Source organism: Herbiconiux ginsengi (genome assembly GCF_900107435.1).
Lineage (GTDB): Bacteria > Actinomycetota > Actinomycetes > Actinomycetales > Microbacteriaceae > Herbiconiux > Herbiconiux ginsengi.
Genome location: NZ_FNPZ01000001.1, coordinates 147342 through 260476, shown reverse-complemented (window position 1 = coordinate 260476; position 113135 = coordinate 147342). Strand labels below are relative to the sequence as shown.

Sequence of the window (113135 nt, the reverse complement as noted above, 5' to 3'; positions counted from 1 at the left end):
CGGCGAGCGAGCGGAAGAAGTAGGCGCCGCCCCGCGCGAGGGCCGAGAGGAGCGCTCGGTGCACGGGCGTCTCGTCGAACTCCTCCGGTGTGGTCGATGACATCGGCAATGTGTCGAGGGTGTGGAATGCTACCCAGCCGTCGCTGCCGGGAAGGCTCCCGCGCCCTGACCAGACCACCTCGCCCGATGCCGTCAGCTCGTCGAGCATGGCCGGGCTGTAGTCGCGCACCCGGGCAGGCAGCACGAGGTTCTCCCAGGCCGAAGCGGGCACCGGAACGCCGGCCAGTTGCTCGATCACGGTCAGCACGCCGTCGGCGCCGCGGAGGCTCCCGCCCACGTGCTGCCACGACGGGAGGAACCGCGCGAGGGTCGTGGTGCTGACCGGCTCGACCTCATGCCGCAGCGCGGCGAGCGAACGGCTCCGCAGCCGCCGCAGCACCTCGGCGTCGCACCACTCGGTGCCCCCGGCCTGGCCCACGCGGGCTACGTCGGCCGCCAGCCCGCTCGGCCGGAACTCGCCCTCGATCACGCGCCGGTCGGCGGCGAGCCGGCGGAGCGCATCCGTCACCACCGAGACACCGAGCCCGAAGCGCTCTGCCGCCTCCTGTGCGAGGAACGGCCCGTGGGTTCGCGCGTAGCGGCTCACCAGGTCGAGCACCGGATGCTCGACCGGCGCGATGAAGGCATCCGGCACGCCGAACGGGATCGGCACGCCGAGGGCGTCGCGCAGCCGCCCCGCATCTTCGATCGGCGCCCACCACTGCGTCCCGGCGAACGTCACCCGCAGCGCCCGTCGCGCGCCGAGCAACGCGTCGAGGGCGGCCGGCACGTCGAAATCGAGCGACCGCTCACGCACCTCATCCGTGGTGAGCGGCCCGAGCATCCGGAGCAGGTCGGCGACTCCCTCGAGGTCGCGGGCGCGCCGGTCGGGGGCGAGGCGCTGCAGTTCGCGCTGCGTGTCGTCGATCACGCCGGGGTCGAGCAGTTCGCGCAGCTCGGCGCGCCCGAGCAGCTCGGAGAGCAGACTCGGGTCGAGTGAGAGCGCCGCCGCCCGCCGTTCGGCCAGCGGGCTGTCGCCCTCGTAGACGAAGGAGGCGACGTAGCCGAACAGCAGGGATCTCGCGAACGGCGACGGCTCGCCCGACTCCGTCTCGACCACGCGGATGCGCCGGGCCTCGAGATCGCGCGCGATGCGCAGCAGGGCGGGCAGGTCGTAGACGTCTTGCAGGCACTCGCGCACGGTCTCGAGGATGATCGGGAACGACGGATACTTGCGCGCCACTTCGAGCAACTGCGCCGACCGCTGCCGCTGCTGCCACAGCGGCGACCGCTTGCCCGGGTTCTGCCGGGGGAGCAGCAAGGCGCGGGCGGCGTTCTCGCGGAATCGTGACGCGAACAAGGCCGAGCCGCCGACCTCGTCGGTCACGATCTGCTCGAGCTCCGTGGGATCGAAGAGGAAGAGCTCGGCCGACGGCGGCTCGCTCTCGGTGTCGGGAAGCCGCACCACCACCCCGTCGTCGCTCGCGACGGCGTTCGCGTCGACACCGAGACGTTCCCGGATGCGGGCGTTGACCGCCAACGCCCACGGCGAATGCACCTGCATGCCGAACGGGGAATGCAGGATGACCCGCCAGTCGCCCAATTCGTCGCGGAACCGCTCGACCACGAGCGTCTTGTCGCTCGGCACGTGCCCCGTGGCATCGCGCTGATCGGTCACGAACGCCACGAGGTTCGCGGCAGCCCACGGATCGAGGCCGGCGCTCTCGGCAAGCGCGGTCGCCTCCTCGGGAGTCGCGGATGCGACGGTGCGGGTGAACTCGCCGATCGCGGCCCCCAGCTCGGCCGGCCGCCCCAAACCTTCTCCCCGCCAGAACGGCAGGCGTCCGGGTTGCCCGAAAGCCGGAGTCACCAGCACGCGATCGTGCGTGATCTCCTGGATGCGCCAGCTCGTCGCACCGAGGGCGAAGACGTCGCCGACCCGGGATTCGTAGACCATCTCCTCGTCGAGCTCGCCCACCCGGCGGCCCGGTGCGGCACGCGTGCGCCCCGTCGACGGATCGGCATCCGTCGGTTCACCGCCCACCATGAAGACCCCGAAGAGGCCGCGATCGGGGATCGTGCCGCCACTGGTCACGGCGAGACGCTGGGCGCCGGGCCGGCCGGTGAGCGTGCCGGCGTCGCGGTCCCAGACGAGGCGGGGCCGCAGCCCGGCGAATTCGTCGGAAGGGTAGAGCCCGGCGAGGAGGTCGAGCGTCGCATCGTATGCCGATCGCGGCATGTTGCTGAACGAGGCGCTGCGCCGCACCACGTCGAACCACTCCTCGACGTCGATCGGTTCGAGCGCGCAGGCGGCCACGGTCTGCTGGGCCAGGATGTCGAGCGGATTCGCGGGGATCGCCAGCGTCTCGATGAGTCCTGCGGACATCCGGATCGACACCACGGCCGAGTGCAGCAGATCGGCGCGGTGTTTCGGATACAGCAGACCCTTCGAGATCTCGCCCACCTGATGGCCCGCACGACCCACGCGCTGCAGCCCGCTCGACACGGAGGGCGGCGCCTCGACCTGGATCACGAGATCGACCGCGCCCATGTCGATGCCGAGCTCGAGGCTCGAGGTCGCCACGACGCAGCGCAGTCGCCCGGTCTTCAGGTCGTCTTCGATCAGTGCTCGCTGCTCCTTGCTCACCGAGCCGTGGTGGGCGCGGGCGAGCACCGGCTCGGCGCCGGAGGTCTGGCCGGCCTGCCCCATCAGCTGTGCGGGCGGGCGCGACGAGACGACGGGTGCGCCGGCAGCAGACGCATCCGGCGGGTAACCCTGCTCGCCGCCGTCATCGAACACCCCTTCGGCCTCGGAATCGGTGTCGTCGAACGGGACCGGGATCACGGTGCCCGCCTCCGGCTCCACCCACAGCTGTCGCCCCGCGTAGATCTCGTTCAGCCGGGCGGTCAGCCGCTCGGCCAGACGCCGGGAGTTCGCGAACACGATCGACGACCGGTGCTCCAGGATGCGGTCGACGATGTCTTCCTCGACGTGCGGCCAGATCGATCCCTGCTCGGGAGCGGAGGCTCCGGCCGCGGAGCCTTCGAGCGACGACGTGGCCTCCGACGGCGGGATCTGCGTCATGTCCTCCACCGGAACCACCACGCGCAGGTCGAACTTCTTGGTGGAAGGCGGCGCCACGATGGTCACCGGTCGCCCGCCGGCGAGGAAGCGGGCCACCTCTTCGCGTGGCCGCACCGTCGCCGAGAGCCCGATCCGCTGTGCCGGCTGGGGCAGCAATTGATCGAGCCGGTCGAGGCTCACCGCCAGGTGCGCCCCGCGCTTCGTGGCCGCCACGGCGTGCACCTCGTCGACGATCACCGTGGTGACGGCCGAGAGCGACTCCCGTGCTGCGGAGGTGAGCATGAGGAAGAGCGATTCGGGCGTGGTGATGAGGATGTCGGGCGGGTTCTTCGCGAGGTTGCGGCGTTCGGCCGCCGGGGTGTCGCCCGAGCGCACGCCCACCGTGATCACCGGGGGAGTGGCGCCCATCCGCTTCGCCGTCTGGGTGATGCCGACCAGCGGCGACCGCAGGTTGCGTTCGACGTCGACCGCCAGCGCCTTCAGGGGCGAGACGTAGAGCACCGAGGTCGAGCGGGCTTCGCCCGGTGTGATGGAAGAGGAGAGGCGGTCGATCGCCCACAGGAACGACGCCAGGGTCTTGCCGGAGCCCGTGGGTGCGACGACGAGCGCGTGGTCGCCACCGGACACTGCGTCCCACGCTCCGGCCTGCGCGGCCGTGGGGGTCTGGAAGGCACCGAGGAACCACTCGCGGGTCGCGGGGGAGAACCTGTCGAGCACGTCGCTCATCCCTCAATACTCGCCCATGCCCCCGACATCGGCATCGTCTCTCGCCGTCGGCGTAATCGGGGGCCTGTCGCGCACCCGGGTGCCGGGCGAGCGGGTAAGAATGGACTATGAGCGTTCGCACCCCCGACCCCAACTCCGGCTGGCTGAGCGACAGTGAACTCGCAGAGATCCGGCAGCGCCTTCCGCTGCTCTACGTCGAGGCCGTGCCGGTGCGCGTCGACGGGCTCGGCCAGGTGGTCGAGGTGGGTGTGCTGCTGCGGGTCGGATCGAGCGGAACCATCACGCGCACGCTCGTCTCCGGCCGTGTGATGTACGGCGAGACGCTCCGCGACGCGCTCTTCCGTCACCTCGAGAAAGACCTCGGGCCGATGGCTTTCCCGCAGCTGCCGGCGAGTCCGGTTCCGTTCCAGGTGGCAGAGTACTTCCCGCTCCCGGGTGTCTCGGCCTACTACGACGAGCGTCAGCACGCGGTCTCGCTGGCCTACGTGGTTCCGGTCACCGGCACCTGCGAGCCGCGGCAGGATGCGCTCGAGCTCACCTGGATGACGCCCGAGGAGGCGGCGGCCGAGGCCATCTCGGCCGAGATGGAGGGCGGTCGCGGCAGCCTGCTGCGGTCGGCACTGGCCTCTGTCGGACGTCTGCCCTAGCCTCGGAGACATCCACCGGGGAGGCGATCATCGACGAGCGAGACATCCACTACTTCGCAGATGCCGCTGCCTGGGAGGCGTGGCTCGCCGCGAACTATGACTCCTCCGACGGTGTGCGCCTCGCCATTGCCAAGAAGGGCAGTTCGCACACCACGGTGAGCCATCTCGACGCGCTCGATGTCGCCCTCTGCCACGGCTGGATCGACGCACGCCGCAACGCCTTCGACGACGACTACTTCCTGCAGACGTTCACGCCGAGGCGGTCCAAGAGCCTCTGGTCGCAGATCAACCGGGTGAAGGTCGCCGCGCTGACCGAGGCGGGGCGGATGCGCGACGGCGGCTTCCGCGAGATCGAACGGGCCAAGGCCGACGGCCGGTGGGATGCGGCCTACGCCTCGTCGAAGAACATCGAAGTGCCCGACGACCTCGTCGCCGCCCTCGACGCGAACCCCGAGGCGAAGGCGTTCTTCGCCACCCTCTCGGCTCAGAACCGCTACGCGATCCTCTTCCGCACGGTCAACGCCAAGCGCCCCGAGACGCGGGCCCGCCGCATCGAGGGCTTCGTGGAGCAACTGGCGCGGCACGAGACGGTGTACCCGCAGTCTGCGCCTAAGACCTGAGGGGTACCGCTTCGCCAGTTCCCGGGCTCGCCCGGCCTTCGGCTGGGCGGGCCCTCGTTGCTCGCGCCGCCGCTACTGCGGCGCGAGGCGACATGTTCGGCTGAGGTCGCTGACGCGGCCTCGGCCTCACCCTGGGTCGTCTGAGCGCGGCCTGCGGCTTTCGCCAAGGCTGCCGTCACCCGTTCGCCAAGAACGGTCGGTATCTCGGCTGCGGGTACGGCGTGTCTTGGCGACTCGATTTGACCCAAAGCGCGGGAACGCGATGGCACGCTGCAGGCCGCGCTCGACGACCCAGGGCGAGCGCGCGGCCGCTTGCGACCGCTCGCGAACATGTCGCGCGGCGCCGGACAGGGACCGGCGCTGCCCGAGGAGGCCGCGCGCAGCACGGCCCCCGAGGCAGCTAGCGCGAGCGGCGACGGCCGCCGTTGCTGCCCGCCGAGAACGACGCGGCCGAGGAGCGGGGGCGGTCGGAACCGGCCGCAGCCGAACCGGATCCGCCCTGGCCGCCACGGCGTCCGCCGCTCTCGCCGGAGCCCGATGCCGGGCGATCGGTCGAGGTGCTGTAGAAGGAGCGGCTGCCGCCGGCGGCACCGCCGCCGTTGCCGCCGCGACCGCGGCCGCCCGACGAACCCGCGCCCTGACCGGAGCGCGAACCCGCGCCCTGGCCCTGGCCTTCACCGTCGCGGCGCGCGCGCTTGCGCTGAGCGTTGGCGCCCTGCGAGCCGCCGCCGTTGGCACCGCCATTGCCCCGCCCGGAGGCGCCCTGCCCACCACGACGCGGCTGACCGGATGCCGGCAGCTGGTTCGTGGTGCGCGGAGCCGGCTTCACATACGCGGCGACCTCGCCGACGAGGGCGTTGACCGACGCCGAGTCGGCCGAGACGGCCTCAGGCGTGACGGTGATGGCAGCCTTGCGGAGCAGATCCTTCACGTCCTTGCGCTGAGCCGGGAGCATGATCGTCACGACGTCGCCGGCCGAGCCGGCACGAGCGGTACGGCCCGAGCGGTGCAGGTACGCCTTGTGCTCCGCCGGCGGGTCGACGTGGATGACGAGCTCGATGTCGTCGACGTGCACACCGCGGGCCGCGACATCCGTCGCCACGAGCACGCGCACGGTGCCGGCCGAGAACGCCGCCAGGTTGCGGTCTCGGGCCACCTGCGAGAGGTTGCCGTGCAGGTCGACCGAGGGGATGCCGGCATCCGTCAGCTGCTTCGCGAGCTTCTTGGCATGGTGCTTGGTGCGCATGAAGAGGATGCGGCGCCCGGTTCCGGAGGCCAGCTTCTCGACGAGAACGCGCTTCGACTCGACCGACTCGGTCTCGAACACGTGGTGCGTCATCGCGGCGACGGGGGAGTTGGCCTCGTCGACCGAGTGCAGCACCTCGTTGTGGAGGAACTTGCGCACGAGCTTGTCCACGCCGTTGTCGAGGGTGGCGGAGAAGAGCAGTCGCTGACCCGACTGCGGGGTCTTGTCGAGGATGCGGGTGACGACCGGCAGGAAGCCGAGGTCGGCCATGTGGTCGGCCTCGTCGAGCACGGTGATCTCCACCGCGTCGAGCGACACGAAGCCCTGCTTCATGAGGTCTTCGAGGCGCCCGGGGCAGGCCACGACGATGTCGACGCCGGCCTTCAGCGCGGTGACCTGACGGCCCTGCGAGACGCCGCCGAAGATGGTGGTGGTGGTCATGTTGTAGACCTTGGCGAGCGGCGCGAGCACCGCGTCGATCTGGGTGGCGAGTTCACGGGTCGGCGCGAGGATGAGACCGACGGGGTGGCCGGGGTGGCGCTTGCCGCCGGCGAGCTGGCCGGCCAGACGGGCGACCATCGGGATGGAGAAGGCCAGGGTCTTGCCGGAGCCGGTCTTGCCGCGGCCGAGCACGTCGCGGCCGTTGAGAGTGTCGGGGAGGGTGTCGACCTGGATCGGGAACGGCTCCACGATGCCGCTCGCGGTGAGCGAGGCGACGAGGGGAGCGGGCACGCCGAGCGTGCTGAAGGATGAGGGGGTGTTGGACAACGTGGTGCCTTTCAGGCATCAGTCCGGTGCGCACAGCTGGAAAGAAGGCTCACTCGGATGTTTGGCGAACGCACCGACGGTGCATCCGTTCGCCGCAAGAAGTATCTGCAAATGACCCGCCCCGACGACAGCGATGCTGTGACGACGGTTCCTGGATCAGAGTGAAGAGGGAGCGTTCTTTCGACGCACGGGACTCTCTGTCGAGCCCACGAGTACCTCCAGCCTAGTGCACGTCTCCCGGGTAGCTCTCACCGACGGGTATTTCCACAGGCACGCGGTTGCCCGGCTGGGCAAGGGGGCAGGCCCAGGCGGGGTCGTAGGCGCACGAGGGGTTGTAGGCGAAGTTGAAGTCGAGCACGAGCGTCGAGCTGCTGCCCACGCCGAGCACCACGTTCTGGTCGAGACTCGCCCCCTTGATCGTGTCGACGAGGTAGCGACCGCCGCCGTAGGTCCCGTTCGGCTTGCCGGCCAGCGCATCCTTCACCGGGATGAAGAGGCCGCCGCCGTAGGAGGTGAGTCGCCAGACGTCGAGGGTGCCGACGCCCTCGATGCGCGCGATGCCGAGCAGGTCGAAGGGCACGACGCCGTCGGTGCCCGTCTCGAAGTCGAAGTGGCGGGGGCGCGGGTCGTCGTCGGCGACCTCGTCGATCTCCACCTCGAAGCTCCACGCCGGGTCGTAGGGTGCGATGGGCAGGCCGCCGAAGCCCTCGAGATCCTCAGGCAGCAGTGGGGAGGCCGGATGCAGGCGGAACAGGTCGTCGCGCGCCTCGCGCCAGAATTCGTGGGCTTCCACGGCATCCGCTCCGCGCAGGCGCCGCACCTCTTCGTAGATGCTGAACACGCGTCGACGCCAGTCGGCCGTCTCGAGTGCGGTCGTGGCCCGTGCGTTCATGTCTTGTCCTTCACAATCGTCTCCTCCGGCACGGGTTCGGATGCGTCATCCGGTGCGGGGAAGTCATAGGCCCAGGTGGGCGCCAGCGCCCGGAGCTTGCGCCCGCGCCACTGCCAGAACGCCCAGAGGCTGTACCAGGCGACCGGCGTGAGTAGGCCGGCGCCCACGATCAGCTGGTCGCGGTAGAGCGTCTTCCCGGTGTCGGCCGGATCGGGGGCGATCGCCATCCTGTGGTCCCAGAGCCGGATCGCGCTCACCGCTCCCGTCACACCCTGACCCGAGTCGTGCAGGATGCGCACGTCGCCCCGCTGCGCGGATTCGAAGGTCAGCCGGATGATCTGCTTACCCATCGGGATGACGCCTCCGCCGCGCATGACGACCGGATGCTGACCCGGCTCCCACACGGTCGGGAACCCGTCGGCGGCGAGCGATTCGATCTCCACGAGCGGACTCGACACCTCGCGGAACACAGCAGGGCTGCGGATCGCGCGCCACGCCGCATCGGGATCGCAGTCGAGGATCAACTTCAGCAGCACGCGCACCACTCCAGTCTCTCCCGCCCGGTTCGCCGGGCCAAGCTCCTGACTCGTAAAATCGACGGATGCACAGCCTCCCCGATGCCGCTGCCTCCGTGCCCGTCTTGTCGCAGTCCCGCTATCAGGTGCGATTGCACGTCGGGGTGCGGACATCCGATCCGGTCGCCGTCGCCGCGCTCGTCGCCGACGCGCACGTGGTCGTGGTCGCGGACGCGCTTCGGGAGGGGGAGGGTGATACGAACCTCCTCACGGAAGGTCGTGACGTTCTCCTCCTCGCGGGCGATTTCCGCATGCGCACGGCCGTGGCCCGTGCTGTGCTCGACGAGCAGACGCGACGGGGAGATCGCGCGATGGTGGCGATCGTCACCCCCGCGCGTGCCGACGGACAGTTCGCGGTCGAGGACTTCCTGCTCGCGGGCGCGATCGTCGATGCCCTCGCGACCCTCGGAATCGACTACTCCTCGCCCGAGGCCGCTGCTGCCTGTGCCGCGTTCACGGGTCTGCGTGGCGCTGTCGGCCATCTCGTCTCGGCCTCGGCGGCCGGCCAGGAGTGGATCGGGCGGGGCCTCGCCGCCGACGTCACCGCGGTGACCGCGATCGACAGCTCGGATCGGATCGACAGCATCCGGACCGCCGACAGGGCGTAGCGTTGTGGTGACATTGGAGGTCACCATATGAAGGCAGTCCTGGGCGGCACCGTCATCGCCGAAGCACCCAAAGAAGACCTGATCGCGATCGAGGGGAACTGGTATTTCCCGCCGTCGAGCGTGAACGCGGAGCTCCTCGAGAAGAGCCCGACTCCGTACACCTGCCCGTGGAAGGGCGAGTGCCAGTACTTCAACGTGAAAGACGGCGACGCGTCGCTGCAGGATCGGGCGTGGAGCTATCCGCAGCCCTATCCCACCGCGTTCGACCGTGTCGGCAAGGACTTCAGCAACTACGTGGCCTTCTGGAAAGAAGTCCAGGTCACCGACTGACCTCAGAAGTCGAGTAACAACTACTCACGCTTCATCTGAGAAATCCTCGAATATCGTGGGGGAAGCCGCCTGACGTGCGAGCTTTCACGCGATCCGAGGAGTTAGTCGTTGTCTCTGCCATCCGCAGTCCCCACAGCCTCCTCACCGCGAGCGCGCCGTCGACACCGCATCGTCACCGCCATGGCCGCGGGGGTCGCACTGATCGCCTCGGCGGTGGCGGTGGCGCTGGCGTCCGTCGCCGCTCCGGCTCAGGCGGTCGAACCCTGGCCGGCTCCGGGAAGCTACGCGCTGTGGCATGAGGTTCCGACCGCGTCGGGCGATGAGCCAGTCCTCCTGCTCGTCGACGACCTGAACCGCGCCTGGTATTCCGAGTGGGCCACGAATCGTCTCGTGCGCTACGACCCGGCGACCGGAACCGAGGCGGGTTTCACGCTCGGGCCCGCACCGCGATACCCGCTCGACGCCGTTCTGACTTCCGACGGAACTCTCTGGTTCGCCGATCTGGGTTCCGCATCGATCGGCCGGCTCGATCCATCGACGGGGGACGTGGACTTCTTCCCTCTGGCCGGCCTGTCACATACGGCCTACGGGCTCACCGTGGGCGCCGATGGGAGAGTCTGGTTCAGCGATCCCCTCGAGGAGAGCCTCGGAAATATCGATTCCGCGGGAACCATTAGGTATATGCCCGTTCCTTTACCAGGCATCGTGTTGTCGATGACGGCTGCGTCCGACGGCGCTCTCTGGTTCGTGGTCGACGGTACGTCGCTGGTCGGTCGCCTCGACCCGATCGCCCGAACGTATGACACGGTCGACACGGGCCACGCTGGTCTCACCGACCTTACGGTCGCCCGAGACGGAGCGCTCTGGCTGGGTGCCAACGACGCCATCCTTCACGTCGGACTCGACTTCTCCGTCGCGGAGCTCCCCCTCGATCCAGGAACCGGCGCGACTGTTCGACCTCACCACCTCGCGGCGGGCGAATTCGCCCAGCTCTACTTCATCGATGCGGATCGCGGCATCGGCAGGGTCGATCTGACCGGAACGGTCACCTATCAGCGTCCCTTCGCAGCAACCTCGCCAACCCGGCTGGCGGTCGCTCCGAACGGCTCCGTCTGGTACTCCGACCAGTCCCGCCACTCCCTCGTCTGGAGCTGATCCACCCGACGACCAGCCGCCCCGGAGAACGAACCGACTGACCGGGGCTCAGGCGGAGCGCTGGGCGCGTGCGGCCCGCTGCACCGAGCGGCGGGCCGCCGCCACGTCGCGACGCGTCCAGGTGATCAGGTGCGCCGAGCTGAAGCCGCGAGCGCAGAGGCTGCACGAGAGCCGAGCCGCTGGCCGCCGGTGCCGATAGAACTCGTGCCCGGCCGGGCAACGCCCCACCCAGGGCGCCAGCTCATCGGCCCGCGTTCCGTCGTGCAGCCGCGACCCCTCGTATCCGATCTCCCGCGCGATCGCCACCCAGCGCGGCCCGTGAGCCGCAGACGACCCGGCCAACGCGTGCGCCACCTCGTGCAGCAGGATCTGGTGGATCTCGTCGTCCTCGTATCGCGCCGCGAGATACCGCGACACCGTGATCCGGTGCGCCGTGTAGTTGCACTGCCCGGCCCGCGTCTTGGCGTTGTCGAAGCCGAACGACCACACCCGCGCATCCAGATGCAGAGCGATCAGGGCGTTCGCCCAGGTCGTCACGCGCGTGAGATCAGCCACCGGGAGAGCCTAGGCCGTCAGGAACGATTCGGTCACGGCAACGGCCACGAGTGAGCTCTCCAGCTGGTCGATGGATGCTCCGAGCCGCTCCATCAGGAACACGGCCGCCTTGAAGTCCACGAGCGCCGGCTCGAACTCCTTCATCTCGAAGTGCACCTTGCCCCGGCTGAGCGTGGCGGTGGCCTCGAGCGAACCCCACTCGTGCGTCTGCGCCTCCTCGACGCAGAGCGAGAGCTCCTGCAGCGCCGCCGCGTACTTACCCTGGTACTGCTGCACCTGAGCGCGACGGATGCGCGCTCCCAGCGCCTGCTCCCGGTCGCCCGAGAAGCGCGCCTGACGCACGGCCTCGTTCGCGACGACGAACGCCTCGTCGAGCTGCCCGCTGAGGCGGAGCAGCACGACCTTCTCGTTCAGCGCGGAGAGACTCCGGAGCTTGCCGAGTTCCTCGAGCCGCTCGTTCACGGCGTCGAGATCGACCTTCTCGCGAAGGGTGGTCATGTCGTAACCGGTGATGATGCTCAGTTCGTGCTCCAGGTGCTGTGTCGGGGTTCGGGTCCCGTCGCGTCAAGGGTACTTGCCGCGCCTCGATCGAGGGTCGCGACTCACCCCGCAGGCACCAGATTCACTTGGTACAGCACGTCGTCGCCCGGCCGCGGCGAACCGCGCCCATCGGTGTTGTTCGTGAGCAGATACACCGTCGAGCCGGGGCCGCGCACCACGTCGCGCACCCGCCCGAGCTGCCCGCCGCCGTACCATTCGGCCGCGGTGCCGTCGAAGCCGATCGTCCAGAGCCGTTCGCCGCCGAGTGCGGCCATGAAGATCGTGTCGCCCACCACTGCGATCCCGGAGGGCGAGGCGTCATCCGTGGGCCACTGCACGATCGGATCGACGAACGCGGGGTCGCCGGCGAGCCCCTCCACGACCGGCCAGCCGTAGTTCGAGCCCGGAGTGATGCGGTTGATCTCGTCCCAGGTGTCCTGCCCGAATTCCGCGGCCCACATGGTGCCGTCGGCGGCCCAGGCGATGCCCTGCGGGTTGCGGTGCCCGAGCGTCCAGACGGGAGAACCTGGAAAGGGATTGTCGGCGGGCACGGCCCCGGTCGGCGTCACCCGCAGGATCTTGCCCCCGAGCGAGTCGAGCGTCTGCGCGTTCGACCCGTTGCTCGCGTCGCCCGCGGTGACGTAGAGCATGCCGTCGGGCCCGAACGCGATCCGCCCGCCGTTGTGGTTCGAGGCCTTCGGCAACCCGGTCAGCACGTCCGACGGCGCGCCCAGCGTGTGCGCCCCCGCCGACCCGGCCAGCGGCATCCGCACGACTCGGTTGTCGGTGTCGGAGGTGAAGTAGGCGTACAGATAGCTGCCGGATGCGTCCTCCGGCGCCGCGAGGCCCAGCAGTCCGCCTTCTCCCGCGGCCGCCACTCCGGGAACGGTGGTCACCGGCACGGCCGCGCCGCCCACGATCTCGACGATCACTCCCGTGTCGCGCTCGCTGACCAGGAGCGATCCGTCGGCCAGCCGTGCGATCGACCACGGTGCCGGCAGGTTCGACGTGATCGGCACCGGATCGCCCGACGGCACCAGCGGCCCGAGGTCTTCGACCGGCGAGGCGGTCGGTGTCGGGGTAGGCGTCGGCGTAGCGGATGCCGCAGATGAAGCCGCGGGGGAGACCGACGTGCTCGGTGACGGAGCCGGCGCGCCGCTGCAGCCCGTCAGCAGAAGGGCGGAGGCGGCGACACACGCGCCGATGACGGTCCGCATCCTCATCATCGTCTCGCCCTCCCGCGACGTCATGCCATCACGTCGCTCTAGGTCGCCTTCTTCCGGTCTACCTGGAAAATGCTCCGAGCGGGAGCCGGAGACGGCGTCGAGGTCTGATCGGTCGACACGGGTGCCCCAGCGATGAAGTTGCGCAACTCCCGCCCGGCGACGACCTTCGCCGGCACCGGATCGCCCGCCACCAGCCGCGGCAGCCCGTCGAACGGCAGGGGAGCCGCTGACGCGAACGCCACCACGTTCCCGAACCTCCGCGCCTTCAGCATCTGCGGATCGACCACAAGGGCCACCGACTCGAACACGTGCGAGAGCGTGGCGGCCTGGCTCCGCGCGAAGGCCAGGCCCGCACCGTCGGCGACGTTCACGGCCACGATCCCGGTGGGGGAGAGGATGTCCGCCACGGCCTGGTAGAACTCCGCACTCGTCACGTGCGCCGGCGTGCGTGCCCCCGCGAACACGTCGACCACGACGACGTCGACGCTGCCCCGCAGGCCGGGTGGGAACTTCGAGAGCACCTCCCGCGCGTCTCCGTGCCGCACCCGGATGCTCGCCGACCGTGGCAACGGAAGGTGCTCCCGGACGAAGGAGACCAGCGAGCTGTCGATCTCCACCACCTGCTGGCGGGAGCCCGGGCGGGTGCCCTCGACGTAGCGCGGCAGCGTGAACGCCCCGCCGCCCAGATGCACGGCCGTGACGGGTGAGCCGGGAGGCGCGACGAGATCGATGCCGTGCCCGATCCGGCGCACGTATTCGAAGGAGAGGTAGGTGGGGTCATCGACGTCGACGTGTGATTGCGGAGTGCCGTCGACGATCAGAACCTGCGATCCCGGCCGGAAACGATCCTCTTCGATCGTGGCAAGAAGCCCGTCCTGGAGCCGAACCGAGGGATGCGAGGGAGGGGGAGAGCCGGTGTGCTTCACGCGGTTATACCTGAGAAATCCGAACTGGTCAAGATATCGACTGGACAGGCGTGTCCGAATCACCTATAGTGGTTCTTTGCGCTCCCAGAAAACCCATGCCTTCATATTGTGGTCGGCAGCCGCGCGGACAGGTTCCACACCATACCGTGCAGCAACACTCTAGAACCATATTGCGGGTTCAGACCATGTCTGCGGAGTTCTCGACACAACATCGACCGTCAGTAACACTAGGCCCGACGGGGCCCACGGAGGTTATTTCCTTGGCTGCTGCGCGCAACGCAACCACCAATTCACCCAAGAACGGTCGGGCCGCTTCACGGCTCTCGTTCGCCAAGATCACCGACACGCTGACCGTTCCCGATCTGCTCGCTCTGCAGACCGAGAGCTTCGACTGGCTGGTCGGAAACGACGTGTGGAAGGCACGCGTCGCGGAAGCCAAGGCGGCTGGTCGTCAAGACCTGCCGAGCCACTCCGGTCTCGATGAGATCTTCGAGGAGATCTCTCCGATCGAAGACCTCGGCGAGACCATGCAGCTCAGCTTCACCAGCCCGTTCCTCGAGCCGGAGAAGTACACCATCGACGAGTGCAAGGAGCGCGGCAAGACCTACGCGGCTCCCCTCTACGTCGAGGCCGAGTTCATGAACCACCAGACCGGTGAGATCAAGACCCAGACGGTCTTCATGGGCGACTTCCCGCTCATGACCGAGAAGGGCACGTTCATCATCAACGGCACCGAGCGTGTCGTCGTGTCGCAGCTGGTCCGTTCCCCCGGCGTGTACTTCGAGCGCACCCCCGAGAAGACCTCCGACAAGGACATCTACTCGGCGCGCATCATCCCGAGCCGCGGTGCCTGGCTCGAGTTCGAGATCGACAAGCGCGACCAGGTCGGCGTGCGCATCGACCGCAAGCGCAAGCAGTCGGTGACCGTCTTCCTCAAGGCCCTCGGCCTCACGAGCGAAGAGATCCTCGAGGAGTTCAAGGGCTACGCCTCGATCGAGGCCACCCTCGAGAAGGACTCCATCCTCACCAAGGAAGAGGCTCTGAAGGACATCTACCGCAAGCTCCGTCCGGGCGAGCAGGTCGCTGCCGAGGCCGCGCGTGCGCTCCTCGACAACTTCTACTTCAACCCCAAGCGCTACGACCTGGCGAAGGTGGGTCGCTACAAGATCAACCGCAAGCTCGGTATCGACGCCCCGCTGAGTGACTCGGTTCTCACGAACCAGGACATCATCGCGACGATCAAGTACCTGGTGGCCCTGCACGACAACCAGACCACGCTGAACGGCGTGCGCGACGGCAAGCCGGTCGAGATCCGTCTCGACGTCGACGACATCGACCACTTCGGCAACCGCCGCATCCGCGCTGTCGGCGAGCTCATCCAGAACCAGGTCCGCACGGGCCTGTCCCGCATGGAGCGCGTCGTCCGCGAGCGCATGACCACGCAGGACATCGAGGCCATCACCCCGCAGACCCTGATCAACGTGCGCCCCGTCGTCGCCGCGATCAAGGAGTTCTTCGGAACGAGCCAGCTGTCGCAGTTCATGGACCAGAACAACCCCCTCGCCGGTCTGACGCACAAGCGTCGTCTCTCGGCGCTGGGCCCGGGTGGTCTGAGCCGTGAGCGTGCCGGCGTCGAGGTGCGAGACGTTCACCCGTCGCACTACGGCCGCATGTGCCCGATCGAGACCCCGGAAGGCCCGAACATCGGCCTGATCGGTTCGCTCGCCTCGTTCGCGCGGATCAACTCCTTCGGTTTCATCGAGACCCCGTACCGTCGCGTCGTCGACGGCGTGGTCACGGCGAACATCGACTACCTGACCGCGTCGGAGGAAGACGAGTACATCGTCGCCCAGGCCAACGCGCCGCTGACGGCCGACGCCAAGTTCGCCGAGCCCCGCGTGCTCGCCCGCAAGAAGGGCGGAGAGGTCGACCTCTTCCCGCACGAGGACATCGGCTACATGGATGTCTCGCCGCGCCAGATGGTGTCGGTCGCGACCTCGCTCATCCCGTTCCTCGAGCACGACGACGCGAACCGCGCCCTCATGGGTGCGAACATGCAGCGTCAGGCCGTGCCGCTGCTCCGTTCGGAGTCGCCGCTGGTCGGAACCGGTATGGAAGGCTTCGCCGCCATCGACGCCGGAGACGTGGTCACCGCGAACAACGCCGGTGTGGTGCAGGAGGTCTCCGCCGACTCCGTCACCGTGCTGCTCGACGACGCCGGAACCGAGACCTACTACCTGCGCAAGTTCGATCGCTCCAACCAGGGCACGTCGTACAACAACCGCGTGATCGTCGCCGAAGGCGAGCGGATCGAAGCGGGTCAGGTCATCGCGGATGGCCCGGCAACCGAGAACGGTGAGCTGGCGCTCGGCAAGAACCTCCTCGTGGCGTTCATGCCGTGGGAGGGTCACAACTTCGAAGACGCGATCATCCTCAGCCAGAACCTGGTGAAGGATGACGTGCTCTCCTCGATCCACATCGAGGAATACGAAGTGGATGCCCGCGACACCAAGCTCGGCAAGGAGGAGATCACCCGTGACCTCCCCAACGTGAGCCCGGAGCTGCTGGCCGACCTCGACGAGCGCGGAATCATCCGCATCGGCGCCGAGGTCCGTCCCGGCGACATCCTGGTGGGCAAGGTCACGCCGAAGGGTGAGACCGAGCTCTCCGCCGAGGAGCGTCTGCTGCGCGCCATCTTCAACGAGAAGTCCCGCGAGGTTCGCGACACGAGCCTCAAGGTGCCTCACGGTGAAGAGGGAACGATCATCGCCGTCAAGGAGTTCTCGGCCGAGAACGACGACGAGCTCGGCTCGGGCGTCAACCAGCGCGTCGTGGTCTACATCGCCCAGAAGCGCAAGATCACCGCGGGTGACAAGCTCGCCGGCCGCCACGGCAACAAGGGTGTCATCTCGAAGATCCTCCCCGTCGAAGACATGCCCTTCCTCGCCGACGGAACTCCGGTCGACATCGTGCTGAACCCGATGGGTATCCCGGGCCGCATGAACTTCGGTCAGGTGCTCGAGACCCACCTCGGGTGGATCGCGAAGCAGGGCTGGGAGGTCGACGGCAAGCCGAAGTGGGCCGCGAACCTGCCCGAGCAGGCGCGTTCCGCTGCTCCCGGCACGAAGGTCGCCACCCCGGTGTTCGACGGTGCCTCCGAGGAGGAGATCGCAGGTCTGCTCGACTCCACCACGCTCACGCGTGACGGCGAGCGACTGATCGGTTCCTCCGGTAAGACGCAGCTCTTCGACGGCCGCTCCGGCGAGCCGTACCCGGAGCCCGTCTCGGTCGGCTACATGTACATCCTGAAGCTGCACCACCTGGTCGACGACAAGATCCACGCCCGTTCGACCGGACCGTACTCGATGATCACGCAGCAGCCGCTGGGTGGTAAGGCGCAGTTCGGTGGACAGCGATTCGGTGAGATGGAGGTGTGGGCGCTCGAGGCTTATGGCGCGGCGTACGCACTGCAGGAGCTCCTGACCATCAAGTCCGACGACATCCTGGGCCGCGTCAAGGTCTACGAGGCGATCGTCAAGGGCGAGAACATCCAGGAGCCCGGCATCCCGGAGTCCTTCAAGGTGCTCATCAAGGAGATGCAGTCGCTCTGCCTGAACGTCGAGGTGCTCTCGGCAGACGGCACCGCGGTCAGCCTGCGCGACACGGACGACGAGGTCTTCCGTGCCGCCGAAGAGCTCGGCATCAACATCTCCAGCCGCTTCGAGTCGTCGTCCATCGACGACATCTGAGCCGGCAACCACTAGAAGACTTTTTCCAGGAGAGAAGGAAAATTGCTCGACGTAACAACTTTTGATGAGCTGCGGATCGGCCTCGCAACGGCCGACGACATCCGCAAGTGGTCGCACGGTGAGGTCAAGAAGCCCGAGACCATCAACTACCGCACGCTGAAGCCCGAGAAGGACGGCCTCTTCGGAGAGCAGATCTTCGGGCCGAGCCGTGACTGGGAATGTTCCTGCGGCAAGTACAAGCGAGTGCGCTTCAAGGGCATCGTCTGCGAGCGCTGCGGCGTGGAGGTCACCAAGAGCTCCGTGCGTCGTGAGCGCATGGGCCACATCGAGCTCGCCGCTCCGGTCACCCACATCTGGTACTTCAAGGGCGTTCCCTCGCGCTTGGGCTACCTGCTCGACATGGCGCCGAAAGACCTCGAGAAGGTCATCTACTTCGCCGCGTACATGATCATCTCGGTCGACGAAGACGGCCGCCACGCCGACATGCCGGGCCTCGAGAACGAGCTGCGGCTCGAGATCAAGACCCTGTCCGACCAGCGTGACGCCCGCATCGCGGACCGTCTGGCACGCCTCGAGACCGACCTCGCCGAGCTCGAGAACGAGGGCGCCAAGGCCGATCAGAAGCGCCGCACGAAGGATGGCGCCGAGAAGGAGATGGCGCAGGCCCGCAAGGCCTACGACGACCAGATCTCCCAGCTCGAGCGTGTGTGGGAAGACTTCCGCAACCTCAAGGTGGGTGAGCTCAAGCCGGAAGACGCGATCTTCCACGAGCTCCAGGACCGCTACGGGATGTACTTCGAGGCCTACATGGGCGCCGAGGCCATCAAGAAGCGCCTCGAGGCCTTCGACCTCGTCACCGAGGGCGAGAACCTGCGTCTGCAGATCTCGGAGGGCAAGGGTCAGAAGAAGATCCGCGCCATCAAGCGTCTGCGCGTGGTCTCGTCGTTCCTCGCGACCGGCAACTCGCCGGCCGCCATGGTGCTCGACGTGGTGCCGGTCATCCCGCCGGAGCTGCGCCCGATGGTGCAGCTCGACGGTGGCCGCTTCGCGACCTCCGACCTCAACGACCTCTACCGTCGTGTGATCAACCGCAACAACCGTCTGCGTCGTCTGCTCGACCTCGGGGCTCCCGAGATCATCGTCAACAACGAGAAGCGGATGCTGCAGGAGGCCGTCGACGCACTGTTCGACAACGGCCGCCGTGGTCGCCCCGTCACCGGTACCGGCAACCGCGCCCTGAAGTCCCTGAGCGACATGCTCAAGGGAAAGCAGGGTCGTTTCCGCCAGAACCTGCTGGGCAAGCGCGTGGACTACTCGGGTCGTTCGGTCATCATCGTCGGTCCGCAGCTGAAGCTGCACCAGTGCGGTCTGCCCAAGCAGATGGCCCTGGAGCTGTTCAAGCCGTTCGTGATCAAGCGCCTGATCGACCTGAGCCACGCTCAGAACATCAAGGCCGCGAAGCGCATGGTGGAGCGCAGCCGTCCGCAGGTGTGGGACGTGCTCGAGGAGATCATCCGCGAGCGCCCCGTGCTGCTGAACCGCGCACCGACGCTGCACCGTCTCGGCATCCAGGCCTTCGAGCCTCAGCTCGTCGAGGGCAAGGCGATCCAGCTGCACCCGCTCGTGTGTGCCGCGTTCAACGCGGACTTCGACGGTGACCAGATGGCCGTCCACCTGCCGCTGTCGGTCGAGGCCCAGGCCGAGGCCCGCATCCTGATGCTCGCGTCGAACAACATCCTGAAGCCGTCGGATGGCCGCCCGGTCACCCTGCCGACCCAGGACATGATCATCGGTCTGCACCACCTCACCACCATCAAGGAAGGCGCCGTCGGAGAAGGCCGTGCGTTCTCGTCGATCGCCGAGGCGATCCTCGCGTTCGACCAGAAGACGCTCGACCTCAACGCGAACGTCCGCATCCGCCTGAACGACGTGCACTTCCACGAGGAAGAGCGCCCCGAGGGCTACGTCGACGGACCCGTTCTGGTCGACATCTCGCTCGGTCGCGCCCTCTTCAACGAGGCGCTCCCGGCCGACTACCCGCTCACCCGGGCCGTCGCCGACAAGGGGATGCTCTCCGGGATCGTCAACGATCTCGCCGAGCGCTACCCCAAGGTGGAGGTCGCCGCATCGCTCGACCGCATCAAAGACGCCGGTTTCTACTGGGCCACCCGCTCGGGTGTCACGGTGGCGCTCTCCGACATCCTCACGCCGCCGAACAAGCGGGAGATCGTGGCGGGCTACGAGAAGCAGGCCGCCAAGGTGCAGGGCCAGTTCGAGAAGGGTCTCACGACCGACCTCGAGCGGCGCCAGGAGCTCATCCAGATCTGGACCAAGGCCACCGAAGAGGTCGCGCAGGCCATGCGCGACAACTTCCCGAAGGACAACACCATCAACCGCATGGTGTCCTCCGGTGCTCGTGGTAACTGGCTGCAGATCCGCAACATCGCCGGTATGCGTGGACTCGTGAACAACCCGAAGGGTGAGATCATCCCTCGCCCGATCATCTCCTCGTACCGCGAGGGATTGTCGGTGGCGGAGTACTTCATCGCGACGCACGGTGCCCGTAAGGGTCTGGCCGACACGGCCCTCCGTACGGCCGACTCGGGCTACCTCACGCGCCGTCTCGTCGACGTGTCGCAGGACGTCATCATCCGCGAGCCCGACTGTGGCACCTCGAGGGGTCTCGACCTCCCGATCGCCATCGAAGAGGCTCCGGGTGTCTGGGTGCGCGACGCCAACGTCGAGAACTCGGTCTACGCCCGCTCGCTCGCCGCTGACGCGGTGAACGAGAAGGGCGAGGTCGTGGCCGAGGCCGGAAGCGACGTCGGAGACGTGCTCATCGACAAGCTGGTCGCCGCGGGCGTGCGCAACATCAAGGTGCGCTCCGTGCTGACCTGCGAGTCGGCCGTCGGTGTCTGCGCGACCTGCTACGGCCGGTCGCTGGCCACCGGAAACCTCGTCGACATCGGAGAGGCCGTCGGCATCATCGCGGCCCAGTCGATCGGCGAGCCCGGCACCCAGCTCACCATGCGTACCTTCCACACCGGTGGATCGGCTTCGGCCGACGACATCACGCAGGGTCTGCCCCGCGTGCAGGAGCTCTTCGAGGCCCGCACCCCCAAGGGTGCGTCGCCCATCGTCGAGGCCGCCGGTCGCGTCATCATCGAGGACACGGAGCGCAGCCGCAAGGTCATCCTCACGCCCGACAACGGTGACGAGCCGATCGCCTACCCGGTGCTGAAGCGTGCCACCCTCCTCGTCGAGGACGGGCAGCACGTGGAGCTCGGCCAGCAGATCATCGTCGGCGCCGTCGACCCGAAGGAAGTCCTTCGCGTCAAGGGCGTGCGCGAGGTGCAGAAGCACCTCGTGGGCGGTGTGCAGGGCGTCTACCGGTCGCAGGGTGTGCCGATCCACGACAAGCACATCGAGGTCATCGTGCGCCAGATGCTGCGCAAGGTCACCGTCGTCGAGCACGGCGACACCGACCTGCTCCCCGGTGAGCTCGTCGACCGGTCGCGCTACACCGAGGTGAACCGCGCCGCTCTCGCCGAGGGCAAGAAGCCCGCATCGGCTCGCCAGGAGGTCATGGGTATCACCAAGGCGTCCCTCGCGACCGAGTCGTGGCTGTCGGCCGCGTCGTTCCAGGAGACCACGCGTGTTCTCACGCAGGCCGCCATGGAGGGCAAGTCCGACCCGCTGGTGGGCCTGAAGGAGAACGTGATCATCGGAAAGCTGATCCCGGCCGGAACCGGTCTCCAGAAGTACCGCAACGTCACCGTCGAGGCGACCGAAGAGGCCAAGGCCGAGCGCTACCCGAACCGCATCTTCACGGATGACTCGGTGTTCTCGGAGGCCGACCTCTCGTTCGTCGACTTCGACTCGTTCTCGAGCGACGACTACACCCCTGGTACCTACAACTAACAAGTAGGCAACCCCGTCGAAGGGCCTCTCACCGCAGGGTGAGGGGCCCTTTGCCGTTGGAAGGGAACGAGACGGAAAGCCGCGGGCCGCGCTCGACGACCCAGGGTGAGGCCGAGGCCGCGTCAGCGACCTCAGCCGAACACGTCGCCTCGCGCCGCAGGAGCGGCGGCGCGAGCAGTGAGCGACGCGCCACCCGCAGGGCGGCGCATCGCGGGAAGGCATTGGTATCTTTGGCCGCATGAGCAGCGACGATCGTCAGGAAGACCGGCCGGAATTCCCCAAGCACGACCCCGAGGGCGAGGCCACGGCGGCCCCCGCCACGCCTCCGCTGCCCGATCTCCCGGCCTGGCAGCCCCCCGCGGGCGCCGAGACCGCGACGGATGCGCCGGAAGAGCCCGTGGAGGTCACCGAGCGGGTCGAGGTGGTCGACGTGATCGAGACCGAGAGCGCCACCCGCGAGCCGTTGGGCGGGCCGTACGTCGTCGCCGATCACGCTCCGGTCGCCGAGCAGGCCACCGCGGCCTACGAGCGTCAGCCGACCGGTGGGCCGGTCGTGACGTCGTCGGAGCCCACGCCTGCTCTCACCGAGTCAGAGCAGACCCGTACGCCCTATCCGGCGGCCGCCTTCGCGCCCGCACCTCCGGCTGCGGCGGCCATGGCCGGTGCCGCCTACCCGCCGCCCTATCAGCCCGTTCCCCAGCCCATCATGGCTCCGGTGCCGCCGACGCCCCGCGGCAACCGCGGTGGAGGATCCCTCATCGCACTCGTCGGAACGGTCGCGTTCGCCGTGGTCTACGCCGCCGTCGCCTTCGTCGTCATCTCGGCGAACGTGCAGCCCGACGCCTACGTCTCCGCGTTCTCGTCGTTCCTCACCAGCGCTGCCTTCATCGTGCCGATCGTGGTCTTCGCGATCTCGCTCATCCTGATCGTGCTCATCGTCAACCGCGCCGGCTGGTGGGCTTACGTGTTGGGCGGCTTCCTGGTGGCAGTGCTGGTCTACTTCGGGGGCATCGCGGGTGCTCTCATCCACGTCAACGCCTGGAACCTGCAGCCGCAGGAGCAGTACGACTTCGTGCGCTCGCTCGTCATGGACCCGCTCCCCCTGGCCGGCGCCATCGTGGCGCGCGAGGCCTCGATCTGGGCCGGAGCCTGGATCGCGCTGCGTGGCCGCAAGGTCAAGGCGCGCAACCTCGCCGCCCGCGAGGAGTTCGACCGCCAGCAGGCCGAGGCGAGCGCCGCGGCCACAGCCGCCTACGGCTCTGCGCCGGGAGCCGCCTACGGCACTACGCCGGGAGGCGGCTACGGCGACGCCTCGACTACCAGCCCGACCTGGTAACATCGCTGAGTCCGCGTTGCCGATCGCCCCTCGCCTGAACGAATGACCACCAGGGGGCGGTATTTGACCCGAGAGGGTTGAGAGGCTATTATTTTCCGGGTGTGTGCATACTTGCATGCCCAGATTTTCGAGCGAAGCCAGACCGAAAAGTCTCCACCGCTCTTCCAGCCAGCGATACCAGAGCCATTTTGTACCGCCGGTGGATCCAAGCGAACTCGACACGCCAGCAATGGCGCGTGCGGGGCGTGAACGAACGGGTAGCGGATGTCCGTGCCCGACAGACACTGTGCAAACTGACACCGAGCAGTACGAATACAAGGAGTAAGTAGTGCCAACCATTCAGCAGTTGGTCCGAAAGGGTCGCACCCCGAAGGTCACCAAGACCAAGGCGCCCGCCCTCAAGGCCAACCCCCAGCAGCGCGGCGTGTGCACCCGTGTGTACACCACCACCCCCAAGAAGCCGAACTCCGCGCTTCGCAAGGTCGCCCGCGTCAAGCTGTCGAACGGCACCGAGGTCACCGCTTACATCCCCGGTGAGGGTCACAACCTGCAGGAGCACTCGATGGTGCTCGTCCGCGGCGGTCGTGTGAAGGACCTCCCCGGTGTTCGCTACAAGATCATCCGCGGCGCGCTCGACACGCAGGCCGTGAAGAACCGCAAGCAGGCTCGCAGCCGTTACGGCGCGAAGATGGAGAAGAAGTAATGCCTCGCAAGGGTCCCGCCCCGAAGCGTCCCGTTGTCGCCGACCCGGTCTACGGTGCTCCGGTCGTCAGCCAGCTGGTCAACAAGATCCTCCTCGACGGCAAGAAGGCCACCGCGGAGCGCATCGTCTACGAAGCTCTCGAAGGCGTCGCCTCCAAGAACGGCCAGGATGCGGTCGTCACCTTGAAGAAGGCTCTCGACAACGTGCGCCCGACTCTCGAGGTCCGCAGCCGCCGCGTCGGTGGTTCGACCTACCAGGTGCCGATCGAGGTCAAGCCTCACCGCGCCAACACCCTCGCACTGCGCTGGCTCACCTCCTACGCGAAGGCCCGCCGCGAGAAGACGATGACCGAGCGTCTCACCAACGAGATCCTCGACGCGTCGAACGGTCTGGGCGCCGCTGTCAAGCGTCGCGAAGACACCCACAAGATGGCCGAGTCGAACAAGGCATTCGCCCACTACCGCTGGTAGTCGCTCGCCCTCTTTCCCGCTTTTACTTTTCGGAGGATATCCGTGGCACAGGACGTGCTCACCGACCTGAACAAGGTCCGCAACATCGGCATCATGGCGCACATCGATGCCGGCAAGACCACCACCACCGAGCGCATCCTGTTCTACACGGGCATCACCCACAAGATCGGTGAGGTGCACGACGGCGCCGCCACGATGGACTGGATGGCGCAGGAGCAGGAGCGTGGCATCACGATCACCTCTGCTGCGACGACCTGTTTCTGGAACAAGAACCAGATCAACATCATCGACACCCCCGGTCACGTCGACTTCACCGTCGAGGTGGAGCGTTCGCTCCGCGTGCTCGACGGCGCGGTCGCCGTCTTCGACGGCAAGGAGGGCGTCGAGCCCCAGTCCGAGACCGTGTGGCGTCAGGCCGACAAGTACAACGTGCCGCGCATCTGTTTCGTCAACAAGATGGACAAGCTCGGTGCCGACTTCTACTTCACGGTCGACACGATCATCAACCGCCTGGGCGCCAAGCCCCTCGTGATCCAGCTCCCCATCGGTGCTGAGTCGAGCTTCGAGGGTGTCGTCGACCTGGTCGAGATGCGTGCGCTGACCTGGCGCGGCGACTCCAAGGGTGACGTCGCGATGGGTGCGAAGTACGAGATCGAGGAGATCCCGGCCGACCTCAAGGAGAAGGCCGACGAGTATCGTCAGGTGCTCCTGGAGACCGTCGCCGAGACCGACGACGCGCTGCTCGAGAAGTTCTTCGGCGGTGAGGAGCTCACGGTCGCCGAGATCAAGGGCGCCATCCGCAAGCTCACCGTCAACAGCGAGATCTACCCCGTGCTGTGCGGCTCCGCGTTCAAGAACCGCGGTGTGCAGCCGATGCTGGATGCCGTGGTCGACTACCTGCCGAGCCCGCTCGACGTGCCGGCGACCGAGGGCCACGACATCCGTGACGAAGAGGTCGTCGTGGAGCGTCACCCCGACCCGAAGGACCCGTTCGCGGCCCTCGCGTTCAAGGTCGCGGTTCACCCCTTCTTCGGTCGTCTGACCTACATCCGCGTGTACTCGGGTCACCTCGACTCCGGCGGCCAGGTCATGAACTCGACCAAGGGCAAGAAGGAGCGCATCGGCAAGATCTTCCAGATGCACTCCAACAAGGAGAACCCGGTCGACTCGGTCACCGCCGGCCACATCTACGCGGTCATCGGCCTGAAGGACACCACCACCGGTGACACCCTGTCCGACCCGTCGAACCAGGTCGTCCTCGAGTCGATGACGTTCCCGGAGCCGGTCATCGAGGTCGCGATCGAGCCGAAGACGAAGGCCGACCAGGAGAAGCTGGGTGTCGCCATCCAGAAGCTCGCTGAAGAAGACCCGACCTTCCGCACCGAGCAGAACCAGGAGACCGGTCAGACGGTCATCAAGGGAATGGGCGAGCTCCACCTCGACATCCTGGTCGACCGCATGAAGCGCGAGTTCAACGTCGAGGCGAACGTCGGCAAGCCGCAGGTGGCCTACCGCGAGACGATCCGCAAGGCCGTCGAGCGTCACGACTACACCCACAAGAAGCAGACCGGTGGCTCCGGCCAGTTCGCGAAGATCCAGATCGCGATCGAGCCTCTCGAGGTCACGGCCGACAAGACGTACGAGTTCGAGAACAAGGTCACGGGTGGCCGCGTTCCGCGCGAGTACATCCCCTCGGTCGACGCCGGAATCCAGGATGCGCTGCAGGTCGGCGTGCTCGCGGGTTACCCGATGGTCGGCGTCAAGGCGACACTGCTCGACGGTGCCTCGCACGATGTCGACTCCTCGGAGATGGCGTTCAAGATCGCCGGTTCGATGGCGTTCAAGGAAGCGGCCCGCAAGGCCAGCCCCGTTCTCCTCGAGCCGCTGATGGCCGTCGAGGTGCGCACCCCCGAGGAGTACATGGGCGACGTCATCGGCGACCTGAACTCCCGTCGTGGGCAGATCCAGTCGATGGAAGACGCCCAGGGCGTCAAGGTCGTCCGTGCACACGTCCCGCTGTCGGAGATGTTCGGCTACATCGGTGACCTGAGGTCGAAGACCTCGGGCCGCGCGGTGTACTCGATGGCCTTCGAAAGCTACGCCGAGGTCCCGAAGGCTGTGGCCGACGAGATCATTCAGAAGAACAAGGGCGAGTAGCACCCGAGTTCTGCGGGCCTCGTAGGTTCGCGTAAAATATCAACAAACCCCCGCCTGATTCCGGATGCAATCCAGCACCCGTGACTCCGGCATGAGAGTCCTGAGGAGGACCTAGTGGCTAAGGCCAAGTTCGAGCGGACCAAGCCGCACGTCAACATCGGAACGATCGGTCACGTTGACCACGGTAAGACCACTCTTACCGCGGCCATCTCGAAGGTCCTGGCGGACAAGTTCCCGTCGGCGACCAACGTTCAGCGCGACTTCGCGTCGATCGACTCCGCTCCTGAGGAGCGCCAGCGCGGCATCACGATCAACATCTCGCACGTCGAGTACGAGACGCCCAAGCGTCACTACGCTCACGTCGACGCCCCTGGTCACGCCGACTACATCAAGAACATGATCACCGGTGCTGCTCAGATGGACGGCGCGATCCTCGTGGTCGCCGCCACCGACGGCCCGATGGCTCAGACCCGTGAGCACGTTCTGCTCGCCAAGCAGGTCGGCGTCCCCTACCTGCTCGTCGCGCTGAACAAGGCCGACATGGTCGACGACGAGGAGATCCTGGAGCTCGTCGAGCTCGAGGTGCGCGAGCTGCTCGCGAGCCAGAACTTCGATGGCGACAACGCCCCCGTCGTTCGCGTCTCCGGCCTCAAGGCCCTCGAGGGTGACGAGAAGTGGACCCAGTCCATCCTCGACCTCATGGACGCTGTGGACGAGTCGATCCCCGACCCGATCCGCGACAAGGACAAGCCGTTCCTCATGCCGATCGAGGACGTCTTCACGATCACCGGTCGTGGAACCGTCGTCACCGGCCGCGCCGAGCGCGGAACCCTCGCCATCAACTCCGAGGTCGAGATCGTCGGCATCCGCCCGACGCAGAAGACCACGGTCACCGGTATCGAGATGTTCCACAAGCAGCTCGACGAGGCCTGGGCCGGCGAGAACTGTGGTCTGCTCCTCCGCGGCACCAAGCGCGAAGACGTGGAGCGCGGTCAGGTCGTCGTGAAGCCGGGTTCGGTCACGCCGCACACCGACTTCGAGGGCACCGCGTACATCCTGTCGAAGGACGAGGGTGGCCGTCACAACCCGTTCTACACGAACTACCGTCCGCAGTTCTACTTCCGCACCACCGACGTCACCGGCGTCATCACGCTGCCCGAGGGCACCGAGATGGTCATGCCCGGCGACACCACTGACATCTCGGTCGCGCTGATCCAGCCGATCGCGATGGAAGAGGGTCTCGGCTTCGCGATCCGTGAGGGTGGCCGCACCGTCGGTGCCGGTACCGTCACGAAGATCAACAAGTAGTCTCCAGCACCACACGCACAGGGTCGGGCCTTCGGGCCCGGCCCTTTCGCGTTTCCGGGAGATCGGCCACAATGGGGCTCGTGCGCCTCGGTAGGTCGGGGCCGGATCGAAGGAGATCGAAATGGGACTGGACGACATCACGAAGAAAGCCCAGGAATTCCTGTCGGACGACAAGGTGCAGGAGGCGCTGAAGAGCGAGCAGGCCGAAGACATCAGCGACAAGGTGCTCGACGGCGTCGCCGACACCGTGAACAAGGTCACCGGGGGCAAGTTCGGCGAACAGGTCGAAGGTGCGCGTGCCGCCGCCGACAAGGCGGTCGGCACCGAATAGGTATTGAATGATGGGATGCCTCGCCTCCGACGCTCAGATTCTTCGGGACGGGGCATCCGTCGTTTCCGCTCGGGCACAGGTTTCACCTACCGTGACGACGACGGCACCACCATCGCCGACCCCGAGCTGCGGGCCCGGTTCGAGCACCTCGCCATTCCGCCGGCGTGGACGGATGTCTGGATCGCGCCCTATGCGAACGGCCACATCCAGGCCACCGGCGTCGACGCCGCAGGTCGCCGACAGTACATCTACCACCCCACCTGGCGTGAGCAGAAGGACCGCATCAAGTACGCCCGCGCTCTCGCCCTCGCCGAGTCGCTGCCCGCCGCCCGCCGCCTGGTGACCCTCGACCTGCGCAAAGAGGGATACCCCCAGGAGCGCGCGCTGGCCGCCGGCTTCCGGATGCTCGACACCGGCTCCCTGCGGGTCGGCAATGAGCGCTACGCCCAGCAGCACGGCAGCTACGGCCTCACGAGCCTGCTCTGCGAGCACGCCACCGTCTCGGGTGACGTCGTCAAGCTGGAGTTCCCTGCCAAGAGCGGGGAGGAGTGGGAGTCGGAGATCCTGGACGCCGACCTGGCTTCGGTGGTGCGGAGCCTCAAACGTCGCGGCGCCCAGGCCCGCCTGCTCGCCTGGAAGTCGGGGCGCACCTGGCATCCGGTCGACCCGCAGGAGATCAACGAGTACGTGCGCGAACGCACGGGCGGCGAGTTCACGGCGAAGGACTTCCGCACCCTGCACGGCACCCTCGCGGCCGCGGTGAGCCTCGCCCGCCACGGCCCGGAGGAGAAGAAGACCGCGCGGGCGCGGGCGCTCACCCAGGCGATGCGCGACGCATCCGTCGTTCTCGGCAACACCCCGGCGATCGCGAAGAAGAGCTACGTCGATCCCCGCATCGTCGACCACTATTCGGCGGGGGAGACGATCGACCCCACGCGCCTGGGGTCGGCCGAGAGCGAGCTGCGGGCGCTGTTGTTCGCCTGATCCGATCCACTTTTCGCACGTGAAGTCAAGGGTTGTGTTCTCGGTGCAAAGGCGCAGAATGGGGGCAATCGTTCTTACGGGAGGCTCGCCGCCAGATGCTGCGAACAGAGCTTGGCCGAGAGTGGCCAGCGCGATTGAGACGACTGGGCTCCGGGCGCTCCCGTAAGAACGGCTCTCGCCCAGAACGTCTCTCGTTCGACATACCGTCGAAACCTGTCGGGCATAGCGTGGAGTCGTGTTCACCAAGTCCGATCCCGCAGCGCCCGAGGGCTTCTTCGAGGCCGAGGCGGCCGGTCTCGCCTGGCTCGCGGCGAGCGGCGGGGCACCGTGTGTGACTGTGCATGCGGTTCGGCCCGACGGGATCGAGCTCGAAGAACTGCGCAGTGCTCGGCCGAGTCGGGAGGCCGCGCGGCGGTTCGGCGAGCTGCTCGCGGTGACGCACCGGGCGGGGGCGGATGCGTTTGGTTCGCCGCCCGACGGCTGGCCGGGTCCCTGCTACATCGGCCGCCGGGAGATGGCGGTGGGGGAGTGGGAGAGCTGGAGCGAGTTCTACCCCCAGCAGCGCGTGCGGCCGTACGCCGAACAAGCCGTGGCGCGCGGCAACCTCTCGGCCGACGGATTCCAGACCGTGGTGCGGGCCTGCGAGCTCATCCGTTCCGGCATCTTCGACGACGGTGAGGCGCCGGCCCGGCTGCACGGCGATCTCTGGTCGGGCAACGTCCTGTGGACCCCGACGGGCGTGGTGCTGATCGACCCGGCCGCGCACGGCGGCCATCGGGAGACCGATCTCGCCATGCTCGTGCTCTTCGGAGCGCCGTTCCTCGACGACATCCTGACCGCCTACGACCAGGTCGCGCCGCTCGCGCCGGGGTGGCATTCGCGGGTGCCGCTGCACCAGTTGTTCCCGCTCGCCGTGCACGCCGTCGGCCACGGCCCGTCCTACGGGGCGGAGCTGGAGAGGGCGGCGCGGGCCGTGCTGGAACTCGGTTCGGGATCGGCGTCCTGATGCGCGACACGCCCGGGTTGCAAGTGGGCCCCGGATGTGGCAAACTCGTCTAGTTCAACATTTCGGGCTGCCACTGGTGTGCCTGGATCACTGTCTTGGCAGTGCATAGTCCTCGAGACTAGGCCGCAGACAGCAGAACAGAGCTTAATCGCAACCCTCCCTTCCCTTAGGTGAAGTGTGTGTGTGCGCGGCTTGATAGCAAAACAGTGGGCGTCCAATGCAGTCGAGGCTGTATGACGCGAGACAGAGAGAGAGTCAGCAAATGGCGGGACAGAAGATCCGCATTCGACTGAAGTCGTATGACCATGAGGTCATCGACACCTCGGCGCGCAAGATCGTCGACACGGTCACCCGTGCAGGAGCAACCGTCGTCGGCCCCGTGCCGCTTCCGACGGAGAAGAACGTGATCGCAGTCATCCGTTCGCCCCACAAGTACAAGGACAGCCGCGAGCACTTCGAGATGCGCACGCACAAGCGCCTCATCGACATCATCGACCCGACGCCGAAGGCAGTCGACTCGCTCATGCGTCTCGACCTCCCCGCCGACGTCAACATCGAGATCAAGCTCTGAGCGGGAAGGAACCAGTAAACACTCATGGCTACCACCGCTAAGACTTCCAAAGGCCTGCTCGGCAAGAAGCTCGGCATGACCCAGGTGTGGGACGAGAACAACCGTCTCATCCCCGTCACCGTCGTCGAGGTCTCCCCGAACGTCGTCACCCAGATCCGCACCCCCGAGAAGGACGGCTACTCGGCCGTTCAGATCGCCGGCGGCCAGATCGACCCGCGCAAGGTGAACAAGCCGGCCACCGGTCACTTCGACGCCGCAGGGGTCACCCCGCGCCGCCACATCACCGAGATCCGCACCGCGGATGCCGCGGACTACACCATCGGCCAGGAGCTCACCGCAGACAGCGTCTTCGAAGCCGGCCAGAAGGTCGACGTCGTGGGCACCTCCAAGGGCAAGGGCTTCGCCGGTGTGATGAAGCGCCACAACTTCAAGGGTGTCTCGTCGTCGCACGGTTCGCACCGCAACCACCGCAAGCCCGGCTCGATCGGTGCGTCGTCGACGCCCAGCCGAGTCTTCAAGGGCATGCGCATGGCCGGCCGTATGGGTGGCGAGCGCGTCACCGTGCTCAACCTGGTCATCCACTCGGTCGACGCCGAGAAGGGCCTGCTGCTGGTCAAGGGCGCCGTTCCCGGTGCCAAGGGCCGCCTCGTTTTCGTTCGCAACGCAGTGAAGGGGGCGTAGTCCATGGCTACCGCAACTAACACGCTCGATGTCCTCGACGTCACCGGCAAGAAGTCCGGCACCGTCGAGCTGCCCGCCGAGATCTTCGACGTGCAGACCAACATCCCGCTCATCCACCAGGTCGTCGTCGCTCAGCTCGCCGCCGCCCGCCAGGGAACCCACAAGACCAAGCGTCGTGGTGAGGTCTCCGGCGCCGGCCGTAAGCCGTTCAAGCAGAAGGGAACCGGTCGCGCTCGTCAGGGCTCGATCCGCGCCCCTCAGATGACCGGCGGTGGCATCGTCCACGGACCGGTGCCCCGCAGCTACGCGCAGCGCACCCCCAAGAAGATGATCGCCGCTGCACTGCTCGGCGCACTCTCCGACCGCGCTCGCGGCGGCCGTGTGCACGTGGTCGAGTCGCTCTCGCAGGGTGAGACCCCGTCGACCAAGGCCGTGAACGAGTTCCTCGCCACCGTCGCGTCGTCCAAGCACGTGCTGATCGTGCTGGAGCGCACCGACGAGCTGAGCCTCAAGAGCGTCCGCAACATCCCGACCGTTCACGTGCTGCCTGCAGACCAGCTGAACGCCTACGACGTCCTCGTCTCCGACGACATCGTCTTCACCAAGGGTTCCTTTGACGGCTTCGTCGCCTCGAAGACCAAGAAGGAAGAGGTTTCCGCATGAGCAACGCCGCGTTCAACAAGGACCCGCGCGACATCATCCTGTCTCCCGTCGTCTCCGAGAAGAGCTACGGCCTGATCGACCAGGGCAAGTACACCTTCGTGGTCGACCCCCGCTCGAACAAGACCGAGATCAAGCTCGCCATCGAGAAGATCTTCGGTGTTCAGGTCGCGTCGATCAACACGCTGAACCGCACGGGCAAGACCCGTCGCACCAAGTTCGGCCAGGGCAAGCGCAAGGACACCAAGCGCGCGATCGTGACGCTCAAGTCCGGTTCCATCGACATCTTCACGGCCGTCGGCTAGGCGCGGAAGCTAGAGGAAAAGACACATGGCTATTCGTAAGTACAAGCCCACGACTCCGGGCCGTCGCGGTTCGTCCGTCGCGGACTTCGCAGAGATCACCCGTTCGACTCCTGAGAAGTCGCTGCTCCGCCCGCTCTCCAAGACCGGCGGCCGCAACAACCAGGGTCGTATCACGACGCGTCACATCGGTGGTGGCCACAAGCGCCAGTACCGCGTGATCGACTTCCGTCGCAACGACAAAGACGGAGTGAACGCGAAGGTCGCTCACATCGAGTACGACCCCAACCGCACCGCACGCATCGCGCTGCTCCACTTCGTGGACGGTACGAAGCGCTACATCCTCGCTCCGAACAAGCTCGCCCAGGGCGACATCGTCGAGTCGGGTGCGGGCGCGGACATCAAGCCCGGCAACAACCTGCCGCTGCGCAACATCCCCACCGGTACCGTCATCCACGCGATCGAGCTGAAGCCGGGCGGCGGCGCCAAGATGGCCCGCTCCGCCGGCGCTTCGGTTCGACTCGTCGCGAAGGACGGCCCCTACGCGCAGCTCCGTCTGCCGTCGGGCGAGATCCGCAACGTGGATGCGCGCTGCCGCGCCACGATCGGCGAGGTCGGCAACGCCGAGCAGTCGAACATCAACTGGGGCAAGGCCGGCCGCAACCGCTGGAAGGGCATCCGCCCGACCGTCCGTGGTGTCGCGATGAACCCGGTCGACCACCCGCACGGTGGTGGTGAGGGCAAGACGTCCGGTGGACGTCACCCCGTCAGCCCGTGGGGTCAGGCCGAAGGCCGCACCCGTCACCCCAACAAGGAAAGCGACAAGCTCATCGTTCGTCGTCGGACCGTCGGCAAGAAGCGTAAGTAGGAGTTGTAGAAGATGCCACGCAGTCTCAAGAAGGGCCCCTTCGTTGACGACCACCTGTACCGCAAGGTCGTCACCCAGAACGAAGCCGGCTCCAAGAACGTCATCAAGACCTGGTCGCGCCGCTCGATGATCATCCCCGCGTTCCTCGGGCACACGATCGCCGTGCACGACGGCCGCAAGCACATCCCGGTGTTCATCACCGAGACCATGGTGGGTCACAAGCTGGGCGAATTCGCCCCGACCCGCACCTTCCGTGGACACGTGAAGGACGACAAGAAGGGCCGTCGCCGCTAACCGCGGTGACGTGAAGGAGGAAGAGAAATGGTGGAGTCGATCGCACGCGTGCGTCACATCCGCGTCACCCCCCAGAAGGCCCGTCGTGTCGTCAACCTGATCCGTGGACGCCAGGCCGTCGAAGCATTGGCCATCCTGAAGTTCGCCCCGCAGGGCGCTTCGGAGCCCGTGTACAAGCTGGTCGCCTCGGCGATCGCGAACGCGCGGGTCAAGGCGGACGCCTCGAACAGCTACCTCGACGAGCAGGACCTGTTCATCGCGAAGGCATTCGTCGATGAGGGCACCACGCTCAAGCGCTTCCAGCCTCGTGCACAGGGTCGCGCGTTCCGCATCAACAAGCGCACCAGCCACATCACGATCGTGCTGGCGACCCCTGACGAGGCCTCGGCCATCGAAGGCGCGAGCAAGAAGGCGAGCAAGTAATGGGCCAGAAAGTCAATCCGTACGGCTTCCGCCTCGGAATCACCACCGACCACGTGTCGCGCTGGTTCTCCGACAGCACGAAGAAGGGTCAGCGCTACAGCGACTATGTCGCCGAAGACGTGAAGATCCGCAACCTGCTGAAGACGTCCCTCGACCGCGCCGGAGTGGCGCGCATCGAGATCGAGCGAACCCGTGACCGCGTCCGCGTCGACATCCACACCGCCCGTCCGGGCATCGTGATCGGTCGTCGTGGCGCCGAGGCCGAGCGCATCCGCTCCGACCTCGAGAAGCTCACCGGCAAGCAGATCCAGCTGAACATCCTCGAGGTGAAGAACCCCGAGGCCGAGGCTCAGCTGGTGGCTCAGGGCATCGCCGAGCAGCTCACCGCTCGTGTGGCGTTCCGCCGCGCGATGCGCAAGGGCCTGCAGGGCGCTCAGCGCGCCGGCGCCAAGGGCGTCCGCATCCAGGTCTCCGGCCGCCTCGGCGGTGCGGAGATGAGCCGCTCGGAGTTCTACCGTGAAGGTCGCGTTCCGCTGCACACCCTCCGCGCCAACATCGACTACGGCTTCTACGAGGCCAAGACGACGTTCGGCCGCATCGGTGTGAAGGTCTGGATCTACAAGGGCGACATCACCAACAAGGAGCTCGCCCGCGAGCAGGCCAACCAGAAGTCGACGCGCCCCGAGCGCGGCGACCGTGACCGTCCGCGCCGTAACGCCGCCCCCAAGGCGGACGCTCCGGTCGCAGCAGGAGTTGAGGCGTAACCATGCTTATCCCCCGTAGAGTCAAGCACCGTAAGCAGCACCACCCGGGTCGCAGTGGCCACGCCACCGGCGGCACGAAGGTGAGCTTCGGCGAGTACGGCATCCAGGCCATCACCCCCGCGTACGTGACCAACCGTCAGATCGAGTCCGCTCGTATCGCGATGACCCGTCACATCAAGCGTGGTGGAAAGGTGTGGATCAACATCTACCCCGACCGTCCGCTCACGAAGAAGCCGGCCGAAACCCGCATGGGTTCCGGTAAGGGTTCGCCCGAGTGGTGGGTCGCGAACGTCAAGCCGGGTCGCGTGCTGTTCGAGCTGAGCGGGGTCAACGAGACCGTCGCTCGCGAGGCACTGACCCGTGCAATCCACAAGCTGCCCCTTAAGGCACGCATCATCAAGCGCGAGGAGGGCGACGCGTAATGGCGATCGGTTCCAAGGAGCTCGCCCCGGCGGAGCTCGACACGTTCGAAGATTCTCGACTTCTCGAGGAGCTTCGCAAGGCCAAGGAAGAGCTGTTCAACCTGCGTTTCCAGTCGGCCACCGGCCAGCTCGAGAGCCACGGCCGTCTTCGCGCCGTGAAGCGCGACATCTCCCGCATCTACACGATCATTCGTGAGCGAGAGCTGGGCATCCGTGCGACGCCCGCCCCCGTCGAGGCCCCGGCCAAGGCGACCAAGAAGAGCAGCAAGAAGGCGACCGAGGCACCCGCTGCCGACGCCGCCGCTGAGTCTGACAAGGCTGCAGAGACTGAGGAGGCCAAGTAATGGCTAAGACCGAAGAGAAGGTCGTAGCGACGGGCCACGAGTCGGCTTCGCACGACGTCAAAGACGCGGAGGCCCGCGGCTACCGCAAGGCCCGCCGTGGCTACGTGACCAGCGACAAGATGGACAAGACCATCGTCGTCGAGGTCGAGGACCGCGTGAAGCACCCGCTGTACGGCAAGGTCATCCGCCGCACCTCCAAGGTGAAGGCGCACGACGAGACCAACAGCGCCGGCATCGGCGACCTCGTTCTCATCAACGAGACCCGTCCCCTCAGTTCGACCAAGCGCTGGCGTCTGGTCGAGATCCTCGAGAAGGCCAAGTAGGCCTCGGCTTACTTAGTTCAGGAAGAGTAGAAGAATGCTTCAGCAAGAATCACGAGTGAAGGTCGCCGACAACACCGGCGCCAAGGAGCTCCTGACGATTCGTGTTCTCGGTGGATCCGGCCGTCGTTACGCGGGACTCGGCGATGTCATCGTCGCGACCGTGAAAGACGCCATCCCCGGCGGCAACGTCAAGAAGGGCGATGTGGTCAAGGCCGTCATCGTCCGCACCGTCAAGTCGACCCGTCGCTCGGACGGCTCGTACATCAAGTTCGACGAGAACGCCGCAGTGATCCTGAAGAACGACGGAGACCCCCGTGGTACCCGCATCTTCGGACCGGTCGGCCGTGAGCTCCGTGACAAGAAGTTCATGAAGATCATCTCGTTGGCACCGGAGGTTATCTAGTCATGGCGAACATCAAGAAGGGTGACCTGGTTCAGGTCATCTCCGGCCCCAGCCAGGCCCGCGGCGGAGACCGCGGCAAGCAGGGCCGTGTCATCGAGGTGCAGGTCGAGAAAGACCGCGTCGTCGTCGAGGGCGTGAACTTCGTCACGAAGCACGTGCGCGTCGGCCAGACCCAGCGCGGCACCAAGACCGGCGGCATCGAGACCATGGAGGCGCCGATCCACGTGTCGAACGTGGCTCTCGTCGACCCCGAGACCAAGAAGCCGACTCGCGTCGGCCACCGCAACGAAGAAGTCACGAAGGACGGCGTCACCAAGACGGTCCGCGTTCGTTACGCGAAGAAGTCAGGTAAGGACCTCTGATGAGCACCGACACTGCCGCGCCCGCTGGCAAAATCCAGCCGCGCCTGAAGCAGAAGTACCAGAACGAGATCTCGGCTCAGCTGAAGAAGGACTTCGGTTTCACGAACGTGCACCAGGTGCCCGGGCTCGTGAAGATCGTCGTGAACACCGGTGTCGGTGAAGCGGCCCGCGATGGCAAGATCATCGACGGCGCCGTCAAGGACCTCACCGCGATCACCGGTCAGAAGCCGCAGGTCACGAAGGCTCGCAAGTCGATCGCGCAGTTCAAGCTGCGCGAGGGCCAGCCCATCGGCGCCCACGTCACGCTCCGTGGCGACCGCGCCTGGGAGTTCCTCGACCGCCTGCTCTCGCTCGCGCTTCCCCGCATCCGCGACTTCCGTGGCCTTTCGGACAAGCAGTTCGACGGCCGCGGTAACTACACCTTCGGTCTCCAGGAGCAGTCCGTGTTCCACGAGATCGACCAGGACAAGATCGACCGCGTGCGTGGTTTCGACATCACCGTCGTCACCACCGCGAAGACCGACGACGAGGGTCGTGCGCTGCTCAAGGCGCTCGGGTTCCCCTTCAAGTCGGACGACAGCTCCACCAACTAGCACCACTCACCCACGACGACCACAGGTCGGCATCCTCGTAAAGGGTGTCGAAACCAGGCGCGAAAGGCACCACATCATGACAATGACAGATCCGGTCGCAGACATGCTGACCAGACTGCGCAACGCGAACTCGGCGCACCACGACACCGTGTCGATGCCGCATTCCAAGCTCAAGTCGCACATTGCCGACATCCTGAAGTCCGAGGGCTACATCTCGGGCTGGGAGGTCACCGACGCGAAGGTCGGCCAGACCCTGACGCTGAGCCTCAAGTTCGGCCCGAACCGCGAGCGTTCGATCGCGGGCATCAAGCGCGTCTCGAAGCCCGGTCTCCGCGTCTACGCGAAGTCCACCGAGATCCCGACGGTCCTCGGAGGCCTCGGCGTCGCCATCCTGTCCACCTCCTCGGGTCTGCTGACAGACCGCCAGGCGAGCAAGAAGGGCGTGGGTGGGGAAGTCCTCGCCTACGTGTGGTAACCGACAATGTCACGAATCGGACGTCTTCCCATCGACATCCCTGCCGGCGTCACCGTCACCATCGACGGCCAGGACGTCGCAGTCAAGGGCCCCAAGGGTGAGCTCGCGCTCACCATCAAGGCCCCGATCGCCGCTTCGGTCGAGGAGAACCAGATCCTGGTCACCCGTCCGGACGACGAGCGCGAGTCGCGCTCGCTGCACGGCCTCACCCGTACGCTCATCGCGAACCAGATCATCGGCGTGACCACCGGCTACTCCAAGAGCCTCGAGGTCGTCGGCACCGGTTACCGCGTTGCGGCCAAGGGCTCGGGCGTGGAGTTCGCGCTCGGCTATTCGCACCCCATCTCGGTCGAACCGCCTGTGGGCATCACGTTCACCGTCGAGGGCAACAACAAGCTCACGGTCAACGGAATCGACAAGCAGGCCGTCGGTGAGGTTGCCGCCAACATTCGCAAGCTGCGCAAGCCCGAGCCCTACAAGGGCAAGGGTGTGCGTTACGCCGGCGAGGTCGTTCGCCGCAAGGCCGGAAAGAGTGGTAAGTAGACTATGGCTACTGGAATCAGAGGAAAGTCGAAGTCCGCAGCCCGCGATCGCCGGCACCTGCGCCTTCGCAAGAAGGTCGAGGGCACCGAAGCGCGCCCCCGCCTCGTCGTCACCCGTTCGGCCCGCCACGTCTTCGTGCAGGTCGTCGATGACAGCAAGGGTCACACTCTCGCGTCGGCTTCGACGCTCGAAGCGGATCTGCGCACCTTCGACGGTGACAAGACCGCCAAGGCCAAGAAGGTCGGTGAGCTGGTCGCCGAGCGCGCCAAGCTGGCCGGCGTCGAGGCTGTCGTGTTCGACCGCGGTGGAAACCGCTACGCAGGCCGCGTCGCGGCGATTGCCGATGGAGCACGAGAGGGTGGTTTGAGCCTGTGAGCACCGAAACCAACAAGGAGCAGGAAGTGGCTGCAGAAGCCCAGGCCCCGGTGGAGACCGCCGCGTCGACCGAGTCGACGCAGAGCGAGCCCCGCGAGGCGCGCCGCGGAGGCCGTGAGCGCAACCCGAACCGCGGCGACCGCGGAGGACGTGACTCTGACAAGAGCAACTTCCTCGAGCGCGTCGTCACCATCAACCGCGTCTCGAAGGTCGTGAAGGGTGGTCGTCGCTTCAGCTTCACCGCTCTCGTGGTCGTCGGCGACGGCAACGGTCTGGTGGGCGTCGGCTACGGCAAGGCCCGCGAGGTTCCGACCGCCATCTCCAAGGGCGTCGAGGAAGCGAAGAAGAACTTCTTCCGCGTCCCCCGCGTCGGCAACACGATCCCTCACCCCGTGCAGGGTGAGGCGGCCGCCGGTGTGGTGCTTCTGCGCCCCGCTGCGGCCGGTACCGGTGTTATCGCCGGTGGCCCGGTGCGCGCCGTGCTCGAGTGCGCCGGCATCCACGACATCCTCTCGAAGTCGCTCGGCTCGTCGAACACGATCAACATCGTGCACGCGACCGTCGAGGCACTGCAGCAGCTCGAAGAGCCGCGCGCAGTGGCGGCCCGTCGTGGCCTCGACTTCGAAGACGTCGCCCCGGCCCGCCTCGTGCGCGCCGAGGCCGACGCCCTGGCAGCAAAGGCTGGTGCATGATGGCCGCGCGCCTGAAGATCACCCAGATCAAGTCCAAGATCAGCGAGAAGCAGAACCAGCGTGACACGCTGCGCAGCCTCGGACTGAAGCGCATCCACGACATCGTGGTGCGCGAAGACAACGCCCAGAACCGTGGCTACGTGCGCACCGTCGCACACCTGGTGAAGGTCGAGGAGATTGACTAATGGCTGAGAACGAAGCCAAGGAGACCGTCGAGAAGGCGGCTCCGAAGAAGGCAGCGGCACCTAAGGCTGCTGCGGCTCCCAAGGCGGACGCAGCGGAGAAGGCTCCGGCCAAGGCTGCTGCCCCCAAGAAGGCTGCTGCTCCCAAGGCTGCCGCCGAGAAGGCTCCGGCCGCGGAGAAGGCTCCGGCCGCTGCCAAGGCCCCCGCGGCCAAGGCTGCACCGAAGGCCGCCGCCAAGGATGCCGAGACCGCCGGTCCCCGCGAGCACGTGCTCAAGGTGCACCACCTGCGCCCTGCGCCCGGCGCCAAGAAGGCGCGTACGCGCGTCGGCCGTGGTGAGGGTTCCAAGGGAAAGACCGCCGGTCGTGGCACCAAGGGCACGAAGGCCCGCTACCAGGTGCGCGTCGGCTTCGAGGGTGGGCAGATGCCTCTACACATGCGCACCCCGAAGCTGCGCGGCTTCAAGAACCCGTTCCGGGTGGAGTACCAGGTCGTGAACCTGGAGAAGCTCGCGGAGCTCTACCCCTCGGGTGGAGACGTCACCGTGGTCGACCTGGTCGCCAAGGGTGCCGTTCGCAAGAACGAAAAGGTGAAGGTTCTCGGCAATGGCGACATTGCGGTTAAGCTGAACGTTGCGGTCGACAAGGTCTCCGGCTCTGCTGAGCAGAAGATCGTCGCCGCGGGTGGTTCCGTCAAGTAGGTACCCCAAAAACCGGTGGCCTGGTTCGTGCGCGATCGATGTCTGCGTCATGAGAATGATGTAGCCTGTCGAGGCCATGAACTGGGTCACCGGCTTTCTTGGCATTAAGCCACACACGTACGCAGGAGGCCCCCTTTTGTTCAAAGCCGTCGCGAGGATCTTCCGCACGCCGGATCTCCGCCGGAAGATCGGCTTCACGCTCGGCATCGTCGCCTTGTTCCGACTGGGGTCGTTCATCCCCGCTCCCTTCGTGGACTTCGGAAACGTGCAGACCTGTCTTGCCGCGAACCAGAACACGTCCGGCTTGTACGAGCTCGTCAACCTCTTCTCGGGTGGCGCCCTCCTGCAACTCTCGATCTTCGCGCTGGGGATCATGCCGTACATCACGGCCTCGATCATCGTGCAGCTGCTGCGCGTGGTCATCCCGCACTTCGAGACCCTCTACAAGGAGGGCCAGTCGGGCCAGAGCAAGCTCACGCAGTACACCCGCTACCTCACCATCGCGCTGGGTATCCTGCAGTCGACCACGCTGATCACGGTGGCCCGGAGCGGCGCGCTGTTCGGCACCTCGACGGTCGCCGAGTGCGGCCAGCTCATCACCAACGACGCCTGGTACGCCATCCTGCTCATGGTCATCACGATGACCGCCGGTACCGGTGTCATCATGTGGTTCGGCGAGATGATCACCGAGCGCGGCATCGGCAACGGCATGTCGCTGCTGATCTTCACCTCGATCGCCGCTCGCTTCCCCGAGTCGCTCTGGCTCATCGCCCAGACCAAGAGCTTCGAGATCTTCCTGCTGGTGATCGCGGTCGGACTCGCGGTGATGGCGCTCGTGGTGTTCGTCGAACTCTCGCAGAGACGCATCCCCGTGCAATACGCCAAACGCGTCGTCGGGAGGCGTACCTACGGGGGCAACAACACGTACATCCCCATCAAGGTCAACATGGCCGGCGTGGTGCCCGTGATCTTCGCGTCGTCGCTGCTCTACCTGCCGGCGTTGATCGCACAGTTCAACCAGCCCGCGCCCGGCGAGGCGCCGGCCGGCTGGGTGACCTGGATCAACAACTACCTGGTGCGTGGCGATCACCCGCTTTACATGCTGCTGTACTTCCTGCTCATCGTGGGCTTCACCTACTTCTACGTCGCGATCACCTTCAACCCCGAAGAGGTCGCCGACAACATGAAGAAGTTCGGTGGCTTCATCCCGGGTATCCGCGCGGGACGCCCGACGGCCGAGTACCTCGACTACGTGTTGACGCGCATCACGCTCCCCGGATCGATCTATCTGGGTTTGATCGCCTTGCTTCCGCTCATCGCCCTGGCGGCGGTGGGCGCGAATCAGAACTTCCCGTTCGGTGGCGCATCCATCCTGATCATCGTCGGCGTCGGCCTCGAGACGGTGAAGCAGATCGACTCGCAGTTGCAGCAACGCCACTACGAGGGACTCCTGCGATGACGGATGGGCAGAGCGAGCCGGCCGTGACCAGCTCGCTCCGCCTCCTCCTGATCGGCCCCCCGGGTGCCGGCAAGGGGACGCAGGCGGCGCGCCTGTCGGAGACCTACGGGATTCCGGCCATCTCCACCGGTGACATCTTCCGAGAGAACGTGAAGAACGGAACCGAGCTCGGCGTGAAGGCCAAGGAGTACATGGATGCGGGCCAGTACGTTCCCGACTCCCTGACCAACGACTTGGTGCGCGACCGCCTCAGCCAGCCCGACGTGGTGGACGGCTTCCTGCTCGACGGCTACCCGCGCACGCTGCAGCAGGTGGAGGAGCTCGACGACATCCTGGGCGCCAACGCGTCCTCGCTGGATGCGGTGATCGTGCTCACGGCCGACACCGAGGAGGTCGTCTCCCGGCTGCTCAAGCGCTCGGCCGAGCAGGGCCGGAGCGACGACACCGAAGAGGTCATCCGGCACCGCCTCGACGTCTACGCCGAGCAGACCGCTCCGCTGATCGACGTCTACGCGGGGCGCGGGCTCGTGGTGAACGTCGACGGTCTCGGGGAGATCGACGAGGTCACCGGGCGGATCATCGCCGCCCTCGCGAGTCGATGATCGGTCGGGCCCCATGATCCGTCGCAAGACGCCGGGTATCTACAAGACGCCCGCTGAACTGTGCCTCATGGTGCAGCCCGGACTCGTCACCGCAGCCTCCCTCGCCGCCGTGCGGGAGGCGATCCGACCGGGCATCTCGACGCTGGAGCTCGACGCGATCGCCGACCGCACCATCCGTTCGCTCGGCGGGGTGTCGAACTTCCAGATGGTGCCGGGCTACTTCCACACGGTATGCACCTCGGTGAACGACGACATCGTGCACGGCATCCCCGGGTCGCGCATCCTGCAGCCCGGCGACATCGTGTCGATCGACAGCGGCGCCGACGTCGGTGGCTGGAACGGCGACTCCGCGATCACCGTGGTGCTCGACGACCCGAGTCGGCCGGAGGAGGTCGCGGCGCGGCGCCTGCTCTCCGACGTGACGGAGCAGTCGCTCTGGCACGGCATCGCGCGCCTCGCCTCGGCCCGCCATCTGAACGAGGTCGGGGAGGCGATCGAGGAGTTCGTCGAGGAGCACCCGTCGACGCTCGAGGGAGCGACCTACGGCATCCTCACCGACTACATCGGTCACGGCATCGGCCGCAGCATGCACGAGGCGCCGCCGGTGTTCAACTACCGCGTGCGCCAACGTGGACCCGAGGTCAAGCCCGGGCTGGTCGTGGCGATCGAGCCGATGATCACGGCCGGCACCACCGAGACCTACACCCGCGACGACGAGTGGACCGTGGCATCCGCCGACGGCAGCATGTCGTCGCACTGGGAGCACTCGGTCGCGGTGCACAAGGACGGCATCTGGGTGCTCACCGCCGAAGACGGCGGCGCCGCCGCGCTCGCACCGCTCGGTGTGACTCCCGTCCCCATCCCGTAGCCGCGGGCGCGGCCCCTGGCTGAGGTTTCGCGCCCGGAGCCCGGCGAGCGACTCAGGTGTCCATCACGTGCACGAGTTCGTCGATGAACGACGGGAAATCGGATGCACGCTTCACGATCCGCTGCAGGTCGTCGCGGTCGGAGAACACCTCGACCAGCTGGTCGAACACGTCCTGGAACGCCTTGCGGCCGCTTTCGCTGAACGCGATGAGCGCGATCACGTTCACCCGGTTCTCGCCCCAGGCCATCGGGGTCTCGTTCACCACGATCGCGATCGCGGTGCGGCTGGCGCTCATGACCATCGCGTGCGGAACGGCGATGGTGTCGGTGAACGCGGTCGACGACATCCGCTCGCGCTCGATCGCCCCCTCGACATAGCTCTCGTCGATCACGCCGAGGGCGCGCATGGAGTCGCCGAGGGTTCGGATCATGACCGCCTCGGACGGCGCAGTCAGGTTGCGCCAGAAGAGGCGCTCGTCGAAGTACTGGAGCAACTCGTCTTTGATCTGCATCCGGCGCCGGTGCCGGCGCACCGTGGCGATCGCCCGGCGCACCGCCTCGAAGTCGGTCGCGGTGAGGAAGGGCTGGATGACCACCACGTTGTCGCGAGCGGTGGGCGCCTGGATGGTGGTGACCACGATGTCGGAGGAGAGCGCGGCCCAGTCGACGTCGGCGCGCGTGATCACCACGTCGACCTGCAGCTCCGAGCCGAGTTCGGCTTCGAGCTTGTCGCGCAGCATCACGTGCATGTCGTAGTAGTTGGGGCAGACGATCGCGCAGGTCACGCGCTCCTCGCGCAGGTTCTGCCGCTCGAGGTGCGATCCGACGTGGAGTGCGATGTAGGCGATCTCGTCGTCGTTGATCGTGATGTCCTCGCTCCGCTGGATCTGGCTCGCGATGAAGACGGCGAGCTCGTAGATCATCGGGTACGAGCCCTTGATCGACCGGGTCATCGGATTGCGGGAGTAGGAGTTCTCCTGGGCCCGGGCGACCAGGTTGCGGATGTGCAGGCTGAGCCGCACGATGAAGTCGTCGTCGTCGAGGTCGACCAGGTACTCCTCGCTGGCGAGCCGCACGATGCGACGCATCTCGGCCAGGTCGGCGTCGGCCAGATAGGTGGAGGCCACGGTCTCAGTGGGCTGGTCGTGACCGGGGGTGAGCACGCGGGTCGTGAGCAGCACCGAGAGGTAGGTGAGTTCGCGGACGCTGAGAGCGGTGCCGAAATGCGCGCGGATCAGACCGTCGAGCCGCTCGGCGATCTCGCGGATGGTCTCCGACGCCGGTCGCTCCTCGGCCGGCCCGATCGACTGCTCCTTCGAGACCCGGTCGACGGCGATCGCCACGTGCAGGAGCACGTTGTTGATCGAGTACTCGTTGACGAAATAGCCCTCGCCGTCGAGCATGGCGAGCAGATCGGACTTGAAGGCGCCGAGGTTCGCCCCGAGATCTCCCGAGGCGAACTCGCGCTGGATGTTCTCGAGATCGAGGAAGCCCTGCGCGCTCTCGTCGCGGAAGATGCGGCTGAGCAGCCGGCGTCGGTTGAGTTCGCTGCCGGCCAGCGACACCACGCTGCCGCGGCGGGCGAGTGAGAGACCGGCCTCCTCGATCAGGATCTTGGCTTTGCGCAGATCCGCCTCCATCGTCGACTCGCTGACGTACAGGCTCACGGCGAGGTCATAGACGTCGAGGCCGGATGGCGCGTCGCCGAGCGCTCGGATCACGGAGTGCACCCGCTCGCGCGGGCTGCCGCTCTCGGAGTCGCGGGTGCGGAGGTCGGTGACGAAACTGGCGTAGGCCTCGCGGTTCAGGCGGTAGCCGCTGGTCGACGAGGTGATCACGTCGAGCGGCTTTGCGGCCGTCTTGACGCTCGTGACGTAGCTGCGCACACTGCGCGTCGTGACGCCCAGGCGGTCGGCGAGCTCTCCCGCGGTCACCCAGTCGTCGGTCTCTGCCAGGTAGTCCAGCAGCCGTTCGTACTTCGCTCTCATCACCAGTCACCCTAAACGCTTCGTGGACCTTCCGGGGGTGCGGAAGCAAGGCTGCTGGATGCGGAGCCCGTGGTGGCGGAGGATCGATGCAGACAAAGCAAGGCGCAAGGAGGCGTGCGTGGACAAGGTGCTGATCGTGTGCGGGGCGGGGGCGTCGAGCACCTTCCTCGCGCTCCGGCTGCGCGGCGTCGCCCGCACTCGTGGCCTCGATCTGACTGTCGAGGCGGCAACGCTCTCCGATCTCGACGAGCGGCTCGCCGCCACCGACGTGCTGCTCGTCGGGCCGCATCTGGCCGAGCGGTTCGCCGAACTGCACGAACGTGCGGATGCGGCGGGCACCCGCGTGGCCCTGCTTCCCGACACCGTGTTCGGCGGAGCGGGCGCCGAGCTCGCCGCCGATCTGGTCACCGAACTCCTCGCCGCCCCGCAGGGTTCGATCCACAGGCTCACCGCTGAGCCGAGCTAAGGAGAGTTGGACATGGCTGAACGAACAGTTGAGATGGCGTCGACGCACGGGCTGCACGCCCGCCCCGCCACGATCTTCACCCAGGCCGTCGCGAAGGCGGGTGTGCCGGTGCAGATCTCCAAGGCCGGTGGCAAGCCGGTGAACGCGGCGAGCATCCTCGGCGTGATCTCGCTCGGCATCGAGAAGGGCGACGCGCTCACCCTCGTCTCCGAGGCCGACTCGGCCGATACCGTGCTCGACGAACTCGTCGCGCTGCTCTCGAAGAACCTGGACGCCGAGTGATGGCCGAGTCGACACTGCGCGGCACCGGGATCGGGCGCGGCATCGCCGTGGGCGCCGTTCTCCGGATGCCCGATCCTCTGCCCGAGCCCGAAGAGACTCCGAGCACCCTGACGCCCGACGCCGAGAAGGAGCGGGCTCGTGCTTCCCTCGCCGCCACGGCCGCCGTCATCCGGCATCGCGGAGAGCGAGCGGGTGGTTCGGCGAAAGACGTGCTCGAGGCCCAGGCCTTCATGGCCGAGGACCCCACCCTGATCGACGACGTCGGTGTGCGGATCGACGGCGGCGCCACCGCCGAACGCGCCGTGTTCGAGGCCTTCGCCTCGTTCCGCGACCTGCTCGTGAGCATGGGCGGCTACATGGGCGAGCGCGCCACCGACCTCGACGACGTGTCGCAGCGCGTCGTCGCCCATCTCCGTGGCGTTCCCGCGCCCGGCGTGCCCGACCCCGACGAGCCCTTCGTGCTCGTCGCCCGCGATCTGGCCCCGGCCGACACGGCGCTGCTCGACCTCGACAAGGTGCTCGCCCTGGTGACCAGCGACGGCGGGCCCACATCGCACACCGCCATCCTGGCCCGTGAGAAGTCGATCGTGGCGATCGTGGGCGTGACGGATGCGCTGAGCCTGGCCGACGGCACCGAGGTCGTCGTCGACGCGGGAACCGGCACCGTCACGGTCTCGCCCAATGACGAGGAGCGGGCCACGGCCATCGCGCGCGCGGCCGAATTGAAGGCCGCACGCCGTTCCGCGACCGGCCCAGGACGGCTCGCCGACGGCACGCCGATCCCTCTGCTCGCGAACCTCGGCTCGGCGGACGGCGCAGCCGACGCGCTGGAGAAGGGCGCCGAGGGCGTCGGCCTGTTCCGCACCGAGTTCCTCTTTCTCGACGCCGCCAGTGCGCCCAGCGTCGAGGAGCAGAAGGCGCAGTACCTGCGGCTGCTCGAGGCCTTCGCCGGCAAGAAGGTGGTCGTGCGAGCCCTGGATGCGGGCGCCGACAAGCCGCTCAGCTTCCTCAACGACGCGCCCGAGGAGAACCCGGCACTCGGCCTGCGCGGCCTCCGCGCACTCCGGGCCAACGAGCCGATCCTGCGCGATCAGCTCACGGCGCTGGCGCAGGCCGACGCCGAGTCCGACGCGGAGGTGTGGGTGATGGCGCCGATGGTGTCGACCGTGGAGGAGACCCGCTACTTCACCGCGCTCGCCCGCGAGGTGGGACTGAAGACCGCCGGTGTGATGGTGGAGGTGCCGTCGTCGGCGCTGCTCGCCGACCGCATTCTCGCCGACGCCGACTTCGCGTCGATCGGCACCAACGACCTCACCCAGTACACCCTCGCAGCCGACCGCCTGCTCGGCTCAGTGGCCTCGTTCCAGGACCCCTGGCATCCTGCCGTTCTGAAGCTCGTGGGCGAGGTCGGCGCCGCCGGTCACGCCACGGGCAAACCGGTCGGCATCTGTGGCGAGGCCGCGGCCGACCCGCTGCTCGCCGTCGTGCTGGTGGGCCTCGGCGCCACCACCCTGTCGATGTCGCCCTCCGCTCTCGCCGACGTGCGTGCCGAGCTCGCCCGGTTCACGCTCGACGACGCCCGGCGATTCGCCGACCTGGCACTCTCGGCCGACAGCGCCGTCGAAGCGCGAGCCGCCGTGACCGCCGCCGCGACGGCAGCGGCCACCTCCTAGAACCCACGCACCACCCCGAATCACCACCATCACAGAAACGGAGAAGTCGTCATGACAACGGCGTCGGAAACGAAGACCGGAGGTGGAGCCCGAGTGCGCGTCCAGCGCTTCGGAACCTTCCTCAGCGGCATGGTCATGCCCAACATCCCCGCGTTCATCGCGTGGGGACTCATCACCAGCTTGTTCATCGCCACCGGGTGGTTGCCGAACGGCATCCTCGGAGGCTTCGGCAACGCCGACGCCATCGGGTGGACGGGCGCGGCGACAGCTCTCGCGCAGGCCGACGACGGCACGACCTTCCCGCAGTATGTGGGTCTGGTCGGCCCGATGATCACCTACTTGCTGCCGCTCCTGATCGCGAACACCGGTGGCCGCATGGTCTACGGCGCGCGTGGCGGTGTGGTGGGCACCATCGCGACGATGGGTGTCATCGTGGGCGCCGACATCCCGATGTTCATCGGGGCCATGATCATGGGGCCGCTGGGCGCCTGGCTGATCAAGCAGGTCGACCGCATCTGGGCCGGCAAGATCAAGGCCGGATTCGAGATGCTGGTCGACAACTTCTCGGCCGGCATCCTGGGCGGTCTTCTGGCCATCGCGGGCTTCTTCGGCATCGCACCGGTGATCCAGGGCCTGTCGAAGGCGCTGGAAGTGGGCGTGGACTGGCTGATCACGGCCGGTCTGCTGCCGCTGGCCTCGCTGCTCGTCGAGCCGGGCAAGGTGCTCTTCCTCAACAACGCCATCAACCACGGTGTGTTCACGCCGCTCGGCGTCCAGCAGGTGGCGGAGCAGGGCAAGTCCATCCTCTTCCTGATCGAGGCGAACCCCGGGCCGGGCCTCGGCATCCTCCTCGCGTTCTCCATCTTCGGCATAGGGCTGGCGAAGGCGAGCGCTCCGGGAGCTGCGATCATCCAGTTCTTCGGCGGCATCCACGAGATCTACTTCCCGTACGTGCTGTCGAAGCCGATGACGATCCTCGCCGCCATCGCGGGAGGTGCGACCGGCGTGTTCGTGAACGTGCTGTTCAACTCGGGCCTGCGCGCCCCGGCGTCACCCGGCAGCATCATCGCCGTGCTCGCCCAGACCGCACCGGACAGCTACGTCGGCGTCATCCTCTCGGTGATCGCGGCCGCCGCCGTCTCGTTCATCGTCACCGCCGTCATCCTGCGGGCGAGTCGCCGGCGCGACCTCGAGAAGGAGGGCGCGGGCGACCTGAGTGCGGCCATCGCCCAGACCCAGGCCAACAAGGGCAAGGAGAGCTCGGTGCTCGCCAACCTCCGAGCCGAGGGGGTGCCCGCCGGCGACGCCGAGGCGGTAGCCGAGGAGACCTCGCTGCTCACGGACACCCGCCCCATCCGCAACATCGTGTTCGCCTGCGACGCGGGCATGGGCTCGAGCGCCATGGGCGCATCGGTGCTGCGGAATAGGATCAAGAAGGCCGGAATCGAGGGCGTCACCGTGGTCAACAAGGCCATCGCCAACCTCGACGACGACGTCGACCTGGTGATCACGCAGCGGGAGCTCACGCCGCGGGCGCAGGAGCGCACCCCCAGCGCCGAGCACGTCTCGGTGGACAACTTCATGAACAGCCCTCGGTACGACGAGGTCGTCGAGAAGCTGAAGGAACAGAGCGCCGCCGAGTAGGCGACGCCCGAGGAGCGAGGAGATCCCCATGGCAGTACTCGAGCAGTCGCAGATCCGGCTGAGCGGCACGGCGCGCACGAAGGAGGAGGCGATCGCCGAGGCGGCCGACATCCTGGTGGCAGCGGGAGCCGTGCTCCCGAGCTACCTCGACTACATGCGACTCCGCGAGGAGGCCGTGTCGACCTACATGGGGAATTTCCTCGCCATCCCGCACGGCACGAACGAGGGCAAGGACACCATCCTCGACTCCGCGCTCTCGTTCGTGCGCTACGACGAGCCGCTCGACTGGGGCGGTGAAGAGGTGCGCTTCGTGGTCGGCATCGCCGGCAAGGAGGGTGGACACATGGAGATCCTCACGAAGATCGCCATCGTCTTCAGCGACGAGGACGAGGTCGCCCGACTGCTCGACGCGGACTCGCCCGAGGCCGTGCTCGACATTCTCGGCGACATCAACGAATAGGTGAGCGACATGAAGGCCGTGCATTTCGGGGCCGGCAACATCGGACGCGGTTTCGTGGGGCTGATCCTCCACGACGCGGGTTACGAGGTGGTGTTCGCCGACGTGAACGCCGAGCTGATCGACGCTCTCGCCGCCTCGACGAGCTACCAGGTGCGGGCGGTGGGGGAGAACTCCTCCACCCGCACCGTCACCGGCTACCGCGCGTTCAACAGCGGTACCGACGAGGAAGCCGTGGTCGCCGAGATCGCGACCGCCGACATCGTGACCACCGCGGTCGGTCCGAACATCCTGAGGTTCGTGGCGCCGGTGATCGCCCGCGGCCTGTCGCAGCGCTCGCCGGATCGTGCGCCGCTCCAGGTGATGGCGTGCGAGAACGCGATCAACGCGACGGATGCGCTGAAGGCCGAGATCGTCGGTCGCCTGGACGGGGGCGAGACGTCGCCGGCGTTCGCGCGCGCTGTCTTCGCGAATACGGCCGTCGACCGGATCGTGCCGAACCAGGAGCCGGGCGCGGGCCTGGACGTGACGGTCGAGGACTTCTTCGAGTGGGCGATCGAGGCCGGCCCGTTCGGCGCCACGCCGCCGGTGATCCCGGATGCGCACTTCGTGCCCGACCTCGCCCCGTACATCGAGCGCAAGCTGTTCACGGTGAACACCGGCCACGCCACGGCGGCCTATCACGGCTGGATCGAGGGCGCCTCGACGCTCGCCGACGCCCTCTCCATCCCCGCCGTCTTCACCGAGGTGAAGGCCGTGCTGGCGGAGACGAAGGCGCTGCTGGTGGCCAAGCACGAGTTCGATCCGGCCACGCAGGAGGCCTACCTCGAGAAGAACCTGGCACGCTTCGCGAACCCCTACCTGACCGACACTCCGGAGCGGGTGGGGCGGCAACCGCTGCGCAAGATCAGCCGGCACGAGCGCTTCATCGGGCCTGCCGCCGAGCTCGCCGAGCGCGGGCTGCCGACCGCGGCGCTCCTGCGCGCGGTCGGGGCCGCTCTGCGCTTCGACGCCCCCAGCGACCCGCAGAGCGCCGAGCTGGCGACCCTGCTCGACACCCTGACGCCGGAGCAGTTCGTCGAGCAGGTCTCGGGGATCGAGCCCGCGCATCCGCTGTATCCTGGATTGGTCGCCACGGTGCGGTCGGTCGTTGCTTTTCGGAGCGAATAGGAGTAAAGGAGCTCCTTGCAGAGAGCCGATTCTTAGCGTAAGCTCGATCTTTGGTGTTTTCGGCCAGTCGTCACCCGACGAATCCGTGGCCGAACCTCCGCAAGACCAGCACATTCTACTTTTAGCGACAGTGAGGCTATGGCCAAAAAAGACGGTGTTATCGAGATCGAGGGCGCAGTCGTCGAGGCACTCCCGAACGCCATGTTCCGGGTTGAATTGACGAACGGCCACAAGGTTCTTGCCCACATCTCGGGCAAGATGCGCCAGCACTACATCCGCATCCTCCCGGAGGATCGCGTGATCGTGGAGCTGAGCCCGTACGACCTCACCCGTGGCCGGATCGTCTACCGCTACAAGTAAACCGCTGCTGGAAAGTAACGGCCCCACGGCACATCCGCGGGGTACGAGGACAGCGAAGAGAGAAATCACATGAAGGTCAACCCCAGCGTCAAGCCCATCTGCGAGCACTGCCGCGTGATCCGTCGTAACGGTCGCGTCATGGTGATCTGCAAGAGCAACCCGCGTCACAAGCAGCGCCAGGGCTAGCAACAACTCAACACGAGAAACGGCAGTGCCAGAAGCCGTCCGGTGAGAACCGGACGGCGGACACCCGCGGTTGGAGGCCGCGGCACCGGTGCTGTCCCACACCTCCACTCATCAACAGGAGATAGCCACAATGGCACGTCTAGCAGGAGTTGACATTCCCCGCGACAAGCGCGTGGAAGTTGCCCTCACGTACATCTACGGGGTCGGCCGCACGCGCGCGCTGAAGACCCTCGCCGACACCGAGATCTCGGGTGACATCCGCGTCAAGGATCTCTCCGACGACCAGTTGGTCGCGCTGCGCGACTACATCGAGGGCAACTACAAGGTGGAGGGTGACCTCCGCCGCGAGGTCGCCGCCGACATCCGCCGCAAGGTCGAGATCGGTTCCTACGAAGGCGTTCGCCACCGCAAGGGCCTCCCCGTGCGCGGACAGCGCACCAAGACCAACGCTCGCACCCGCAAGGGCCCGAAGCGCACCGTCGCCGGCAAGAAGAAGGCCGGCCGCTAAGCGCGCCGACTGACCAGGATTCCAGGAGATATAGATGGCAACCCCCAAGTCGGCCGTTCGCAAGCCGCGCAAGAAAGAGAAGAAGAACGTCGCCGTGGGCCAGGCCCACATCAAGTCGACCTTCAACAACACGATCGTCTCGATCACCGACACCACCGGTGCGGTCATCAGCTGGGCCTCCTCGGGTGGCGTCGGCTTCAAGGGCTCGCGCAAGTCGACCCCGTTCGCCGCGCAGCTCGCTGCCGAGTCGGCTGCCCGCCAGGCTCAGGAGCACGGCATGAAGAAGGTCGACGTCTTCGTGAAGGGACCGGGCTCCGGCCGCGAGACCGCGATCCGCTCCCTCCAGGCCGCCGGCCTCGAGGTCGGCTCGATCAACGACGTCACCCCGCAGGCGCACAACGGATGCCGCCCGCCCAAGCGCCGTCGCGTGTGACCTTCCAGTACTGACCCGTCGGCGGGATGCGTATCCCGCGTCCCGCCTTCGGGGTTCTTTCCACAACTCAATACCTCGTCACGTGAGTGTCATATAGCGGACACTCAGCCGAAAGGAATCACAGTGCTCATTGCACAGCGCCCAACTCTCACCGAAGAGAACATCTCGGAGTTCCGTTCGCGGTTCGTCATCGAGCCGCTCGAGCCCGGCTTCGGATACACCCTCGGAAACTCGCTCCGCCGCACGCTCCTCTCCTCGATCCCCGGTGCTGCTGTCACGAGCATCCGTCTCGACGGCGTGCTGCACGAGTTCAGCACCATCCCCGGTGTGAAGGAAGACGTCACCGAGATCATCCTGAACATCAAGGGTCTCGTCGTCTCCTCCGAGCACGACGAGCCGATCACCGCCTACCTGCGCAAGCACGCGTCGGGCGAGGTCACCGCGGCCGACATCTCGGCTCCGGCCGGTGTGGAGATCCACAACCCCGAGCTGGTCATCGCCACGCTCAACGACAAGGCGAAGTTCGAGCTCGAGCTGATCATCGAGCGCGGCCGTGGCTACGTGTCGGCGACCCAGAACCGCAGCGAGTTCTCCGAGGCCGGTCAGATCCCGATCGACTCGATCTACTCGCCCGTGCTGAAGGTCACCTACCGCGTCGAGGCGACTCGTGCCGGTGAGCGCACCGACTTCGACCGCCTGGTCGTCGACGTCGAGACGAAGCCGGCCATCACGCCGCGCGACGCCATCGCCTCCGCCGGTCGCACGCTGACCGAGCTCTTCGGTCTCGCCCGCGAGCTCAACTCCGCGGCCGAGGGCATCGAGATCGGCCCCGCGCCGGTCGACGCCGTGCTCTCGTCGGAGCTGTCGGTTCCGATCGAGGACCTCGACCTGTCGGTGCGTTCCTACAACTGCCTCAAGCGCGAGGGCATCAACACGGTGTCCGAGCTGGTGGCTCTGTCGGAGACGCAGCTCATGAACATCCGCAACTTCGGACAGAAGTCGGTCGATGAGGTGAAGGACAAGCTCGTCGAGCTCGGCCTCTCGCTGAAGGACACCGTTCCCGGGTTCGACGGCGCTCACTTCTACGGCGGCTACGACGACGAGAACGTCTAAGACGTTCCTGTCGCCCGAATCGTCCAACCCGACCAACTGACTCACATCTGGAGATAAGAAATGCCCAAGCCAACCAAGGGACCCCGTCTCGGTGGCGGACCGGCGCACGAGCGCCTGCTCCTCGCGAACCTGGCTGCCGCCCTGTTCACCCACAAGAGCATCAAGACGACCGAGACCAAGGCGAAGCGGATGCGTCCGCTGACCGAGCGTCTCATCACCTTCGCCAAGCGCGGAGACCTGCACGCCCGTCGTCGCGTGCTCGCCGTGATCGGTGACAAGAACGTCGTGCACGAGCTCTTCACCGAGATCGCCCCGCTGATGGCGGAGCGTGAGGGCGGCTACACCCGCATCACGAAGCTCGGCTTCCGCAAGGGCGACAACGCTCCGATGGTGCAGATCGAGCTCGTTCTCGAGCCCGTCGTGGCCAAGAAGAAGGCTGCCCCGAAGTCGTCGGCCAAGGCTGAGGCGCCTGCCGCTGCCGCGCCGGCCGAGGACGAGGTCGTCGAGGAGACGCCTGCCGAGGAGACCGCTGCCGAGGAGTCGACCGAGGCTGCTGCTGAGGAGACCACCGAGGCTCCCGAGGCCGAGGCTGCCGCCGACGCTGACGAGGCTCCGGCCGCCGAGGCCGAGGAGAAGGACGCCAAGTAGGCATCCGTCACCTGTCGCACGAAGGCCCCGCACCCGCAAGGGTGGCGGGGCCTTCGTCGTAGAATGACAGCCGTGGAACTCGAGACCGGACTGTGGCGCATCCGTCTCGACATCGCCTACGACGGCACCGACTTCTCCGGCTGGGCCCGGCAGCCCGGGCTCCGCACCGTGCAGGGTGTGCTCGAGGACGTGCTCGCCACCCTCTTCCGCCGCTACCCGCCGAACCCGCAGCTGTGGGTCGCCGGGCGAACGGATGCCGGTGTGCACGCCACCGGGCAGGTCGCGCACCTCGATCTCACCGACGCCCAGCTGCGGAGCCTCCGCCGGCGCGGCGACGATGCGCGCACGATGGAGCCGTCCGCCCTCGCCGTCCTCCTCGGGCAGCGCATCAATGGCGTGCTGGGCGCCGACTCCGACGTCGCGGTGCTCGCGTCGTCGCTCGCGCCCGCGGGGTTCGACGCCCGCTTCTCGGCCGTCTGGCGCCGCTACGTCTACCGGGTGGCCGACACGGCGACTCCGCGCGATCCTCTGCTCCGGCGCACGACGGTGCGGCATCCGGCCGCCCTCGACGTCGACGCGATGGATGCCGCGGCCCGCGCCCTGCTCGGCCTCCACGACTACGCGACGTTCTGCAAGGCACGCGAGGGGTCGACGACCATCCGCACCCTGCAGTCGTTCGAATGGCGCCGGGAGAGCGATGGCGTGCTGGTGGCTGCACTTCAGGCCGACGCGTTCTGCCACAGCATGGTGCGCTCGCTCGTGGGCGGTACCGTGGCGGTGGGCGATGGCAGCCTGAGCGGCCCGGAGCTCGTGCGTCTGCGCGACGAAGGGATGCGCACGGGCGCCTTCCTGGTGATGCCGGCCAAGGGCCTGGTGCTCACCGAGGTCGGCTATCCGCCGGCGGAGGAACTGCGCGCCCGGGCGGAGCAGACCCGCGCGCGTCGCGAGCTCATTTGACCGGTGGAGTGGTATCGCCTATTCTTGATCTTTGGTGTGCGCGCCTCATCGCTCGCCGCCCGAAGTTGAGCCCTCCATCGGCTGTGTTCCCCGTCGTTCTGATCGGTAACACCCACCGGAGTGGGATTCACGAACTCCTCACCTCGAACAAGAAAGCAGCACTACTGTGACGCGTACCTACACCCCGAAGGCCAGCGAAGTCTCGCGCGGCTGGGTCATCATCGATGCGACCGACATCGTGCTCGGCCGCCTGGCCAGCCACGCCGCGACCATCCTGCGTGGCAAGAACAAGGCCACCTTCACCCCGCACATGGACATGGGTGACTTCGTCATCATCGTCAACGCCGACAAGGTCGCCCTCACCGGCGCCAAGCTCGCGCAGAAGAAGGCCTACCGCCACTCGGGCTACCCGGGCGGACTCAGCTCGGTGACCTACGCCGAGCTCCTCGCGAAGAGCCCGGAGCGCGCTGTCGAGAAGGCGATCCGCGGCATGCTGCCGAAGACGTCGCTCGGCCGCGACCAGTTCCGCAAGCTGAAGGTCTACGCAGGCCCCGAGCACCCGCACGCTGCTCAGCAGCCCACCCCGTACATCCTCGACCAGGTCGCCCAGTAGCGTCCCTCGTTCAGCAGACTCAGACAAAGGACACACAACTACCGTGGCGAAGATCGCAGATCAGATTGACGTGGCTCCCGAGAGCTACTCCACCGAAACTCCGGCCGACGAGGCGCCCCGCGCCCCCCGTGCCGTTCTCAACGTCTCCGGCGCAGCCGTGGGCCGTCGCAAGCAGGCCATCGCCCGCGTGCGCCTCGTTCCGGGTGGCGGCACCCTCACGGTCAACGGCCGTGAGTTCGCCGACTACTTCCCGAACAAGCTGCACCAGCAGCTGATCACCGACCCCTTCAAGGTGCTCGACCTGATCGGCTCCTACGACGTCGTCGCGAAGATCACCGGCGGTGGCCCTTCGGGTCAGGCCGGCGCACTCCGCCTCGCCATCGCGCGTGCGCTGAACGAGATCGACCGCGAGAACAACCGGCCGAACCTCAAGAAGGCCGGCTTCCTCTCCCGCGACTCGCGCGTCATCGAGCGCAAGAAGGCCGGTCTCAAGAAGGCACGTAAGGCGTCGCAGTTCTCGAAGCGCTAAGCGCGCTTCGGCTCTACGCTTAGCCTATGGCTCGCCTGTTTGGCACCGATGGGGTGCGGGGGCTCGCGAACCAGGACGTCACCGCCGACCTCGCTCTTCGGATCGCGCAGGCCGGTGCACGCGTCCTGGGGGCCGAAGCCCGGAGCGAGGGTCGTCGACCCGTCGCTGTGGTCGCGCGCGACCCGCGGCAGTCCGGTGACTTCATCGCGGCCGCCGTGGCCGCCGGTTTTGCCAGCTCCGGCGTCGACGTGCTCGACGCCGGAGTGCTGCCGACCCCGGCCGCTGCCTTCCTGATCGCGGACATCGACGCCGATTTCGGCGTGGTGATCTCTGCATCCCACAACCCGGCGCCCGACAACGGCATCAAGTTCTTCGCCCGCGAGGGCAAGAAGCTGCCCGACGAGGTCGAGATCTCGATCGAGGCGGCGCTCGAGCATCCGCAGCTCACGCCGCTCGGCGGCGACATCGGTCGCATCAAGCGGTTCGCGGATGCCGAAGACCGCTACGTCGTGCACCTGCTGACGACGCTGCCGCACCGCCTCGACGGCATCCACGTCGTGCTCGACTGCGCGCACGGCGCGGCGGCCGGCGTCTCGCCCGAGGCGTTCAGCCAGGCCGGCGCCCGGATCACGGTGATCGGCAACGATCCGAACGGCATGAACATCAACGACGGGGTGGGCTCGACCCATCTCGACCAGCTCGCGGCTGCCGTGGTGGCCGCCGGAGCCGACGTCGGCATCGCCCACGACGGCGACGCCGACCGCTGTCTCGCGGTCGACGCGAACGGACGCATCGTCGACGGCGACCAGATCATGGCCATCCTCGCGCTCTCCGAACGCGAACGCGGCGCACTGCGCGAGGACACCCTGGTGGCCACGGTGATGTCGAACCTCGGGCTCAAGGTGGCGATGGCCCATCACGGCATCCGGATGCTCGAGACGAAGGTGGGCGACCGCTACGTGCTCGAGGCCATCAACGAGCAGAAGCTCAGCCTCGGCGGAGAACAGTCGGGGCACATCATCTTCGCCGACTACGCGACGACTGGCGACGGCATCCTCACCGGTCTGCAACTGCTCAGCCGCATGGCGGCCACGAAGCAGAGCCTCGCCGAACTCGCGAGCGTGATGAAGGTCTATCCGCAGACCCTGGTGAACGTGCGTGGGGTCAACCGCGACGGCGTCCACACCGACAAGGTGCTGGCTGCCGCGGTGGCCGAGGCCGAAGCCGACCTCGGCGAGACCGGTCGCGTGCTGTTGCGCCCCTCCGGCACCGAGCCCCTGGTGCGCGTGATGGTCGAGGCCGGCGACCAGGCAACGGCCGACCGCATCGCCGAGTCGCTGGCCGACGTCGTGCGCCAGCGACTGTCGACGGGCGTCGAGCAGTCTCTTTAGTTGCCGCGCCGCCGCTGCTGCGGCGCGGGCGACATGCTCCGGTGAGGTCGCTCACGCGGCCTCGCCGTCGCCCTGGGTTGTCACAGCGCGGCCCGCGGCTTTCGTCGCTCGTCTGGAGCCTTTCGGCCTAGAGCTTCCTTAAGAGCACTTTGTTGACCGTGTGGTCCGCATCCTTTTGCAGCACCAGGGTCGCGCGGGAGCGGGTGGGGCGGATGTTCGCCATCAGGTTGGGCAGGTTGATCGACTCCCAGATGGAACGGGCGGTCTCGCGCGCCTCGACCTCGCTGAGGCTCGAGTAGCGGTGGAAGTAGGACTTCGGATTCGCGAACGCGCCCCGCTGCAGGTCGAGGAAGCGGCTCTCGTACCAGTTCGCGATATCGGTGGTGCGGGCATCCACGTAGACCGAGAAGTCGAACAGGTCGCTCACGGCGAGGGTGTTGCTGGCCGCCGGCGGCTGCAGCACGTTGAGCCCCTCGACGATGAGCACGTCGGGCTGACGCACCACCACCTGCGCTTCGGGCACGATGTCGTAGCTGAGGTGGGAGTAGAAGGGCGCGCGCACCTCCGGGTTACCGCTCTTCACCGCGCTCACGAAGCGCAGCAGCGCGCGCCGGTCGTACGACTCGGGGAACCCTTTGCGATGCATGATGCCGCGGCGCTCGAGCTCGCGGTTCGGGAGCAGGAAGCCGTCGGTGGTGACGAGCTCGACCCGGGGAGTGTCGGCCCAGCGGGCCAGCAGCTCGCGGAGCAGGCGCGCGATGGTCGACTTGCCGACCGCGACCGATCCGGCAACGCCGATGACGAACGGCGTCGACTTCGAGCGTTCGCCGAGGAAGTCCGAGGTGGCCCGGTGCAACTGCTGGGCACTCGTGGCGTAGAGGTTGAGCAGTCGCGCGAGCGGCAGGTAGACCTCGGTGACCTCGCGGATGTCGAGGGGGTTGCCGAGGCCGCGCAACTGCACGATCTCGGTCTCGAGCAACGGGAGTGGCGTCGTCGGCGCGAGAGCCGCCCAGTGCGCCCGATCGAACTCGATGAACGGGCTGAACTGCGCGAGACCGGTGGATGAGGAATCGGGCATAGGACTCCTATTCTGCCCGAAGACCGCGCCGGCGCCCGCTTCGGCGGCTGTCAGCAGTCGTGCGGTCGCGCTCGGCTAAACTCGACCGCATGTGTGGAATCGTGGGTTACGTCGGCAACAACAGCAGTCTCGAGGTGCTCCTCGGCGGACTGCGCCGACTGGAGTACCGCGGTTACGACTCCGCCGGTGTGGCCGTGATCGGCGCCGACGGCAGTCTCACCACGCGCAAGCGCGCCGGCAAACTGGCCGTGCTCGCCGACGACCTCGACGCGCATCCGATGGCCGACGGCCAGACCGGGATCGGGCACACCCGCTGGGCGACGCACGGCGGCCCGACTGACGGCAACGCGCATCCGCACCTCGACGCCTCGGGCCGCATCGCGCTCATCCACAACGGCATCATCGAGAACTTCGCCACGCTGAAGCAGGAGCTGCTCGACGATGGCTTCGTCTTCGACAGCGAGACCGACACGGAGGTGGCCGCGAAGATGCTCGGCCGCGAGTACGAGGTGGGCGACGGACTGCCCGCCGCGCTCGGCCGCGTGGTCTCCCGCCTGGACGGCGCGTTCACCTTGCTCGCCCTGCACCAGGACGAGCCGGGCGTCGTGGTGGGCGCCCGCCGCAACTCGCCGCTCGTGATCGGGTTGGGCGAGGGCGAGAACTTCCTCGGCTCCGACGTGGCCGCCTTCGTGGAGCACACCCACCGCGCCGTGGCGATCGGGCAGGACCAGATCGTGGTGATCACGGCCGACACGGTCACGGTCACCGACTTCGACGGCGCCCCCGTCGAGACGCACGAGTTCGAGGTGTCGTGGGATGCCGCGGCCGCCGAGAAGGGCGGCTGGTCGAGCTTCATGGCGAAGGAGATCAGCGAAGAGCCCGACGCCGTGGCGAACACCATCCTCGGCCGTGTGCACGAGGGCGAGGTCGTGCTGCCCGAGCTCGCGGGGCTCGACACGATGCTCAGCGACATCGATCGGGTGATCATCATCGCCTGCGGCACCGCCAGCTACTCGGGCCTGCTCGGCAAATACGCCATCGAGAAGTGGGCACGCATCCCCGTGGAGGTGGAGCTCTCGCACGAGTTCCGCTACCGCGAGCCGGTGCTCACGCCGCGCACGCTCGTGGTGTCGATCAGCCAGTCGGGCGAGACGATGGACACGCTGATGGCCGTGAAGTACGCGATCGCGAACGGCGCCCGCACGCTGTCGATCTGCAACACCCAGGGGGCGACGATCGCCCGGGAGTCGGATGCGGTCGTCTACACCCACGCCGGCCCCGAGGTCGCGGTCGCGTCGACGAAGGCCTTCGTGGCGCAGATCACGGCGCTCTACCTCTTCGGCCTGCACCTCGCCCGAGTGCGTGGCGAGCTGGCGCACGCAGACGGCGCGAAGTCGATCGCCGAACTGCAGGCGATCCCGAAGAAGATCGAGCAGGTGCTGAAGAGCGCGCCCGAGATCACCCAGCTGGCCAAGTGGATGTCCGACACCCGCGCCGTGCTCTTCCTCGGCCGTCACGTCGGCTACCCGATCGCCCTCGAGGGTGCGCTGAAGCTCAAGGAGCTCGCCTACATCCACGCCGAGGGCTTCGCAGCCGGGGAGCTCAAGCACGGACCGATCGCCCTGATCGAGCCGGGCCAGCCCGTGTTCGTCGTGGTGCCCTCGCCGCGGGATCCGAACTCGCTGCACGCCAAGGTGGTCTCGAACATCCAGGAGATCCGCGCGCGCGGTGCCCGCATCCTCGCCATCGCCGAGGAGGGCGACGTGGCCGTGCTGCCGTTCGCCGACGAGGTGATCCGCATCCCGCTCGCCGCACCCCTGTTCGAGCCGCTGCTCACCGTCATCCCGCTGCAGCTGTTCGCGATGGAGCTCGCGACCGCCAAGGGGCTCGACGTCGACCAACCGCGGAACCTGGCGAAGTCCGTCACGGTCGAGTAGGCCGCCGTGATCGTCGGAGTCGGTGTCGACCTGGTCGACGTCGCGCGCTTCGAGCGCTCTCTGGAGAAGACGCCGCGGCTGCTCGACCGCTTGTTCGCCCCGGGCGAACGGATGCTACCGGTGCGGTCGCTCGCGGCCCGTTTCGCCGCCAAGGAGGCGCTGATCAAGGCCGTCGGGCACTCGACCGAGTTCCGCTGGCACGACATGGAGATCGTGTCGAACGAGCACCGCAACCCCGAGTTCCAGGTGTCGGGCGGTGTGGCGCAGGCGCTCGCCGAGATCGGCGCCACGCGACTGCATCTCAGCATGACTCACGATGGCGGAACGGCCGTGGCGTTCGTGGTGGCCGAGACGGGGGAGGCGTGATGGGCGAGGCATCCGCTTCCGGGGCCGTATCCGCATCCGCACCGGCGCTCCGCCGCGCGATCGTCGACCCTGACGCGATCGCCGCGAACGTCGCGCGGGTCGGGTCGCTCGTCGCCCCCGCTGCCGTGATGGCCGTGGTGAAAGCCGACGGCTACGGCCACGGCGCCGTGCCGGTGGCCCGTGCCGCGCTCGAGGGTGGCGCCACCTGGCTCGGGGTCGCCGACGTCTCCGAGGGCCTCGCGCTTCGAGCCGCCGGTATCCGCGCCCCTGTGCTCGCCTGGCTGCACGGGCATGATCCGTCGTTCGGAGCGGCCGTCGAGCACGACGTGGCCGTCGGCATCAGCACCCGGCTGCAACTGCAGCGCGCGGTGGACGCGGGCACCGTCGACGCGCCGGTGCGCGTGCATCTGAAGGTCGATACGGGTCTCGGCCGCAACGGGATCGAACGCGCCGAGTGGGAGCCCGTCTTCCAGGCCGCGCGCGACGCGGTCGGGAACCGGCGCATCCGGGTCGAGGGATTGTTCAGCCACCTCTCGAACGCGAGCGACGACGACGACCTCCAGCAGCTCGACGCCTTCGACGAGGCGACGGCGATGGCCCGCAGCTTCGGCCTCGACCCGGGCGTGCGGCACCTCGCCTCGACGGCGGGCGCGCTGCGGTTGCCCGCCACACGACTCGACCTGGTGCGCCTGGGCATCGGCCTGTATGGGCTCTCGCCCTTCGAGGGTGTCGACTCCGCCACGCTCGGACTCCGCCCCGCGATGCGGGTGGAGAGCCGCCTGATCGCGGTCAAGCGCGTGCCCGCAGGCACCGGCGTCTCCTATGGCTACACCTACCGGCCCGATGCCGAGACCTGGCTCGGCCTCGTGCCGCTCGGCTACGCCGACGGCATCCCGCGCCACGTGTCGAACCGGGGGAGCGTCTGGGTGGGCGGCTCGACGCATCCGATCGTCGGACGCGTGGCGATGGACCAGTTCGTGGTCGACCTCGGCGAGCACGCCGCGCGGGTGGGCGACCGGGTGGTGCTGTTCGGCGACCCGGCCGAGGGGTTTCCGAGCGCCGACTCCTGGGCCGAAGCGGCGGGAACCATCAACTACGAGGTGGTGACGCGACTGGGTGCTCGGGTCAAGCGCGAATTCTCCCCGCTCGCCGATCAGACCGAGGGGGTGACGGCATGAGCGACGCGGCACCGCGGCGGGAGGCCGTGATCGACCTCGATGCCTTCCGGCACAACGTGCGCACCCTGTCGGCGCTGGCACTGCCCGCCGAGACGATGCTCGCCGTGAAGGCCGACGCCTACGGCCACGGGATGGTGCCCCTGGCGCGTGCGGCGCTCGAATCCGGAGCGACCTCGCTGGCCGTACTCGACATCCCGGCCGCCCTCGTCTTGCGCGACGCCGGCATCACCGCGCCCATCTTCGCCTGGATGCACGACCCCGATGCGCTGTTCGGTGCGGCGGCCGACGCCGACATCGACCTCGGCATCTCGGCCGTGTGGCAGCTCGACGCCATCGCCGCCGCGGGCGCAGCGCGTGCTCCCCGGGTGCATCTCAAGATCGACACCGGGTTGAGCCGCAACGGTGCGACCGAGGAGGACTGGCCGGGCCTCGTCTCCGCCGCCCTCGAGTACGACCGGCGCGGAGTCGTGCGGCTGCACGCGGCCTGGTCGCACCTCGCCGACGCCTCACCCGAAGACGACGCCGTGGCACTGGACAGACTGCGCCGCGCCGTCGCCGTGGCCGAAGACCTCGGCGCCCACTTCGAGCTGCTGCACCTGGCCGCGAGTTCGGCGGGCATCCGGATGCCCGAGGCCCGGCTCGGACTCGTGCGCTTCGGCATCGCCGCCTACGGCATCTCGCCCTTCGACGACGCGTCGGGTCGCGACCTCGGTCTCCGTCCTGTGATGACCCTGCGCGCACCCGTGGTCTCGACCAAGCGGGTGCCCGCCGGCCACGGCATCTCCTACGGGCTGGTCTACCGCACCTCCGCGGAGTCGACGCTCGCACTCGTGCCACTCGGCTACGCCGACGGCATCCCCCGCATCGCTACCGGCCGCGGACAGGTCTGGATCAACGGACGCCGTTATCCGATCGCCGGACGGATCGCCATGGACCAGTTCGTGGTCGACGTCGGCGACGACGAGGTGGCGCCCGGCGACGAGGTGGTCGTGTTCGGCGAAGGAGACCGGGGCGAGCCCACCGCGGAAGACTGGGCGGGCTACGCGGAGACGATCGGCGACGAGATCGTGGCCCGCGTGGGCGCGCGCGTCGAGCGGGTCTACCTCGGGGCGCGTGAGGCGGCGGACGCGGCGGATGCCGGGGCTGCCGGGGAGAGCGCGGCGGAGACGGATGGCGGGACACCGGCGACGGAGTCGGCGCCGTGACCGATGCGCGGGGGCGGCTCGCCGAGATCGGCGATCTGCTCGAGATCTCCACGCCCGAGGAGATGCACGAGTTCGGCCGTCGCATCGCGGACTTGCTGCGCGCGGGCGATGTCGTGCTGCTCTCCGGCGATCTGGGCGCCGGCAAGACCACGTTCACCCGCGGGCTCGGCGAGGGACTCGACGTGCGCGGGCCGGTGACGAGCCCGACCTTCGTGCTGGCGCGCACGCATCCGCCGCTCTCCGGCGGACCGGCGCTCGTGCACGTGGATGCCTATCGGCTGGGCAGCGCCCTCGAACTCGACGATCTCGACATCGACTTCGCCCACTCGGTGGTGGTGGTGGAGTGGGGAGCCGGCATGATCGAGGCGCTGACCGACTCGTATCTCGCGATCGACATCGAGCGCCCGCACGGGGCCGGGGCCGGAGCCACGGCTGCGGGCGCGGGCACGGACGCCGCGCCGGACGCTTTCGCGGGCACGGACGCGGGCGCGGGCACGGACGCCGACCCTGACGACGCAGAGTTTCCCGACGCGCCGATCGAGCCCCGCACGGTGCGCATCCGCGTCGTCGGCCCCCGCTGGGCGTGACGTCGCACTGCCTCCGCGAGGTAGCGCGAAGTCGCCTTTGGAGCCCCGATCAAGCGCACTTCGCGCTACCTCGCGCGGACGGGGGCGACGCCCGGCCGGGTTAGGCTCGTTCTGTGTTTCTCGCCATCGATACCTCCGCCGGCACCTCGGTCGCCGTGGCCGACGGCGAGATGGTGCTCGCGGAGCGCTCCACCGAAGACACCATGCGCCATGCGGAGGTGATCGGGGAGATGATCGCAGGCGTGCTCGACGACGCGGGGGTGCCGGCATCCCGCATCCAGGCCGTCGTCGCCGGCATGGGCCCCGGTCCGTTCACGGGGTTGCGCGTCGGCATCGCGGCCGCCAGGGCCTTCGCCTGGGGCATCGACCGACCGGTGGTGTCGGTGGTGAGTCACGACGCCGTCGCGCTCGAGGAGTGGTCGGCCGGAGCTCGCGGCCCGCTCCTGGTGGTGACGGATGCGCGCCGCCGCGAGGTCTACTGGTCGAGCTACGACCTCGTCGACGACGCCCCGATGCGCTCCGACGGCCCGGCGCTCTGTAAGCCCGATGAAGTGCCCTACCCCGAATTCGACCGCATCGACGCAACGCAGATCAGCGCCGGCGCCCTGGCCCGCGTGGCGCTGCTGCACCGCCAGCGCGGCATGGCCGAGGAGTACGGCGAGCCGCTCTACCTGCGGTCGCCGGATGTCACGATGCCCGGTCCGCGGAAGCGGGTGACCCCGTGACCTGGCAGCTGAGGCGGGCGGGCGCAGCCGATCTCGACGCCATCATGGCCCTCGAGCAGGCCTCCTTCGAGAATGACGCGTGGTCGCGCGACTCGATGCGCCGCGAGCTGGCGAATCCCCACTGCTATTACCTTGTCGCCGTCGACGCGGAGGCGGGCACCGGCCTGGTCGAGGGCTACGCCGGATTGTCGTGCCCGGTGGGATCGACGGATGCCGACATCCAGACCATCGCGGTCGCGGAGCGATCTCGTGGCCGGGGCCTCGGCCGGCAGCTGATGGGACGGCTGCTCGACGAAGCAATGACGCGGCGGGCGAAGACCGTCTTCCTCGAGGTGCGCGCCGACAACCCCGTGGCGCACGCGCTCTACGTCTCCCTTGGATTCGCCGACATCGCGGTTCGCCCGAACTACTACCAGCCCGACGGCGTCGACGCGATCGTGATGCGCGCCGAGCTGCCGGCGAAGGGTCCGGCGCTCGCGGCCGGGAGCGACACCACCGCCGACGGCGGCCGGGAAGGGAACGCGTCATGACCGGTGGACCGGTGGTGCTCGGCATCGAGACCTCCTGCGACGAGACGGGCGTCGGTATCGTGCGCGGTTCGACGCTGCTCGCCAACGTGATCGCCTCGTCGATGGACGAGCACGCCCGCTACGGCGGCGTGGTGCCCGAGGTCGCGGCGCGCGCCCACCTCGAGGCGATGAATCCTGCGCTGACCGCCGCCCTCGCCGAGGCGGGCATCGGACTCGACGAGGTCGACGCGATTGCCGTCACGAGTGGGCCCGGGCTGGCCGGCGCCCTGATGGTGGGTGTGGGCGCGGCCAAGGCGCTCGCCGTGGCCACCGGCAAGCCGCTCTACGCGGTCAATCACCTCGTGGGCCACGTGGGCGCCGACGTGCTCGCGGCCGAATCGCTCGAGTACCCGACGATCGCGCTGCTCGTGTCGGGCGGTCACACCTCGTTGCTCCTGGTGCGCGACCTCGTCGACGACGTCGAACTCCTCGGCGAGACCATCGATGACGCGGCCGGCGAGGCCTTCGACAAAGTGGCCCGCGTGCTCGGGCTGCCCTACCCGGGCGGCCCGCAGATCGACCGGGCCGCCATCGGGGGCGACCCCGCCGCCATCCGCTTCCCCCGTGGATTGATGCAGGCGAAAGATCTCGAGAAGCACCGCTACGACTTCTCGTTCTCGGGCCTCAAGACGGCCGTCGCCCGCTGGGTGGAGCGCGCCGACGACGCGGGGGAGGAGATCCCGGTGGCCGATGTGGCCGCGAGCTTCCGCGAGGCGGTGGTCGACGTGCTGCTCACCAAGGCTTTCCGCGCCTGCGCCGACTACGGTATCCCGCGCTTGCTGCTGGGCGGGGGTGTGGTCGCGAACGCGCGGGTGCGTGAAGCGGCAGCCGAGCGGGCCGCAGCCCAGGGCGTGACCCTGCGCATTCCGCCGCTGTCGTTGTGCACCGACAACGGTGCCATGATCGCGGCGCTCGGTGCCCAGCTGATCCAGGCCGGGCACGCGCCGTCGGACCTCGGATTCGGAGCGGATTCGACTCTGCCGGTCACGCAGATCCAGATGCGCTGACGGTCTGCTCGCCCGATTCCGGGCAGGAAGTGTTACGTGCGTCATTGACACTTTCTCAGCGGCCCTGCCACGATAGGGGCCGTCATCGTTTTCTCAGGACAATAGGAGCCTCTCGTGACCGAACCCACGCCCGCCTACACCCCGGCGCCCGTCGCCCAGAAGACGAACGTGCTCGCCATCGTCTCGCTGGTGATCTCGATTCTCGGATTCAACATCATCGCCGTCATCCTCGGCGCCATCGCCCTCAGCCAGATCAAGAAGACCGGTGAGTCCGGCCGCGGCCTCGCGCTCGCCGGCATCATCATCGGCGCGGTGTCGCTGGTGATCGGCATCATCATCATCATCGTGTCGATCGCCATCGTGGCCTCGAACACCACGATCACCACTTACTGAGTCACAGGCGCAGGCGGCCGGGGGTCGCCTGCGCCTACTCTGTTAAGCAGCGACGCTGCTGATCGCGACCTGCAGGCAACATCGGCCGGCGACGGCCCGACACAGAAGGGCGTTCCCCGTGAGCGACACGAACAACCCCACCCCTGACGCGGGCGAGCCGACCGTTCCGCCGGTGACCCCGCCCGAGGCGGCCGCCGTTCCGCCGGCGCCGCCCGTTCCTCCGGCCCCGCCGGCCCCGCCGGCTCCGCCCGCCGCGCCGGCTTACACGCCGCCGCCGGCCTACCAGCAGCCGGCTCCTGGCCAGCCGGTCTATCAGCAGCCCCCCGTCGGCGGCTACCAGCAGCCCCCGGCCGGCGGATACCAGGCCCCTCCGGCGGGTGGCTACCAGACTCCGCCGCCCGCACCCGGGTATGCGCAGGCACCGCCTCCCGGCTACCAGCCGCCGCCGGCACAGCAGCCGTATTACGGCTACCAGGCCCCGGCCACCCCGCCGATGAACACGCTGGCGATCATCACGATCATCCTCGCGTTCGTGTTCTCGATCGCCGGGATCGTGACGGGGCACATCGCCCTGAAGCAGATCGACCGCACCGGTGAGTCGGGCCGCGGCCTGGCGAAGGCCGGACTCATCCTGTCCTACGTCTTCACCGGCCTCTGGGTGATCGGCATCGTGTTCTACATCATCTTCATCGTGGTCGTCATCGCAGCCGGAACCGGTGCTGCCTACTCCACCTATTAGAAGCCGCGGGCAGGCATCCGCCTCAGGAGGCCGTCGCCGTCATCCGGTGACCCGATCGACCAGCAGCGCCGCGTGCGCCCCGTCGACCCGGGTCAGGATGAGGGTGGCGGTCTCCGACCCTTTCAGGGCCAGGCGCGTTCGGAGCGTCGCCGGATCGACGTCGATGCCGCGCTTCTTGATCTCGAGCGTGCCGATGCGACGGTCGCGCAGCGCCTTCTTCAGCTGCGCCTCACCGGCCGGGAGCCGTTCGCGCACGCGGAACGCCGAGGCGAACGGCGTGACGACGAGTTCGTCGCCCGTGAGGTAGGCGATGTCGCGTGAGAGCATGCCTGCACCGATCCGCTCGGCCAGGGCGCCGATGAGCCGCGCCCGGATGACGGCGCCGTCGGGTTCGTAGAGGTAGTCGCCGAGCTCGCGGGTCGGCGCATCCGGGCTGTCGGACTCGGCGGTGAGCTCTGCGGCGCCCGATTCGTCGACCACGAGCGCGGAACGACGGATGCCCGGCCGCGCCAGAGCGCCGAACCACAGCCCCATCTCCACGACCTGTCCGTCGACCGAGACCCACTGCGCCTCGGCCTCGGCCGGGATGAGGGAGCGGTCGAAGCCCGGGCCGAGCTTGATGCCGGCGGGGAGGCGCTCGGCCAGTCCGAAGGCGAAGTCGACCGAGGGGGAGTAGTCCTCGGGTCGGGTCAGCCGACTGGTGTTCGTGGTGCCGCCGGTGCGTCGGGCGGGGTCGAGGTAGACCGCCTCGACTCCGTCGAGCGGGAAGGTCTCCGCATCGCCCAGCACGACCTCGGCCGAGGGGAATCCGGCGAGGTTGTAGGTCGCGATGGCGGCGGTGACCTCGTCGCGCTCCACGGCGACCACGGAGAGGTCGAGGGCCGCCAGGGCGAGCGCGTCGGCGCCGATGCCGCACCCGAGGTCGGCGATACGTCCGCCGCTCCTGTCGGCGACGCCGATCCCGGCGTCGCGGAACCGGCCGGCGTGCATCGCAGCGACTTTCAGCCGGGTCGCCTGCTCGAGGCCGGCCGGCGTGTACAGCAGCCGATCGGCGAACGCCCCGAATTTCGCGCGCGCCTTCTCCCGCAGCCGCGACTGTGTGAGCACGGCGGCCACCAACTCGGGCGAGTGCCCGGCTTTGCGCAGCGCGCTGACCTGCTTCACCGAGTCCCCCGCCGAGTACAGCGGCAGCGAGTCGAGCAGCCGCAGCCCTTCGGCAGTGAGCAGAATCGACAACTCAGCAGAATCCATCCGGCAACGCTAACGCAATGGCGGCGAACGCGAATGAACGCAACGGGCCGCGCTCAGATGATCCAGGGTGAGCGCGCGGCCGGTGGGTCCGACCGAAGGCCGGGCCCACCGACCGCACGCGAACATGTCGCGCGGCGCCGGGCAAGGACCGGCGACGCCCGGACAGCCCGAGCGAAGCCCGGGCCGTCCGGCAACAGCCTGGCACTCACGTTGCGCGAGTGCCAACAGTGCCTCTAAACTCGAATTAGCACTCTCGGTGTGAGGGTGCTAACCCAGACGTTTTGTAACTGAGAAAGAAGAGGTCAACCGTGTCGGTCTCCATCAAGCCGCTCGAGGATCGCATCGTCATCAAGCAGGTCGAAGCTGAGCAGACCACTGCTTCCGGTCTCGTCATCCCTGACACCGCCAAGGAGAAGCCCCAGGAGGGTGAAGTCGTCGCCGTCGGCCCCGGCCGCATCGACGACAACGGCAACCGCGTTCCGCTCGACGTCGCAGTCGGCGACAAGGTCATCTACTCCAAGTACGGCGGAACCGAGGTCAAGTACGCGGGCGAGGACTTCCTCGTGCTCTCGGCTCGCGACGTGCTCGCAGTCGTCGTCCGCTAGTCGGGCCGCAGTTCAGAGAACCCGGGTGGCTTCGGCCGCCCGGGTTCCGTGCTTTAAGGCCGCCGAGCCGCGAGACCGCGAAGAGTAGAGTGTCGCGGTGACACCGCCGCCGTCCCTTGCCATCGCAGGAACCCCTGCCGAGCGTTTCCGCAGTGGGCTCCTCTATGGCATCGGCGCCTATGTGCTCTGGGGCGTCTTCCCCCTCTATTTCCTGTTGATGCGTCCGGCGGGCGCCTTCGAGATCGTCGCCTGGCGCATCCTCTTCTCGCTCGTGTTCTGCGCCATCCTGCTCACCGCGACACGGGCCTGGAAGCCCTTCCTCGCCATCGCCCGCCAGCCGCGACTGCTGCTCCTGATGGGCCTGGCCGGCGCGCTGATCTACGTCAACTGGCAGACCTACATCCTCGCCACCCTCTCCGATCAGGTGGTGGAGACGTCGCTCGGCTACTTCATCAATCCCATCGCGACGGTGCTCCTCGGCGTGCTCGTGCTGCGCGAGCGGCTGCGAGGACTGCAGTGGATCGCGATCGCGGTGAGCGGCGTCGCAGTGGTCGTGCTCGCCGTGGGCTACGGCAGCGTGCCGTGGATCGCTCTCATCCTCGCCGGATCGTTCGGCACCTACGGGTTGGTCAAGAAGCACGTCGGCCCCCGGGTCGACGCCGTGAGCGGACTCACCCTCGAAACGCTGTGGATCACGCCGGTAGCGCTGGTGATCGTGATCGTCGTGAGCCAGACCACGGGGCTGGCCTTCGGCAGCGTGAGCGTGTGGACCACCCTCATCCTGGCCTCAGCGGGGGTGGCCACGGCGATCCCTCTGCTGATGTTCGCGGCTGCGACGCGACGGCTGCCATTGGTCTACGTGGGATTCGTGCAATTCATCGTTCCGATCATCCAGTTCGTGATCGGTGTGTTCATCCTGCACGAGCCGATGCCGCCGGCGCGCTGGGCGGGCTTCGCGATCGTCTGGCTCGCGCTGGCCATCCTCATCGTCGACATGGTGCGGGGAGCCCGCGGTTCACGTGCCGCTGAGATCGAGCCCGGCTAGCGGCGATAGGCTGATGCGAGCATGACTCACAGCCACCGCCGAGCCCGCGGCAGGGTCGCCCGCGTCGCCGCCCTGACCCTGGTGTGCGCGTGCGTTCCGGTGGCCCTCACCGCGTGTTTCGCGTCGGGTGCCGCCGAGCCGTCGTCGGCGCCGACACCGGTGGCGTCGATGGCGCAGCCCATCCCGACCGGCGACGGCATCCTCACCATCGGCGCCCTGGTTCCGCTCTCCGGCGCACATTCCGCTCTCGGCGCCGCCGAACTGGCCGGCATCGAGCTCGCCGCGCGCGACATCGACGAGGCCGGCGGGGTGCACCGGGCGCCGATCGTCGTGGTGCACGGCGACGCGGGTGACGGTGCCAGCCCCCGTGCGGGCGACACCGTGGCGGCCTTCGCCGGCCGGGGCGTCGATGCGATCGTGGGACCGAGCAGCGCCTACGTGTTCGATGCGGCGGATGCCGCGGCCGCAGCGGCCGGCATCCCCGCCGTCTCAGCGGTCGCCGACCCGGTGGCGGTCGACGAGGGATTCACGGCGCGTCTGCGCTCCTCCGACCCCACCCTCGCCGACACCCGGTTCGGTGCCGAGAGCTACGACGCCACGGTGTTGATCGCCCTGGCCGCTCAACTCGCCGGCGACGACGGACGCTCCTCCATCGCGGAGTTCCTCCCGGCCGTGACCAGCGGAGCCACCGAGTGTTCCAGCTACGGTGCGTGCCTGGATTCGTTGAAGGCGCCCGGCGGCATCCGCTACACCGGCGTGACCGGGCAACTGACCACGGCCGCCGACGCGACGACCGCGGGCGCCCTCCGGCTGATCGGCCTGCATCGCTGAGAGCGCGCTCATGTCACTGCAAGGTAACGATTTGGCCGTGTTACAGGGCTGTAACACGAACGTATTGTTCCTGGGCCGAATGCCGCATAGCGTGAATCCACGGCTTTTTCTTCGAATTTGCCGAGAACTGCACACATCACAAAAGGAGCACCATGAGCGTATTTGCGAAGGCGAAGGCCTCGCGCTCGAAGCCCCTGTCGATCGTTGCGGGCGTCGCCGCGTTCAGTGCCACGGCTCTGCTGCTGGCATCCTGCGCGTCGACTCCTTCCACCGACGGCGGAGAGACCACTGCAGCGGCTGCGCTGTGCGGACCGGATGCGGCCACCGCCGCAGCCGACATCACGGCAGTCGCGCCTGAAGCCGCTCAGACCCGCGACACGAAGCTGAAGATCGGCTCCATCCTGCCGACCACCGGCAGCCTCGCGTTCCTCGGCCCGCCCGAGATCGCGGGTGTCGACCTCGCCGTCGCGGAGATCAACGCTTCCGCTCCGGGCGTGCTCGGCGGCAACGTCGAGGTCATCCACCGTGACTCCGGTGACACCACGACCGACATCGCGACGCAGTCGGCCACCGATCTGCTGAGCCAGGGTGTGTCGGGCATCGTCGGCGCCGCGTCGTCGGGTGTCTCGTTCACCTTCATCGATCAGGTCACGGGTGCCCAGGTCGTCCAGATCTCGCCGGCGAACACCTCGCCCGACTTCTCGACCTACGCCGATGGCGGATACTACTTCCGCACCGCGCCGTCCGACGTGCTGCAGGGCCGCGTGCTCGGCAACCTGATGGTGGGTGACGGCGCGACCAACGTCGGCATCATCTACCTCAACGACGCCTACGGCTCGGGCCTGGAAGAGAACGTCTCGACCGCGATCGAGAACGCCGGCGGAACTGTCGTGGCCTCCGAGGCCTTCAACGAGGGTGACAGCCAGTTCAGCTCGCAGATCGACGCCGTTCTGGCCGAAGACCCCGACGCCATCGCGCTGATCGCCTTCGACCAGACCAAGGTCATCATCCCCGAGCTCGTGGGCACCAAGGGCTTCGACGGCAGCAAGGTCTACTTCGTCGACGGCAACCTGTCCAACTACGCCGAGGACTTCGACCCCGGAACCCTGAACTGCGCCAAGGGCACCCTCCCCGGCGTGCTCGCCGACGACGCGTTCAAGGCGAAGATGTTGGGCATCAACCCCGATCTGAACGACTTCAGCTACGGGGCCGAGTCCTACGACGCGGTGAACCTGATGGCTCTGGCGGCTGTCGCCGGCGGTGCGTCCGACGGTCCGACCATCCAGAAGAACATGAAGGCCGTCTCCGAGGGCGGCACGAAGTGCACCTCCTTCGCGGAATGCGCCGACCTGCTCGCATCGGGTACCGACATCGACTACGACGGTGTCTCCGGCCCGATCACCTTCGATGACAACGGTGACCCGACCGAGGCCTACATCGGCATCTACCAGTACGGCAAGGACAACACCTACGCGCCGCTGAACGTCGAGTTCGGTTCGCTCGCGGAGTAGTCCTCCCCGTCACGAAGGCCCGGCCCCTCTTCGGAGGGTGCCGGGCCTTCTGGCGTTCAGCGGCTGATGAGATGCCAGGCGCGCTCCCACTCCGCCGGGTCGGCGAAGTCGAACGGCGCCACGATCTCGAACCGCCCGCCCGCGATGACGTAGCCCGAGATCTCGCCCGCGGGATGACGGTAGTTGCCCGCCTCGACCGGCAGGCCGGCGATCACGCCGGAGAAGCGGCGCAGCGCCCGTCCGGCCCCGTCGGAGTACTGCAGCCCCGGCACGCTCGGAGTCGTCGCCCCGCGCTCGTAGACGAGCCCGTTGCGCGCCGCGAACGCTGCGAGTCGGTATTCGCGGAGGTAGGTGCGGATGCTTGTCGCCCGGGCGCAGAGGAACGCGCCGACGGCCGAACCCACCATCAGCAGACATCCGAGCACCACGGCGCGCGGGTCGGCTCCCAGCGACACCAGGAGGCCCGTGGTGAGCCCGGAGACCACCAGGAGCGTGGTGTAGCTCAGACCGCCGAGGCAGGGGCGCACGCGCACCCGTGGGCCGTGCACCGCGCCGCGGCCACGCCGATAGGCGCGGAGCTCGGCGGGTGTCGGGCGCGCGGACAGAGGCTCGGTGTCGACAACAGCAGAGGGCATGAGTGAGAGTATCTCACTAATTCCGAAAACTCGCTTCGTTCATCCGTCGATCCGTCACTTCGTGCCGTTCTGACCCTGGAATAACGGCACGAAGTGACGGGTCGAGCGATGACGAGGGGTCAGTGCCCCTGATCGGCGGCGAGTGTGCCGAGGTAGAGCTCGATGACCTTCGGGTCTTTCATGAGCTCGCGGCCCGTGCCCGTGTAGGCGTCGCGGCCCTGGTCGAGCACGTAGGCGCGGTCGCAGATCTGCAGGCAGCGCCGGGCGTTCTGCTCCACCATGATGACCGAGACACCGGCGCGGTTGATCTGGTGCACCCGCATGAACGTCTCGTCCTGCCGCACGGGCGACAGGCCCGCCGACGGCTCGTCGAGCAGGAGCACGGAGGGCTCCATCATCAGGGCGCGGCCCATCGCGACCATCTGCCGCTCACCGCCCGAGAGGGAGCCGGCGCGCTGCTTGCGCCGCTTGCCGAGCTCCGGGAAGAGGGTCGTGACGAAATCGAAGCGCTCGGCGAAGATCGAGGGCTTCTGGAACAGGCCCATCTCGAGGTTCTCTTCGATCGTGAGGCTCGGGAAGACGTTGTGGTTCTGCGGCACCATGCCGACGCCTTTGGTCACGAGCTTGTTCGCCCGGAGGCCGGTGATGTCTTCGCCCTTCAGGATCACGCGACCGCTACGGATCTTGATCTGGCCGAAGATCGCCTTGAGCACGGTCGACTTGCCCGCGCCGTTCGGGCCGATGATGCCGATCAGTTCACCCGGGAAGGCCTCGATGGTGCAGCCGTTCAGGATGTTCACGCCGGGCAGGTAGCCGCCGACGAGGTTGTCGGTGCGCAGCACCGCCTCACCGCGATCGGTCGGAGCGAGGGTGTGACCTCGCGAGGGCTCCTCGGCGAGCGTGTTCGTCTCGAGGTTCTTCTCGTTGGGATCGACGTCGCTCATGCCTGCTTCTCCTCCGCTGTCGGCGGGGTGGGGTTCTCGGCCCAGCCGGGGCTCTCCTCGATCTCCGGATGCGCTTCACGGGCTTTGCGCTCCGCTTCGAGCACCGGGTTCGGTCCGTCTTCCATCAGGTCGCCCAGGTCTTCGTCGTGGTGGGCGCCCAGGTAGGCGTCGATCACGGCGGGATCCTTCATGACCGACTCCGGCGGTCCCTCGGCCACGACGCGGCCTTCGGCCATCACGACCACCCAGTCGGAGATGTGGGTGACCATGTGCATGTCGTGCTCGACGAAGAGCACGGTCGTTCCGTCGGACTTCAGGTTCTTGATGTGCCCGAGCAGCGACTGCGTGAGCGCAGGGTTCACGCCCGCCATCGGCTCGTCGAGCATGATGAGCTCGGGCTTCGACATCAGGGCGCGCGCCATCTCGAGGAGCTTGCGCTGGCCGCCGGAGAGGGATGCCGCGTAGTCTTCGCGCTTCGCGTCGAGCTTGAAACGGGCGAGCAGGTCGTCGGCTCGCGCCGTGTTCTCCTCTTCCTGCTTGCGCCAGATCGGCTTGAAGAGCGAGGCGATGAGCTTCTCGCCCTTCTGGCCCGTGGCGCCGAGCAGCATGTTCTGCAGCACCGAGAGGCGGCCGAGCGACTTCGTCAGCTGGAAGGTGCGCACCATCCCGGCGCGCGCCACCTTGAAGGCGGGCACACCCGCGAGCGACTTGCCGTCGAACTCCCAGGTGCCGGTGTTCGGCTTGTCGAAGCCGGTGAGCAGGTTGAACATCGTGGTCTTGCCGGCGCCGTTCGGGCCGATGAGGGCCGTGATCTGGCCGCGCGGGATCTCGAGGTGGTCGACGTCGACGGCCTTCAGGCCGCCGAACTGGCGGGTCACGTGGTCGGCGACGACGATCGGGTCGACCTTCGCGCATCCGGGCCCCACCTCGCCCTTGACGAGCGGGTGGCCGGAGACGACGGCGGATTCTGAATTAGACACTGAAGGACAGCTCCTTCTTGTTTCCGAAAATACCTTGCGGTCTGAAGATGACGAGGAGCATCAGCGCGACACCCACGAGGATGAAGCGGATCTGCCCCGCCTGGGTGGTGGAGATGAAGCTCAGAGCGCCGGACTCGATGGCGCCGTAGAGCACGCCCTGGGTGAGGGAGAGCACGACCCAGAAGATCATCGAACCGACGATGGGCCCGAAGATCGTGGCCGCGCCGCCGAGCAGCATGATCGTCCAGATGAAGAAGGTGAGACCGGTGGTGTAGTTCGCCGGTTGCACCGCCCTCGGCAGGATGAAGACGATACCGGCGATCGAGCCGAGACCACCGCCGAGGATGAGGGCCTGCATCTTGTAGGAGTAGACGTTCTTGCCGAGGCTGCGCACCGCATCCTCGTCTTCGCGGATGCCCTTGACCACGCGGCCCCAAGGGCTGCGCATGAGCAGCCACACCAGGAGGCTGGCGAGCACCACGAGCGACCAGCCGACGATCCGCACCCACCAGTCGTACTCGTTGTAGCTGAAGGGGCCGAAACCGTAACGACCCTCGGGGATCGGGTTGATCGCGGCGAAGGTGCCCTTGAACCCGGAGAGACCGTTGGCGGCGCCGGTGAAGTCGGTGAGACCCGTGGTGGTGACGATGTAGCGCACGACCTCGGCGGCCGCGATCGTGACGATGGCGAGATAGTCGGCTCTCAGGCGCAGCGTCGGTATGCCCAGGATGAACGCGAAGATCACCGAGCAGGCGATCGCGCAGAGGATCGCGACGATGAGCGGTGCGCCCGCCAGTGTCGGGATGGCGAACGCGTAGGCGCCGATCAGGAGGAAGGCCGCCTGACCGAAGTTCAGCAGGCCCGTGTAGCCGAAGTGGATGCCGAGGCCGATGGCCGCGAGCGCATAGGCCGCGGTCGTCGGGCTGATGATCTCGCCGACGGCATTGCCGAAGATGTTTCCCCAGTCCATGTGTCGCCTCCCTTAACCGATTCGTTCTTTGCGACCGAGGATGCCCTGCGGTCTCACCAGCAGGACCACGATGAGCACCACGAGGGCCGCCGCGTATTTCAGGTCGGCCGGGATGAAGAGCGTCGAGAGCTCCACGAACAGGCCCACCACGAGAGAGCCGACCAGGGCGCCGTAGGCCGATCCGAGACCGCCGAGGGTGACCGCGGCGAACATCAGGAGCAGCACCTGGAAGCCCATGTCCCACGACACCTGGCGGTAGAGCGCCAGCATCACACCGGCCAGTGCGGCCAGGGCGCCGGCCAGCACCCAGACGATGCGGATGATCCGGTCGACGTCGATCCCGGATGCGGCCGCCAGCGAGGGGTTGTCGGACACCGCCCGGGTCGCCTTGCCGATGCGGGTGCGGGTGAGGAACAGACCGACCAGCACCAGTACCACGACCGAGATGATCATGCTGAGGATCGAACCGGTGGTGATGCGCACCGGGCCGAGCACCACGGCATCCGAGAGTCCGACGCTCATGGTCTTGGTCTCGCCGCCGATGTAGAAGAGGTAGAGGTAGCGGAGGGCGATGGCGAGGCCTATGCTGACGATCATCGCCTGGACGAGCCTCACCCCCTTCCGTCTCAAGGGTCTCCAGAGCAACCAGTCCTGCACGTAGCCGAAGACGCCGCCGAGCACGAGGGCGATCAGCATGGCCACGAAGATGTTGATGCCGAGGAGCACCGCCACGATCCAGGCGACGATGGCGCCGAAGGTCACCATCTCGCCGTGCGCGAAGTTGTTGAGGCCGGTGGTGCCGAAGATCAGCGTGATGCCGATGGCCGCAAGGGCGATGAGCAGACCGAAGTTGAGGCCCGCGGCGAGGCGTTGCAGGAACTGTTCGAAGAAGCCCGTCGTCTGTCGGGTGTCGACGCCGAGCGGGAACGAGCGGGTGATCGTGTTGGTCTGCCACTCCGTGGAGGAGACCTCCGCCGAACTCCGGTCGGGGTCGCGCAGCGCGACGCCCTCAGGCAGGGTGTCGGGGTCGAGAGTGACGGTGTAGTCGCCCTTGCCCGGCACGACGACCGACCAGCGGCCGGTGTCGTCGGTGGTCGCCGTCTCGGAGAAGCCGTCGCCCTCGACGGTGATCTCGGCTCCCGCGACCAGCGTGTCGCCATCCCGCAGGATGCCGCCGATCGAGTACGTATTGGTGAAATCACCGGGCGCCGTCGGCGTCGGCGTGGGGGCCGGTGTCTCGGTGGCGTTCGCGGAGAACGATGTCGAGCCGAGCACGATGCCGAGGCACAGCGCGAGGGCTGCGACGATCATCGTGGTCAATCGGACACCGCGTCCGAGACGGATACCTGCGATCAAAAGACAGCACCTCCTGGAAGGAGATCGCCGGGTGCAGCGGCGGTCTCCGTGTCTATGGTCGTAGCGACTTTGCTAGACCATACAGTCGAATTGTGTCCACGGTGTTTCAACTGGCCATCTCATCCGACGTCCGTCATTTCTACACGGAATACCGCTCACCGCCTAACGGTTACGATTGGAACACCTTAAATCGCGCGCGAGGGAGAACCCATGGACCAGGCGGATCCGTTCGGCTTTGTCGGACTGACCTATGACGACGTGATGCTGCTGCCGGGTCATACCGACGTGATCCCGAGCGAAGCCGACACGACGTCCCGCCTCACGAAGCGCATCCAGGTCGCCACCCCGCTGCTGTCGGCAGCGATGGACACGGTGACGGAGTCGCGGATGGCCGTGGCCATGGCCCGGCAGGGCGGCCTCGGCGTGCTCCACCGCAACCTGTCGATCATCGACCAGGCCGAGCAGGTCGACCGGGTGAAGCGCAGCGAGTCGGGAATGGTGACCGATCCGGTCACCACGACGCCCGACGCGACGGTCGCCGAAGTCGACGCGCTCTGCGGCCTCTACCGGGTCTCCGGTCTCCCCGTGGTCGACGGCCAGGGCGTGCTCGTGGGCATCGTGACCAACCGCGACATGCGCTTCGTCTCCCCGTTCGAGAAGTCGACCACCCTCGTGCGCGACGTCATGACGAAGATGCCGCTGATCACCGCCCGAGTCGGAGTCGACCCGGATGACGCGATCGCGATCTTCGCTCAGCACAAGATCGAGAAGCTCCCGATCGTCGACGACGCGGGCCGTCTCAGCGGCCTCATCACGGTGAAGGACTTCGACAAGAGCGAGAAGTACCCGAACGCCACGAAGGATGCGGCGGGGCGTCTGCGCGTCGGCGCGGCGATCGGCTTCTTCGGCGATGCCTGGCAGCGCGCCACCAACCTGCTCGACGCCGGTGTCGACGTGATCGTGGTCGACACCGCGAACGGCGACAGTGCGGGCGTGCTCGACATCATCCGCCGGTTGAAGAGCGACTCGGCCTTCGCCGACGTCGACGTGATCGGCGGCAACGTGGCGACCCGTTCCGGCGCCCAGGCGCTCGTCGACGCCGGTGCCGACGCCATCAAGGTGGGCGTGGGACCGGGTTCCATCTGCACCACCCGCGTGGTGGCGGGTGTCGGCGTGCCGCAGGTCACCGCGGTCTACGAGGCGTCGCTCGCAGCGCGTGAATCCGGGGTTCCGGTGATCGCCGACGGCGGCCTGCAGTACTCGGGCGATATCGCGAAAGCCCTCGTGGCCGGCGCCGACACCGTCATGCTCGGCTCGCTGCTCGCCGGCTGCGACGAGAGCCCCGGCGACCTGGTGTTCGTGAACGGAAAGCAGTTCAAGAACTACCGTGGCATGGGATCGCTCGGCGCCCTGCAGACCCGTGGCGAGAAGACCTCGTACTCGAAAGACCGCTACTTCCAGTCCGACGTGCCGTCGGACGACAAGCTGATCGCCGAGGGTATCGAGGGCCAGGTGCCCTACCGCGGGCCGCTCGCGAACGTGGCCTACCAGCTGGCCGGAGGCCTTCGTCAGTCGATGTTCTACACCGGTGCGCGCACCATTCCGGAGCTCAAGGAGAAGGGCCGCTTCGTGCGGATCACCGCCGCTGGGCTCAAGGAGTCGCACCCGCACGATGTGCAGATGGTGGTGGAGGCGCCGAACTACCGGCGCTGAGGTTCCGCTGCCGCTCCCGTGAATCGGGGCGGATTTTCACTCCATGCCTAGGGGTCGCGCTGCGCGCGAAGGCGGCCTGCAGCGAAAATCCGCCCCGATTCACGTCCGCTCCGTTGCTCGCTGCGCATCGGTTGTTCGGCTGGACGGGTTTGGGGAGGGCGAGGTCAGCCGTAGTAGCCCTCTGTGAGGATTGCGATGATCGCTACCGTGAGAGGGGCGACGAAGGTGATCATGGTGGCTGCGTCGATGCCGAGGGCGAGCCAGGCAGCCCAGCCGTGACTGCGCGGAGCGCAGCGGAGGGCGCGGCTCGCCGTGATCGCACTGGCCGTGATGGCGGCGACGAGGATGACGAACTGCAGGAGCGTGGTGATGAGCGACGGCACGATGTTCTGCGCAGGAAGATAAGCGAGCGCAGAGAATGCAATGGCCATCGAGAGCGCAGGGCCGGCCAGTGCCAGCAGAAGTGCGAATACCGAGCGGGGCAGAGCAGGTGGCGGCGTCGGCCGAGGCGAAGTGAGCATAGCTCAGTATATGCTCGAGGCCCCGACGGAGGGTTAGGTGCCGGGGACGGGGGTGGCCAGGCCGAGGAAGGCTACGATTTCGTGGCCGCCGGGGTTGGTGGGCTGGGGGTCCAGCTGCCAGTTGTTGGTGACCCAGACGTTACCGGAGGGGTCGATGGCGACGCCGGTGCTGCGGTCGAGGCCGTCGAAGGAATAACCGGTGTCGGCGGGGGAGAGTGGGCTGCCGGTGCTCGAACCGTGCGGGCAGGTCGAAGGGTCGGTGCCGCAGAAGGCGACCAGGCGTTGCCCGGAGAATTCGGCGACCCAGACGTTGCCGTCGCCATCGGTGGCGATGCCCCACGGCGTCGTGACACCGCCGCCCTGGAACGGGCCGAGGAGCTGCCCGGTGGCCTTGTCGACGTAGGAGACCGACCCTGTCGCAGGCGGGCCCGGCTCCGGGCGGTCGGGGCAGGGGAGGGTGATCGCGCCCGAGTTCGCGATCCAGACGGTGCCTGCGTCATCGGCCGCGACCCCCATCGGACGATCCAGGCCTGAGCCCGTGAACGGCGACCCCGCGATCGGTGTGCCGTCGTGGTCGAGGATGGCCAGGGTGCTGTTGGCGGTGCCCGCCACGAAGATGTTGCTGCCGTTGTCGACGATGCCGAAGGGCTGCTGGAGCCCGAGTCCGTCGAGGGTCTCGGCGCGATCGGGATCGGCATCCGGGTAGACCGTGATCGTGCTGGTGTTGCAATTGGTGAACCAGACCGATCCGTCGTCGGCGAAGATCGTGCCCTGCGGCCAGCTCAGCGCACCGGCCGTGATGCCGGTGTCGCCCGCGATCGCAGTGCCGTCGGAGGTGAAGATCGAGACGCTGTCGTGCGGGGGCTGCTGGCTGGTAGGGCATTCGGGCGCGGGGGCGGCGAAGCCGTAGTTGCTCACCCACACGTTGCTCGTGGCCGGGTCGATCACCACGCCGAACCCCGAGCCGCTCAGCCCGCCGCCGCTGTAGGGCGAACCGCCGATGAACTGCCGGCCTTGTCGATGGCGAAATTGCCCGGGTCGTCGAGCGACTGGCCGTCGCCGTCGAATCGGAGCGCGAGCGTCCAGGCATCCGGAGCAGCCGCGAGGCCGGGCTGGCTCGGCAAAGCGCCCTGTTGGGCGAGATCGAAGAGCGGAACGACCGCGTTGGCGGGGTGCTTCGCGATGTCAGCGAAGGCGCGGAAGGTGTCGACGGGCTCCTCCCCGCCGGCGGGAGCCGCGGCATCCAGCAGGGCGGCGCAGGCGTCGTCGTCGCCCACGCAGGCCGAGAGCATGCCCACCAGCGACTGGAAGGCGGGGAGCGTGGAGGACTCGGAGACGTTCGGCGACGAGGAGATGACCTCGGCCAGTTCTCCGGTGCGAGGGTCGACCAGATTGCCGGCCATCGCCGCGGAATTCACCACTCCGGGAGCCGTGCCAACGATCCCGTCGGTGCTCACGAACTGCGCCATGGCGAAACTGGTGGCGACGGTGGTGCGTTCGTTCACGATGAGGCCGGCGAGGTTCTCCGGAGTCGACGGATCGGCCACGACGGCCGCCAGCACGCCTCTCTGCGCTGGCCCGTTCGGTGCCGCGACGAAGTAGACCACCGCGTCGTCGGCCGGTTCGGCGCTCTCCAGTGAAATCGTGAACGCGCCGCCGTCGGTGGTCTCGGTGCTGCCGACCTTCGTGGGCTGCCGCTCGTCGTCACCCGATTCGTAGGCCGTGACCCGCCAGGAGTCCGCCTGGGGCTCGGCGCGAGCGGCTCGACGACCCCGCTCAAAGTGGCGGCCGATGACCGGCCGCGAGAGGTGACGCCGGGCCGATCCCACCGCTTTGCGCAGGGCTCCGGATAGGATGAGGCGTGATGGAAATTGAAATCGGCCGCGCCAAGCGCGGGCGCCGCGTCTACGCCTTCGACGACATCGCGGTGGTTCCATCGCGTCGCACGAGAGACCCGCAAGACGTCTCGGTGAACTGGTCGATCGACGCCTACCACTTCGACATCCCTGTGCTCGCAGCCCCCATGGACTCGGTGGTTTCTCCGCGCACCGCCATCATGATCGGTCAGCTCGGCGGACTCGGGGTGCTCGACCTCGAGGGGCTCTGGACGCGGTACGACGACCCCGAGCCCCTGCTCGAAGAGATCCGCACCCTGCCCGAGGCGAAGGCCACGCAGCGGATGCAGGAGATCTACGCGGAGCCCATCAAGCCCGAACTCGTGACCGAGCGGCTGGCCGAGATCCGCGCCTCCGGAGTCACCGTCGCGGGCGCCCTGTCGCCGCAACGCACCCAGGAGCTCTACGAGACCGTGGTCGCCGCCGGAGTCGACCTCTTCGTCATCCGCGGCACCACCGTGTCGGCCGAGCACGTCTCGAAGACCGTGGAGCCGCTCAACCTCAAGAAGTTCATCTACGAGCTCGACGTGCCCGTGATCGTCGGCGGCGCCGCGACGTACACCGCAGCCCTGCACCTCATGCGCACCGGCGCGGCCGGCGTTCTGGTCGGGTTCGGCGGGGGAGCGGCGTCGACCACTCGTGCCACGCTCGGCATCCACGCCCCCATGGCCACGGCCGTGGCGGATGTCGCCGGAGCCCGCCGCGACTACATGGACGAGTCGGGTGGCCGCTACGTGCACGTCATCGCCGACGGCGGCCTCGGCACCTCGGGCGACGTCGTGAAGGCGATCGCGATGGGAGCGGATGCCGTGATGCTCGGCACCGCGCTCGCCCGCGCCGACGACGCTCCCGGCGGCGGCTGGCACTGGGGCCCCGAGGCCCACCACTCGCAGCTGCCGCGCGGCAATCGCGTGCATGTCGGTCAGGTGGCGCCGCTCGAGCAGATCCTCTACGGCCCCTCCCCGGTGGCCGACGGCACGGCCAACCTGATCGGCGCGTTGCGCCGCTCGATGGCGACCACGGGATACTCCGACCTCAAGGAGTTCCAGCGGATCGAAGTGGTTGTGGCTCCCTACCGGGTTGATTAGCGTGTGAACTGACGGAGTCAGTTCCTGTCTCTGCGATGAAGGAGAGTCCCATGGCAACGAAGACCTCGGTTTCGCACTCGACGAAGATCGGCCCGGAGGAGCGCGCTGCGGCCATCGAGACTCTCAAGTCGAAGGAACTCGACATCCTCGTGGTGGGCGGCGGCATCGTCGGCACCGGTAGCGCTCTTGACGCCGTGACCCGGGGCCTCCGGGTGGGACTCGTGGAGGCGCGGGACTGGGCATCCGGAACGTCGAGCCGCTCGTCGAAACTCGTGCACGGCGGCATCCGCTACCTCGAGCAGCTCGACTTCCGGTTGGTGCGCGAGGCCCTGATCGAGCGTGGATTGCTGTTGCAGCGCATCGCGCCGCACCTGGTGAAGCCGGTGCGCTTCCTCTACCCGCTGCAGAAGCGGGTGATCGAGCGGGCCTACGTGGGGGCCGGGATGCTCCTCTACGACATCTTCTCCTACTCCGGTGGCCGCCCTCCCGGAGTTCCGCACCACCGGCACCTGTCCCGGCGCCAGGTGCAGACCCTGATGCCGAGCCTCGCGAAGGACGCACTGATCGGTGGCATCACCTACTACGACGCCCAGGTCGACGACGCCCGTTACGTGGCGAGCCTCGCCCGCACCGCCTCGTCGTACGGCGCCCACGTGGCCAGCCGGGTTCAGGTCGAAGGCTTCATCAAGGTGGGCGAGCGGGTGGTCGGCGTGAACGCGCACGACCTGGAGACCGGCGAGAAGTTCGAGATCCGCGCCAAGCAGGTCGTGAACGCCACCGGCGTCTGGACCGACGACACCCAGGCGATGGTGGGCGAGCGCGGTCAGTTCAAGGTGCGGGCGTCGAAGGGCATCCACCTCGTGGTGCCGCGCGACCGCTTCCAGGGCAAGTCGGGTTTGCTGCTGCGCACCGAGAAGAGCGTGCTCTTCGTGATCCCCTGGGGCCGGCACTGGCTGGTGGGCACGACCGACACCGACTGGCATCTCGACAAGGCGCATCCGGCCGCCACGGCCGCCGACATCGACTACCTGCTCGAGCACGTGAACAAGGTGCTCGCGGTACCGCTGACGCGCGAAGACGTGGAGGGTGTGTACGCGGGGCTCAGGCCGCTGCTCGCCGGAGAGAGCGACCAGACCTCGAAGCTCTCGCGCGAGCACCTGGTGGCGCACTCGGTGCCCGGTCTCGTGGTGATCGCGGGTGGCAAGTGGACGACCTATCGCGTGATGGCGAAGGATGCGATCGACGCGGCGGTCTCGGCGCTCGACGGCAAGATCTCGCCCTCGGTGACGCAGGACATCGCCCTGCTCGGCGCGGAGGGATACCAGGCGGCCTGGAACAAACGCGCCAAGATCGCGCGCAAGTTCGGCGTGCACACCGTGCGGATCGAGCACCTGCTGAACCGCTACGGCACCTTGACCGACGAGCTGCTCGACCTCATCCTCGCCGACCCCTCGCTCGCCGAGCCGCTGCCGGGCGCCGACGATTACATCGGCGCCGAGGTGGTCTACGCCGCGTCGCACGAGGGCGCACTCCACCTCGACGACGTGCTCGCGCGTCGCACCCGCATCTCGATCGAGGCTTGGGACCGCGGGGTCTCGGCGGCTCCGGTCGCCGCGAAGCTGATGGCGGGCGTGCATGGCTGGGACGACGACACCACGGAGCGCGAGGTGGCGTACTACCTCGAGCGGGTGCGGGCGGAACGGGCGAGCCAGGAGCAACCCGACGACGAGTCGGCGGAGCGGGTGCGGCTGCAGGCGCCCGACATCGTCGAGACGAACTGAGGTCGTGCGGAGCTCTCCACAGGGCGGATTCCCGGCCTCGTTCTCCACAGGCTGACACCTGCCCGACGAGGCCTGCTCGGGCGGGCCTAAAATAGGAGTATCGCAATCGCGATTCTTCTTGAGGAGACAGCACATGGTGGACGTTCGGCGAGTGAAGCTTCCCGGAGTGGGGGTGCTGCACACCTTCTACACCTCCGACGGCGGGAAGGTGGGCGTGATCGCCCACCGGTCCGGGCACAGCGACCTCATCACCTTCGCCGACGACGGAGAAGGTCCCGACGTGACGAAGGTGTCGCTGCGGCTCTCCGAAGACGAGGCGCACACCCTCGCCGAGCTCCTGGGCGGCACCCAGATCACCGAGTCGCTCACCGCGCTCGACCAGATCCCGGGCCTCAGCATCGACTGGTTCACGGTCGACTACGAAGACCACATCGCCGGGCAGCCGCTGGGCAGCCCCGCGGAGCGCGGGATCGCCGGCCTCACTGTCGTCGCGGTCGTGCGCGGCGACTCCACGAACCCTGCCCCGGCCCCTGACTTCAAGGTCTTCCCCGGCGACACGCTCGTCGTCGCGGGTTCGCCGGAGAAGGTCGCCAAGGCGTTCAACTTCTTCCGCACCGGCGCGGCCAAGGCGAAGGTCGCGGTCGACGGTCCGCCCGGAAACTAGACGGCCGGACGCATGCACCTAGGCCCCGACCTCCTCGTTCTCGGCGTCCTCTTCGTCATCGCCTATGTCCTCGGGCGGCTGGGCAAGTCCATCGGGCTGCCCGCCATCCCGATCTACATGGTCGTGGGCCTCCTGGCGAGCCCGTACTTCGGCTGGTTCCCGATCAATTTCGTGCACGGCGACTACATCGAGCTGATCGCGGTCTTCGGGCTGATCCTCCTGCTGTTCAACCTCGGCCTGGAGTTCGATCAAGACGAGTTCTTCAGCAACGCCGGCAAGCTCATCATCTCCGGCGGCTCGTACATCGCCATCAACATGGTGGTGGGCTTCGCGTTCGGCTTCCTGGTGGGCTGGGGAACTCGCGAGGCCCTCGTCATCGCGGGAATCACCGCGACATCCTCGAGCGCCATCGTCACGAAGCTGTTGATCGAGCTGAACCGGCTCGCCAACCGCGAGACGCCGATGATCCTGGGCGTCACCGTGGTCGAAGACGTGTTCATCGCCATCTACCTCGCCATCGTGTCGGTGGTGCTCTCGGGCGAGACCGAGATCTGGCCCGTGGTGGGCAAGCTCGTCATCTCGTTCGTGTTCCTCATCGTCATGTTCGCCGTCGCGCGCTGGGGTGGGCGGGTGGTGTCGAGACTGTTCCGCACCAAAGACGACGAACTGTTCACCATCCTCTTCTTCGGTCTGGCCATCATGTTCGGCGGTCTGGGCGAGATCCTCGGGGTGACCGACGCGATCGGTGCCTTCCTGATCGGGCTGGTGCTCGGCGCCACCCGGTACCGGAACCGCATCGAGCAGATCGCGATCCCGTTGCGCGATGTGTTCGGGGCCTTCTTCTTCTTGAACTTCGGGTTGGGGCTCGACCCCACGAAGTTCCCCGAGGTCATCCTCCCCGTGGTGATCGCCGTGGTGATGACCATGACGCTCAACATCATCGCGGGCCAGTTCGTGGCGTGGCTGAACGGTCTCGGGCCTCAGGCGGGCATCAACACGGCCGCCATCCTGCAGAACCGCGGGGAGTTCGCGCTCATCCTCGCCACCCTCGCGCTCGCGGCAGGTCTCGACTCGCGCATCCAGCCTTTCGCCGGGTTGTACGTGCTTATCATGGCGATCATGGGCCCGATCCTCGCCGTGAACTCCGAGAAGATCGGCGCCGTGGTGCTGCGCACCAAGAAGAAGCAGGCCGTGGCGAAGGCCCGATCGGCTGAGGCCGCGGAGGCCATCGCGCTGATGGAGGGTGAGAGCCGCGGTGAACTCGACGAGATCCCGGCGGCATACGGCGGCGGCCCCGGCACCCCGGGCAGTGGCGGTGGCGCGGTATCCGTCGTCGACGCCGACACCGGGCTCGATCTCGGCGACGAAGACGACTTCGCCGAACCCGACCGGGCGAACGTCGACCGCCTGATCGAACAGGCCATGCAGCAGTCCGACGAACCGAATCCCCGAGCGAGAGACAGCGAGTATTGAGCATCTTCAGCGTCATGCGACGGCCGCGGTGGATCGCGACCCTCGTTCTGGCCCTCGCGGTGGCCGCCGGGTTCGCCGCGCTCGGCCAGTGGCAGCTCGAGCGTGCGGTCTCGACCGGCACGGTCGTGAACGACCAGACCGAGCAGGTGCGCCCGCTCGCCGAGGTCGCCCAACCGCAGTCGCCGGTGATCGAGACGCAGGCTGCCCAGCGCGTCACGGTTCCGGGGCATTTCGTGGCCAGCGGCTACGACGTGCTGGGCGACCGCTTGAACGACGGAGCGGGCGGCTTCTGGGTGATCGGGCAGTTCGCGGTCGACAGCCCGGCCGACACCTACCTCGCCGTGGCGCTCGGCTGGACGGCGGATGCGGATTCCGCGCTCTCCGTCGCCCGGGCCCTCGCGGCCGATGCGGGCGGATCGGTCTCCGAGACGCTCGTCGGGCGCTATCTCCCGACCGAGGCCCCCGTGCTCTCCGATGACCAGAAGCCCCTCGTCGGCGTCGAGTCGCTCTCCGGCGGAGCTCTGCAGACCACCATGTCGGTCTCTTCGCTCATCAACCGGTGGACGGAGTTCGATCAGGCCGCCGACGTCTACGGTGGGTATGTCGTGACCGACGCCTCCCCGGCCGGGCTCGAGACCATCTCGTCGCCTGAACCCCAGCGCTCGGTGGAACTCAACTGGCTCAACATCTTCTACGCCGCCGAGTGGGTGGTGTTCGCCGGCTTCGCGATCTACCTCTGGTATCGCCTGGTGCGCGACACCTGGGAGCGCGAGCAGGAGGAAGCCGCCGATAACGCTCCGGATGCGCGGGTAGGCTAGTTTCATGGCTCTCGCACCCAAGTTGAAGGACTTCCCGCGCATCCGCGGAGCCCTGAAGTTCTACCAGGTCGCCTCGATCATCACCGGAACGCTGCTGCTCCTGCTCTGCGCCGAGATGCTGCTGAAGTACACCCCGATCGGCCTCGAGCTCGAACTCGGCGGCCCGCGCGGATTCCTCGCGTTCGTGCCCGAAGGCACCACCGTCGCCGTGAACATCAGCCTCGGCATCCTGATCGTGCACGGCTGGTTCTACGTGGTGTACCTCTTCTCCGACTTCCGCCTGTGGAGCCTCATGCGCTGGCCGTTCCTGCGGTTCATCGTCATCGCCCTCGGCGGCGTCATCCCCTTTCTCTCCTTCTTCCTCGAGGCGCGCATCGCCCGCGAGGTCAAGGCCTACCTCGCCACGCGTGAGGCCGAGGCCGCCGCACCCGAACCAGTGGAGGCATCCAATTAGCGGATCAGACACCCCCGCGTCAGCCACGCCCGACCACGAGGAACTGACTCGTCCGGTTCTCGTCGTCGACTTCGGCGCGCAGTATGCGCAGCTGATCGCTCGTCGCGTACGCGAGGCCAGCGTCTACTCCGAGATCGTGCCGCACGACATCAGCGCGGCCGAGGTGGCCGCGAAGAACCCGGTGGGCATCGTGCTGAGCGGCGGCCCTTCGAGCGTCTACGAAGACGGAGCACCTGCCTTCGACTCCGAGATCTTCGAACTCGGCGTGCCCGTGATGGGCATCTGCTACGGCTTTCAGGTGATGGCCCGGGCCCTGGGCGGCGAGGTGGCACAGACCGGCGCTCGCGAATACGGTTCGACCGACATGGCCATCGGAGGTGACGGCGGTTCGCTGCTCGCCGAGCAGCCGTCGGCGCAGACGGTGTGGATGAGCCACGGCGACTCCGTGGTGAAGGCGCCCGAAGGCTTCGAGGTGCTCGCCAGCACCGCCTCGACCCCGGTCGCGGCGTTCGCCAACCCAGCGCGCGGCCTGTACGGCGTGCAGTGGCACCCCGAGGTGAAGCACACACAATTCGGGCAGGACCTCATCGAGAACTTCCTGCACGATGCCGCCGGTATCCCCGCCGACTGGAACCCGGGCAACGTGATCGCCGACCAGGTCGCCGCCATCCGCGCGCAGGTCGGCACCGGGCGCGTGATCTGCGCGCTCTCGGGCGGCGTCGACTCGGCGGTCGCCGGTGCTCTCGTGCACGAGGCGGTGGGCGACCAGCTCGTGTGCGTGTTCGTCGACCACGGACTGCTCCGCGAAGGCGAGCGCCGTCAGGTCGAAGAGGACTACGTGAAGTCCACCGGTGTGCGGCTCGTCACGATCGATGCGCGCGAGCGCTTCCTCAGCGCCCTCGCCGGCGTGAGCGATCCGGAGCAGAAGCGCAAGATCATCGGGCGCGAGTTCATCCGCACCTTCGAGCAGGCGCAGGCCGACCTGGTGGCCGAAGCGGCTGCCGACGGCGACCCCATCCGCTTCCTCGTGCAGGGCACGCTCTACCCCGACGTGGTGGAGTCGGGTGGCGGCAGCGGAACCGCGAACATCAAGAGCCACCACAACGTGGGCGGCCTGCCGGAAGACCTGCAGTTCGAACTGGTGGAGCCGTTGCGTGCGCTCTTCAAAGACGAGGTGCGTGCCATCGGGCGCGAGCTCGGCCTTCCCGAGGAGATCGTGGGGCGCCAGCCGTTCCCTGGTCCCGGGCTCGGCATCCGGATCGTCGGTGAGGTCACCTTCGAGCGCCTCGAGTTGCTGCGACAGGCAGATGCCATCGTGCGCGCCGAGCTCACTGCCGCCGGTCTCGACACCGAGATTTGGCAGTGCCCCGTCGTGCTCCTCGCTGATGTGCGCTCCGTGGGAGTGCAGGGCGACGGCCGAACCTACGGCCATCCGATCGTGCTGCGTCCGGTGTCGAGTGAAGACGCGATGACGGCGGACTGGACGCGCCTGCCCTACGACGTGCTCGCGCGCATCTCGAACCGCATCACGAACGAGGTCGCGGGCGTGAATCGCGTCGTGCTCGACGTGACGTCGAAGCCCCCGGGCACTATCGAGTGGGAGTGACTTCCGGCGCCCGTGGTGGATTCTTCCGCCACGGGCGCTGTGTCGTCACACGACTGACCACCCACTCCAGCGGCCCCTGCTCGAATCGCAACCTCCAGAGGCTCGTGACCACGAGCGTGGGGATCGCGAGGGCGAAGAAGAGCGGAAGGCTCTGCCAACCCAGCAGGCCGGCAGTGGGATGGTTCGCGATGACGAGCCAGAGCACCACGATCTGGGCGCTGTAGACCGTGAGCGGCATCGAGCCGGCCGACGAGATCGGCCACAGGATGCGCGCGGAGACGGTGCGCACCCGTGCGGGCGTCGACTCCGAGAGCCAGACCAGGGCGCCGATCACGGCGACGGCGACCCCGCCGGATGCGATGACCTCGGCGGTCGAGTCGTCGTGCGCGAGCACCGGCTGGCTGAGAACTGCTGCGACGGCGTAGGCGGCGACTGCGGCCAGACTGCCGACGACCACGAGAGTGAACTGCACTCGGGTCTTTCGGATGCCCGACCGCGCGATGAGCAGACCGATCGCGATGTAGGCGAGCCAGACGGGTGCGGGGTAGGTGCCGTCGAGCCACCGTTCGGGAAAGAACAGCCATTCACTCTCGAGCACGACCGCTGCCTGCCCGGTCGCACCGTCGATGGCGTCGCCGATGGCGGTGACCGCGAGCGGCCCGAGCAGCGCGGCTGCGGCCGCCACGATCGCGATCAACCAATGCGGGGCGTAGAGGAGGGGGATCGCGAGGAGGAAGAGGAAGCCGTAGGTGTCGAGGATGATCGCGATCGGGGTGTCGAACGCGGTGAGTGCTACGCCCAGGATGATCAGGAGCAGCCCGCGGAGGGCGACGACGCGGGCGGCGCGACCGCGCGCATCCGGAGCCACGCCGCGCTGACCGCCGGTCATCAGCCCGATCGAGACGCCGGCGATGACGGCGAAGAGGATCGACGAACGACCATCGAACACGGTCTCGGCTTCGGTCTCGGGCACGGTGTGGGCGAAGAGCATGCCGATGAGGGCGATCCCGCGGGCGACGTCGAGGCCGAGGATACGGCCTGAACGCCGAACAGTCTCCGACACCGGATTCGGCCCGCAATGCGGAACGGGGCCATCCATGCGGATGACCCCGTTCTCTCGATGCTCTCCGGGCGGCGGCTGAGTCAGCGCGTCAGCTTCGGAAGATCGCGATGATGCGCAGCAGCTCGAGGTAGAGCCAGACCAGCGTCAGCACGAGGCCGAACGCGGCCGACCAGCCGTACTTGCGGGGAGCGCCGGCCTGGACGCCCTTCTTGATGGCGTCGAAGTCGAGCACCAGCGAGTAGGCCGCGAGCAGCACGGCGAACAGGCCGATGACGATGCCGAGCGGGATGCCGAAGACGACGGCTCCACGCAGACCCCAGGGGTCTGTCACGACGCCAGTGATCATGAGCACGAAGTTCAGGAGCGAGAACAGGCCGTAGCCGATGATCGCGATCAGGAAGATCTTGGTGGCGCGCTTGGAAGCACGGATCTTGCCGCTCGCGAACAGCGCGAGGGTCACACCGAACACGGCGAGGGTGGCGAGCACGGCCTGCAGCACGATTCCTGACCACTGCGACTCGAAGAAGCCGGAGATGCTGCCGATCGCGAGCCCTTCGAAGGCCGCGTAGAGCATGATCAGCGGAACGGACGGCTCTCTCTTGAACGCGTTGACCAGTCCGAAGACCAAGCCACCGATGACGCCGCCGATCATGAGGCCGAGGCCCAGCACCGTGGGAACCGGGAAGTTGGCGATGAACCCGACCGCCGCCGTTGCCAGCAGCACCACGAACATGAGCACGGTCTTGACGATCGTGTCTTCGTAGCTCATCCGGTCGGTCTCGGACGGCGTGGCCGCCGGCCGGTCGTACATGTCTTGCAGGCCCTCGGCCGAGATGGTGGGAACCTGCGCCGGCGCACCCTTGCCGTTGAACACCGGATTTCGCGAGAAGGCGGGGTTGCTCGAAGACGCTTCAGCCATGTCAGTCTCTTCTGTGTGGGGAACGTGAACGTGGACACCTCTAACTTAGTGCACCCTCACCAAGAACTCACTGGCAGTACGCCGAATTCCCGCCGCATACCAGGCTGGATGCAAGGGCGGCGAGCGCGTTCGGCGTAGCGTGTCAGCGTGATGGATTTCCTGGGTGTGCATCCTCTCGTCATCGGCCATCGCGGGGCGAGCGGCTATCGCCCCGAACACACCGTCTCGGCCTACGAGCTGGCCTTCGGGCTCGGCGCCGACGCCATCGAGCCCGACGTCGTGGTCTCCCGCGACGGAGTGCCGGTGGTGCGGCACGAGAACGAGATCTCGGGCACCACCGACGTGTCGGAGCATCCGGAGTTCGCCGATCGTCGCAGCACCAAGGAGATCGACGGCCGGCCGCTGACCGGGTGGTTCACGGAGGACTTCACCTGGCCCGAACTGCAGACGCTCAGGGCGAAGGAGCGCCTGCCCGCCGTTCGGCCCTCGAGCGCGAGCTTCGACGGGCGGTTCGGGCTGCTGCGCCTCTCCGACGTGCTGCGCATCGTCGACGAGGCGGAAATGGATGCCCCGGGCAACCCGGCCGACGCGGAATCCCCGAGCATCGCCACGGCTCGGCCCTCGGCCGTCGTCGAGTTGAAGCACGCGACCTACTTCGACTCCATCGGTTTGCCCCTCGGAGAGATCGTGGCGGCGGAACTGGCCGAGTCGGGGTGGGCCGATCGAGCGGATCGCCTCGTCATCGAGAGCTTCGAGAAGACGGTGCTGCTCCAATTGCGTCGACGCGGTCTGCCCGCGCGCTACACCTATCTCATCGAAGACGGCGGCGCCCCGTTCGACGTCGTGGCCCGGGAAGGCTCGCGCGCCCCGGGCTACGCCTCGCACCTCACCGACGCGGGCCTCGCCGAGTTGGTGGGCGAGGTCGACGGGATCAGCGTCGACAAGTCGATCATCATGCCGCGCGACCTCGCCGGAGCCGCGCACCGCAGCTCGGACATCGTGTCGCGGGCGCACGCGGCGGGCCTGCAGGTGTTCACCTGGACCCTCCGGGCCGAGAACCGCTTTCTCCCCCGCAACTTCCGGCTGGGGAACGACAAAGCCGCTTTCGGGCAATGGGAACAGGAGTTCCGGGCCATCCTGGACACCGGTGTCGACGGTGTCTTCGCCGACCAGCCCGACCTCGCGGTCTCGGCACGCGGCACTGTCGGTGGCGCGGCCTAAACTTGGTGCAGCATGAGCGACACCACCGAAACCACTCCCCGCATCACGCCGATCGTGGTCGGCGGCACGGGGCCTGCCACCGACGACGAGTTGCTCGAAGGGCTGAACCCCGAGCAGCGCGAAGCGGTGGTCTACCGGGGTTCTGCGCTGCTGATCGTTGCCGGCGCGGGCAGTGGCAAGACCCGGGTGCTCACCCACCGCATCGCGAGCCTGATCAAGGGCGGCGAGGCGTGGCCGAGCCAGATCCTCGCCATCACCTTCACGAACAAGGCGGCCGCCGAGATGCGGGAGCGCGTCGGCCAGCTGCTCGGGCAGGTGGCGGAGGGGATGTGGATCTCCACCTTCCACTCCGCCTGCGTGCGCATCCTCCGCCGCGAGGCCGAGAATTTCGGCTTCACCAAGAGCTTCACCATCTACGACTCGCAGGATTCGCGGGCCCTGGTGAAGCGGATCATCAAAGACCTGCAGGCCGACACCTTCGGCTTCACGGTGGCTCAGGTCACGGGCAAGATCTCCAAGCTCAAGAACGAGCTGACGGATGTGGAGAGCTACGCGCGACAGGCGAACTTCTCCGACCCGAACGACGCGATGTTCGTCGAGATCTTCCGGGCCTACTCGCGGGCGCTGCGCGATGCGAACGCCTTCGACTTCGACGACCTGATCAGCCAGACCGTCTACCTCTTCCGCGCGTTCCCGCAGGTGGCCGAGAAGTATCAGCGGCGCTTCCGGCACATCCTGGTCGACGAATATCAGGACACGAATCATGCGCAGTACGCGCTCATCCGCGAACTGACCAAACCGCCGGAGTCGAACGAACTGGCGGGCATCCCCGCGTTCGGCGGAGGTGGCGCCTCGCTCACCGTGGTGGGTGACTCCGACCAGTCGATCTACGCCTTCCGGGGCGCCGACATCCGCAACATCGTCGAGTTCGAGCGCGACTTCCCCGGAGCGCGGGTGGTGCTGCTCGAGCAGAACTACCGATCGACCCAGAACATCCTCTCGGCAGCGAACTCGGTCATCTCGAACAACTTCGATCGCAAAGACAAGAAGCTCTGGACCGCGGTGGGCGACGGCGAGAAGATCGTCGGCTTCACCGGATATTCCGGTCATGACGAGGCACAGTTCGTAGCCGACGAGATCGCCAAGCTGCGCGAGGGCGGAATGGCCTACAACCAGATCGCCGTGTTCTACCGCACCAACTCGCAGACCCGTGCGCTGGAGGAGATCTTCATCCGCTCCGCCCTGCCGTATCGGGTGCTGGGCGGCACCAAGTTCTACGAACGCGCCGAGATCAAAGACGCCATGGCCTATCTCACCTCGGTGGCGAATCCCTTCGACGGGCTGGCTCTGCGCCGCATCCTGAACACCCCGAAGCGCGGCATCGGGCCGGCGACGGAGACGCAGTTGGCGTCGTTCGCCGAGCGCGAGAACGTGAGCTACCGCGAGGCGATGCGCCGCGCCCCCGAGCTCGGGCTGGGCCCGAAGGTGACGGGTGCGATTCTGCAGCTCGCCGCCCTGCTCGACGAGGCCACCGAACTCGTGACGCCGGATCGCCCGGGCGGCGAAGCCCCGGTGAGCGAGGTGCTCGCGCTCCTGATGGAGCAGAGCGGTTACGTGAAGAGCCTGCGGGCGACCCGCGACCCGCAAGACGAGGCGCGCGCTGAGAACGTCGAGGAGCTGCTCGCCGTGACGAAGGAGTTCAACCGCAACAACCCCGACGGCACGTTGCTCGACTTCCTCACCGAGGTCTCCCTCGTGGCCGCGGTCGACGATCTCGACGACTCCAGCGGCACCGTCTCGTTGATGACGCTGCACACGGCGAAGGGCCTGGAGTACGAAGCCGTCTTCCTCACCGGCGTCGAGGAAGACCTTCTGCCCCACCGGATGTCGGCGAGCGAGCCCGGGGGGCCGGCCGAGGAGCGGCGCCTCTTCTACGTGGGGATCACCCGGGCGAAGAAACGGCTCTTCCTGTCGCTCGCGATGACCCGCGCCCAGTTCGGCGAGACCGCGGTGGCCATGCCGAGCCGCTATCTGCAGGAGATACCGGCCGAGCTGATCGACTGGATCCAGTCGCCTGGTATGGCCACCTCTCGCGGCGGTTCCGAACCGCGGGCCCTGAACGCCAACCGCGGTCGGGGGAGCTACGGTGGCGGTTCCCGCTGGGGCAACGACTCGGGACTCGGCATCCCGCCGGGCCCTCCCCGGCCGAAGACCGAATGGGCCAACCGGGTCACCGGGCAGGTGCGCGACAACGGTGACCTCGAACTCCAACCGGGCGACCGCATCCGTCACACCGATTTCGGTGAGGGACGGGTGAACCAGGTGACCGGCGAAGGCGCCAAGCGCGTCGCCCATGTGCAGTTCGAAGCTGCCGGGCCGAAGAAGCTCTTGATCAAGATCGCGCCGATCGAGAAGATCTGAGCCGGTCGTCATCGCCAGCGCCGAGAGGTGAGGCCGAGGCCCGCCAGCCCGGCGATGACCGCGCACACCGCGAGCACGGTGGACATCACGGTCGGAGTTCCGCCTCCGCCGGTCTGGGGCAGTCGAGCCGAAACGGGCGGTGTCGGCGAAGCCTCGGGGGCCGGGGGAGTGGTGGGCGCGGACACAGCCACCGATTCCGACTCGTGCACCCGTGAGTCGGAGAATGCCGGTATGAGCGCGGGCGAATCCGCGCGAGCGGACGGATCGCTGCCAGCCGACTCGAACACGAAGTAGTAGAAGCCGGGTGCTGTGACCGGGATGCAGGGTGTCTCGTGGGTGCCGTTCGTCGCGATGGCAGTGGTGACGGTGCCCGCCACCGGGAAGTCGATCCAGCCCTTCGGCGTCGACCCCTCCGCGGGCCGATCGGTCAACGGGCCGAGCAGCGTCGAGGTGACGGTGATCGGCTCGGCGCCCTCGGGGAAGCCGTCGACGGTCAGCCGGTCGCTGACGCAGCCATGGTCGGAGATCTGACCCGCTGAGGCGACGGTGGCGATCTGCGGAGAGGCCGGCACGACGGTCGTCTCCGAGGCGACGCCGAACTTCGACGCCCAGGCCATCAACCGGTCACCACCCTTCTCGAACGGGGTGCGGGCGGGGTCGATCGAATCGGTCCAGACGTAGAACCCCGCCTCGGGCACCTCGCACGGCGGTGACTCGAGGGTGCCGGGCCCGGTCTCCACCACGGACTCGACCGTACAGACCACGGGCGCATCGGCCGGCGCGGCATCGCTCTCCACCGGCCGTGCCGGGAACGGCCCGAGCAGCACGCTCTCGATCACGACCGGGATGGGCGCGAACGATCCATCGGGCGCCCGGTACACACCCCACTCGTCTCCCGTGGGCGAGTCGGGGTGCACGCCGAGCTCGAGGGTGTCGGTGAGGGTTGCGCCAGGCTCTGCGATCGCGCTGCTCGTGGTGGTCTGCACCTGGGGGCCGAACGGCAGCCCGGTCGGCCCGCGTTCCGCATCCGACGCCCGCGCCGACGTGGGGAACGGTTGCGTCACGAGGAGGTTCTGGCTGTCGCCCGTGTTACGGCCGAGACGGAAGCCGGACCCGAACGGCAGATCGTCGTAGACGACGTCGACCGACACCTGCTCGGTGGCACCCGACTGCTCCGGATGGATTCGTGTGACCACCCCGTTGCCGACCAGGGCGGTGGTGCCGCCTCCGTCGAAGGTGGCACCGTGCAGCGTCATCCGCCCTGCGAAGGAGCCGGGGGTGACGATCTCCGGGCCGGAGAGGTAGTCGGCCGTCAGCTGGGAGACCACGGAGCCTTTGGAGCCCTCGAGCACCAGCTCGGCTGTCGCCGAGGCCCCGCGCGACGCCCCCGCGCCGCCGTTCGCGACCTGCAGCATGTGGTTCGCTGCCTGTATCACCAGATCGGCATCGTCGTTGGCGCGCTGCGCGAAGTACGCCTGGTCGTGACCCGCGAGGCCCGTGATGGTCCAGACCGCGAGTTGGGCCGCAGCCGCCGTCAAGGGATCGCCGGGTGCTCCCCACCGTCGCGAGATGAAGGCCAGCCGAGCCGAGTCGTCGGCCGAGAACCAGCCGGCGTCGGAGCCGTCGACGTAGTCGAAGTCGGCGCCGTGCGGTGCCGGACGCGTCACATCGATGCAGTAGCCGAAGTTGCCGTCATCGAGTTCGTAGTTGCCGAGCCACGACGTGTGATCGACTTTCCAGATCACCCCCTGGCCGTGCGCGACGGCCTGCACGGCGAAGGCTGTCGCTCCTGCTGAGAGGGCGAGCGAGACGGTGATGAGACTGAGGAAGAAGGCGATCAGGATGCGCGGGATTCGGTTCATGAATCCAGCGTGAACGGCGCGCATCCGGCGCGACATGACCGGCGGAGATCTGTGCACAGTCGTGCCGATCCGGGCATCCGGGGAGGACAAGACGGCCCTCGTGGCGGGGGTAGAGTTCTAGGTGGTGTCCGGAGCGATGAAGGGGAACCTTCTCTTCGTCGAGCCTTGAGTCATGCCCCGTCCACATGGGGCGACGAGAAGAAATCGATTGGAAGACCAGCGTGGATCTATTCGAGTACCAAGCCCGTGATCTGTTCGAGCGCTACGGGGTGCCGGTTCTGCCGGGCATCGTCGCCGACACTCCCGAAGAGGTCAGGGCGGCGGCCGAACAGCTCGGCGGCGTCACCGTGGTGAAGGCCCAGGTCAAGGTGGGCGGACGCGGCAAGGCCGGCGGCGTGAAGGTGGCCAAAGACCCCGAGGCGGCCGAAGAAGCAGCCAAGGCCATCCTGGGTCTGGACATCAAGGGCCATGTCGTGAAGCGCGTCATGGTCGCCGGCGGCGCCCGGATCGCGGAGGAGTTCTACTTCTCGGTGCTGCTGGACCGCGCCAACCGCTCCTACCTCTCGCTCACCAGCTACGAAGGCGGCATGGAGATCGAGCAGCTCGCCGTCGAGCGCCCCGAGGCCCTCGCCCGCATCGAGGTCGACCCGATCGCGGGCATCGACCTCGAGATCGCGAAGCGGATCGCCGTCGACGCCAAATTCCCCGCCGAGCTGGTCGACAAGGTCGCCCCGGTCTTCGTGAAGCTGTGGGAGGTCTACAAGGGCGAGGACGCGACCCTCGTCGAGGTCAACCCGCTCGTGCTCACCGAGGAGGGCGACATCGTCGCTCTCGACGGCAAGGTCTCGCTCGACGAGAACGCCGGATTCCGTCACCCCGACCACGAGGCGCTCGAAGACGCCGAAGCAGCCGACCCGCTCGAGGCCAAGGCGAAGAAGAACGACCTCAACTACGTGAAGCTCGACGGCGAGGTGGGTGTCATCGGCAACGGCGCCGGCCTCGTGATGTCGACCCTCGACGTGGTCTCCTACGCCGGTGAGAAGCACGGCGGCGTGAAGCCGGCCAACTTCCTCGACATCGGCGGCGGAGCATCCGCCGCGGTCATGGCCGCCGGACTCGACGTGATCCTCGGCGACCCGCAGGTGAAGAGCGTCTTCGTGAACGTCTTCGGCGGCATCACCGCCTGCGACGCCGTGGCGAACGGCATCGTCGGCGCCCTCGAGGTGCTGGGCGACAGCGCGACCAAGCCCCTCGTGGTGCGGCTCGACGGCAACAAGGTGGAGGAGGGCCGCGCCATCCTGCAGCAGGCCGCGCACCCCCTCGTGACCCTGGCTCTGACGATGGACGACGGCGCCGACAAGGCCGCCGAGCTCGCCGCAGCGGCGAAGTAAGCAAAGGACAAAGAATGTCGATTTTTCTGAACAAGGATTCCAAGGTCATCGTCCAGGGCATCACGGGCGGTGAGGGCACCAAGCACACCGCCCTCATGCTGAAGGCCGGCACCCAGGTGCTCGGCGGCGTGAACGCCCGCAAGGCCGGCACGACGGTCAGCCACACCGACAAAGACGGCAACCCGATCGAGCTGCCCGTGTTCGGCACGGTCAAGGAAGCCATCGAGGCCACCGGCGCCGACGTGTCGATCGCGTTCGTGCCTCCCGCGTTCTCGAAGGACGCGATCATCGAGGCCATCGACGCCGAGATCCCGCTGCTCGTCGTGATCACCGAGGGCATCCCGGTGCAGGACACCGCCGAGGCCTGGGCCTACGCGAAGCAGAAGGGCAACGCGACCCGCATCATCGGCCCGAACTGCCCCGGCATCATCAGCCCCGGTGAGTCGCTCGTGGGCATCACCCCCGCGAACATCACCGGTAAAGGCCCGATCGGGCTCGTCTCGAAGTCGGGCACGCTGACCTACCAGATGATGTACGAGCTGCGCGACCTCGGCTTCTCGACCGCCATCGGCATCGGCGGCGACCCGATCGTCGGCACCACCCACATCGACGCGCTCGCCGCGTTCGAGGCCGACCCCGAGACGAAGGCGATCGTGATGATCGGCGAGATCGGCGGCGACGCCGAGGAGCGCGCGGCCGACTTCATCAAGGCCAACGTCACCAAGCCGGTCGTCGGCTACGTCGCGGGCTTCACCGCCCCTGAGGGCAAGACGATGGGCCACGCGGGAGCGATCGTCTCCGGCTCGGCCGGAACCGCCCAGGCCAAGAAGGAGGCCCTCGAGGCCGCCGGAGTGCGCGTGGGCAAGACGCCGAGCGAGACCGCAGCGCTCCTTCGCGAGGTCTACGCAGCGCTGTAACGTCGAGAACCGCAAACGTCGCGGCAACCGAGTCATAGAGCGGCCCGGTCGCCGCGACGTTTGCGTTTCTGAACCAGTGCGCTCGCCCTGGCACAATGAGTGCATGACGCAGGTGCGCAGCGAACAGAGTCTGTATCGGCGGCTGCGGCATGAGCTGGTGACGCCCGAGTCGATCTACGGAACCATCATCGTCAGCGCGCTGATCGTGATCGCCGACGACGACGAGAGCGACTTCAACCTCCTCGTCGTGGTCGCCGGCACCAGCTTCGTGTTCTGGATCGCTCACGTCTTCGCCGCCACCGTCGCCCACCACGGCAAGCGCGGCGGCGTCGAGATCCCGATCGGCGAGGCGCTCGGAAATGCCGTGCGGCACTCCGCCGGACTCCTGATCGCGGCCATCATCCCGATCCTCGTGCTCGCGCTCGGCGCCGCGGGCATCCTCTCCGAAGACCTCGCCTACCTGCTCGCCCTGTTCGTGGGCGTCGTCATCCTCTTCGTGCTCGGCACCCTCGCCTTCGCCGAACGGGGTAGCCGTTGGTACTTCTGCCTGCTCGGCGGCCTCGCCACGGGTCTGCTCGGCGTCGCCGTCATCCTGCTCAAGGCCGTCTTCCACTGACCCCACCGGCGAGCTCGCCGAGACCGAGCGCGCCGTCGACGGATGCGCCGACCCGGCGGGTAGGCTCGGCCACGCATGAATCGACCAATCACCGCTCTGCTCGCCGCCCTCGACGCGGTGATCGTCGTCGCAATCGGCGTGGGCATCCCTCTCATCCCGCTCACCATCCTCTGGGCGACGCAATTCGGCCTCGCGATCGACTGGCTGGTGTTCTGGCGGGCTTCCGGCGACGCGTGGCTCCTCGGCAACGGCGTCGACGTGCTCTTCACGATCGACCCCGACCTGGCGCTGCGACTCGCGCTCGACGGCGCGCAGGTGCCGTTCGAGGTCGGCATCGCGCCCCTCGGATTCGCCCTCGTGACCGTGCTGCTCGGCGCGCGGTCGGGCAGACGCTTGGCGGCCACGCCCTATCCGGTCACCGGCGCCGTCGTCGGGGTGGTGAGCCTCGGTGTGTTGGCAGGCCTCGTCGCGCTCAGCGTGCGCGATCCGGCTGCCGTGCCTTCGCTGGCGCAGAGCCTGCTCTACCCGGCCTTCGTCTATGCCATCGGCCTCGCGATCGGCTACGCGTGGACCTCGCGCCGGGTCGCTCCTGTCGAATTCGGCGCGACGTCGGGCATCCGCCGCCGCTGGAGCACCCGGCTCTCGGCCATCGCGCCGGGCGACCGCGGACTCGTGGCCCTCGTGCTCCGAGCCGGCACCATCGCCGCTGCCGGCGTTGTGGGGCTCGCCGCGGTGGCGATGGCGCTCATCCTGGTCTTCGGCTTCTCGTCGATCGTCTCACTCTACGAGAGCCTCCAAGCCGGCCTCCTCGGCGGCATCTCGCTCACCCTGGCACAACTTGCCCTGTTGCCGAACCTCATCATCTGGACGGCGAGCTGGTTCGTCGGCCCCGGATTCGCGCTCGGCGCCGGATCGGCCGTGTCTCCACTCGGCACCCAGATCGGGCTGGTGCCGTCGCTGCCGGTGTTCGGGGCGCTGCCACACGGAACGCCCGCACTCGGATTCGCCGGTCTGCTGGTGCCGATCGTGGTCGGCTATCTCACGGCGGCCGTGCTGCGGCCCGCCTTCCTCGCGAACGTGAACGGTCGAATCGGACCCAGCCTGAGCACCGCGCGAACCGGCGGTGCCCGGGCGCTGCGGCTCGTGCTGACCGCGGTCGGCGGGGGCGTCGTCGGTGCGAGCATCCTCGCCCTCCTCGCGCTCTGGTCGGGCGGCGCGGCGGGGCCGGGGCGGCTGGCCGAGGTCGGGCCGGATGCGGGCTGGGTCTGGGTGTGGGCCTTCGTCGAGCTGACCGCCTCGATGCTGCTGGGCCTGCTCGCCGGAGCCCGCACAGGAGGCCCGGGCGCTGCCGATAGACTGTGACGGTGCTCTCCCTCCTGGTCCTGATCTCCGGGGGAGGCTCCAATCTCCGGGCGCTCCTCGAAGCGTCCAGCGACGCCGAGTATCCCGCCCGAGTCATCGCGGTCGGCTCCGATACGGATGCCGCAGGGCTCGCGCACGCCGAGGAGTTCGAGATCTCGACCTTCACCGTCGTGCCCACCTCTTTCGCCTCCCGTGAGGCCTGGGGCGCCGAGCTTCTCGAGCAGATCGAACGCTGGTCGCCCGATCTCGTGGTGTGCGCCGGGTTCATGCGCATCCTGCCGCCCGCCGTGGTCTCGGCTCTCACCCCGCGAATCATCAACACGCATCCCGCCCTGCTGCCCGCGTTCCCCGGCGCCCACGCCGTGCGCGACGCCCTGGCAGCCGGTGTCGACACCACCGGCGTCACCGTGCATGTGATCGACGAGGGCGTCGACACCGGGCCGGTCATCGTGCAGCGCTCCGTGCCCGTCTACCCGGGAGACACCGAGCACGAGCTGCACGAGCGCATCAAGTCCGTCGAACGCGACCTGCTCGTGCAGGCCGTGCTCGACATCGCCAACGGAGCAGTCGACCTCGAGGAGATAGCAGCACGATGAGTGGCCCCCAGCACGACCCGAGCCTCTACACGCATCGCGACACGGTGCCGATCAGCCGGGCGCTGATCTCGGTCAGCGACAAGACGGGGCTCGTCGAGCTGGTTCAGGCCCTCGCGGGCGCCGGCGTCGAGATCGTCTCCACCGGCTCGACCGCCAAGACCATCGCCGAAGTGGGCGTCGCCGTCACCGAGGTCTCGAGCGTCACCGGATTCCCGGAGTCGCTCGACGGCCGTGTCAAGACCCTGCACCCGGGCGTGCACGCGGGCATCCTGGCCGACCTGCGGCTCGAGTCGCACAAGCACCAGCTGGCGGAGCTCGGCATCCGGCCGTTCGACCTCGTCGTGGTGAACCTCTACCCCTTCCGCGAGACCGTGGCCTCGGGTGCCGCGCCCGACGCCGTGATCGAGCAGATCGACATCGGCGGCCCCGCCCTGGTGCGCGCCTCGGCGAAGAACTTCGCGAATGTCGCCATCGTGGTCTCGCCCGACCGCTACGACGACATCGTGGCCGCGCTCGCCGCGGGAGGAACGGGCCTTGCCGTGCGCCGCGGCCTCGCCGCTGAAGCCTTCGCGCACACCGCCTCGTACGACACCGCGGTGGCCGGGTGGTTCGCCGAGCAGCTCGGTGCCGAGATCGACCCCGCGCCCGCGGACGCGGAGCCCGGCTTCCCGGATGTGCTCTCCGTCACGGCCGAGAAGGCACAGACCCTGCGCTACGGCGAGAACTCGCACCAGCAGGCCGCTCTCTACACGCGCGCCGGCGGCCACGGGATCGCGCAGGCGATCCAGCTCCACGGCAAGGAGATGTCGTACAACAACTTCGTCGACGGCGACGCCGCCGTTCGCGCCGCCTACGACTTCGCCGAGCCGGCCGTCGCCATCATCAAGCATGCGAACCCCTGCGGCATCGCGCTGGCCGATTCGGATGCACCGGATGCGATCGCCTCGGCCCACGCGAAGGCCCACGCCTGCGATCCGGTCTCGGCCTACGGCGGCGTGATCGCAGCCAACCGCCCGGTGACGCTCGCGATGGCCGAGACGGTGAAGGACATCTTCACCGAGGTGCTCATCGCCCCCGCCTTCGACGCCGACGCCTTCGAGTTGCTGTCGACCAAGAAGAACCTCCGCCTGCTGACGCTGCCGGAGGGCTACGGTCGAGAAGGTGTCGAACTCCGCCAGATCAGCGGTGGCTTCCTGGCGCAGACGCGCGACGTGTTCGACCGCTTCGATCGCTCGACCTGGACCCTCGCAGCCGGCGAGCCCGCCGACGAGGCGACCCTCGCCGACCTCGAGTTCGCCTGGAAGGCCTGCCGTTCGGTGAAGTCGAACGCCATCCTGCTCGCCAAGGGCGGCGCATCCGTCGGTGTGGGCATGGGCCAGGTGAACCGCGTCGACTCGTGCCATCTGGCAGTGACGCGGGCCGGAGACCGGGCCGCGGGCTCGGTGGCCGCCTCCGACGCGTTCTTCCCCTTCGCCGACGGCGCGGAGGTGCTGATCGAGGCGGGTGTCTCGGCGATCGTGCAACCCGGCGGATCGGTGCGCGACGCCGATGTGATCGCTGCGGCCGAGAAAGCGGGCGTCACCATGTACTTCACCGGCGAGAGGCACTTCTTCCACTGATCCCACTCCGAGCGCGCATTCACCTCGCTCGCCGGCAGCATCCAGGCATCATCACCTAAGGTCTAGACATGTCATCGTTCCGACTCCGGTCGCTCACCGCCTCTGTGGCGGCTGCGGCCGTGATCGCGGTGGTCGCGCTCGCCTCGGCATCCCTCGCGGTGTTCGTGGCGAACGGGCAGGCCGTGCAGGCCTTCGGCGTCGCGTTCCTGTTCTTCATCGACGGCACGATCGCACTCTTCGTGCTGTCGGCGGTGTTCGGCCTGATCGGGGCGTACCAGCGCTGGTACACGGCGCTGATCGCGGGCGTGGTGTCGGCCGCGCTCGCCGGCTTGGTGGGCACCGGGATCGCCTCGCTCGCGAACGGAGCCGTGCTCAGCGGCGATCTGATCGGCCAGTTGTTCGGCACCCTGATCGGCACCAACCTGATCTTCGAGCTCGCGGCGGTGATCGCCTCCGTCACCGTGGCCCGGCGCATCCACACCCGCATCGCGATCGACGAGCAGCAGGAGGTGCTGCGCAAGAAGTACGTGCTGGTGCGCCGGCCCGCGGCTTCCCTGCCGGACGGCCTGGTGACCTACATCGAGCGCAGTGACGTCGACCTCGAACTCGCCGAGGAGCAGTGGGAGGAGTACGTCGCCGCCCTGACCGGCGGTGGCTGGGACCCGGTGGAGGTGCCCATCGCCGACGACCTGCCCGACTCCGTGTTCGTCGAAGACACCGTGGTGATGTTCGGCACACTGGCCGTGATCGGCAGCCCCGGCGCCGATTCGCGGATCGCCGAGCTCCCGGCGGTGGAGGAGAGCATCCGCTCGCTCGGCATCGAGGCCAAGCGCATCAACCGTCCGGGCACGCTCGATGGCGGAGACGTGCTGAAGGTCGGCACCACGGTGTTCGTGGGTCGTGGCGGACGCACCAACTCCGACGGCATCCGCCAGCTCCGCAAGATCCTCGCCCCGCGCGGCTACTCGGTGGTCGCGGTACCCGTCACCAAAGCCCTGCACCTGAAGAGCGCGGTCACCGCCCTGCCCGACGGCACGGTGATCGGCTATCGTCCGCTGGTCGACGATCCGTTCATCTTCGATCGCTTCCTCGAGATGCCGGAGCCCAGCGGCGCCCACGTGGTGGTGCTCACCGACGACACCGTGCTCGTGGCCGCCAGTGCCCCGGAGTCGGCGCGGCTGATCGAGGGGCTCGGCTACCGTGTCATCTCGGTCGACATCTCGGAGTTCGAGAAGCTCGAAGGATGCGTCACGTGTCTTTCGGTACGCGTGCGCTGAGCCCGGACCTGCCCGACGAGCATCTGCCGAATTCCCTGTTGCTTTTCTGCTCCTCCGGCCGATAGCCTGTAAGGCTGCCGCGACGCCTCCACCCCTGGAAAGGGGGTGATCGGCGTGCCCCGACGACGCCACTCGGGGAATCGATGCGTGTGGCAAAGCGTTGTGCCACGAACACGATGCGTGTTGCGAAGAGAGATCACGAATGTCAGAAACGTCCAGCACGACCGCTGCGCCTGCTGCCGGAACGGTGGCGGTGCTTTCGCGCCTGCGCCCGTATGTGCAGGCCGCTCTGCCGCGCATCTACGGCGCGATGGTGGTCTCGCTCTCCGCCAGCGTGGTGGCGCTCGCCATTCCCCAGGTGCTGCAATGGATGGTCGACGGCCCGTTGGCCGACGGTGACGCGAACCAGATCTGGCTCGCCGCCGGCATCGTGCTCGCCCTCGGTGTGGTCGAGGCGGTGCTGATCGGCGCGCGCCGGGCACTCGTGCTCACCCCGGGAACCCATGTCGAAGCCCGGATGCGCAACTCGCTCTACGCGCAGCTGCAAGATCTCCCCGTGTCGTTCCACGACCGGTGGCCGAGCGGCCAGCTGCTCTCGCGCGCTGTCAGCGACCTCAATCTCATCCGTCGTTGGCTGTCGTTCGGGCTCGTGCTGCTGGTGGTGAACGTGCTGACGCTGATCGGCGGCGTGATCATCCTGATCAGCCTGAACTGGGTTCTCGGCCTCATCTTCGCGGCGGCCGCCGTTCCGGTCATCGCCTACAGTTTCGCCTTCGAGCGCAAGTACTCGGATGTCGCGCGCCGCAGCCAAGACCAGGCCGGCGACCTGGCCACCAGTGTCGAGGAGTCGGTGCACGGCATCCGTGTGCTCAAGGCCTTCGGCCGCAGCCGCTACGCGCTGAAGCGCTTCGAGTCGCAGGCCGAGCAGCTGCGCGGCACGGAGATCGAGAAGGCCAAGGCCATCGCCGGCATCTGGCTCTACCTCACTCTGATCCCCGACCTCGCTTTCGGCGTCTGCCTCGTGGTGGGCGTCTGGCTGGCATCGACGGGCGCCTCCTCGGTGGGCGAGCTGGTGGCATTCTTCGCCACCGGAACGGTGCTGCTGTTCCCGATCTGGTCGATGGGCTACTTCCTCGCCATGACGCTCGACGCGAAGACCGCGACCCTCCGCTTCTTCGAGGTGATGGACTCGGTCAACACGATCGAAGACCCCGCGTCGCCCTCCACCGTGGTCGACGGACACGGCGAGTTGAGCTTCGACGACGTGCACTTCCGCTACCAAGATGCGCCCGAGTCGTTCCCCGACCTCATCGACGGCGTGACGCTCACCGTCGAGCCCGGGGAGACGATGGCCCTCGTGGGTCTGACCGGATCGGGCAAGTCGACGCTCACGGCCCTCACCACGCGGTTGTACGACGTGACCGGGGGAGCGGTGCGGGTCGACGGCGTCGACGTTCGCGATCTCAGCCGCGACGAGCTCCGCACCCGGATCGCCATGGCTTTCGAGGAGGCCACCCTGTTCAGCCAGACGGTGCGCGAGAACGTGCTGCTCGGCCGGCCGGATGCCTCGGAAGACGATCTGCGCGAGGCTCTCGAGATCGCGCAGGCCTCATTCGTCTACGACCTCCCGCTGGGGCTCGACACGAAGGTGGGCGAGGAGGGGCTCAGTCTCTCCGGTGGACAGCGGCAGCGTCTGGCGCTCGCCCGCGCCATCGCGGCGCGGCCCAGCATCCTGGTGCTCGATGATCCGTTGTCGGCGCTCGACGTCGACACCGAGGCCTTGGTCGAGGCTGCGCTGCGGCGCGTGCTGGCCACCACCACCGCCCTGATCGTGGCGCACCGGCCCTCGACCGTGGCGCTCGCCGACCGCGTCGCCCTGCTCGAGAACGGGCGCGTCACCGCGGTGGGTACGCATTCGGAGCTGCTGGCCACGAGCCCGCACTACCGCTTCGTCATCTCGAGCTTCGACGCCGACGAGCGCGCCGAGGCGCGCGAGGCCGAGGAGCGCGCGGAGCGGCACGACGCCGAAGAACGAGCCGAGATCCGCGACGCCGAACTCGGCATCACCACGAAGGAGGTGGCATCATGACATCCGTTCTCGGAGTCGAGGGCGAGGAGCGCGACGACTTCTCGCGCGCGGAGAGCCGCCAGATCCGGCAGCGCTCGCTGCGCCTGCTCGGTTCGCTCGTGCATCCGATGCGGGCGCGTCTCGTGCTCAGCATCATCGTGGTGATCATCAGCACCATCTCGCAGGTGGCCGGCCCGTCGATCATCGCCTACGGCATCGACACCGGGCTGCCCGCACTGCTCGATCAGAACTGGATGCCGGTTGCGCTGGCCGGGGTTGCCTACCTGCTCGCCGGTGTGGTCGGCGCCGTGCTGATCGCCTGGTTCACCGTGCTCTCCGCGCGGATCAGCCAGGCCATCCTGCTCGATCTGCGCAAGCGCGTCTTCCTGCACACCCAGAAGCTGAGTCTGGAATTCCACGAGAGCTACACCTCGGGTCGCATCATCTCGCGCCAGACCAGCGACCTGGATGCGATCCGCGAACTCCTCGACTCGGGCATCAACCAGCTCGTGCAGGGCGTGCTCTATATGGCGTTCACCGCGGTCGCGCTGTTCCTGCTCGATGTGCAGTCGGGCTTCATCCTGCTCGCGTCGCTGGTGCCGCTGCTCATCCTGACCCGATGGTTCCAGCTGCGGTCGCAGCGGATGTTCCGGCGCACGCGCGTCGCGTCCGCCCGGCTGATCGTGCACTTCGTGGAGACGATGACGGGCATCCGCGCGGTCAAGGCCTTCCGCAAGGAGAAGCGCAACGAGGTGGAGTTCGGCGGCCTGGTGGAGGACTACCGCGACGCCAACGCGCGTGTGATCAAGCTCTTCGGCATCTACGACCCCGGGCTCGTGCTGATCGGCAACGTGGCGGTGGCTGTGGTGTTGCTGCTCGGCGGATTCCGGGTGGTCGACGGCGGCATGGAGATCGGTGTGCTGCTGGCCGCCGTGCTCTACACCCGCCGGTTCTTCGATCCGATGGAAGACATGGCGATGTTCTACAACGGCTACCAGAGCGCCACCGCTGCACTCGAGAAGATCTCGGGCGTGCTCGAGGAACGGCCGAGCGTGGCCGACCCGGAGCGCCCGGTCGACCTCTGGGAGTCGACCGGCGCGGTCACCTTCGACGACGTGGAGTTCGGCTACACGGCCGACCGGCCGATCCTGCCCTCCTTCGACCTCGTCATCCCGGCGGGGCAGACGATCGCGCTCGTCGGATCGACGGGAGCGGGCAAGTCGACGCTCGCGAAATTGATCTCGCGGTTCTACGACCCGACCGCGGGCCGGGTGACCCTCGACGGCATCGACCTGCGCGACCTCCACCCGAAAGACCTGCGTCGTGCCATCGTGATGGTGACCCAGGAGGCCTACCTGTTCTCCGGTACGGTGGCCGACAACATCGCCATCGGCAAGCCCGAGGCGAGCCGCGACGAGATCATCGCGGCGGCTCGCGCGGTCGGGGCCGACGAGTTCATCCGAGGGCTCCCGAACGGCTACGAGACCGACGTCAACAAACGTGGCGGGCGGGTCTCGGCAGGTCAGCGTCAGCTGATCTCGTTCGCGCGCGCATTCCTGGCGAACCCGACCGTGCTCATCCTCGACGAGGCGACGGCGTCGCTCGACATCCCGAGCGAGCGCCTGGTGCAGGACGCGCTGCAGACGCTTCTCGCCGACCGCACGGCGGTGATCATCGCCCACCGCCTCTCGACGGTCTCGATCGCCGACCGGGTGTTGGTGATGGAGCAGGGACGGATCGTCGAAGACGGAACACCGGAGGAGCTGATCGGCGGAACCGGCCGGTTCGCGCAACTGCATGCCTCCTGGCGCGAGTCGCTCGTCTGATCGGTGCCCTGATCTGGTGGGGTGGTCCGGGTGTCAGTCCCCCTAGGACTTCCAGCCGTAGAATTGCGTCGCGGACAGGACGAAAATATGCCAGCCGTCAATGCAGGTCACGCCATCGGTGGGGATGGATTGAGGCCACCAGGTGTCGTCCAGCGCGGGGGCGCTGTCGGCCTCGGAGGCATCGCACGGCGCGCCTATCGGTTCCGGTGCTCCGTCTCCGAAGACGAGGATGGCGTCACCGGTCTCGGAATTCTCCTTGATCCGAATCATTACGGCGTCGTCAGGAACGAACGAGGGGAGTGGCAGGGTAGCGCCCGCCGCCCTCGAGTCGGGCGTCGTTGCGTACACTGCGGTCTCGATCGGCGGAGTGATGGCGTTCGCCAAGGTGCAACCGGACAGCGTCGCGACGAGTCCTGCCGCCGCTAATCCGGCGAGAAGCGCTCGTCTTTTCATCGGCTGTGGGTGATCCTCTCCTGCTGGGCATCCGGGTGCAACGGCTGCCACCGAGCTACAGCGTACTCGACTGCATAGCCCGGTTCCCGCGAGATCGCTCGGAGCGGGGTGCCTTCGGCCTCGTAGTGCTCGCGGGCACGAGCCTCGTGGCCGGCCGGCGGGAGGCCTCCCGACCGCACCACCCGCCACCACGGATGCGCGTGCCCGTACCGGCGCATGACGCTGCCGACCGCGCGCGCAGCACGGGTTCCGAGCAGTGCGGCGACGTCGCCGTAGCTCAGCACCCGGCCGGGCGGGATCGAGTCGACGATGTCGAGCACGTCGTCGACGAAGGAGGGCGGCGACACCGGCTCCTGGTGGTCGGTGGAGCCAGGGCTCACAGATCCAGCGCGGCGATGGTCTCGCCGTAGGGCGTCTCCCCGATCGGCACGAACCCGAGCTTCTCGAAGAACGCCGCCGGGCCGGCCTCGCCCTGCTCGAAGATGACGGTGACGCGGTCGAATCCGCGTGTGCGCGCTTCGTCGGCGAGAGCCAGCACGGCGAACCGCCCCACTCCGTGGCCTTGCGCGGTGGCCGCGACGTTGATGCGCCAGATGCACCCGCGGAACTCGACCTCCGGCGCATCCGGATCGAAGTTGCCCATGATGAAGCCGACGACCTCGTCGTCTTCGAGCACCACGCGCGGCCACGCCGTCACGGGGTTCACGTACGCCTCGGCGATGGAGTGCGAGACCGGAGCCACGAACTGCTCCTGGCCAGGCTTCAGCGAGAGCGTGTTCGCCGCCACGATGTTCGATGCCGACAGCTCTTCGAGCCTCAGTTCACTCATGGACTCAGGCTAACGGCTGCGATCGGGCCGCGCCACCGCGCCGGGCCGCAGCCGCGCCGCCGTTCGCTCTCCGGAAACTATCTCGATGTCGAGATATCTCCCGGAACGGGTAAACTGGCTGACGGCCCATTTCCGGCGGCTGTTGAGGAGCTGAATTGTCCAAGATCAAGGTTGAAGGCACCGTCGTCGAACTCGACGGCGACGAGATGACTCGAATCATCTGGCAGGCCATCAAAGACACACTGATCCACCCGTATCTCGACGTGAACCTCGAGTACTACGACCTCGGCATCGAGCACCGCGATGCGACCGACGACCAGGTCACGATCGACGCGGCCCACGCCATCCAGAAGCACGGTGTCGGCGTGAAGTGCGCCACCATCACGCCCGATGAGGCCCGCGTGGAGGAGTTCGGCCTGAAGAAGATGTGGAAGTCGCCGAACGGCACCATCCGCAACATCCTCGGCGGCGTCATCTTCCGTGAGCCCATCATCATCTCGAACATCCCGCGCCTCGTGCCGGGCTGGAACAAGCCGATCATCATCGGCCGTCACGCCTTCGGCGACCAGTACCGCGCCACCGACTTCGTGTTCAAGGGCAAGGGCAAGCTGACCGTCGAGTTCACCCCCGAAGACGGCTCCGAGCCGCTGAAGTTCGACGTCTACGATGCTCCGGATGACGGCATCGCCCAGGTGCAGTACAACCAGGACGCCTCGATCCGCGACTTCGCCCGCGCCTCGCTCAACTACGGCCTGAGCCGCAACTACCCGGTGTACCTCTCCACCAAGAACACGATCCTGAAGGCCTACGACGGCCGTTTCAAGGACATCTTCCAGGAGATCTTCGAGGCCGAGTTCAAGGAGCGCTTCGACGCGGCCGGCCTCACCTACGAGCACCGGCTGATCGACGACATGGTTGCTTCGGCCATGAAGTGGGAGGGCGGCTACGTCTGGGCCTGCAAGAATTACGACGGAGACGTGCAGAGCGACACCGTGGCCCAGGGCTTCGGCTCGCTCGGCCTCATGACCTCCGTGCTGTCGACGCCCGACGGCAAGGTCGTCGAGGCGGAGGCCGCGCACGGCACCGTGACCCGGCACTACCGCCAGCACCAGGCCGGCAAGCCCACGTCGACCAACCCGATCGCCTCGATCTACGCCTGGACGCGTGGCCTCGCCCACCGCGGCAAGCTCGACGGCAACCAGGAGCTGATCGACTTCTCGCTCACCCTCGAAGACGTCGTGATCAAGACGGTCGAGTCGGGCAAGATGACGAAAGACCTGGCGCTGCTCGTGAGCCCCGACCAGCCCTACCAGACCACCGAGGAGTTCCTCGCGACGCTGGACGAGAACCTCAAGGCGCGCATGGCCGCCTAGGCTCCCGCCGACGCAGAAGGCCCCCCACCGCTCGGCGGTCGGGGGCCTTCTGCGTCTGCGTGCGGAAGTGTCGGCTTCAGAGACTCTGAGACTCTGAGACTCAGAGGCTCAGAGGCGACGGCCGGCCGCAAGCACGGACTGGACCGTCCAGTCGGCGTCGAGGAGCACGGCGTCGGCGGCGTAGCCGGGGCGCAGGTAGCCCAGGTCGTGGTCGCGGCGGATGGCGCGCGCCGGGTTCGCGGTGAGCGCCGCGATCGCGAGAACCGGGTCGATGCCCGAGGCGCCGACCGCCCAGCGCAGCGCCGCGTCCTGGGTGAGGGTCGAGCCCGCGATCGTCGACGTGCCGGAGAGCACCGCGCGCCCGTCGGCGACGCTCACGTTGAGCGTGCCGAGGCGGTAGTGGCCGTCGACCGAGCCGGCCGCCGCCATGGCGTCGGTGATCAGCACGATGCGGTCGGGAGCGATGCGGAACGCCATCTTCACGACATCCGGATGCACGTGGAAGCCGTCGACGATGAGTTCCAGGCCCACCCGCGGGTCGTCGAACGCGGCCACCACCGGGCCCGGTTCGCGGTGACGGATGCCGGCCATCGCGTTGAAGGCGTGGGTGAGGAGTGTGGCGCCGCGGTCGAACGCTTCCCGGGTGAGCGCGAGGTCGGCATCCGTGTGGCCCACGGCCACCACCACGCCCGCCGCCACGAAGGCGTCGATGGCCTCGAGCGAGCCCGGCAGCTCCGGCGCGATGGTGATCTGCACGAGATGCCCGCGACCGCGCGCGATCATCAGCGACACCTCCTCAGACGTGGGCGAGTGCAGGAAGTCGGGGTTGTGGGCGCCGCGGTGGTTGCGCGCCAGGAAGGGACCCTCGAGGTGGGCGCCGAGGATGAGCGGATCGTTGTCGGCGAGGCTCGCCACCGTCTCGAGGCCCACGAGCAGCGAGGGCATCGGGTTGGCCACGAGCGAGATCACCGAGCGCGTGGTGCCGTGCCGGCGGTGCAGGGCGAGGGCGGCCTGGATCGACTCCGTGCCGTCGTCGAAGGAGTGCCCGGCGCCGCCGTGGCTGTGGATGTCGATGAACCCGGGTGTCAGCCAGAGTCCGCTCGCATCGACGACCTCGGTCTCCGCGGCGAGATGTTCGCGCCAGCCCTCGCCGGTGCCAGTTCGCTGGATGCGGTCGCCCTCAGCGAGGAACCAGAAATCGTCGACGAGGCCGTCGGCATCCGCCTTGCGACCGCTGTGTACGACGATGCTCACCGGAACTCCTTGCGCCCCGCGATGACGCCCGAGATCACGGCGAGCACCCCGAACACCACGGCGATGATCGGCTGGCCGAGCATCAGCCAGGCCAGGGCGGCGGAGCCCATGATCACGATCTCGACGAGCGCCTTGCCGAAGGGGTCGATGCGGATGACGGCCTTGGGCGAGCGGAACAGGGCCCAGACCACGATCGCGAAGAGCGGTGTCGCGACACCGAACGCCACGTTCCACGGGAACGGCCAGGCCACGAAGCCCCAGAAGGCGAAGGTGAAGAACGCGAACAGTTCGAGCAGGAATCGGACGAAGTCGTTGACGCCGAGGCGGCTGTCGGGGGGTTCTTCTGGCACTCGCCCATGGTACTAGCGAGGGAAATGTTTCGAGTTTGTAAAGATCACTATCAAATCGGAGCGAGGCCTTGTGGAGGTGTTTGTTCGTAAGCTTTACTAACAAACATGACCACGACATCGGCGTCGAATGCCGGCTTCGCACACGGCAGGGCCCTGAGACCGAGTTCGAAGGTGCTGCCCGAACACGCTCGGGGGCACAACCGCTCGCTCGTGCTGCAGACGCTCTACCGCTCCGGTCGGCGCAGCCGCGCCGACATCGCCCGGGAGACCGGCCTCACCCGCGTCACCGTGAGCGCGCTGGTCGCCGACCTCATCGCCGACGGCCTCGTGGTGGAACTCGGCCAGCGCGAAGAGACCCGCCCCGGCAAGCCCGCCACCCTGCTCGATCTCGACCGCAGCGCCTTCGTGATCGTGGGCCTCGACCTCTCCGAGCACTCCACCTTCTCGGGTGCGCTGCTCGATCTCGACGGCACGATCAGCGCGCGGGCCGAGGTGGCTCTCGCGGGCAGCACCGGCGAGGCCGCGGTCGAGAAGGTCGTCGCCCTCGCGCAGCAACTGGTCGATCA

116 protein-coding genes (2 of these 116 cut by a window edge) are annotated in these 113135 nt (G+C 67.8%); 89 read left to right on the top strand and 27 right to left on the bottom strand.

The genetic code is table 11. The features are described from left to right. Positions 1 to 3850: the 5' portion of an Lhr family ATP-dependent helicase gene (locus tag BLW00_RS01255; RefSeq protein ID WP_092548047.1), read on the bottom strand. Its footprint begins 959 nt before the window's first position; 3850 of the gene's 4809 nt are visible here — the first part of the coding sequence; the start codon lies at positions 3848 to 3850; its stop codon lies off the left edge, out of view. 107 nt (positions 3851 to 3957) lie between these two features. Here BLW00_RS01255 and BLW00_RS01250 point away from each other — a divergent pair, with 107 nt between their 5' ends. Then, positions 3958 to 4497: an NUDIX hydrolase family protein gene (locus BLW00_RS01250; RefSeq protein ID WP_092548044.1), complete on the top strand. Its 540-nt coding sequence runs from the start codon at positions 3958 to 3960 to the stop codon at positions 4495 to 4497. Positions 4498 to 4610: 113 nt separating this feature from the next. Continuing rightward, on the top strand, positions 4611 to 5117 hold the full coding sequence (locus BLW00_RS01245) for a YdeI/OmpD-associated family protein (protein ID WP_245741176.1): 507 nt from the start codon (positions 4611 to 4613) through the stop codon (positions 5115 to 5117). Between the two features lie 400 nt (positions 5118 to 5517). On the opposite strand, the gene BLW00_RS01240 is transcribed toward BLW00_RS01245, so the two are convergent. The 3 genes from BLW00_RS01240 to BLW00_RS01230 form a co-directional block, all read right to left on the bottom strand. Further along, positions 5518 to 7131 (bottom strand): DEAD/DEAH box helicase, encoded by a 1614-nt coding sequence (locus BLW00_RS01240; RefSeq protein WP_092548038.1) that lies wholly within the window; start codon positions 7129 to 7131, stop codon positions 5518 to 5520. 223 nt (positions 7132 to 7354) lie between these two features. Further along, positions 7355 to 8023: a DUF1684 domain-containing protein gene (locus BLW00_RS01235; RefSeq protein ID WP_092548035.1), complete on the bottom strand. Its 669-nt coding sequence runs from the start codon at positions 8021 to 8023 to the stop codon at positions 7355 to 7357. Next, the gene (locus tag BLW00_RS01230; RefSeq protein WP_092551771.1) at positions 8020 to 8565 is read right to left on the bottom strand and encodes a hypothetical protein; all 546 of its coding nucleotides are present in this window, start codon (positions 8563 to 8565) and stop codon (positions 8020 to 8022) included. Before BLW00_RS01230 ends, BLW00_RS01235 begins: the two co-directional genes overlap by 4 nt. Before the next feature lie 59 nt (positions 8566 to 8624). Between BLW00_RS01230 and BLW00_RS01225 the strand changes: the two genes are divergently transcribed. The 3 genes from BLW00_RS01225 to BLW00_RS01215 all read left to right on the top strand — a co-directional run bounded on the left by BLW00_RS01225 (position 8625) and on the right by BLW00_RS01215 (position 10691). Then, positions 8625 to 9206: a 2-phosphosulfolactate phosphatase gene (locus BLW00_RS01225; RefSeq protein WP_092548032.1), complete on the top strand. Its 582-nt coding sequence runs from the start codon at positions 8625 to 8627 to the stop codon at positions 9204 to 9206. Positions 9207 to 9233: 27 nt separating this feature from the next. Then, positions 9234 to 9536: a DUF427 domain-containing protein gene (locus BLW00_RS01220; RefSeq protein WP_092548029.1), complete on the top strand. Its 303-nt coding sequence runs from the start codon at positions 9234 to 9236 to the stop codon at positions 9534 to 9536. 180 nt (positions 9537 to 9716) lie between these two features. Continuing rightward, complete coding sequence (locus BLW00_RS01215; RefSeq protein ID WP_092548026.1) at positions 9717 to 10691, top strand: virginiamycin B lyase family protein; 975 nt, start codon at positions 9717 to 9719, stop codon at positions 10689 to 10691. A 48-nt stretch (positions 10692 to 10739) separates the two neighbouring features. On the opposite strand, the gene BLW00_RS01210 is transcribed toward BLW00_RS01215, so the two are convergent. The 4 genes from BLW00_RS01210 to BLW00_RS01195 all read right to left on the bottom strand — a co-directional run bounded on the left by BLW00_RS01210 (position 10740) and on the right by BLW00_RS01195 (position 13938). Further along, the gene (locus BLW00_RS01210) at positions 10740 to 11246 is read right to left on the bottom strand and encodes a SprT-like domain-containing protein (protein ID WP_092548023.1); all 507 of its coding nucleotides are present in this window, start codon (positions 11244 to 11246) and stop codon (positions 10740 to 10742) included. Positions 11247 to 11255: 9 nt separating this feature from the next. After that, complete coding sequence (locus tag BLW00_RS01205) at positions 11256 to 11744, bottom strand: hypothetical protein (protein WP_175494074.1); 489 nt, start codon at positions 11742 to 11744, stop codon at positions 11256 to 11258. 104 nt (positions 11745 to 11848) lie between these two features. Beyond that, positions 11849 to 13003, bottom strand: a complete 1155-nt coding sequence (locus tag BLW00_RS01200) for a PQQ-dependent sugar dehydrogenase (RefSeq protein WP_322788323.1) — start codon at positions 13001 to 13003, stop codon at positions 11849 to 11851. A gap of 47 nt (positions 13004 to 13050) precedes the next feature. Next, the gene (locus BLW00_RS01195; RefSeq protein WP_092548020.1) at positions 13051 to 13938 is read right to left on the bottom strand and encodes a spermidine synthase; all 888 of its coding nucleotides are present in this window, start codon (positions 13936 to 13938) and stop codon (positions 13051 to 13053) included. Between the two features lie 260 nt (positions 13939 to 14198). On the opposite strand from BLW00_RS01195, the gene rpoB reads away from it, so the two are divergent. The 33 genes from rpoB to map all read left to right on the top strand — a co-directional run bounded on the left by rpoB (position 14199) and on the right by map (position 42810). Beyond that, the gene (gene rpoB, locus BLW00_RS01190; RefSeq protein WP_092548017.1) at positions 14199 to 17687 is read left to right on the top strand and encodes a DNA-directed RNA polymerase subunit beta; all 3489 of its coding nucleotides are present in this window, start codon (positions 14199 to 14201) and stop codon (positions 17685 to 17687) included. Positions 17688 to 17729: 42 nt separating this feature from the next. Then, positions 17730 to 21608: a DNA-directed RNA polymerase subunit beta' gene (locus BLW00_RS01185; RefSeq protein ID WP_092548014.1), complete on the top strand. Its 3879-nt coding sequence runs from the start codon at positions 17730 to 17732 to the stop codon at positions 21606 to 21608. A gap of 238 nt (positions 21609 to 21846) precedes the next feature. Further along, positions 21847 to 22944 (top strand): hypothetical protein, encoded by a 1098-nt coding sequence (locus BLW00_RS23240; RefSeq protein WP_092548011.1) that lies wholly within the window; start codon positions 21847 to 21849, stop codon positions 22942 to 22944. 328 nt (positions 22945 to 23272) lie between these two features. Further along, positions 23273 to 23647 carry a 30S ribosomal protein S12 gene (gene rpsL / locus BLW00_RS01175; protein ID WP_056734914.1) on the top strand — a complete coding sequence of 125 codons (375 nt, stop codon included), beginning with the start codon at positions 23273 to 23275 and terminating at the stop codon, positions 23645 to 23647. Next, a complete protein-coding gene (gene rpsG, locus BLW00_RS01170; RefSeq protein ID WP_092548007.1) occupies positions 23647 to 24117 on the top strand; it encodes a 30S ribosomal protein S7 in 471 nt (156 codons plus the stop codon). Before rpsL ends, rpsG begins: the two co-directional genes overlap by 1 nt. A 42-nt stretch (positions 24118 to 24159) precedes the next feature. Beyond that, positions 24160 to 26274: an elongation factor G gene (gene fusA / locus BLW00_RS01165; RefSeq protein WP_092548004.1), complete on the top strand. Its 2115-nt coding sequence runs from the start codon at positions 24160 to 24162 to the stop codon at positions 26272 to 26274. Between the two features lie 114 nt (positions 26275 to 26388). Further along, positions 26389 to 27582 carry an elongation factor Tu gene (gene tuf, locus BLW00_RS01160; protein ID WP_092548001.1) on the top strand — a complete coding sequence of 398 codons (1194 nt, stop codon included), beginning with the start codon at positions 26389 to 26391 and terminating at the stop codon, positions 27580 to 27582. Positions 27583 to 27703: 121 nt separating this feature from the next. Continuing rightward, the gene (locus BLW00_RS01155) at positions 27704 to 27913 is read left to right on the top strand and encodes an Rv0909 family putative TA system antitoxin (protein WP_092547998.1); all 210 of its coding nucleotides are present in this window, start codon (positions 27704 to 27706) and stop codon (positions 27911 to 27913) included. A gap of 15 nt (positions 27914 to 27928) precedes the next feature. Further along, a complete protein-coding gene (locus tag BLW00_RS01150; protein ID WP_092547996.1) occupies positions 27929 to 28897 on the top strand; it encodes a DNA topoisomerase IB in 969 nt (322 codons plus the stop codon). Positions 28898 to 29132: 235 nt separating this feature from the next. After that, complete coding sequence (locus BLW00_RS01145) at positions 29133 to 29903, top strand: fructosamine kinase family protein (RefSeq protein ID WP_092547993.1); 771 nt, start codon at positions 29133 to 29135, stop codon at positions 29901 to 29903. 262 nt (positions 29904 to 30165) lie between these two features. Beyond that, the gene (gene rpsJ, locus BLW00_RS01140) at positions 30166 to 30474 is read left to right on the top strand and encodes a 30S ribosomal protein S10 (protein WP_092547990.1); all 309 of its coding nucleotides are present in this window, start codon (positions 30166 to 30168) and stop codon (positions 30472 to 30474) included. A 24-nt stretch (positions 30475 to 30498) separates the two neighbouring features. Next, positions 30499 to 31155, top strand: coding sequence for a 50S ribosomal protein L3 (gene rplC, locus BLW00_RS01135; protein ID WP_092547986.1), 657 nt, complete (start codon positions 30499 to 30501; stop codon positions 31153 to 31155). A gap of 3 nt (positions 31156 to 31158) precedes the next feature. Beyond that, complete coding sequence (gene rplD / locus BLW00_RS01130; protein WP_092547984.1) at positions 31159 to 31818, top strand: 50S ribosomal protein L4; 660 nt, start codon at positions 31159 to 31161, stop codon at positions 31816 to 31818. Continuing rightward, positions 31815 to 32120 carry a 50S ribosomal protein L23 gene (gene rplW / locus BLW00_RS01125; protein WP_092547981.1) on the top strand — a complete coding sequence of 102 codons (306 nt, stop codon included), beginning with the start codon at positions 31815 to 31817 and terminating at the stop codon, positions 32118 to 32120. Before rplD ends, rplW begins: the two co-directional genes overlap by 4 nt. Before the next feature lie 25 nt (positions 32121 to 32145). Next, positions 32146 to 32985 carry a 50S ribosomal protein L2 gene (rplB, locus tag BLW00_RS01120; protein ID WP_092547978.1) on the top strand — a complete coding sequence of 280 codons (840 nt, stop codon included), beginning with the start codon at positions 32146 to 32148 and terminating at the stop codon, positions 32983 to 32985. A 12-nt stretch (positions 32986 to 32997) separates the two neighbouring features. Next, the gene (gene rpsS / locus BLW00_RS01115) at positions 32998 to 33279 is read left to right on the top strand and encodes a 30S ribosomal protein S19 (RefSeq protein WP_022897962.1); all 282 of its coding nucleotides are present in this window, start codon (positions 32998 to 33000) and stop codon (positions 33277 to 33279) included. A 27-nt stretch (positions 33280 to 33306) separates the two neighbouring features. Then, a complete protein-coding gene (gene rplV / locus BLW00_RS01110; protein WP_092547975.1) occupies positions 33307 to 33702 on the top strand; it encodes a 50S ribosomal protein L22 in 396 nt (131 codons plus the stop codon). Next, positions 33702 to 34466, top strand: coding sequence for a 30S ribosomal protein S3 (gene rpsC, locus BLW00_RS01105; protein WP_092547972.1), 765 nt, complete (start codon positions 33702 to 33704; stop codon positions 34464 to 34466). The genes rplV and rpsC overlap by 1 nt, the downstream gene beginning before the upstream one ends. A gap of 2 nt (positions 34467 to 34468) precedes the next feature. Further along, complete coding sequence (rplP, locus tag BLW00_RS01100; RefSeq protein WP_092547969.1) at positions 34469 to 34888, top strand: 50S ribosomal protein L16; 420 nt, start codon at positions 34469 to 34471, stop codon at positions 34886 to 34888. Then, on the top strand, positions 34888 to 35232 hold the full coding sequence (rpmC, locus tag BLW00_RS01095; protein WP_092547966.1) for a 50S ribosomal protein L29: 345 nt from the start codon (positions 34888 to 34890) through the stop codon (positions 35230 to 35232). The genes rplP and rpmC overlap by 1 nt, the downstream gene beginning before the upstream one ends. Continuing rightward, positions 35232 to 35555, top strand: coding sequence for a 30S ribosomal protein S17 (gene rpsQ / locus BLW00_RS01090; RefSeq protein WP_092547963.1), 324 nt, complete (start codon positions 35232 to 35234; stop codon positions 35553 to 35555). Before rpmC ends, rpsQ begins: the two co-directional genes overlap by 1 nt. 34 nt (positions 35556 to 35589) lie before the next feature. Continuing rightward, positions 35590 to 35958 carry a 50S ribosomal protein L14 gene (gene rplN / locus BLW00_RS01085; protein WP_066041167.1) on the top strand — a complete coding sequence of 123 codons (369 nt, stop codon included), beginning with the start codon at positions 35590 to 35592 and terminating at the stop codon, positions 35956 to 35958. 2 nt (positions 35959 to 35960) lie between these two features. After that, the gene (gene rplX, locus BLW00_RS01080; RefSeq protein WP_092547960.1) at positions 35961 to 36320 is read left to right on the top strand and encodes a 50S ribosomal protein L24; all 360 of its coding nucleotides are present in this window, start codon (positions 35961 to 35963) and stop codon (positions 36318 to 36320) included. After that, on the top strand, positions 36320 to 36913 hold the full coding sequence (gene rplE, locus BLW00_RS01075) for a 50S ribosomal protein L5 (protein WP_092547957.1): 594 nt from the start codon (positions 36320 to 36322) through the stop codon (positions 36911 to 36913). Before rplX ends, rplE begins: the two co-directional genes overlap by 1 nt. Positions 36914 to 36989: 76 nt before the next feature. Next, entirely contained in the window at positions 36990 to 37388 is a 399-nt protein-coding gene (gene rpsH, locus BLW00_RS01070) for a 30S ribosomal protein S8 (RefSeq protein ID WP_092547954.1), read from the top strand. Positions 37389 to 37394: 6 nt separating this feature from the next. Continuing rightward, positions 37395 to 37931, top strand: coding sequence for a 50S ribosomal protein L6 (rplF, locus tag BLW00_RS01065; protein ID WP_092547951.1), 537 nt, complete (start codon positions 37395 to 37397; stop codon positions 37929 to 37931). Positions 37932 to 37934: 3 nt separating this feature from the next. Next, positions 37935 to 38306 carry a 50S ribosomal protein L18 gene (gene rplR / locus BLW00_RS01060; RefSeq protein ID WP_092547948.1) on the top strand — a complete coding sequence of 124 codons (372 nt, stop codon included), beginning with the start codon at positions 37935 to 37937 and terminating at the stop codon, positions 38304 to 38306. Further along, entirely contained in the window at positions 38303 to 38998 is a 696-nt protein-coding gene (gene rpsE, locus BLW00_RS01055) for a 30S ribosomal protein S5 (RefSeq protein WP_092547945.1), read from the top strand. The genes rplR and rpsE overlap by 4 nt, the downstream gene beginning before the upstream one ends. Further along, positions 38998 to 39183, top strand: a complete 186-nt coding sequence (gene rpmD, locus BLW00_RS01050; RefSeq protein WP_092547942.1) for a 50S ribosomal protein L30 — start codon at positions 38998 to 39000, stop codon at positions 39181 to 39183. Before rpsE ends, rpmD begins: the two co-directional genes overlap by 1 nt. Continuing rightward, positions 39183 to 39881, top strand: coding sequence for a 50S ribosomal protein L15 (gene rplO / locus BLW00_RS01045; protein WP_092547939.1), 699 nt, complete (start codon positions 39183 to 39185; stop codon positions 39879 to 39881). Before rpmD ends, rplO begins: the two co-directional genes overlap by 1 nt. Before the next feature lie 136 nt (positions 39882 to 40017). After that, positions 40018 to 41340: a preprotein translocase subunit SecY gene (secY, locus tag BLW00_RS01040; protein WP_092547936.1), complete on the top strand. Its 1323-nt coding sequence runs from the start codon at positions 40018 to 40020 to the stop codon at positions 41338 to 41340. Continuing rightward, positions 41337 to 41942, top strand: a complete 606-nt coding sequence (locus BLW00_RS01035; RefSeq protein WP_092547933.1) for an adenylate kinase — start codon at positions 41337 to 41339, stop codon at positions 41940 to 41942. Before secY ends, BLW00_RS01035 begins: the two co-directional genes overlap by 4 nt. A gap of 13 nt (positions 41943 to 41955) precedes the next feature. After that, positions 41956 to 42810 carry a type I methionyl aminopeptidase gene (gene map, locus BLW00_RS01030; protein WP_092547929.1) on the top strand — a complete coding sequence of 285 codons (855 nt, stop codon included), beginning with the start codon at positions 41956 to 41958 and terminating at the stop codon, positions 42808 to 42810. Positions 42811 to 42862: 52 nt separating this feature from the next. On the opposite strand, the gene BLW00_RS01025 is transcribed toward map, so the two are convergent. After that, positions 42863 to 44797, bottom strand: a complete 1935-nt coding sequence (locus tag BLW00_RS01025) for a BglG family transcription antiterminator (protein ID WP_175494073.1) — start codon at positions 44795 to 44797, stop codon at positions 42863 to 42865. Positions 44798 to 44915: 118 nt separating this feature from the next. On the opposite strand from BLW00_RS01025, the gene BLW00_RS01020 reads away from it, so the two are divergent. From BLW00_RS01020 to glmM, 16 genes are all read left to right on the top strand, one after another. After that, positions 44916 to 45263 (top strand): PTS sugar transporter subunit IIB, encoded by a 348-nt coding sequence (locus BLW00_RS01020; RefSeq protein ID WP_175494072.1) that lies wholly within the window; start codon positions 44916 to 44918, stop codon positions 45261 to 45263. A gap of 12 nt (positions 45264 to 45275) precedes the next feature. Further along, the gene (locus tag BLW00_RS01015; RefSeq protein ID WP_092547920.1) at positions 45276 to 45545 is read left to right on the top strand and encodes an HPr family phosphocarrier protein; all 270 of its coding nucleotides are present in this window, start codon (positions 45276 to 45278) and stop codon (positions 45543 to 45545) included. Next, positions 45545 to 47218: a phosphoenolpyruvate--protein phosphotransferase gene (gene ptsP / locus BLW00_RS01010; protein WP_092547918.1), complete on the top strand. Its 1674-nt coding sequence runs from the start codon at positions 45545 to 45547 to the stop codon at positions 47216 to 47218. Before BLW00_RS01015 ends, ptsP begins: the two co-directional genes overlap by 1 nt. A gap of 51 nt (positions 47219 to 47269) precedes the next feature. After that, entirely contained in the window at positions 47270 to 48862 is a 1593-nt protein-coding gene (locus BLW00_RS01005) for a PTS mannitol transporter subunit IICB (RefSeq protein ID WP_092547915.1), read from the top strand. A gap of 28 nt (positions 48863 to 48890) precedes the next feature. After that, positions 48891 to 49322: a PTS sugar transporter subunit IIA gene (locus BLW00_RS01000; RefSeq protein WP_092547912.1), complete on the top strand. Its 432-nt coding sequence runs from the start codon at positions 48891 to 48893 to the stop codon at positions 49320 to 49322. Positions 49323 to 49331: 9 nt separating this feature from the next. Beyond that, on the top strand, positions 49332 to 50489 hold the full coding sequence (locus tag BLW00_RS00995; protein ID WP_092551762.1) for a mannitol-1-phosphate 5-dehydrogenase: 1158 nt from the start codon (positions 49332 to 49334) through the stop codon (positions 50487 to 50489). 138 nt (positions 50490 to 50627) lie between these two features. Further along, on the top strand, positions 50628 to 50849 hold the full coding sequence (infA, locus tag BLW00_RS00990) for a translation initiation factor IF-1 (protein ID WP_022883252.1): 222 nt from the start codon (positions 50628 to 50630) through the stop codon (positions 50847 to 50849). Positions 50850 to 50918: 69 nt separating this feature from the next. Continuing rightward, positions 50919 to 51035, top strand: a complete 117-nt coding sequence (rpmJ, locus tag BLW00_RS00985) for a 50S ribosomal protein L36 (RefSeq protein ID WP_022898361.1) — start codon at positions 50919 to 50921, stop codon at positions 51033 to 51035. Between the two features lie 130 nt (positions 51036 to 51165). Beyond that, a complete protein-coding gene (gene rpsM, locus BLW00_RS00980) occupies positions 51166 to 51543 on the top strand; it encodes a 30S ribosomal protein S13 (protein WP_066041126.1) in 378 nt (125 codons plus the stop codon). 34 nt (positions 51544 to 51577) lie between these two features. Then, positions 51578 to 51976 carry a 30S ribosomal protein S11 gene (gene rpsK, locus BLW00_RS00975; protein ID WP_022896808.1) on the top strand — a complete coding sequence of 133 codons (399 nt, stop codon included), beginning with the start codon at positions 51578 to 51580 and terminating at the stop codon, positions 51974 to 51976. A gap of 123 nt (positions 51977 to 52099) precedes the next feature. Beyond that, positions 52100 to 53089 (top strand): DNA-directed RNA polymerase subunit alpha, encoded by a 990-nt coding sequence (locus BLW00_RS00970; protein ID WP_092547909.1) that lies wholly within the window; start codon positions 52100 to 52102, stop codon positions 53087 to 53089. 60 nt (positions 53090 to 53149) lie between these two features. Then, positions 53150 to 53737, top strand: coding sequence for a 50S ribosomal protein L17 (rplQ, locus tag BLW00_RS00965; protein WP_092547906.1), 588 nt, complete (start codon positions 53150 to 53152; stop codon positions 53735 to 53737). Between the two features lie 72 nt (positions 53738 to 53809). Beyond that, positions 53810 to 54694 carry a tRNA pseudouridine synthase A gene (locus BLW00_RS00960; protein WP_407650937.1) on the top strand — a complete coding sequence of 295 codons (885 nt, stop codon included), beginning with the start codon at positions 53810 to 53812 and terminating at the stop codon, positions 54692 to 54694. Between the two features lie 166 nt (positions 54695 to 54860). After that, positions 54861 to 55307 carry a 50S ribosomal protein L13 gene (rplM, locus tag BLW00_RS00955; protein ID WP_092547900.1) on the top strand — a complete coding sequence of 149 codons (447 nt, stop codon included), beginning with the start codon at positions 54861 to 54863 and terminating at the stop codon, positions 55305 to 55307. 43 nt (positions 55308 to 55350) lie between these two features. Next, on the top strand, positions 55351 to 55836 hold the full coding sequence (gene rpsI, locus BLW00_RS00950) for a 30S ribosomal protein S9 (protein WP_092547898.1): 486 nt from the start codon (positions 55351 to 55353) through the stop codon (positions 55834 to 55836). A gap of 26 nt (positions 55837 to 55862) precedes the next feature. Further along, positions 55863 to 57227 carry a phosphoglucosamine mutase gene (gene glmM, locus BLW00_RS00945; protein WP_092547896.1) on the top strand — a complete coding sequence of 455 codons (1365 nt, stop codon included), beginning with the start codon at positions 55863 to 55865 and terminating at the stop codon, positions 57225 to 57227. Between the two features lie 127 nt (positions 57228 to 57354). On the opposite strand, the gene coaA is transcribed toward glmM, so the two are convergent. Then, positions 57355 to 58305, bottom strand: coding sequence for a type I pantothenate kinase (gene coaA, locus BLW00_RS00940; protein ID WP_092547894.1), 951 nt, complete (start codon positions 58303 to 58305; stop codon positions 57355 to 57357). Positions 58306 to 58394: 89 nt separating this feature from the next. On the opposite strand from coaA, the gene glmS reads away from it, so the two are divergent. From glmS to BLW00_RS23235, 10 genes are all read left to right on the top strand, one after another. Then, on the top strand, positions 58395 to 60242 hold the full coding sequence (glmS, locus tag BLW00_RS00935) for a glutamine--fructose-6-phosphate transaminase (isomerizing) (protein ID WP_092547892.1): 1848 nt from the start codon (positions 58395 to 58397) through the stop codon (positions 60240 to 60242). Between the two features lie 6 nt (positions 60243 to 60248). After that, entirely contained in the window at positions 60249 to 60608 is a 360-nt protein-coding gene (locus BLW00_RS00930; protein ID WP_092547890.1) for a holo-ACP synthase, read from the top strand. Next, the gene (alr, locus tag BLW00_RS00925) at positions 60608 to 61786 is read left to right on the top strand and encodes an alanine racemase (RefSeq protein WP_092547888.1); all 1179 of its coding nucleotides are present in this window, start codon (positions 60608 to 60610) and stop codon (positions 61784 to 61786) included. Before BLW00_RS00930 ends, alr (BLW00_RS00925) begins: the two co-directional genes overlap by 1 nt. Beyond that, positions 61783 to 62991 carry an alanine racemase gene (gene alr / locus BLW00_RS00920; RefSeq protein ID WP_092547886.1) on the top strand — a complete coding sequence of 403 codons (1209 nt, stop codon included), beginning with the start codon at positions 61783 to 61785 and terminating at the stop codon, positions 62989 to 62991. Before alr (BLW00_RS00925) ends, alr (BLW00_RS00920) begins: the two co-directional genes overlap by 4 nt. Beyond that, positions 62988 to 63578: a tRNA (adenosine(37)-N6)-threonylcarbamoyltransferase complex ATPase subunit type 1 TsaE gene (tsaE, locus tag BLW00_RS00915; RefSeq protein WP_322788322.1), complete on the top strand. Its 591-nt coding sequence runs from the start codon at positions 62988 to 62990 to the stop codon at positions 63576 to 63578. The genes alr (BLW00_RS00920) and tsaE overlap by 4 nt, the downstream gene beginning before the upstream one ends. Before the next feature lie 113 nt (positions 63579 to 63691). Beyond that, positions 63692 to 64303, top strand: a complete 612-nt coding sequence (gene tsaB, locus BLW00_RS00910; RefSeq protein ID WP_092547884.1) for a tRNA (adenosine(37)-N6)-threonylcarbamoyltransferase complex dimerization subunit type 1 TsaB — start codon at positions 63692 to 63694, stop codon at positions 64301 to 64303. After that, complete coding sequence (gene rimI, locus BLW00_RS00905) at positions 64300 to 64833, top strand: ribosomal protein S18-alanine N-acetyltransferase (RefSeq protein WP_092547882.1); 534 nt, start codon at positions 64300 to 64302, stop codon at positions 64831 to 64833. The genes tsaB and rimI overlap by 4 nt, the downstream gene beginning before the upstream one ends. Beyond that, positions 64830 to 65879, top strand: a complete 1050-nt coding sequence (gene tsaD / locus BLW00_RS00900) for a tRNA (adenosine(37)-N6)-threonylcarbamoyltransferase complex transferase subunit TsaD (protein WP_092547880.1) — start codon at positions 64830 to 64832, stop codon at positions 65877 to 65879. Before rimI ends, tsaD begins: the two co-directional genes overlap by 4 nt. Positions 65880 to 65993: 114 nt before the next feature. Further along, positions 65994 to 66272, top strand: a complete 279-nt coding sequence (locus BLW00_RS00895) for a DUF4190 domain-containing protein (RefSeq protein WP_092547877.1) — start codon at positions 65994 to 65996, stop codon at positions 66270 to 66272. Between the two features lie 118 nt (positions 66273 to 66390). Then, entirely contained in the window at positions 66391 to 67011 is a 621-nt protein-coding gene (locus tag BLW00_RS23235; protein ID WP_092547876.1) for a DUF4190 domain-containing protein, read from the top strand. Positions 67012 to 67050: 39 nt separating this feature from the next. On the opposite strand, the gene BLW00_RS00885 is transcribed toward BLW00_RS23235, so the two are convergent. Next, a complete protein-coding gene (locus BLW00_RS00885) occupies positions 67051 to 68262 on the bottom strand; it encodes a class I SAM-dependent methyltransferase (RefSeq protein WP_092547875.1) in 1212 nt (403 codons plus the stop codon). A gap of 308 nt (positions 68263 to 68570) precedes the next feature. Here BLW00_RS00885 and groES point away from each other — a divergent pair, with 308 nt between their 5' ends. From groES to BLW00_RS00865, 4 genes are all read left to right on the top strand, one after another. Next, positions 68571 to 68867, top strand: a complete 297-nt coding sequence (gene groES / locus BLW00_RS00880) for a co-chaperone GroES (RefSeq protein ID WP_066041091.1) — start codon at positions 68571 to 68573, stop codon at positions 68865 to 68867. A gap of 97 nt (positions 68868 to 68964) precedes the next feature. Next, positions 68965 to 69912, top strand: coding sequence for an EamA family transporter RarD (gene rarD / locus BLW00_RS00875; RefSeq protein WP_245741175.1), 948 nt, complete (start codon positions 68965 to 68967; stop codon positions 69910 to 69912). Positions 69913 to 69933: 21 nt separating this feature from the next. After that, a complete protein-coding gene (locus BLW00_RS00870) occupies positions 69934 to 70743 on the top strand; it encodes an ABC transporter substrate-binding protein (protein WP_092547874.1) in 810 nt (269 codons plus the stop codon). Between the two features lie 152 nt (positions 70744 to 70895). Continuing rightward, on the top strand, positions 70896 to 72254 hold the full coding sequence (locus BLW00_RS00865; RefSeq protein WP_092547873.1) for an ABC transporter substrate-binding protein: 1359 nt from the start codon (positions 70896 to 70898) through the stop codon (positions 72252 to 72254). 56 nt (positions 72255 to 72310) lie between these two features. Here the strand turns inward: BLW00_RS00865 and BLW00_RS00860 are convergent, their stop codons facing one another. The 5 genes from BLW00_RS00860 to BLW00_RS00840 all read right to left on the bottom strand — a co-directional run bounded on the left by BLW00_RS00860 (position 72311) and on the right by BLW00_RS00840 (position 77094). Then, positions 72311 to 72889: a hypothetical protein gene (locus tag BLW00_RS00860; RefSeq protein WP_092547872.1), complete on the bottom strand. Its 579-nt coding sequence runs from the start codon at positions 72887 to 72889 to the stop codon at positions 72311 to 72313. A 119-nt stretch (positions 72890 to 73008) separates the two neighbouring features. Continuing rightward, on the bottom strand, positions 73009 to 73833 hold the full coding sequence (locus BLW00_RS00855) for an ABC transporter ATP-binding protein (RefSeq protein WP_092547871.1): 825 nt from the start codon (positions 73831 to 73833) through the stop codon (positions 73009 to 73011). Beyond that, positions 73830 to 74813, bottom strand: coding sequence for an ABC transporter ATP-binding protein (locus BLW00_RS00850; protein WP_245741174.1), 984 nt, complete (start codon positions 74811 to 74813; stop codon positions 73830 to 73832). Before BLW00_RS00850 ends, BLW00_RS00855 begins: the two co-directional genes overlap by 4 nt. Further along, the gene (locus tag BLW00_RS00845; protein WP_092547870.1) at positions 74806 to 75783 is read right to left on the bottom strand and encodes a branched-chain amino acid ABC transporter permease; all 978 of its coding nucleotides are present in this window, start codon (positions 75781 to 75783) and stop codon (positions 74806 to 74808) included. The genes BLW00_RS00850 and BLW00_RS00845 overlap by 8 nt, the downstream gene beginning before the upstream one ends. A 12-nt stretch (positions 75784 to 75795) precedes the next feature. Then, positions 75796 to 77094 (bottom strand): branched-chain amino acid ABC transporter permease, encoded by a 1299-nt coding sequence (locus BLW00_RS00840; RefSeq protein ID WP_092547869.1) that lies wholly within the window; start codon positions 77092 to 77094, stop codon positions 75796 to 75798. A 255-nt stretch (positions 77095 to 77349) separates the two neighbouring features. Between BLW00_RS00840 and guaB the strand changes: the two genes are divergently transcribed. Next, on the top strand, positions 77350 to 78852 hold the full coding sequence (guaB, locus tag BLW00_RS00835) for an IMP dehydrogenase (protein WP_092547867.1): 1503 nt from the start codon (positions 77350 to 77352) through the stop codon (positions 78850 to 78852). Positions 78853 to 79016: 164 nt separating this feature from the next. Here the strand turns inward: guaB and BLW00_RS22750 are convergent, their stop codons facing one another. The 3 genes from BLW00_RS22750 to BLW00_RS00820 are packed head-to-tail and all read right to left on the bottom strand — an operon-like array spanning position 79017 to position 81202. Next, positions 79017 to 79373, bottom strand: coding sequence for a hypothetical protein (locus BLW00_RS22750; protein WP_139256568.1), 357 nt, complete (start codon positions 79371 to 79373; stop codon positions 79017 to 79019). A 33-nt stretch (positions 79374 to 79406) separates the two neighbouring features. After that, complete coding sequence (locus BLW00_RS24180) at positions 79407 to 80324, bottom strand: NHL repeat-containing protein (protein WP_092547862.1); 918 nt, start codon at positions 80322 to 80324, stop codon at positions 79407 to 79409. A gap of 17 nt (positions 80325 to 80341) precedes the next feature. Further along, positions 80342 to 81202, bottom strand: coding sequence for a hypothetical protein (locus BLW00_RS00820; RefSeq protein ID WP_092547859.1), 861 nt, complete (start codon positions 81200 to 81202; stop codon positions 80342 to 80344). A gap of 35 nt (positions 81203 to 81237) precedes the next feature. Here BLW00_RS00820 and BLW00_RS00815 point away from each other — a divergent pair, with 35 nt between their 5' ends. The 7 genes from BLW00_RS00815 (at position 81238) to guaA (ending at position 89152) form a co-directional block, all read left to right on the top strand. Further along, positions 81238 to 82356, top strand: coding sequence for a GuaB3 family IMP dehydrogenase-related protein (locus BLW00_RS00815; RefSeq protein WP_092547856.1), 1119 nt, complete (start codon positions 81238 to 81240; stop codon positions 82354 to 82356). 50 nt (positions 82357 to 82406) lie between these two features. Next, positions 82407 to 84137, top strand: coding sequence for a glycerol-3-phosphate dehydrogenase/oxidase (locus tag BLW00_RS00810; RefSeq protein ID WP_092547853.1), 1731 nt, complete (start codon positions 82407 to 82409; stop codon positions 84135 to 84137). 133 nt (positions 84138 to 84270) lie between these two features. Beyond that, positions 84271 to 84801 carry a cation:proton antiporter regulatory subunit gene (locus BLW00_RS00805; RefSeq protein ID WP_092547850.1) on the top strand — a complete coding sequence of 177 codons (531 nt, stop codon included), beginning with the start codon at positions 84271 to 84273 and terminating at the stop codon, positions 84799 to 84801. A 12-nt stretch (positions 84802 to 84813) separates the two neighbouring features. Continuing rightward, positions 84814 to 86274 (top strand): cation:proton antiporter, encoded by a 1461-nt coding sequence (locus BLW00_RS00800; RefSeq protein ID WP_092547848.1) that lies wholly within the window; start codon positions 84814 to 84816, stop codon positions 86272 to 86274. Then, positions 86271 to 87092 (top strand): SURF1 family cytochrome oxidase biogenesis protein, encoded by an 822-nt coding sequence (locus BLW00_RS00795; RefSeq protein ID WP_092547845.1) that lies wholly within the window; start codon positions 86271 to 86273, stop codon positions 87090 to 87092. Before BLW00_RS00800 ends, BLW00_RS00795 begins: the two co-directional genes overlap by 4 nt. A 4-nt stretch (positions 87093 to 87096) precedes the next feature. Beyond that, the gene (locus BLW00_RS00790) at positions 87097 to 87546 is read left to right on the top strand and encodes a DUF3817 domain-containing protein (protein ID WP_092547842.1); all 450 of its coding nucleotides are present in this window, start codon (positions 87097 to 87099) and stop codon (positions 87544 to 87546) included. Positions 87547 to 87589: 43 nt separating this feature from the next. Further along, complete coding sequence (guaA, locus tag BLW00_RS00785; protein ID WP_092551750.1) at positions 87590 to 89152, top strand: glutamine-hydrolyzing GMP synthase; 1563 nt, start codon at positions 87590 to 87592, stop codon at positions 89150 to 89152. Here guaA and BLW00_RS00780 read toward each other — a convergent pair. Both BLW00_RS00780 and BLW00_RS00775 read right to left on the bottom strand, forming a co-directional pair. After that, entirely contained in the window at positions 89136 to 90215 is a 1080-nt protein-coding gene (locus BLW00_RS00780; protein ID WP_175494071.1) for a DUF418 domain-containing protein, read from the bottom strand. The two genes, guaA and BLW00_RS00780, sit on opposite strands and share 17 nt — an antisense overlap. An 88-nt stretch (positions 90216 to 90303) precedes the next feature. Next, entirely contained in the window at positions 90304 to 91134 is an 831-nt protein-coding gene (locus tag BLW00_RS00775; protein ID WP_092547840.1) for a Bax inhibitor-1/YccA family protein, read from the bottom strand. A gap of 150 nt (positions 91135 to 91284) precedes the next feature. On the opposite strand from BLW00_RS00775, the gene BLW00_RS00770 reads away from it, so the two are divergent. Both BLW00_RS00770 and BLW00_RS00765 read left to right on the top strand, forming a co-directional pair. After that, a complete protein-coding gene (locus BLW00_RS00770; protein ID WP_092547839.1) occupies positions 91285 to 92355 on the top strand; it encodes a glycerophosphodiester phosphodiesterase family protein in 1071 nt (356 codons plus the stop codon). Between the two features lie 12 nt (positions 92356 to 92367). Continuing rightward, a complete protein-coding gene (locus BLW00_RS00765; protein ID WP_092547838.1) occupies positions 92368 to 94776 on the top strand; it encodes an ATP-dependent helicase in 2409 nt (802 codons plus the stop codon). 8 nt (positions 94777 to 94784) lie between these two features. On the opposite strand, the gene BLW00_RS00760 is transcribed toward BLW00_RS00765, so the two are convergent. Then, positions 94785 to 96638, bottom strand: a complete 1854-nt coding sequence (locus tag BLW00_RS00760) for a hypothetical protein (protein ID WP_139256567.1) — start codon at positions 96636 to 96638, stop codon at positions 94785 to 94787. 221 nt (positions 96639 to 96859) lie between these two features. Here BLW00_RS00760 and sucC point away from each other — a divergent pair, with 221 nt between their 5' ends. The 9 genes from sucC to BLW00_RS00715 all read left to right on the top strand — a co-directional run bounded on the left by sucC (position 96860) and on the right by BLW00_RS00715 (position 108310). Continuing rightward, on the top strand, positions 96860 to 98029 hold the full coding sequence (gene sucC / locus BLW00_RS00755) for an ADP-forming succinate--CoA ligase subunit beta (RefSeq protein WP_092547833.1): 1170 nt from the start codon (positions 96860 to 96862) through the stop codon (positions 98027 to 98029). A gap of 14 nt (positions 98030 to 98043) precedes the next feature. Continuing rightward, a complete protein-coding gene (sucD, locus tag BLW00_RS00750; RefSeq protein WP_092547831.1) occupies positions 98044 to 98946 on the top strand; it encodes a succinate--CoA ligase subunit alpha in 903 nt (300 codons plus the stop codon). A gap of 103 nt (positions 98947 to 99049) precedes the next feature. Next, positions 99050 to 99562, top strand: a complete 513-nt coding sequence (locus tag BLW00_RS00745) for a hypothetical protein (RefSeq protein ID WP_092547828.1) — start codon at positions 99050 to 99052, stop codon at positions 99560 to 99562. A gap of 75 nt (positions 99563 to 99637) precedes the next feature. Beyond that, positions 99638 to 100924 (top strand): cell division protein PerM, encoded by a 1287-nt coding sequence (locus tag BLW00_RS00740; protein ID WP_092547827.1) that lies wholly within the window; start codon positions 99638 to 99640, stop codon positions 100922 to 100924. A 2-nt stretch (positions 100925 to 100926) separates the two neighbouring features. After that, entirely contained in the window at positions 100927 to 101520 is a 594-nt protein-coding gene (gene purN, locus BLW00_RS00735; protein WP_092551747.1) for a phosphoribosylglycinamide formyltransferase, read from the top strand. Continuing rightward, positions 101517 to 103139 (top strand): bifunctional phosphoribosylaminoimidazolecarboxamide formyltransferase/IMP cyclohydrolase, encoded by a 1623-nt coding sequence (gene purH, locus BLW00_RS00730; protein ID WP_092547826.1) that lies wholly within the window; start codon positions 101517 to 101519, stop codon positions 103137 to 103139. The genes purN and purH overlap by 4 nt, the downstream gene beginning before the upstream one ends. A gap of 68 nt (positions 103140 to 103207) precedes the next feature. After that, a complete protein-coding gene (gene ddaH / locus BLW00_RS24175) occupies positions 103208 to 104416 on the top strand; it encodes a dimethylargininase (protein ID WP_092547825.1) in 1209 nt (402 codons plus the stop codon). A 202-nt stretch (positions 104417 to 104618) separates the two neighbouring features. Continuing rightward, on the top strand, positions 104619 to 106505 hold the full coding sequence (locus BLW00_RS00720) for an ABC transporter ATP-binding protein (protein ID WP_092547823.1): 1887 nt from the start codon (positions 104619 to 104621) through the stop codon (positions 106503 to 106505). Further along, complete coding sequence (locus tag BLW00_RS00715) at positions 106502 to 108310, top strand: ABC transporter ATP-binding protein (RefSeq protein ID WP_092547821.1); 1809 nt, start codon at positions 106502 to 106504, stop codon at positions 108308 to 108310. Before BLW00_RS00720 ends, BLW00_RS00715 begins: the two co-directional genes overlap by 4 nt. A gap of 42 nt (positions 108311 to 108352) precedes the next feature. Here the strand turns inward: BLW00_RS00715 and BLW00_RS00710 are convergent, their stop codons facing one another. The 3 genes from BLW00_RS00710 to BLW00_RS00700 are packed head-to-tail and all read right to left on the bottom strand — an operon-like array spanning position 108353 to position 109592. Continuing rightward, complete coding sequence (locus BLW00_RS00710) at positions 108353 to 108763, bottom strand: hypothetical protein (RefSeq protein WP_092547818.1); 411 nt, start codon at positions 108761 to 108763, stop codon at positions 108353 to 108355. Then, the gene (locus BLW00_RS00705; protein WP_092547815.1) at positions 108760 to 109143 is read right to left on the bottom strand and encodes an MGMT family protein; all 384 of its coding nucleotides are present in this window, start codon (positions 109141 to 109143) and stop codon (positions 108760 to 108762) included. Before BLW00_RS00705 ends, BLW00_RS00710 begins: the two co-directional genes overlap by 4 nt. Then, positions 109140 to 109592 (bottom strand): GNAT family N-acetyltransferase, encoded by a 453-nt coding sequence (locus tag BLW00_RS00700; protein WP_092547812.1) that lies wholly within the window; start codon positions 109590 to 109592, stop codon positions 109140 to 109142. The genes BLW00_RS00705 and BLW00_RS00700 overlap by 4 nt, the downstream gene beginning before the upstream one ends. Before the next feature lie 155 nt (positions 109593 to 109747). Here BLW00_RS00700 and BLW00_RS00695 point away from each other — a divergent pair, with 155 nt between their 5' ends. Continuing rightward, complete coding sequence (locus BLW00_RS00695; protein ID WP_092547809.1) at positions 109748 to 110965, top strand: NADP-dependent isocitrate dehydrogenase; 1218 nt, start codon at positions 109748 to 109750, stop codon at positions 110963 to 110965. A gap of 108 nt (positions 110966 to 111073) precedes the next feature. On the opposite strand, the gene nagA is transcribed toward BLW00_RS00695, so the two are convergent. Together nagA and BLW00_RS00685 are read right to left on the bottom strand one after the other, a co-directional pair. Beyond that, entirely contained in the window at positions 111074 to 112219 is a 1146-nt protein-coding gene (nagA, locus tag BLW00_RS00690) for an N-acetylglucosamine-6-phosphate deacetylase (protein WP_092547806.1), read from the bottom strand. Beyond that, positions 112216 to 112569, bottom strand: a complete 354-nt coding sequence (locus BLW00_RS00685) for a YrdB family protein (protein WP_092547803.1) — start codon at positions 112567 to 112569, stop codon at positions 112216 to 112218. The genes nagA and BLW00_RS00685 overlap by 4 nt, the downstream gene beginning before the upstream one ends. Positions 112570 to 112674: 105 nt before the next feature. On the opposite strand from BLW00_RS00685, the gene BLW00_RS00680 reads away from it, so the two are divergent. Then, on the top strand, positions 112675 to 113135 hold the 5' end (the start) of the coding sequence (locus BLW00_RS00680; RefSeq protein WP_092547801.1) for an ROK family transcriptional regulator. The gene runs 694 nt beyond the window's last position; the window shows 461 of its 1155 coding nt (coding positions 1–461); the start codon lies at positions 112675 to 112677; the stop codon falls past the right edge of the window.

Excerpts from the sequence above, each read along its gene's own strand:
- BLW00_RS01250 (WP_092548044.1), top strand. The coding sequence starts at position 3,958 with ATGAGCGTTCGCACCCCCGACCCCAACTCCGGCTGGCTGAGCGACAGT.
- BLW00_RS01235 (WP_092548035.1), bottom strand. The coding sequence starts at position 8,023 with ATGAACGCACGGGCCACGACCGCACTCGAGACGGCCGACTGGCGTCGA.
- BLW00_RS01225 (WP_092548032.1), top strand. The coding sequence starts at position 8,625 with ATGCACAGCCTCCCCGATGCCGCTGCCTCCGTGCCCGTCTTGTCGCAG.
- BLW00_RS01220 (WP_092548029.1), top strand. The coding sequence starts at position 9,234 with ATGAAGGCAGTCCTGGGCGGCACCGTCATCGCCGAAGCACCCAAAGAA.
- BLW00_RS01215 (WP_092548026.1), top strand. The coding sequence starts at position 9,717 with ATGGCCGCGGGGGTCGCACTGATCGCCTCGGCGGTGGCGGTGGCGCTG.
- BLW00_RS01205 (WP_175494074.1), bottom strand. The coding sequence starts at position 11,744 with ATGACCACCCTTCGCGAGAAGGTCGATCTCGACGCCGTGAACGAGCGG.
- BLW00_RS01200 (WP_322788323.1), bottom strand. The coding sequence starts at position 13,003 with ATGCGGACCGTCATCGGCGCGTGTGTCGCCGCCTCCGCCCTTCTGCTG.
- BLW00_RS23240 (WP_092548011.1), top strand. The coding sequence starts at position 21,847 with ATGAGCAGCGACGATCGTCAGGAAGACCGGCCGGAATTCCCCAAGCAC.
- rpsG (WP_092548007.1), top strand. The coding sequence starts at position 23,647 with ATGCCTCGCAAGGGTCCCGCCCCGAAGCGTCCCGTTGTCGCCGACCCG.
- BLW00_RS01155 (WP_092547998.1), top strand. The coding sequence starts at position 27,704 with ATGGGACTGGACGACATCACGAAGAAAGCCCAGGAATTCCTGTCGGAC.
- BLW00_RS01150 (WP_092547996.1), top strand. The coding sequence starts at position 27,929 with ATGCCTCGCCTCCGACGCTCAGATTCTTCGGGACGGGGCATCCGTCGT.
- rpsJ (WP_092547990.1), top strand. The coding sequence starts at position 30,166 with ATGGCGGGACAGAAGATCCGCATTCGACTGAAGTCGTATGACCATGAG.
- rplC (WP_092547986.1), top strand. The coding sequence starts at position 30,499 with ATGGCTACCACCGCTAAGACTTCCAAAGGCCTGCTCGGCAAGAAGCTC.
- rplD (WP_092547984.1), top strand. The coding sequence starts at position 31,159 with ATGGCTACCGCAACTAACACGCTCGATGTCCTCGACGTCACCGGCAAG.
- rplW (WP_092547981.1), top strand. The coding sequence starts at position 31,815 with ATGAGCAACGCCGCGTTCAACAAGGACCCGCGCGACATCATCCTGTCT.
- rplB (WP_092547978.1), top strand. The coding sequence starts at position 32,146 with ATGGCTATTCGTAAGTACAAGCCCACGACTCCGGGCCGTCGCGGTTCG.
- rpsS (WP_022897962.1), top strand. The coding sequence starts at position 32,998 with ATGCCACGCAGTCTCAAGAAGGGCCCCTTCGTTGACGACCACCTGTAC.
- rplV (WP_092547975.1), top strand. The coding sequence starts at position 33,307 with ATGGTGGAGTCGATCGCACGCGTGCGTCACATCCGCGTCACCCCCCAG.
- rpsC (WP_092547972.1), top strand. The coding sequence starts at position 33,702 with ATGGGCCAGAAAGTCAATCCGTACGGCTTCCGCCTCGGAATCACCACC.
- rplP (WP_092547969.1), top strand. The coding sequence starts at position 34,469 with ATGCTTATCCCCCGTAGAGTCAAGCACCGTAAGCAGCACCACCCGGGT.
- rpmC (WP_092547966.1), top strand. The coding sequence starts at position 34,888 with ATGGCGATCGGTTCCAAGGAGCTCGCCCCGGCGGAGCTCGACACGTTC.
- rpsQ (WP_092547963.1), top strand. The coding sequence starts at position 35,232 with ATGGCTAAGACCGAAGAGAAGGTCGTAGCGACGGGCCACGAGTCGGCT.
- rplN (WP_066041167.1), top strand. The coding sequence starts at position 35,590 with ATGCTTCAGCAAGAATCACGAGTGAAGGTCGCCGACAACACCGGCGCC.
- rplX (WP_092547960.1), top strand. The coding sequence starts at position 35,961 with ATGGCGAACATCAAGAAGGGTGACCTGGTTCAGGTCATCTCCGGCCCC.
- rplE (WP_092547957.1), top strand. The coding sequence starts at position 36,320 with ATGAGCACCGACACTGCCGCGCCCGCTGGCAAAATCCAGCCGCGCCTG.
- rpsH (WP_092547954.1), top strand. The coding sequence starts at position 36,990 with ATGACAATGACAGATCCGGTCGCAGACATGCTGACCAGACTGCGCAAC.
- rplF (WP_092547951.1), top strand. The coding sequence starts at position 37,395 with ATGTCACGAATCGGACGTCTTCCCATCGACATCCCTGCCGGCGTCACC.
- rplR (WP_092547948.1), top strand. The coding sequence starts at position 37,935 with ATGGCTACTGGAATCAGAGGAAAGTCGAAGTCCGCAGCCCGCGATCGC.
- rpmD (WP_092547942.1), top strand. The coding sequence starts at position 38,998 with ATGGCCGCGCGCCTGAAGATCACCCAGATCAAGTCCAAGATCAGCGAG.
- rplO (WP_092547939.1), top strand. The coding sequence starts at position 39,183 with ATGGCTGAGAACGAAGCCAAGGAGACCGTCGAGAAGGCGGCTCCGAAG.
- BLW00_RS01035 (WP_092547933.1), top strand. The coding sequence starts at position 41,337 with ATGACGGATGGGCAGAGCGAGCCGGCCGTGACCAGCTCGCTCCGCCTC.
- map (WP_092547929.1), top strand. The coding sequence starts at position 41,956 with ATGATCCGTCGCAAGACGCCGGGTATCTACAAGACGCCCGCTGAACTG.
- BLW00_RS01025 (WP_175494073.1), bottom strand. The coding sequence starts at position 44,797 with ATGAGAGCGAAGTACGAACGGCTGCTGGACTACCTGGCAGAGACCGAC.
- BLW00_RS01015 (WP_092547920.1), top strand. The coding sequence starts at position 45,276 with ATGGCTGAACGAACAGTTGAGATGGCGTCGACGCACGGGCTGCACGCC.
- ptsP (WP_092547918.1), top strand. The coding sequence starts at position 45,545 with ATGGCCGAGTCGACACTGCGCGGCACCGGGATCGGGCGCGGCATCGCC.
- BLW00_RS01005 (WP_092547915.1), top strand. The coding sequence starts at position 47,270 with ATGACAACGGCGTCGGAAACGAAGACCGGAGGTGGAGCCCGAGTGCGC.
- BLW00_RS01000 (WP_092547912.1), top strand. The coding sequence starts at position 48,891 with ATGGCAGTACTCGAGCAGTCGCAGATCCGGCTGAGCGGCACGGCGCGC.
- BLW00_RS00995 (WP_092551762.1), top strand. The coding sequence starts at position 49,332 with ATGAAGGCCGTGCATTTCGGGGCCGGCAACATCGGACGCGGTTTCGTG.
- infA (WP_022883252.1), top strand. The coding sequence starts at position 50,628 with ATGGCCAAAAAAGACGGTGTTATCGAGATCGAGGGCGCAGTCGTCGAG.
- rpmJ (WP_022898361.1), top strand. The coding sequence starts at position 50,919 with ATGAAGGTCAACCCCAGCGTCAAGCCCATCTGCGAGCACTGCCGCGTG.
- rpsM (WP_066041126.1), top strand. The coding sequence starts at position 51,166 with ATGGCACGTCTAGCAGGAGTTGACATTCCCCGCGACAAGCGCGTGGAA.
- rpsK (WP_022896808.1), top strand. The coding sequence starts at position 51,578 with ATGGCAACCCCCAAGTCGGCCGTTCGCAAGCCGCGCAAGAAAGAGAAG.
- rplQ (WP_092547906.1), top strand. The coding sequence starts at position 53,150 with ATGCCCAAGCCAACCAAGGGACCCCGTCTCGGTGGCGGACCGGCGCAC.
- glmM (WP_092547896.1), top strand. The coding sequence starts at position 55,863 with ATGGCTCGCCTGTTTGGCACCGATGGGGTGCGGGGGCTCGCGAACCAG.
- coaA (WP_092547894.1), bottom strand. The coding sequence starts at position 58,305 with ATGCCCGATTCCTCATCCACCGGTCTCGCGCAGTTCAGCCCGTTCATC.
- glmS (WP_092547892.1), top strand. The coding sequence starts at position 58,395 with ATGTGTGGAATCGTGGGTTACGTCGGCAACAACAGCAGTCTCGAGGTG.
- alr (WP_092547888.1), top strand. The coding sequence starts at position 60,608 with ATGGGCGAGGCATCCGCTTCCGGGGCCGTATCCGCATCCGCACCGGCG.
- alr (WP_092547886.1), top strand. The coding sequence starts at position 61,783 with ATGAGCGACGCGGCACCGCGGCGGGAGGCCGTGATCGACCTCGATGCC.
- tsaD (WP_092547880.1), top strand. The coding sequence starts at position 64,830 with ATGACCGGTGGACCGGTGGTGCTCGGCATCGAGACCTCCTGCGACGAG.
- BLW00_RS00885 (WP_092547875.1), bottom strand. The coding sequence starts at position 68,262 with ATGGATTCTGCTGAGTTGTCGATTCTGCTCACTGCCGAAGGGCTGCGG.
- BLW00_RS00870 (WP_092547874.1), top strand. The coding sequence starts at position 69,934 with ATGACTCACAGCCACCGCCGAGCCCGCGGCAGGGTCGCCCGCGTCGCC.
- BLW00_RS00865 (WP_092547873.1), top strand. The coding sequence starts at position 70,896 with ATGAGCGTATTTGCGAAGGCGAAGGCCTCGCGCTCGAAGCCCCTGTCG.
- BLW00_RS00860 (WP_092547872.1), bottom strand. The coding sequence starts at position 72,889 with ATGCCCTCTGCTGTTGTCGACACCGAGCCTCTGTCCGCGCGCCCGACA.
- BLW00_RS00855 (WP_092547871.1), bottom strand. The coding sequence starts at position 73,833 with ATGAGCGACGTCGATCCCAACGAGAAGAACCTCGAGACGAACACGCTC.
- BLW00_RS00845 (WP_092547870.1), bottom strand. The coding sequence starts at position 75,783 with ATGGACTGGGGAAACATCTTCGGCAATGCCGTCGGCGAGATCATCAGC.
- BLW00_RS00840 (WP_092547869.1), bottom strand. The coding sequence starts at position 77,094 with ATGATCGTCGCAGCCCTCGCGCTGTGCCTCGGCATCGTGCTCGGCTCG.
- guaB (WP_092547867.1), top strand. The coding sequence starts at position 77,350 with ATGGACCAGGCGGATCCGTTCGGCTTTGTCGGACTGACCTATGACGAC.
- BLW00_RS22750 (WP_139256568.1), bottom strand. The coding sequence starts at position 79,373 with ATGCTCACTTCGCCTCGGCCGACGCCGCCACCTGCTCTGCCCCGCTCG.
- BLW00_RS00815 (WP_092547856.1), top strand. The coding sequence starts at position 81,238 with ATGGAAATTGAAATCGGCCGCGCCAAGCGCGGGCGCCGCGTCTACGCC.
- BLW00_RS00810 (WP_092547853.1), top strand. The coding sequence starts at position 82,407 with ATGGCAACGAAGACCTCGGTTTCGCACTCGACGAAGATCGGCCCGGAG.
- BLW00_RS00805 (WP_092547850.1), top strand. The coding sequence starts at position 84,271 with ATGGTGGACGTTCGGCGAGTGAAGCTTCCCGGAGTGGGGGTGCTGCAC.
- BLW00_RS00800 (WP_092547848.1), top strand. The coding sequence starts at position 84,814 with ATGCACCTAGGCCCCGACCTCCTCGTTCTCGGCGTCCTCTTCGTCATC.
- BLW00_RS00790 (WP_092547842.1), top strand. The coding sequence starts at position 87,097 with ATGGCTCTCGCACCCAAGTTGAAGGACTTCCCGCGCATCCGCGGAGCC.
- BLW00_RS00775 (WP_092547840.1), bottom strand. The coding sequence starts at position 91,134 with ATGGCTGAAGCGTCTTCGAGCAACCCCGCCTTCTCGCGAAATCCGGTG.
- BLW00_RS00770 (WP_092547839.1), top strand. The coding sequence starts at position 91,285 with ATGGATTTCCTGGGTGTGCATCCTCTCGTCATCGGCCATCGCGGGGCG.
- BLW00_RS00765 (WP_092547838.1), top strand. The coding sequence starts at position 92,368 with ATGAGCGACACCACCGAAACCACTCCCCGCATCACGCCGATCGTGGTC.
- BLW00_RS00760 (WP_139256567.1), bottom strand. The coding sequence starts at position 96,638 with ATGAACCGAATCCCGCGCATCCTGATCGCCTTCTTCCTCAGTCTCATC.
- sucD (WP_092547831.1), top strand. The coding sequence starts at position 98,044 with ATGTCGATTTTTCTGAACAAGGATTCCAAGGTCATCGTCCAGGGCATC.
- BLW00_RS00745 (WP_092547828.1), top strand. The coding sequence starts at position 99,050 with ATGACGCAGGTGCGCAGCGAACAGAGTCTGTATCGGCGGCTGCGGCAT.
- BLW00_RS00740 (WP_092547827.1), top strand. The coding sequence starts at position 99,638 with ATGAATCGACCAATCACCGCTCTGCTCGCCGCCCTCGACGCGGTGATC.
- purH (WP_092547826.1), top strand. The coding sequence starts at position 101,517 with ATGAGTGGCCCCCAGCACGACCCGAGCCTCTACACGCATCGCGACACG.
- ddaH (WP_092547825.1), top strand. The coding sequence starts at position 103,208 with ATGTCATCGTTCCGACTCCGGTCGCTCACCGCCTCTGTGGCGGCTGCG.
- BLW00_RS00720 (WP_092547823.1), top strand. The coding sequence starts at position 104,619 with ATGTCAGAAACGTCCAGCACGACCGCTGCGCCTGCTGCCGGAACGGTG.
- BLW00_RS00715 (WP_092547821.1), top strand. The coding sequence starts at position 106,502 with ATGACATCCGTTCTCGGAGTCGAGGGCGAGGAGCGCGACGACTTCTCG.
- BLW00_RS00710 (WP_092547818.1), bottom strand. The coding sequence starts at position 108,763 with ATGAAAAGACGAGCGCTTCTCGCCGGATTAGCGGCGGCAGGACTCGTC.
- BLW00_RS00700 (WP_092547812.1), bottom strand. The coding sequence starts at position 109,592 with ATGAGTGAACTGAGGCTCGAAGAGCTGTCGGCATCGAACATCGTGGCG.